The sequence below is a fragment of the Marinobacter daqiaonensis genome (genome assembly GCF_900115285.1).
Lineage (GTDB): Bacteria > Pseudomonadota > Gammaproteobacteria > Pseudomonadales > Oleiphilaceae > Marinobacter > Marinobacter daqiaonensis.
Genome location: NZ_FOYW01000002.1, coordinates 284,938 through 400,280, shown reverse-complemented (window position 1 = coordinate 400,280; position 115,343 = coordinate 284,938). Strand labels below are relative to the sequence as shown.

Here is a 115,343-nt window from a genome sequence, read left to right as displayed (position 1 = left end):
ACGCTTCCTTTTGCAAATGCTCCCATGCGTTGTCCTCATCCTCATTGAGCCAATCGCCTGCCAGGGCGGATTCCGCCGCGGGCAGGATCTCTTCCTGAGATTCATCATCAAGCAACGTAATCAGGACACGCCGCCTGCCCTTGATCGACACCTTCTCCAGCCATTGGATACGGCCAGATTCGTCAATGACGGCTTCCACTGTATTCAACATGCTTGCTCCCGACTGAGCGTTCGATGGTTTCATTGTGACACCATGGGTTTGTAGCCGCAAATGAGGGGAGGAAAAGAGAAAGACCGGTTTAGCCACGGAATCCACGGAAAACACGGAAGAAAAGCAAAAAAATGGGTTGCGGGTAGCCTCAGAACTGGAGCCTACCTGCAGCCAGTTTCTTTTCATCTTTCATTCTTTTCTTTCCGTGTCCTTCCGTGGATTCCGTGGCTAAAAATAAGGAATCAGCGACTCCCCATACAGATGCAGCTCCTCCAGGATGTGCATCTTCTCCGGCGACAGGTTCGGGTCGGTCGCCAGTCTTTGCAATTCCTTTCCGAACGCTTCCAGTGACAGCCAGCCTTTCTTGGGCTCCATCAGGCGTTGGCGGCGAAATTCTTCCCAGCGTTCCATTTCCTCGTCCATGAGGGTATGTGGGTAGTTTCTGGCGCGGTAGCGGAACAGGAGCTCCTGCAGGCGGTCGTCCTCGAATCTTACGTCCAGCTCGCCGAGTTGTTCCGGGGGCTGGCTGATGACCCAGTTGAGTTTTTCCCGGTCGGTGTTGCTGATGAAGCCGCCGCTGTAGAGCTGTTCGTCCGGGTCGGTGAGATCGCTTTCCCGCTCGTGGCCGAAGGCTTCGGCGATTTTCCGGGGCAAATCCTTTGCGGTGCGAAGGGTGGCCAGGTTCTGCCTGAGGGTGTTGCCATCCAGTTCCAGCGCTTTGAGATGCTCCGGGCTCAGGGTCTTGAGCATGGTGCCGGGGGCCAGTACCGGGCACTTGTTGAGCTGGACGCCCTTTAGGGGGAAGCGGGCAACGCCCTCCTCCATGTCCGCCTGGGCGGTAAAGACCCGTTCGCGGATCTGCTCCGGGCTGGCGCCGATAAGCTCGGTGGGATCCTCGCGGAGGTCGTAGACGATGACCTGGTTCCGGTTGGTGGGATGCTCCGCCACCGGCGCCACCATGGCACAGCAGCCGCGACTGGCCGGGTACTTGGAAGATACGTGGAACACCGGTTTCATGGCGACGGTGTCCAGCATGGCCCGGGCGGCGTGCTTGTCCTTGTTGCTGAGCACAAACTCGAACAGTTTCGGCTGCTTTTCCCTGATCAGTCGTGCCAGGGCGATGGTGGCTTCCACATCGGACATGGCATCGTGGGCGGCTTCATGGCTGATGCCGTTGGCGGCGGTCAGTTCCTCCAGCCGGAAGCTGGGGCTGCCGTCTTCCTTGCGGGGCCAGTTGATGCCCTCCGGGCGCAGGGCGTAGGTCAGCCGCACCATGTCGATGATGTCCCAGCGGGAGTTGCCGTTCTGCCACTCCCGGCCGTAAGGGTCCCGCAGGTTGCGGTAAAGGGTGTGGCGGGTCACCTCGTCGTCGAACCTCAGGCTGTTATAGCCGACACCGCAGGTGCCCGGCTGGCTGAAGGCCTCGTTGATGCGGTCGATGAACTCCGCTTCGGGATAACCATTCTCCAGCGCCTTCTGGGGCGTGATGCCGGTGATCAGGCAGGCCTCCGGTGACGGCAGATAATCATCGGAGGGTCTGCAATAAATCACCAGCGGGTCTTCTATGATGTTCAGATCGGCGTCGGTGCGCACACCCGCGAACTGCGACGGCCGGTCATGGATGGGGTCTGCACCGAATGTCTCGTAGTCGTGCCAGTAGAATGAGCGGATCACGCCTGGGCTCCCGGGTTATCGTTCAGCTGCGGAGTGTACCAGTTTCCGGATGTGAGGCAGTACCGGGGGGGGGGTTTGCAGGGTTTGACGGTTGCCTGCTTATTTCAGGTCGGTTTAGCTGTATCATGGCCCTGCTTAGGGACTTCACCTGAACCCCGTCTTTGTGGCGAGCCTGTATTTGATGAAAACCCGAATCCTCATCTGCGATGACTCGGCGATGGCCCGCAAACAGATGGCCCGCGCCCTGCCCCAGGACTGGAAAACCGAGCTGCTTTACGCGGAGAACGGTCGCCAGGCACTGGAACATGTCCGGGCCGGCAAGGTGGACCTACTCCTCCTCGACCTGAACATGCCGGATATGGACGGCTATACGGTTCTGGAAAGAATTCTTCGGGAGGACCTGCCGGTAATGACGCTGGTGGTCTCAGGTGACATCCAGCCCCAGGCCTGCCAGAGAGTCAAATCCCTCGGCGCCATCGATTTCGTCAGGAAACCGGTCGAACGCGGTGTGCTGGCCGAACTGCTGGAGCAGTTCGGTCTCTATCAGCCCGACCCCGATTCGCCACAGCCCCGCAGTGCCTGGCCAGAGGTTCCGCCGCCCTTCAGTGTTGGTCTCTCGGATTATCTGCAGGAAGTGTCCAACGTGGCCATGGGCCAGGCCGCCGACCTGCTGGCCCGTTTACTGGATGTTTTCGTCAAGTTGCCGGTGCCCCGCATCACCACCGTATACCGCACCGAGCTGAGCATGGTGCTCAAGTCCGCGGCCGAACATCAGGACACCTACTCGGCGGTGTGCCAAGGTTTCACCGGTGCAGGACTCGCGGGAGAAGCGCTGCTGCTGTTCTCGGACTCCAGTATCCAGGACATGATTTCACTGCTGGGTTACGACGAGGTGGAGTCCGATTCCCTGGAGATCGAGGTGCTGATGGACATGTCCAGCATTCTCTTCGGTGCCTTCCTGCGGGGAGTGGGTGAACAGATGGACATCCATCTGGGGCTGGGCCAGCCCATGGTCCTGGGTCGCCACCGGCGGGTTGACCACCTGGTGGAGTATCACAACCAGCGCCAGGAAAAACTGATGTGCGTGGAGATTCCCTATCGCCTGGAGGGGTATGACATCCAGTGCGACCTGCTGGTGTTCCTCACGGAGGAATCCATCCGCCAGCTGGAACTCAAGCTGCCCTACCTGACGGAATGATCATGGCCGACGACAACACCCCTGAAAACTCCGGTTATCATGCCCTCGCCACCCTGTTGGAGTCCATCGAGGTGGGCCTGGTTGTGATCGACCTGGATTACCGGGTCAAGGTCTGGAACGGTTTCATGGAAAACCACAGCGGGATGACAGCAAACCGCATCCAGAACCAGTCCCTGTTCGAGGCATTCCCGGACCTGCCGAAAACCTGGCTCACCCGTAAGGTCCAGTCGGTGGTCACACTCAACACCCGTACCTTTACCTCCTGGGAGCAACGCCCTTACCTGTTCCGCTTTCGCAATACACGGCCCGTCACCGGCACGGAAGAATTCATGTTCCAGAACCTGACCATCAGCCCGCTCACCGGCACTGGCGGCCAGGTGGAACAGGTATGCCTGATGATCTACGACGTTACCGACGTGGCCAGCGGCCGTCGCGCCCTTGAGCATGCCAATGAACAGCTGGAGCGGCTCAGCTCCACTGACCGCCTCACCGGCCTGCTCAACCGCGGCACCTGGGAGAACCTGCTGGACGCCGAGTTCGAGCGCTACCGGCGCTATGGCCATAATACCGTGCTGGTAATGTTCGACATCGATCACTTCAAGCAGGTGAACGACACCTATGGCCATCTCATCGGTGACGAAGTCATCCGGGAAGTGGCCCGCATCACCCGCGAAGCCCTGCGCCAGGCGGACCGGCCGGGACGCTATGGCGGCGAGGAGTTCGGCATCATCCTGCCGGAAACCGATATCGACGGCGCCCTGGTCATCTGCGAGCGGATCAGGGAAACCCTGGCCACGACCGTTATCCACACAGACGACGGGGACATCCGCTGCACCGTCAGTATGGGACTGGTCCAGCTCACAGATGAACCGGAAAATTACATGCAGTGGCTGCAACAGGCGGACGACGCCCTGTACCAGGCCAAGGAAGGCGGCCGCAATCGAAGCGTCGCCATCAGACCATAAGCTCATCCATGTGTTGCCGGTAAATCCTCTTCAGGGTTGACCAGCGCCAGGCCGTGGGAGGCGAGGGCCCGGGCCCGCTCGCCAGCAGGCTCTGGAGAGCGTCCGCGGCGCCGCGGGCCTCGGCGCCCGGATCCTCTGGCAAGCTCGCGTAACACTGAACCGGCGGTACATATTCCGGGTAGGCCAGGCGATCCGGCGCCAGGGCAAGGCATCCCGCGGCCATGGCCTCCAGCATGGCCAGGCCCTGGAAGTCGTGCAGGGCGGTGCTGATGACCACATCGGCATCCGCCAGCAGCCGGTCATAGCCTTCACGGTTCTCCTGGAATCCCCAGTGCAACAACTGGCCTGCGAACTCCTCCCGGATGCTGGCAAAGGCCTCCGGCCGGCTGCGGAACTGCTCCCCCACCACGCTGAGCCGGAAGGGCTGCTCCCGTCGACGCAGCTCCCGCAACAGGTAAAGCAGTCGCTCAGGAGCCTTGTCGTATTCCCAGCGGTGGTTCCACAGCAGATGAGGACACTCGAAGTCCACCGGAGCACTCCGGTTCGCAAAAAGCCGATCCTCAATGGGTACTGGCACGACATGACACTTGCCACGAACCGTCTCGACGACACCGGCGGGAACCCGGTCGGGCAGCCGGTCCAGAAACCGGCCGATGCCCTCGAGCAAGCTGTCCCGGTTCCAGGCCGAGTTGAACAGTATGCGGTCCGCCGCCAGGGCGCTGTAAAGGTTCACCATCAGGGGTTCGACGCTGCCGTGCTGGCGCCCGGAGTCCGGGTAGGCGAACTGGTTCTCGTGCATGTAGAGCAGGCAGGGAGTCTGGGCCAGCTGTGGGTTCAGCCCTTTCAGCGTGGCCAGGTCCACCATGGAGGTGGCGATAATCAGGTTCCAGGGCGTCTGCAGCTCGGGTACGCCCACCCAGCTCAGGGGATTGCCGCGGATTCGCCAGCGAAAGAACCTCGGCGGCAGCGTCAGCAGGCCCCAATGGTATCCAGGTAACTCGGCCACCAGCTGTTTCCGCCAGCGAATATGACTGCCGGCATCGTAGGCGGACACCAGAAGAATGCGTTTCGGTGCGGTCATGGTCTGATTATTCAGGCGCTGGGGGATGAGCGCATCAGTCTATTCATTGGGGACAATAATGTCCCGGACCCGGGAGGTCTTTTTTATCCGGCCGGGGCCGGGCCGGCAGATCAGCGATTGGACAACCATACGCACTGATAGGGTTTCAGGGTAAGGCACCCCGACAGGTCGGCCATGGTTTCGCCACTGATCAGGTCCCGCCACTGCTCGGTGCCGATCAGGTTGATGTCAGCCAGTGAGATCTGCTGCACCTCGTCGGTAATGTTGTGGATGCAGAAAATGGACTGATCGCGGCGCAGGCTCTGGCGCCAGAAACCGAAAATCTTGAGGCCAAGATGCAGGGTGAACTGGGTCGCATTGGGGTGAAACGCAGGCTGCCGGCGGCGCAGGCGGATCCGTTCCTCCAGCCGGGTGAATACCTGGCTGTGATGGCTGAGGGGGCTCGCCAGTTCCTGCTCCAGCACCTCCAGATTCCATTGGCCGCGGTTGATGGACCTCAGCCGTCCGGTGTGTTCGGCCCGGGCATAATCGTTACCGGTGCCCAGCAGGCTGTGGATGTAAAAGGCCGGGATACCCTCCAGCGCCAGCATGATGGTGTGGGCGCAGAGGAAGCGTTGTAGCTGCCACTGGTCAGGGCCGTTCTGCTCGGTGCCTTTGAGGGCATCCCAGAGGGCGATATTGATTTCATAGGGCTGGTTCGAGCCGTTCCCCAGGCGCCGGAAGGACACCTTGCCGCCGAACTGCTCCATGGTGGCGATCAGGGCCAGTTTTTCCTCGTCCGTAAGCAGGCCATCCGTCGGCCGCATGCCGATGCCATCGTGGGAAGCGATAAAGTTGAGGTAGGTGGTGCCCATCTGGGCGGGGGGCATGCTCATCAGCCAGGTTTTCAGGTGCCGGCAGTTGCCGCTGACAAGGGTATTGATCAACAGCGGTGGCAACGAGAAATTGTAGATCACATGGGCTTCGTTGGCGTTGCCGAAGTAGGTGAGATTCTCCCGGTTTGGCACGTTGGTCTCGGTGACCAGTATCGCCTCGGGGCTGTGATGCTCCACCAGCAATCGAAGCACCTTGATGAGCTCGTGGGTCTGCTGCAGATGAATGCAGGACGTGCCCGGTTCCTTCCACAGGAACGCCACCGCATCCAGGCGGAAAAGCCGCACCCCCTGCTCCAGGTAATAGCGGATGATGCCCACGAACTCCACCAGCACCTGGGGGTTGGCGAAGTTCAGATCCACCTGGTCCTCACTGAAGGTGCACCAGACATGACGCTCACCTTCCTCTGTCTGCACAGCAAGCAATAGCGGCGAAGTTCGGGGGCGAACCACCGCGCTGTAGTCCCGGGCCGGGTCCGCCTCGAAGAAATAGTCCTTGCCAGGGTGCAGCCGTTGCCTGAAGTTCTCGAACCAGCGGCTGCGGGCCGACATGTGGTTGATCACCAGATCCGCCATCAGCCTGTATTCGGCGGAGATGGCGCGGATATCCTCCCAGCCGCCGTGGGACTCATTCACCGCCCGGTAGTCCATTACCGAGAAGCCATCGTCCGAGCTGTAAGGAAAAAACGGCAGGATGTGAACACAATTGATGGTTTCCCGCAGGCAGTCATCCAGAAACCGGTGCAGGGTTCGCAGGGGCTTCTCCCCGGCTTCCTGAATGGTATCGGCATAGGTGATCAGCAGAATGTCGGACTCGTCCCAGTTGTTCTGGTGTGCCGGCGGGCCAATCGCATCCTCCGCCAGCCCCATGCCTTCCAGCAGCTCTCTGGCCAGCCATCGGGTATCCAGGGCCGGGTAGATCTGGTCGAGTACGCCCATCAGCTTCTGCAGGACGCCTTCACTCATGGGGCGAACTCCTGGTTGTCCGCCTCAACGGCATCCTGCATTTCCTGCATCAGCTCCGGCAAGGCACTGGCAACCCGACTCCAGCTGGGTATGAAAGGCGTTTCCATGGGATTGTCCAGAAAGTAGTTGCCGGCCTCCATGACATTCCGGGCAAACACTTCCACGGCTTTCTCCTCGGCATGGCGGTCCAGGGTCAGGCCATTGATGATGGCGTCGTTCTGGTAGGTCTCGATAAAGTCCAGTGCGATCCGATAATAAGTGGCCTTGATGGTCCGGAACTCTTCCGTGGACAGCACCTCGCCATCGGTCGCCAGTTTGCGGAACAGCGCCTTGCAGATGTCCATGCTCATCTTGGAGAGACCCTTGCTGGCATCCTCCGGCGACAGCTCCTGGTGCTTGTGGTCATAATTGTCGGCGATGTCCACCTGGCACAGGCGATTGGTGGCGTAGTTGCGCTTCATCTCCGACAGCACTCCGATTTCCAGGCCCCAGTCGCTGGGAATACGCAGGTCGTTGATAACGTCCGTGCGCAGGGAAAATTCACCCGCCAGCGGATATCGGAAGCTGTCCAGGTAGTCCAGCAGCTCACGTCGACCGCAGACTTTCTTCAGGGCCCGCAGCAGCGGCGTGACCAGCAGCCGGCTGACCCGGCCATTCATGCTGGTCTCAGCGACACGGGGATAATAGCCCTTGCAGAACATGTAGTTGAACGAGGGGTTGGCCACCGGATAGATTAGCCGTGCCAGCAGCTCCCGGGAGTAGGTGAGGATATCGCAGTCGTGAAGGGCAACGGATTCGCTGCGTCCGGAGGCCAGCACATAGCCGAAACAGAACCAGACGTTGCGGCCCTTGCCCATCTCGGTGGGGGCCAGCCCCTGCTCCCGTAGCTTGAGATCAATGTCCCGCATGCGGGGGCCATCATTCCAGAGCACCTTCACCCTTTGCGGCAGGCCCGAGAAATAGCTCAGGGCATGGCGGTATTCGTCCTCACTGGCGCGGTCCAGGCCGACGATGATTTCCTCGAGATAGGGCACTGACTTGAGTTCCTCGACGATATGGGCAAGAGCGGGACCTTCAAGCTCGGAATACAGCGATGGCAGCACCAGAGACATGGGGCGTGACCTGCTGAAATGGACCAGTTCCGCTTCCAGATCCTCCACGGGGCGCCGGGTCAGGTTGTGGAGCGTGGTGACGATTCCATTCTGGTAGAAGTCGCCCATTTTACCTCTCCTTATTCTGTATTCACTGATGCGGGCCAGAGCGGCTCAGTCGTAGTCATAGCGGGAGAGAATGTCCTGGACACATTGATTCCAGCCCGCCGGTCCGAGTTCGACGGACCTCATCACCGCATGGCCATCGGGCAGCTCAACAGCATCGGAGTTCACTCCTGAAATCACTACTGCAAGGTCCGCGCCAGCCAGCATGGGCAGGTCGTTGGGGCTGTCTCCGAGGGCTATCGAAAGCAACGTCGGCCCGGGGCGGGCCCTGGCGTACAACGACATCAGGTAGCGCATACCATCAGCCTTGTCGAAAAGGCCCATGACATGGAGAAAACGTCCGCCTTCCACCAGGTTCAGGCCGGCCTCGGCGAGGGCGGCGCGGAAGGTCTCCAGGTCACGCCCCGTTCCCTGCCACATCAATGGCTCGGTTCCCGATCGGTCCAGCGCCAGGGCCGCCCCGGCCTCATCCAGCCCGGTCACTCGGGACAGCTCCGTGACGGACAGATCACTGAAGCCGGTAAAGGAGAAGCCCTGCAGCCGCAATTCACGGAGTACCGCGAGCACCCGTGACCGGCTACAGTCCATGTTCAGAGTCTGCTCCGGCCCCGGTTCAAAGTAGTCTGCCGGTATCACAACTGCCGCGCCGTTTTCGACAATAAAGGGGTCTTCGTTCCCCAGCTCCCGGCGCAGGGCACGGATCTCCGGCGCGGTCTTGCTGGAATTCAGCACCAGCGGCAGCCGGTGCCGGCGCAACCGCTCCAGGGCCGGTGCCGCCGGGGTCCAGTCGTAGCTGTGATGATCCAGCAGCGTGCCATCGAGGTCCGAAAAGAAGATCAGTCCAGGCCGGGGCATGGCTCACGCCCGGGTCAGATTGTGGTCATCATCCAGGGAAAGCAGGACATCGGCACGTGCAGGCATGTCCGCCAGGCTGTGCCGGGTTATCCGCTCATAATGCATGATGAAGCGCGCCAGCTCAGTGTCACTCATTATGCGCACTTCCGGTGCAAGGCGGGCACCGTTCTCGCCCACTTTAGGTGCACTCTGGTAGCGCTGGGCGAGCTTGTGCTCCTGTTCGGTGCGCCAGCGGGTGACCGCCTCCATGGAGGGAGCCTTGAGCATGATCAGGATATCCACCCGGTCGAAGAATTCCCGGTAAGGCCCTTCCAGTTGCTGGTTGACGTAGCGTCGCCAGCGACCGTTCTGGTCTTCATCGCTTTCAAGGGTATTGAGGGGCTGCTCAAGGGCCTCTCCAGGCTGCGGCCGTGCATTCACGCACCAGCCTTCCAGGAGGATGATACGGGGCCGTCCGATAAACAGAGGCCAGTGTTCCTCCGGCTCGCGATCATCCAGCGCCTTGTTGAAGATCGGCATGGCGGTACGGGAGCCGGGATTGGCGCCCATCAGAGCATCGAGAACCCGATTGCCCAGGGCGAGATCGTGTGTCCCAGGCACTCCGCGGGTGATCAGCAGCGGATGAATCTCTTCCGCCAGACGCTCCCGGGTTTCACGGGTGTGATAGATGTCGTCCAGTGACAGGCTGGCGGTGGGGCACTGGTAACGGTAGGCCAGCAACACCCTGAGGAAATCCGTCAGTGTCGTCTTGCCGGTGCCCTGGGCACCATGGACGCCCACCACAAGGGGCATGTCGGATGCCCTGCTGGCCTGATACAGTGAGAGGGCAAGGGGTTCGATGACATCGGTCAGGGTTCTGCGGTATTCCGGCGGCAGCTGGTGCTGCGTCATCAGAACCTCAATGGCGTCATCGATATCGGTATTCGGCATGGTGTCTGCTCCATCCAATGCGGTAAGACGTTGATCTGCAGGTTCCATACCAGCAAGTCCGTACCGGTACGACCACACTCATCCAGTATAGAAGGAGAATGGCTTCCGGGCCGACTACCCATGGCTTCCTTCAGCGGAATCAGGACCAGACAGCGTTACCGTGAACTGCCGGAAACCTTCTACACCCCGGTCCGGCCCACGCCACTGCGCGGCGACATCAAGCTTGTGCACTTCAATACGGACCTGGCCCGGGAGATGGGCCTCGACACCACGTCCCCTGAGGACTGGACCGAGGTTGGCGCCGGCCGAGCGCTACTGGCAGGTATGGATCCGGTGGCCATGAAATACACTGGCCACCAGTTCGGGATGTACAATCCGGACCTGGGGGACGGGCGGGGCCTGCTGCTCTGGGAAACGGAGGACCCCGATGGCCGGATCCGTGACTGGCACCTGAAAGGCGCCGGGCAGACCCCCTACTCCCGCTTCGGAGACGGGCGGGCGGTGCTGCGCTCGACCATTCGCGAATACCTGTGCAGCGAAGCCATGCACCACCTGGGCATTCCCACCACCCGGGCCCTGTTCCTGGTTTCCTCCAGGGAGCCGGTGCGTCGTGAAACCCTGGAAACCGCTGCCGCAATGCTCAGGGTGGCGGATACCCACATCCGCTTTGGTCATTTCGAGTACGCCGCCCACAGCCTGGGTCCCGAGGCGGTCAAAACTCTTGCCGACCACACCATCCGCCACCATTTCCGGGAATTGACCGGGCTGCCAGAGAATGAACGCTATACCTCTTTTTTCGCCGAGGTCACACGCCGGACCGCCCGCATGGTGGCGCAGTGGCAGGGTGTCGGCTTCTGTCACGGGGTGATGAATTCGGACAACATGTCCATCATCGGTGATACCTTCGACTATGGGCCTTACGCCTTCCTGGATGACTTCGACGCCGGCTACATCTGTAATCACACTGACCAGCAGGGACGTTACGCCTACAACCGCCAACCCGGGATTGGGTTCGTCAATTGCCAGTTACTGGCTCGATCCCTTATCTCACTGATTGATGAAGATGACCTCCGCCGCGCCCTGCGTGAATACGAAACCACCTACAATGAGACTTTCCTGGAACTGATGCGCCAGAAGCTGGGCCTGGAAAAGGGAGATGAGAATGATCTCACCCTGATCATGGACACCTTCAGCATGCTCCATGAACACCGTGTCGACTACACTCTCTTCTTCCGTGGCCTGTCCCGGCTGCCCTCCCGGGGAGCAACGCCGGTTCGCGATCTGTTCGTCGACCGCAAGGTCGCCGACGAATGGCTGGCGAGATATGGGCAGCGATTGCAGGACGAGAGCCGGTCTGCCAGTGAACGGGAAACGGCCATGTGCGGGATCAATCCCAAGTTCATACTGAGGAATTACCTGGCCCAGCAAGTCATCCTTGAGGCAGGTGAGGGAGATTATCAGCCATTGACGGACCTGTTGAACGTGCTGAAGCGACCTTTTGATGAACAGCCGGAAAACGAGCATTACGCTGCCCAGCCCCCGGACTGGGGCAGGCACATGAACATCAGCTGCTCCTCGTAGCAGACTTGCGCCAGGTCACCACTACCTCCTTAGCTCCCACATGATTGGCCAGTTATGGTTTATAGTGGGGCTACTTCATTCTTCACTGGTGGACTCAGGACCGTACATGAGAAGACTGTTTTATCTTGTGGATTCCATCGACAGCGTCGACGCGATTTCCGACGACCTTGACCGGGAGGGCGTGGGCAGCTGGCGGTTCCATATCGTCAGCAAAAACGAGGCAGGATTGCACAGACACCGGCTGCATTCGGCCAGCGTGCTGCAACGTACCGACCTGATGCGGTTCCTTGAAAGGGGCTGGCTGATCGGCGCGGCAATAGGCGTCATTGTGGTGAGCACCCTCTACGCGGGACTTGGCTTTGACTGGCCGCTGTTCGCCTGGATTTCCCTGTTCGCTTTTTCCGTTGTCTCCGGCGGCTGGCTTGCGGGCTTTGGCGGCATCAGCGCCCGCAACTACCGCATCCGCCCTTTTCTCAAGGACATTGAAGCAGGCCGGCACCTGGTGATGGTGGATGTACCGAAAGAACACGAGGACAGGATGAAACAACTGATGGCCCGCCACCATCCGGAAGCGGAGCTGCAGGCGAGGGACGACAGTTTCAACAACCCCTTTGCGGGACCCCGCAAGCACAAGCGCACGGACCGCTAGAGATTTTAGCCACGGAATCCACGGAAGGACACGGAAAAAAAGACTAAAGACCAGCCACGGACATAAACGGACGAAAAAGAGAAAGGATTTTGATTTCCTGGCTATGTCAGTCCGTGCCGTCCGTGGCCAAATTATTTATCCTTATCTTTTTCCGTGTTTTCCGTGTTTTCCGTGGCTAACCCCTCAAACCGCTTTAGCGGCGATGATTTTTTCCTGCCATTCTGCCGGGCCGGTCTGATGTACCGAGCTGCCGCGGGAATCCACCGCCACGGTGACTGGCATGTCCTCCACCTCGAACTCGTAGATGGCTTCCATGCCCAGTTCCGGGAAGGCCACCACTTCGGCCTTCTTGATGGCCTTGGACACCAGGTAGGCGGAGCCGCCGACGGCCATCAGGTAGACGGCGCCGAACTCGCGGATGGCGTCGATGGCCACCTGGCCGCGCTCGGCCTTGCCGATCATGCCAGTCAGGCCGGTCTTCTCGAGCATCGTGTGGGTGAACTTGTCCATGCGGGTGGCTGTGGTGGGGCCAGCGGGGCCAACCACTTCTTCCCGGACAGGGTCCACCGGACCCACGTAGTAGATAAACCGGCCGGTCAGATCCACGGGAAGGGACTCGCCCTTCTCGATCATGTCCACCATCTTCTTGTGGGCAGCGTCACGGCCGGTCAGCATCTTGCCGGAGAGCAGCACGGTCTCCCCCGGCTGCCAGTCTTTCACGTCTTCCGGGGTCACGGTGTCGAGGTTGACCCGGCGTACGTTCTCGCCCACTTCCCAGGTGATTTCCGGCCAGTCTTCCAGGCTCGGCGGGGTCTGCAGGGCGGGACCGGTGCCGTCCAGGGTGAAGTGGGCGTGGCGGGTCGCGGCACAGTTGGGAATGATCGCAACGGGCTTGTTCGCTGCGTGGGTCGGATAGTCTTTTACCTTAACGTCCAGCACGGTGGTCAGTCCGCCCAGGCCCTGGGCCCCGATGCCCAGGTCATTGACCTTGTCGAACAGCTCCAGTCGCAGCTCCTCGGCGCGGTTCGAGGCGCCCCGCTCCTTCAGGTCATGGATATCAATTGGATCCAGCAGGGACTCCTTGGCCAGTTCCATGGCTTTCTCGGCGGTACCACCAATGCCGATGCCCAGCATGCCCGGCGGGCACCAGCCGGCGCCCATCTGGGGCACCATTTTCAGAACCCAGTCCACCACCGAGTCGGAGGGGTTGAGCATGGCGAACTTGGACTTGGCTTCAGAGCCGCCACCCTTGGCCGCGACATGCACTTCCACCGTATCGCCGGGCACGATCTTGTAGTGAATGATGGCCGGCGTGTTGTCCTTGGTGTTCTCTCGCTTGCCGTCCGGGTCCGCCAGGACCGAGGCCCGCAGGACGTTGTCCGGGTGGGTATAGGCGCGGCGCACGCCTTCGTTGATCACGTTATCCAGGGGCATGCTGCAGTCCCACTGAACGTTCATGCCAACATTCACGAACACCGTGACGATGCCGGTGTCCTGACAGATGGGGCGATGGCCCTCGGCGCACATGCGGGAGTTGATCAGTATCTGCGCCATGGCATCCTTGGCCGCCTGGGACTCTTCCTTCTGGTAGGCTTCGTATACGCCCTGGATGAAGTCCTTGGGGTGATAGTAGGAAATGAACTGCAGCGCGTCCGCTACGCTTTCGATCAGGTCGTCCTGGCGGATTACGGTGGTCATAGGCGTCTCATCAGTTATCGGTTATACGGTTGGCCGGGATCGTCTGTGTCATCGGGAAGCAACGGCCCCGCAAAAAAACGGCGCCAAGTTTACCAGCAAGGCCAGATTTTATACAGACTGAAAGGGCCCGCCACGGTGCCGGTTTCCTTTGCATAAAACGCTGCAGTTGGGGTTTAATCCATGGGCCAAGACCAAAGTCTAATGACCCAAACCCCCTTTGCGGCCACCGGTGTCCGGCGGCCTTCATGAATCAAGGAGCCCCCGTGAGCGAACACGTTACCATCGACCTGCAGGATCAGATCCAGATCGCCCGGCTGAACCGCCCGGAGCGTAAGAACGCCCTTACCCAGGACATGTACACCGCTCTTGCCCACGCCATCCAGAGCGCAGAGACGGACGACGCCATTCGCTGCACCCTGATCACGGGTTCGGAGGAGTGTTTTACGGCTGGCAACGACCTGTCGGACTTCGCTGCCGGGCCCGTCGGCGAATTCGAAACCTCACCGGTGGGACGCTTCCTGTTCGGGCTGGCCGGCGCCAACAAGCCAGTGGTGACAGCGGTGAATGGTCCTGCCGTGGGCATCGGCACCACCATGCTGCTGCATGTGGATATGGTTTTTGCAGGGAATAACACCGCCTTCCAGATGCCTTTTGCCAACCTTGGCCTGTGTCCTGAGGGGGCATCCAGCCTGCTGCTGCCGGAGTGGCTGGGTCGCGTGCGGGCAGCTGAGCTTCTGTTGCTCGGCGGGGTCTTCGACGCTCCGAAAGCCCTCGAACTGGGCCTGATCAACCGGGTCTGCGAACCGGCCGAGACCGAACGGCAAGCCCTGGATGCCTGCCGTCAGCTCGCTGCCCAGCCGCCTGCGGCCATTCGCGCCACCAAGCGCCTGCTGAACCGCCGTAATCAGGAAGCCCTGAGAACCGCCATGCTGGCTGAGGGTGAACTGTTTGGCGAGCGCCTGACATCGCCGGAAGCCGCCGAAGCCTTCAAGGCTTTCATGGAAAAGCGCAAACCCGACTTTTCCTCATTCTCCTGACTTCGCGCCCGGAGCCGGCCCTGAGCGCCCGTCAGGAGCCGGCAGTGGCCACAACTCAGGAGCCGCCCTCCGGCTGCTGAAGCAGTCGGATCAGGCGGCCCAGAGTCGTCGAGATTTCTTCTGCCCGGTCCCGGTCGATGCCCAGTCGCAGAAAGCGGGAGCCATCTCGCGGGTCGTAGATCCAGCAGGATTCGGTGGCATTCTCACAACTCCACTCGATTACCGGGCTGACGCCATACACCGGTAACGCGTGGGTGGTGAGTGACCGGTTACCGTTGTCATCGGTGCGGGTCTCACGAAAGTGGATCTCGCCATTGGGAACGGAGACCTGATAGTGCAGATCAGGGCTGCTGCCTTCCCGGATGACCTTGGGGTCTCGACGCCACCCCGCCAGATCCAGCAGGGTGTTCATGTGCCGGATCAGGGCCTTGCGGTCTGAATCCACCAGGTACAGGCGCTGCAACCGCTCCGGACTGTCGCCATTGGCGGGCCGGATTTCGGCCACCGGTTCACCGCCGGAACCGTCATTGGAGCGACCGCCCTGGCGGGCCCTGGCCTGCTCGATATCAGTGATCAGTTTCAGGGCCTCGGTGTAGTACTGACCGTCAGCGCCTGTGCCTGCAATGTAGTTTTCAAGGGCGGACATCGCCTCGTTGTAGTGCTCCGACTGGGCCATGACCCTGCCCCGGTAGTAAAGATACTGGGGCGGTTTCTGCCCCTCCAGTGACTGCAGCCGGTTGAGGTATTCCGCCGCTTCCCCCCAGCGCTCCTTTTCCACTGATTCCTCCACAGCCAGTATCAGTCGCTGGATCTCATGTTCGGGTGGCAGCGCCATGGTTGCAGTCGCCGCGGCAAGCAGCGTGCCCGCCAAAAGACCAGCGGCCATCAGCCGGAAGCTCCGACGAGGCCTTGCCTTAATCCCTGGGTACATCGTAATCATCCTCATAAATGCCTGCCTGTTCCTCGGTGACGGCTTTCCGGGCGTCCTCGTGGACGTCATCATCCTCGTCTCCCAGAGCGTCCGCCTGTTCGGTGACGGTTCTGGGCAGTTCTTTCTTCACTCTGACGCCCAGCTCCACAAACCGGCTGGCCTGTGAAATCAGGTTGCCCCGCCCGCGGGTCAGGGTGTTCATGGCCCCCTCATAGCTGCTCTGCACGGTCTGCAGCTGGGCTCCCATCTTTTCCATGGCCTCTACAAACACCCTCAGTTTGTCATAGACGGCGCCGGCCCGATCCGCAATCTTGCGGGCGTTCTGGCTCTGTCGTTCGTACCGCCAGACATTCTCAATGGTCCGCAGGGTCGCCAGAAGCGTGGTTGGTGTCACTACAATAATCTTTTTCTCGAACGCTTCCGCGAACAGGTTCTCGTCACGCTGGAAGGCCGCCACAAACGCCGGTTCAATGGGCATGAACAGCAGCACGAAATCCGGTGAGTGCAGACCGTTGAGCTGACTGTAGTCCTTTTCGCTCAGGCCGCGGATATGCTGGCGCACCGCCTCCACATGGGCTTTCAGGTTCGCTTCCCGGTCCGCTTCGTCGTCGGCTGTCATCCAGGCCTGGTAGGCCAGCAGCGACACCTTGGAGTCAACCACCAGGTTGCGACTGTCCGGCAGATGGACCACGACATCCGGGCGCAACAGCTGGCCGGCCCCATCCCGGTAGCTGCCCTGGGTCTCGTACTCAACGCCCTTGCGGAGGCCGGAGCGCTCAAGTACCCGCTCCAGAATCAGCTCGCCCCAGTTGCCCTGGATTTTTTTGTCGCCCTTGAGGGCACGGGTCAGACTGGCGGCTTCCTCGGTGATCTGCCGGTTCAGATCCTGCAGGGACTTGATCTCACTTCGCAGAGCCTGGCGATCACGGGTTTCCGTGGTGTAGACATCCTCCACCCGCTTGCGGAAGTCCTGCAACTGGTCCCGGAACGGGTTGAGGAGACTGTCAAGACTGGTTCGGTTCTGCTGGCTGAAACGCTCACTCTTCTGGTCGAAGATGCGATTGGCGAGATTCTCGAATTCCTGCTTGAGGGCATCGCGATTTCGCGCCAGCTCCTCGACCCGTTTCGCCTCAGCCTGTTTTTCCGCCTCCAGCGCCGCCACACGCTGTTCCAGATCGGCGGCTCTTGTGCGCCAGTGTTCGGTGCTTTGCGCCTGAGCCGCCAGGCGATCGGCCAGTTCGTCAATCTGCCGGTCGGAATGGCTCAGTTGCTGATGTTGCAGTTCCTTCTCATGGAGTTGACGGGCAAGTTCATGCTCCGCCGCCTGGCGGTTGCGGATCTCTTCCGCCAGTCGTCTGTTCACGCGGAAATTCAGAACCCAGGAGACCAGTAGCATCACTAGTAGCATCACTATAGGTACAACAACGATTGCCAGTACGCCCGGCTCGCCGATAATCTGCTGCAGCAGTGAATCCAATTCGCCTGTCTCCCCGAACCTATGGATAACCTGTTTTCACTATGCCTGAATAATCAGTACTATAACGCGAAACTGGCCGTTGTGTGTGTGGCCGGGACCGGAAAACAGAGAACGAGGGAACGGCAATCCGATGGGTCACGCGCCCCAATCGTGAAGTTACCGTAAACCGGCACGAGGGACCGTACATGTATAATCTGCGCGATCTGGACCGTCAGAGAGAGGCCATGTTGTCGACACCCAAACCCCTTGTTCCAGTCTTCGCGGCCGCGCTGCTGCTGACCGGCTGTGCGCCGGACATGGTCGCGGTTAACCGCTATAAGCTGCAGGGGCTCAATGAAGCGCTGGCCAGCCAGCAGGCGGACCTGACCCACCTGAAGGCGATCAACACCAGCCACCATGACGAGCTGAAAGACCTCAACCAGCACTCCACGGACCGGATCCTGGAAGCCATCACTCTTCAGGTGAAACCACCGGAATGCCCCCCGATTCCGGAAACACCCGTGTGCAAGGTTTCCGAGACCGACACAGGGACCAGCGACCGGGTCAAGGGCAAGCTGGTGGTGGGAGAAGTGGAAAAGGCTTTCCTGATCGGTCCCAATATTGTCTACGATGCCCGTATCGACAGTGGCGCGGAAACCTCCTCCATGGATGCCCGCGATGTCCGCCGCTTCGAGCGGGACGGCAAGGAGTGGGTGCGTTTCGAGATTCCCGTTCCGGGTTCGGAAACCGAGCAAACCGTCACCCTGGAACGCCAGGTGGTTCGCAACGTTCGGATCATCCAGGCGAATCAGGAGGACTATGAACGTCGTGCCGTTGTCGAGCTTCAGTTCCGGATCGGCGATCATCAGCAGAAAGCCGAATTCACTCTGAGTGACCGCGATCACCTTACCTACTCGCTGCTGATCGGCCGGAACATCCTCCGGGACGTGATGCTGATTGATGTCGGCAAGGAATTCAGCACCGAGTTACCGCGCTCGATCACTTCCGCCGCTAACGGCAAGAACTGAAGGATCCCCGGTGAAGCAGCGTTCCCGCTACCCATTCTATATCTCGGTCCTGTTGCTGATCGTCACGGGTCTGGGCCTGGCCGGCGTCCGTCACATGCAGCTGGGCATTCCCTGGTTCGCAGGTGCCAAGCAACCGGTGTGGATGGTGGAAGCCCGGATCGATTTCGAGGCCCAGGGCGACCCGGTGCTGGTGAGCCTGAATGTTCCGGAAAACCCACCCGGTTTCAGGGTGCTTTCCAGGCAGGCGGCCTCCCCCGGCTACGGTTTCTCGCTCATTGAGGATTCCGGGGACCTGCGGGCAGAGTGGAGCATTCGCGAGGCCGACGGTTCTCAGACCCTGTATTTCAACGTCCAGCTGACACCGGACGACACCCGGGACGGCGACATCCGCTCAACCAAACCCCAGCCCGAACCGGTATTCTGGGAGGAGCCCCAGGCAACGGCGGTGGCCGAGGTGCTGGAGCGGGCAGCCGCCAAATCCGCCAGCCCCGAGAGCATGACCCGGGAACTGATCAAGCTGATGCAGTCCTCGGATCCGGACCAGAATATCGCCCTGTTGCTGAACAACGCGAACCACGTGCCCCTGCTTGAGCGCATGCTCAACCATGCAGGCATCCCCGCCCGGGTCGCCGATGGCCTGAAGCTGGAAGACGCACGCCGGCTCCAGCCCCTGCGTCCCTTTTTACAGATTCACAATGGCGAGCGTTGGCTGACGTTCCACCCTGAGACGGGCCAGCAGGGCCTGCCTGATGACGTCCTGCTCTGGCGACAGGACTCCTCCTCATTGCTTGACGTGGTTGGCGGCCAGGATTCCCAGGTAACCTTCTCCATGCTCCAGCAGACCGTGCCGGCCTTGCAGCTGGCGACCCGTGAAGGCGCCCAGACCGGCCTCGGCTTCCTGAGCCTTTACGAACTGCCCATTGAGGAACAGGGTATGTTCCGGATGTTGCTGCTGCTCCCCCTCGGAGCCCTGGTGGTGGCCTTCATGCGGATTATTGTCGGCGTCAGGACCTCCGGCACTTTCATGCCGATACTGATCGCTGTGGCGTTTGTGCAGACCTCGCTGGTTCCAGGGCTGGTGGCTTTCCTGTCGGTGGTGGCGGTGGGCCTGATGATGCGGGGCTACCTGTCCAGCCTGAACCTGTTGCTGGTGTCGCGTATATCGGCCCTGATCATCCTGGTCATCGCCATTACCACAGGCTTCAGTATCATCGGTTACCAGATGGGTTTTAACACCGGCATGACGGTCACCTTCTTCCCCATGGTCATCCTTGCCTGGACCATTGAACGGATGTCGATCCTCTGGGAGGAGGACGGCCCCCGGGAGGTCATGGTACAGGGCGGCGGCAGCCTGTTCGTTGCGGTGCTGGCCTACCTGCTGATGGATATGCCATTGGCCCGCCACCTGACCTTCAACTTTCCCGAACTGCACCTGGTGACCTTCGGCCTGATTCTGCTCATGGGGCAGTACACCGGCTACAAGCTCAGTGAACTGCGTCGCTTCCGCCCGGTAAAGGACTTCGGATGAGCGCCTGGATATCGCCCTTACGGCTCAGCAGGGCCGGCATTCTGGGCATGAACAAGCGCAATGTGGGCTATATCGCCCGCTATAATGACCGCAGTGCCTATCCACTGGTTGATGACAAGCTCAAGACCAAGCTGCTGGCCGAAGATTTCGATATCAAGACCCCCAAACTGCACCAGGTGGTCCGGCAACAGCATGAGATCGGCCACTTCAGCGACATGGCGGTGGATCTTGAGGGCTTTGCCATCAAGCCCTCCAAGGGCTCCGGGGGCAAGGGTATTACCGTCATCCTCCACCGGGACGGCGACCAGTACGTGAAGGCCTCCGGTGCCCGCCTTCCCCTGTCGTATCTGGAGCATCATCTGAGCAACATTCTTGCGGGCCTGTACAGCCTTGGCGGCAAACCGGATGTTGCCCTTGTTGAGGACCTGGTGCGCCCCGCGGCTCTGCTGGCCCGCTATTCCTACCAGGGCGTGCCGGATATCCGTATCATCGTGTTCCAGGGGTATCCCGTCATGGCGATGCTGAGACTCTCCACCAAAGCTTCCGACGGCAAGGCGAATCTGCACCAGGGCGCGGTGGGCGTCGGCCTCGACATTGGCAGCGGCTGGGCACTCAACGCCGTCCAGTTCAATCGGCCGATTCTGCTTCACCCCGATACCGGGTTGCCGGTCAGCGATATCAAGATCGAGGACTGGGACACCATGCTGCTGATGGCCGCGCGCTGCTATGAGGCCACCGGTCTTGGCTACATCGGGGTGGATCTCGTGCTGGATGAGACCGAGGGGCCGTTGCTGCTGGAGCTGAACGCCCGCCCTGGCCTCACCATCCAGATGGCCAATGGCAAGGGGCTGGTTCCCCGGCTACGCAATATCGAAAGCCTTAAGCGCCCTCATCTGCTGCCTGAAAAACGCGTGGTATACGCCAAAAAGACATTCGGACAGTAATCCCTACCGTTCGGACACTGACCGACTCTCCATAAAAAAACCGGAGCCCTCACAGGCTCCGGTTTTTTTACTTCAGGCAATGTCTGATATCAGAGCTTGCCCTCGGCAATCAGCAACTGGCGCTCATGATTGAGGCCCTTCATCAGGCCCCAGCACATCACCAGAAGAATCGCCGTGAACGGCAGGCCCGCACTGATGGCCGTCGCCTGCAGGGCCCCGAGGGCATCATCGCCCCCGCCAAAGATCAAAGCCGCAGCGATGGCGCCTTCCATAACCACCCAGAACACGCGCTGGGCCGTTGGTGAGTCCGTCTTACCACCGGCGGTAATGCTATCCACCACCAGTGATCCCGAGTCAGAGGAGGTCACGAAGAAAACCAGCACCAGGAGCACGCCAACAGCAGAGGTGAGGCCAACGAACGAGATGTTCTGCAGCATTTCGAACATGGCCAGTGATACATCGGTCAGGCCATTTGCGGCCAGAGTACCAACGCCCGCCTGGATCTGCTCAAGGGCAGCGCCGCCAAAGGAGCTCATCCAGACCACCGTGATTACGGTAGGAATCAGCAGTACAGCGGTTACAAATTCACGCACCGTGCGCCCTTTGGACACCCGCGCGATGAACATGCCGACGAACGGCGACCAGGAAATCCACCACGCCCAGTAGAACACGGTCCAACCATGGAACCAGGCTTCATCTTCCCGGCCAAATGGATTGCTCAGGGGAATCATCTTTGTAACATAGGTGGATGAGGTCACCCAGAGGTTCTGGATGATCGCCATGGTGGGACCGGCAAAAATAATGAAAAACAGCAGCAGTGCAGCCAGGACCATGTTGATATTACTGAGGATCTTGACCCCGCCATCAAGCCCGCGCACAACCGAAATCAAAGCTGCGAAGGTAACGCCGGTGATAATGGCCATCTGGACATTGAGCCCGCCTGAAATGCCAAACAGGAAGTCCAGGCCTGAGGCGGCCTGCTGGGCACCAAAGCCCAGGGAGGTGGCCAGACCAAAGATGGTCGCCACCGCTGCCAGGATATCAATGATGTGGCCGGGCCAGCCCCAGACCCGGTCCTTGAGCAGGGGGAAGAAGGCGGACCGGATGGTCAGGGGCAGTCCCTTGTTATAGGCGAAAAATGCCAGGGAGAGAGCAACGACGGCGTAGATCGCCCAGGGATGCAGGCCCCAGTGGTACATCGTGGCCCCCATGGCCATCCTGGCGCCCTCCTCGCTGAAGGCCTCTGCGCCCAGAGGAGTCTCATACCATCCTGTGTAGTAGGCAACCGGCTCGGCCACTGCCCAGAACATCAGACCGATGCCCATGCCGGCGGCGAAAAGCATCGAAAACCAGGACGCCCGTGAGAATTCAGGTGTCGCGTCCTGTCCACCCAGCCGGATCTTGCCGACCGGCAGAAAAATCAGCGCCAGGGAAAACAGTACGAAAATGTTCGCACTGAGCAGAAAAAACCAGTCAAACTTGGCAATAATGGCCCATTTGGCGCCGTCCAGCAGTTCTTTTGCCCCCGCCGGGAACATCAGTGTTCCCACCACGAACAGAACCACAACAATAGCGGTAATGAGGGACACGGGTGCGTGTAGGTCGAGCCCTAGCGGATTAACGTTATCCTGGCCCGCCACGTAGTCGGTCTGGTACTCGTCTTTGACAACCTCGCCCACTGTGGAGTCTCCCGAGTGATTATGGTTTAAGGCATTTGATCGCAGATCCGGTCGCCCGGACTGCCGATGCAAGATGACAGCGCGGTAAGTCTATTGTTTTGATCACTAAGAATCAAAACGTTAGCAAAAACTCAGCCATACATACCCGTCCGAGCCCAAATCAGATTACAGCTCGGTCATCAAACCTTAAGCATAGCCCATTCTGGCCAGGATCAAGCAGCTTCCGGCCATAAACCCGCTCATTCAGGCAGCAGTCCGCCCCCTGGAACTCCCGTTATTTGATTCCTGTTCAATAGATCTTTGTCTGCCTGAGCCTAACCAGAAACTCCGGCGGATCGAAGGAGTCGGTTCTGGCCTCAGGCCAGAACTTGTCGAAGACCGAGTGCTCCACGGGCTCGCCGGAAAGCAGGGACCCGGGTTCCAGGAAATGATAGAGATCTCTGTAAGAATGCACCGTAGTCCGGCTGACACGCCGGATAACATGTTCCGGCCCCAGCTCCGAGGGGTGGCGGAGACCTGCCGCCCCCAGCAGGTTTGCCAGGGCCTTGAGGGTGTTGCGGTGGAAGTTGGCTACCCGTTGACTCTTGTCGGCCACGTCCAGCTTTTTCGAGCGTAGCGGGTCCTGGGTGGCAACACCGCTGGGACAGCGACCGGTATGGCAACTCATGGACTGGATACAGCCCAGAGCGAACATGTATCCACGAGCCGCGTTACACCAGTCGGCACCCAGGGCCAGGGTCTGGGCCATGGTGAAGGCGGAGGTGAGTTTTCCGGCGGCGCCGATGGCGATTTTTTCCCGCAGGTTCACACCTACCAGGGAATTGTGCACCAGCAGCAGAGCCTCATTCAGCGGCATGCCCAGGCGATTGATGAACTCCAGAGGCGCGGCACCCGTACCTCCCTCTCCGCCATCCACCACAACGAAATCAGGGTGGCGCCCCGTCTTCACCATCGCCTTGACGATGGCAAACCATTCCCAGGGGTGGCCGATGGCCAGCTTGATGCCCACCGGCTTACCACCGGAAAGCTCCCGCAGGTGATCAATGAATTCCAGCAGTTCAATGGGCGTGCTGAAGGCGGAGTGGCTGGCGGGAGATACAACGTCCTCGCCGACCCGGACGCCACGGGCCTCGGCAATCTCCGGGGTTACCTTGGCGGCCGGGAGGATGCCGCCATGGCCCGGCTTGGCGCCCTGGGAGAGCTTCAGCTCGATCATTTTGACCTGATCGATGGTGGCGTTGGCTGCAAACCTTTTCTCGTTGAAGGTGCCATCATCATTGCGGCAACCGAAATAGCCGGAGCCAATCTCCCACACCAGGTCCCCCCCGGGCTCGCGGTGATAGCGGGATATCGAGCCCTCCCCGGTGTCATGGTAGAAGCCCCCCATTCGGGCTCCGGTATTCAGCGACAGGATGGCATTGGCGGACAATGACCCGAAACTCATGGCCGAGATATTGAAGACGCTGGCACTGTAGGGCTTTGCACGGGAGGCACCGATGGTTATCCGGAAATCACTGTCTTCGATGTCCACCGGTCGAATGGAATGGTACATCCACTCGTACCCCTCCGAGGACATGTCCAGCAGCGAACCGAAGGGACGCTTGTCCAGAACATCCTTGGCCCGCTGATACACCACCGATCGCTGTTCCCTGGAAAAAGGGAGCGCCTCAAGGTCCGACTGGATGAAGTACTGGCGGATCTCCGGACCGATGGACTCCAGAAAATAACGGAAGTGGGCAAGAATGGGGTAAATCCGGCTGACCGTGCGTTTCCGCTGCACCAGGTCCCAGGTGCCCAGAACCGTCAGGGCGCCGAAGAGCACCACAAGAACCCAGACCGGCGGCCACAGAATGGCCAGTGGAAGCGCGGCCACCAACCCGACAATACTGACTCCGTAGGCGCTGTAACGAAGTGGCAGGGACCATCGCGAGATCTTCACAGTACTTCCTCCTGAACGGGCTTTTACCAGGAACTTAGAAACGGTAGGGCACAACATGTTACAGGACCAACGCCCGATCTGGGCAGCCCGTTGATCTGATGAGCCGCTGACAGCCTCCTGCCCCCCACGCCCAGCCCTCGGACGGTCGCTCTGAAAATCCGGGGAAAGGCCACTGCCACCTGAAAAAAGCGGTTCGGAATCCGCCACTTCCGAGAAGCAAACAATCCTCACAAAGAGTGTTTATTTTTACCGACGGCTCGTGTAGACTTCGCTCCCGCTAAGCCAGTGAGGGAAACCAACCTGGCACCGAGTGCCCGGAAGCCCAGCTTCTGGTAAAGGCACATCGGAAGCGAATCGGGGCGTAGCGCAGCCTGGTAGCGCATCTGCATGGGGTGCAGAGGGTCGCAGGTTCAAATCCTGCCGTCCCGACCAATTGGATCAACAACAAGGCCCGGCGTCGAAAGACCCCGGGCCTTGTTGTTTTTGGGCAATTCCCTCAGGGCATCATCTCCAGCTCCTTTCGCATCTCTTCAGCCGTTGGACGCAGCTGGGGCAGCCCTTTCTGTGTCCGTCGATGACCCAGCCAGTGCAGAATCGGCGCCGCGATGAATACCGACGAACTGGTGCCGACGACGATGCCAAACAGCATGGGCAGGGCAAAACTCGCGACTGCGGCGCCGCCGGCTATACCCATGGGGAGCAGCGCAAGAAAAGTGGTGACGGAGGTAAACACGGTACGGGTCAGTGTCGATGAAATGCTCTCATTCATCACCTGGAGAATGGGCTTGTCTGGGGTCAGGCGCAGGTTTTCCCGAATCCGGTCAAATACGACCACCTTGTCATTCATCGAGTAGCCGATGAGGGCCAGAAGGGCCGCTACCGCCGTCAGGTTGAACTCCACTCCGGTCAGGGCGAAGAAACCGATGGTCTTGGTCAGGTCCAGGGCGATGGTTAGCGTCGCCGCCAGAGCGAAGTGAGACTCAAAGCGCAACCAGAGATAGGCCAGCATGCCCAGACCCGCCAGAAGAATGGCCAGGATGGTGGCATCGGCAAAGCCGCCGCTCACCTTGGGACCCACCATGTCCACCTGGGGGAAACGGGCATCAGCCTGGGCACTGTTCACGGCGGACTTCAGGGCATCCACCTGGGCCGCGGTCGCGCCCGGCTCGCCGGCTTCCGCCGGCAGACGCACCAGGAAGCGGCCGGTGTCACCGGATTCCTGGATGGAGGCGTCCCCCATGTCATGTTCGTGGAGCGTTGCTCTGAGCGCCTCGACCGTCAGCTTGTCCGCCTGAACCTCCACCAGGGTGCCACCCGTGAAATCAACGCCGTATTTCAGGCCGGGCTGGATAAACAACAGGATCGCCGCCAGGGAAAGAATGGCCGAGGCGGCCAGGCCGACAAACCGGCCCCTCAGGAAATCAAGGCGACCTCCGCCAATTCTGTCCAGGAAAGCAAGGCCGCCGATAACAAGTGGTTCCCGTTCCCGACCGCGAATCTGCCATTCCATGATCAGACGGGTCACCGCAATGGCTGTAAACATGGATGTAATCAGGCCGACACCGATGGTGACGGCAAAGCCTCGCACCGGCCCACTGCCGAACAGGAACAGCAGGCTGACGGCGATCAGCGTGGTCACGTTGGAATCAAGGATGGTGGTATAGGCCTTACCGAAACCCTCCCGCAATGCCATCCAGGCGGGTTTGCCACGACGGCACTCTTCCCGGATACGTTCATTGATCAGGATGTTGGCGTCCACGGCCATGCCAATGGTGAGGATAATGCCGGCAATGCCCGGCAGTGTCAGGGTTGCTCCAAGGATGCTGAGGATGCCGAAAAGCAGACCCACATTCACTCCCAGGCCGAGGCAGGCGATCAGGCCCCAGCGGCCATAGATGGCCAGCATGAATGCGATCACCATGACAGCACCCACCAGACCGGTGGTAAGTCCCATGGCGATGGCATCACTGCCAAGATCCGGGCCGACAGTGCGCTCTTCCATCACATGCAGTGGCGCCGGAAGTGCGCCAGCCCTTAAGAGTAATGCCAGGTTGCCGGCCTCGGTCGTGGTGAATGAGCCGCTGATCTCGCCATTGCCGCCAGCGATCACACTGCGAATCACCGGTGCGGTAATCACCCTGTCATCCAGAACAACGGCCAGTGGGCGACCGATATTCTCCCGGGTCATGGCGCCAAACAGGGCCGCGCCGTCCTTATCCAGTTTGAAATTGACCACGGGCTCGCCCGAGTCTGGGTTAAATCCCATCCGGGCGTCCCGGATATGCTTACCCTCCATAGCGACCCGACGCTCAAGCCTGAACTCTTCCCCCGAGTGGGCATCGGGTAGGAATATGGTCGCCTCCATGGCGTCCGCGCTGCTACGGGCGGCCCAGTGGAACGTCATTTTCGCGGTGGTACCGAGGAGTTCGCGGATTTCCCGGGGATCGGCCACGCCTGGCATCTGGACCAGAATGCCATCACGGCCCTGGCGGGTAATGCCGGGGTCAACCAGACCGGTCTCATCCAGGCGGCGACGGACCACCTCAAGACTGCGCTCCACGGCATCGCTGATCAGAGCGTCCCGTCTCGTGTCCGTTAGGGTCAGCACGAGCTCGCCACCGACCTTACTGACCTCGAAGTGAGGAACTCCGTCCGGGGTTTCCCTGGCCAGTTCACGGGCAATCTCAGCGGCTTCCACCAATTCCGCCGGCTTCCGTACAGGCACCTGCACCTCCTCCTCTGTGAGCAGAGGGCGGGAATAGTGAATCCCGGCATCGCGCAGGCTACGGGTCAGTGTTTCAGCCATTGCCTTGTGTTCGTTTCGGATCAATTCCCGGGTGTCCGCTTCAAGCAAAATGTGGGAGCCTCCCTGGAGATCAAGGCCGAGCGACAGCGTCGTGTCCATATACCAGGGCGGCAGTCTGTCGGCTATCGTCGCCGGCAGAAGATTCGGTAACGCGCTCAGCAGGCCGAGCAGGATGATCAGGCCATAGACCATGGCCCGGGTGCGTAGTGATTTCATGGGTAACCCTCGACGAATCAGAAACGAGCAGTTGCCACCATCCTCCCTGGTAAGGAGGACGGCGAGTCGGCTGGGTTACACCAGGGGTGGTGCCCGCAGGGCGGGTCGCAGATAGGCTGAATGCACCACTGCCCGCACCGGGCGATTTGTGGCAGTGACGAGGGACAGACTGCAAGCGGCATAAGACCGGGAATGAGCGACACCATTGTCGATGTCGGGATCAGGGTCGTCAGCGCTGCGGGGGCCCCTTGCTTCGTTCGGTATTATGCTGCGGAAGGACTCGTAGTGACTGACGCCGGACCGAGAATCCGAATTCGCCACAAAGCCAGTGCCGGGTGACACAACTGCGGAGGCAAAGCTTGTGGTGACCAACACTCCGGCAAAGGCCACCGAAAGGAACACCGTCACCCATTGGGGTATGGATTTATAACCAATCAGGCGACGCAGGGTCTGGATCATGGCTCGGTCTCTACGGTAGCTGATCCAGTTTGTGGGGAGCCTTCGGGACAGTCAACGGGAAAACAGGCGACCTCTGGAAACTACGTAGCTCCCCGCGCGGGTCCGGACATCAGGCTCCGTTTGCGACCAGTTCTGAGGATCGACAGATCCGCCTAGATCTCATCGTTGCCAATGGACGTGCCGTCTTCGAATCTCGCAACGACATTCTCTTTATCGCAACGAGTCATCTCGCCGCAATGCTTGCACTGGACCATATTTTTAGCCAGCGCAGAGGAATCCACTTTGCTTTTGGGGCTCACCAGAATGGGTGCGGGAAATGTTTCACCACATTTAAGACACTGGATGGTAATGCTGACAGTTTCCGGGTCCTTGTTTGCAGTCACACTTTCCTCCGGTTTTCCGACGGTTTAAAGAAATCCCGTACAAAGTGTAGTGCATTCTTACGGGAGATCGACCGCCGCCAACCGTACTGATCGACCTGGTGACTGCAGCCTCATGCCTGCCAGAGCTCAGCCAGAAACCGTCTGACCCTTTAGAGCCTCCAGATCCCTCGGTTCCACACCGAGATCCTGCCAGTGTTCCGGGTGACAGGTGAAAAGCAGTATCTGGTGCCGCCGGGCAGCGTCGAACAGGATCCGTTTCATGCCCTCCAACCGGCCCATATCACTGTGCACCAGGGTGTCATCAAGGATGATGAGAGTCGGACGGCCCGCTTCCAGTAACAGGTCAGCATAGGCGAGGCGACTGATCAGTCCCATCTGTTCCCGGGCGCCAAAACTCAGCTCGGACATCTGGCCGAGCTCGTTCCCCCGGGTGAACCTGCCGGGCATCAGGTTCTCGTCCACCTCCAGGGTGGCATCGGGGAACAACACTGACAGGTAGTGGTCGAGATGCTTCTGCAGCGGTGCCTGCAGGCGACGGGTGAGAGCCTGGCGCTTCTCCGTCAGCAGATTCAGCAGCAGGTCCAGGGCCCGGGCGCGGCGATGGAGCTCCTGGTACCGGCGGTGGTGATGTTCCAGCTCGGCGGCCTTGTCGTTACGCTGCTCTTCCAGGCCCTCTGCGCCCCAGGCCTCCAGTCGAACCCGGATATCCCGCAGCTCCCGCTCCCGGTTCTGCTGGGCCTGTTGCTGGGTTTCCGCCGCTCGCTGATAGCGTTCAATGTCCAGCCTGATCAGGTCGGGCCGGGTCCGCTGGATCTCATGGTCACGTTCCTGGAGCGTACCTTCGAGACCCGCCTTACGCTGCTCGGCGGCGGCCAGCTCACCAGCGAGCTGTTGCAATTGCTGCTGTCGCTCAGTGCCTTCCAGCTCGTCCTTCAGTTGCTGCCACTCCCGCCTGGCGTTATCGCAATCCTGCCGGGCCGTCAGAACGGATTTTTCATGGCGGGTACGGGCATCCTCGGCGTTGGTGAGTGCCGCCTCGGCGTGACGGACGGTGCTTTCCGCCTCCGTTTTACCCGGTGCTGTTTCAGCCTCAGGACCGGGCGTTGAAGGCAACCCGGCCTGCTCCACCCTGCGCTTTTCCAGTTCAATGCCGGTGTCGTCGTACTCCGACGTCAGGCGATCAATGCCATTGGGCGCCACCGACTTGAGCAGGTCCTCCAGGTGGTTCAGCTGGCGATCGGCTTCCTGGAAGCGGACAAGACGCTGCTCCGCCTCCTCCAGGGACGCAACCCCAAGCGCCGCCAGCTCATCGGAAAGCCTCTGCTCCAGTCTCTGGAGGCTACGACGGGCGCGGGCCAGGTCTTCACCACCGGGGGTTATGCCCAGGCTGCCAAATCCGGGAATGGACAGGGTACTGTCTTCCAGCAGTCGCTCCTCCCCCTGCTCGCTGATCTGCTGGCCATTGAGCCGCAGGCTTTTGCCCGGATCCAGCTCCCAGCTCAGGCGGGTGGCGATGGCGCGGGAGCGGATGGTTTCCTCATCCAGTTCCCGCCGGGTTTTCCGGAGCTGCTGTACCGTTCCCCCATCGATTCGGTTCTGCTGCTTCTGCTTTCTCGCCTCGTCGAGCTTTCGCTGGAATTCGCCGGCCTTTTCCAGGCTCAGGGAAAGGCTCTGGTGCTGGGCCTGAAGACGGGCAATATCCTGCACCAGCCGCTGGCGGGCTTCCTGCTGGCGAGCCCGCTCCAAGGCCTTGCCGGCAGCGTCATAAACAGCCCGGGCCTGTTCCACCGCGGTTTGCAGGGGCTCTGCCCTCGCCTCCTCCCGGGCCAACTGCTGTCGGGCCTTCTGCAGATCGGCTTCCCGCTGCTGCAGTTTCCGGTTCTGGCTCTGCAACTGCTCCTGGTTCTGACGCAGCAGGGCGAGGCTCTGCTGGACATATTGCAGCGCCTCCTTGTCCCGGGCCTGTTGCTGTTGAAGCACCTCCACCTGGCGGTATCTCTCCCGCGCCCGCTCCAGATTACGAAGCGCCTGGTCCCAGGGCCTCTCCCTGCGGGCCTTCTCATACTCGTCTGTCAGGCGGCCCAGCCGGTCCACCTGCTCCTGGTACTGTCGGATGCGATCATCCAGCACGGCAATCTCTTCCTGCAGCTGCTGTTGGTCCTTTTCCAGCTGCAGATACTCACCCCGGGGCTTGCCGGTTCCGGTCAGCAGCTCCCCCCGCTGTTGTTCAATTTCCTGGATTACCTCGTCGCCACCGCTGCTGGCCACTTCGCCCACAAGGTTGTTGAGGGCGGACTTGAGATGGTCGCCGGCGTGCTCGACGGCTCTCTCGATATCCTGTCCTGTACCCTGCTCCACCCAGAGCAGCCCCGGGACGCCCCAGTGCTGCTCCTTGCTGGCGCCTTTCTGCGGTAGCTGGTAGCCCAGCAGGGCCGCCAGCTTTTCCTCCGCCTCGTCCCCGCTGTAGGACGTGCCGTCGACCACAAGATCACAACGCTTTCGTTGCAGAAAGCTCTTGGTGAGCCGCCAGCTACGCTGGTTGTGTTCAAAGGCCAGTTCAACCGTGGGCACCGCGGCAGAGTCACCCCAGGGCCGTAGATCCTCCACGGATTTTGAACGATGACGTTCGAAAAAAGCCGCTCTTATGGCGCGTACCAGGGTGCTCTTGCCGGACTCATTGGGACCATGGATCAGATTGATGCCCGGTTGCAGGTCACCCAGCAACAGGGGATCGCGAAACTGGCGGATCTGTTCCAGGCGCAGCTGCTGGAGTTTCATCGGGCCACCTCACTTCTGTTTCTTAGCAGCTCCGCGAGGAGCGCCAGAGCGTCCCTGGCCGTCTCGGCCCTGTCGCCTTCCTGCCGTGCCCGCAACTCTTCAATCACCTCCCCCAGGTAGCCGTCCGCCTGAATACTGGCTATGTCGTCCTCGGTGGGTGTCAACTGAAGGCGAGTCCGGTCACAGGCAATGCACCGGAACCGGGCCTCCGCGACGGAGAGTGCCTCCGTGAGACGTTGATCGTCCGCCAGAGTGATGCTGCCCTCCAGGCGGATGTCGAGAACCGACGACTCCCGCAGGCCCTCAATGCGCTCCAGCAGTCCGTCCAGGTCCGATGGCACTGCCAGGGTTTCCCGCCACTGATACCAGCGGTAACGGGCAGTCTCGTGCAGGGTCACGGCCGGCAGGCCGCCGGGTCCCTCGATATCAACGATAAGCCCGTAACCGGCGTCATTGTTACGGAAACGCTCCGGCTCGGGGGTCCCGCTGTACCAGGTCCGGGGGTTGATCTGTTTGGTACCGTGCCAGTCGCCGAGGGCCAGGTAATCAAGGTTTGCGCGCTCCGCCCGATCCGGGGCAATGGGATTGGTGGCGTCCACCTCCTCCGGCAGGACGCCCTCAACGCTGCCATGGGCCAGACCAATTCGCAGCAGATCCGGTGGCGTTTCCAGGGCATCGAATGGTTCGGTCAGGTCACGGTAGGTATGACGCTGGGTCAGGGGCGCCGAAAGTATCGCCAGGCCCTGATCTGACAATACGGTCAGCCCCGGTTCAAGGGCCAGGTGAACATTGTCTGGCACGGCATTGAGGCGCCGGGCCCGGCTCCATACACTCTCCGCCAGGGCGGCGTCATGGTTGCCCGGCAACATTACCCACGGCCCGGCAAAGGCCCTGGTGGCATTGAAAACCCGACGGATGGTTCGATCGGACACCGTCTGGGCATCGAATACGTCCCCGGCGACCAGGATGGCGTCGCAGTTTTCCTCAAGAGCCAGCCGCGCCAGGCGCTCGATAACCTCAAAGCGGGCTTCGGTCAGGGCGGCGGAGTCTTCGGCCTCGAAACGGCTGAACGACCGTCCCATCTGCCAGTCGGCGGTGTGCAGGAATCTTGGCAAGCGATTTACCTCTCTCGCGATCTTGATCGTGATGGCATCCCGGTTCAGGTCCGGACCACGGGCACTTGGCACGGGCACTATACCATTACCGAAAGCTCTCTGAGCTAGCCCGGCCATGACACAGCGACAGGTGGACGATCCGGGCCATTGTCCGGTCGCCGGATTGCTGCTCACCCACGTGGGCGGGATTCGGTTAGGATAGAAAGCGTTCGGTTTCCCCTGGAACCACCCGACAGGAAAAGGACCCCATATGTACCTGCGCCAGATCTGCCTCGTCGCCCCTGAACTCAACCCCACTGTGGAGGCCCTGAGTGAGCTGTTTTCCATTCCGGTGTGCCACCGTGACCCCGAGGTCGCCGCCTTCGGACTGGAAAACGCAATTCTGGCTGTGGGCAGCCAGTTTCTGGAAGTGGTCGCCCCCATCCGCGAAGGAACCGCAGCGGGGCGCTTCATGGAACGCCGGGGCAGTGGCGGCGGCTACATGGTGATCTGCCAGGTGTCCGCCCGTGAGGACCAGGCCAGGGTGCGGCACCGGGCCCGGGCCAGAGGTGTGCGCCTCGCCTATGAGGCCGATCACCAGAGCTGGAACATCATGCAGTTGCACCCCGCCGACATGAAGGCGTCGTTCCTGGAAGTGGACTGGGACAGTCAGGCCGATCCGGAGGGCAACTGGGAACCCGCCGGCGGCCTGCGATGGCGCGAGTCCGTCTGCGCGGAGGTAACCACCGCCATCACCGCCCTGGAGTTATCAGGACCGGAGCCTCAGGCCCTGGCCGCCCATTGGGCCGATGTGACAGGCTTACCCTTGGAGAACCAGGACGGGTTGCCTTGCCTTGTTCTGGCCAATGCTACCCTGAGGTTCAGCCGCGCCGCGGAGGCAATCAACAGCGGGCTGGTGGCAGCCGACCTGAAGATCCGCGACAGGAGCCGGCTGTATGCCAGCGCAGCGGCACTCGGCATTGAAATAGCCGATGAACAGGTTCACGTCGGTGGCATGCGTTTCAACCTGGTGTAGCGACACCCGGTCATCTCACCCTGCCGGCTGAACCGATGCCGGACATCCCCTAAAACAACAGCGCCGGTAACAGACCTCAAGATGCTTCTGCTGGCTGATACTTCCCACCGGCGTGGCGGCGGGTGTACCGGTGCATGACCCAGATCGGAACGAGGGTAACCAGAAACACACCGGCCAGGATGAGGAAACTGTCCTGGAAGCCCCTGATGTAGGCCTGGAACTGGATTGCCTGCTGAAGGTAGGCGAGCGCCGCGGGCCTGAGCTGGTCCGCGGTGACACCCAGGGGCATCGCCAGCTCCTGGAAACGGCTCAGCCATTCCGAGGTGACGACATTGGCTGCCGTCTGGGTGTCCGTCAGAACCCGGGCGTGCTCCACCGTCCGCCACTCGAGAATCACCGAAAGCAGATTCACCCCGATGGCTCCGCCGAGCTGACGGGAGAAATTGGCGGCACCGGAGCCCTGGCTGACCTGGCTGATGTCCAGCGCCCTCAGGGAGCCGGTCCCTATGGCCGGCATGCCGAACCCCAGACCCAGCCGACCCAGAACCACCCAGAACACGATGATCCAGGGCAGCGTATGGGCATCCATTTGCCCGAGCAGGTAGTTCGAACCCGCCAGCATCAGGGTGCCAAGGGCAATTACCTGAGGTGCCGGAAAACGGTCCGCCATATGGCCCGCCAATGGAAACACGAGCGCCATGGCCAGGCCTGCGGGCATCAGCATGAGACCGGCGGCGGTGGCGGTCAGCCCCTGGATCTGCTGGACGAACAGCGGGATCAGGTAAGTGGAGCCAAAGAGTCCCGCGCCGAAGCAGAAGGCAATGGCACACCCCCCCGCGAACCCGGGCACCCGGAACATCTTCAGATTCAGCAGAGGTGCCCGGGCCTTCAGTTCCCGCACAATAAACGCCGCTCCCATGGCGAGAGAGAACACACCCATCAACACCACGGCCACAGAATGCCAGCCAAGACGCTGGCCATTGGAGAGACTCCAGAGCAGACTGATCAGGAACAGACAGAGAAAGGCGAACCCCGGCCAGTCAAATCGCTCGGGAGCCCTCTCGCTGTCTTTCCCCGGAGCAAAAAATATGGCGAACCCAATCGCCAGCAGGCAGGTCGGCAGGGGCATGAAGAACACCGCCCTCCAGCTCAGCCAGTCCACCAGAACGCCGCCGACCGCCGGCCCGATGGCGGGACCGAGAATCACACCGAGACCGTAGATACCCATGCCGAGACCCCGCTGACGCTCAGGAAAAACCTGGAAAATCATGGTCATGGCCAGGGGCTGAATGACGCCTGCCATGGCACCCTGGGCGACCCGGGACAGGATCACAAGATCTTCGTGGGGACTCATGCCCCCGATGACGGACGCGAGCATGAACAGGCCCAGACAGCCGATGTAGGCGGCCTTCATGCCAAATCTCTGCAGCGCCCACGCGCTCACCAGCATGAAGGCCGCCATGGCGGCCAGAAAACCGGTGGAAAGCCATTGGGCCTTGGTCTGGGCGATTCCGAAATTACCCATGATGTCGGGAATGGCGACATTGACAATGGTGGTGGCCAGGGTCATGGACAGAGTGCCAAGCATGACCGTGCAGGTCCCCAGCCACTTATAGGAGGAACCGTAACGGGCCTGCAGCGCCTCGCTACCGGACATCGATACCGGCCTCGACCATCAGGCCGGGATGCAGGCGGCCGTCCGGCGCATCGAACAGGATCCTTACCGGAACCCGCTGGGTTGTCTTGGTGAAGTTTCCGCTCGGGTTGGGGCTTGGCAACAGGGAAAACTCGCTGGTGGCGGCCACACCGACCCGCTCCACCCTGCCCTCGAAAGTCTCGCCCGGATAGGCATCGACACGGATCTCCACGGGCTGCCCTGCAGCCACCCGCCCCAACGAGGTCTCCTTGATGTTGGCTTCAACCCAGACCCGGTCCGGGCGATAGACCAGCATCAGGTTCTGCCCGGCCTGGACTACTTCCCCTGTCTCGACAAAAATCTTCGCCACCACACCGTGGACCGGGCTGCTCACCTCGTGATCCTCGATATCCAGTTCGATCCGCCGCTGGCTGGCCCGGATACCGGTCAGTTCGGCCTGCATGGATTCCAGCTCGGCCTCCAGCACCTGCTGATTCAGGGAGCGGGCTCTGGCTTCCACGATTGCCGCTTCCGCAGTCGCAAGCTCCGCCCTGGTCCGGCGCAGCCCATTCAGGGCGTTGTCCACCCGGTACTGGACATCCGCCAATTGCTGGGCCGAGACCATGTTGTCCCTGGCCATTCCCTGCAGGCGCTGAAGGTCAGACCTCGCCTTCTCAAGGGCCAGGCGGCGCTGCTCCACATCCGCCTCGGCGGTGGCCAGAGCCCGTCTTGCGATGGTCTCCCGGCTTTCATCCAGTGCCCTGGCCATGGCCAGCTCGGCCTCCTTGCGGACCACATCTTTTTGCAGCTTCTGCTCAGCGGCCTGCAGTACGCCCAGATCCTGCTCCTTGCGGGAAGCGTCGAGGCTCAACAACACCTGCCCGGGTACCGGCCTTGCGCCCTCCTCAGAAGTTATGGCCTCGATGCGGCCAGGCACGCGGGCCGCCACGGAAATCATGTCGGCCTTGATACGGGCATCAATGACGTGAACATGGGTCAACCGGTAGTGGAGCCAGCGCCCACCCCAGATCACAGCGGCAAGCACCAGCAAAATCATTATCAGCAAGCTAAGACTACGACCGAGGGACCGGCTGGCGGAGGCACTGGCTAACAGCGACATGGACAAAATAACCCTTCGAATTGTTTGTTATTGTGGCAACACCGGACTATTCCTAATGGATAGGTTTGCAGGTAGGGCGCCAATAAGCAACTTTAAAACCGGGCTTTCATCGCCATAATTCATCATGTCGCCTTTCTCTATGGTAAACTGACAATTGTCAGCTTTGACATCCCAGTGATAGGTGACCCAATGAAAAACAACAATTCCGGTCCCGCCACCACAACGTCCGGTCAGACCACAGGACTGGCTGAGGCGAGCGTCAGCGGTATTCAGAATGCCTCTCTCGTTGAACAAAGGCGCGATCAGATCTGCGAGGCGGCCCTTGAGCTATTTCTGCAAAAAGGCTTCGCCTCCACCACCATACGTGACATTTGTGCCCGCTCTGGCGTCAACCAGGCGAGCATTTACGACTACATCGCCAATAAGAACGATATCCTTCGCCGCCTCCTGAACAAGCTCTGGTTCCGCTCTGGAGCACCCAACCTCCATGAAGTTCTCGACGAAAACGACGAGTCCTTTGAGGAAAACGTCGCCCTGTATCTGAAGGAGTCCTGGACCAAGAAACGTAAAGGCACACTGCTTGCCTACCGGGTCGTACCGCACCTCCAGAAGGAGGACCGCAAGGCCATGCGGGCGCGGGACGAGATGGTTATCGGTGAACTGGCCGCCCGGCTCCGGGACTACACCCGCCTGCCTGAGGACGATCCCAGAACAGACGTGATCGCCAATCTGATCATCTACCTCGCGGGTTTTGGCCCAATGCGCGACTGGCTTCACCAGGACCTGGACAGTCAGCTGATTGCGGATACCGTCGCGGCGGGCGTTAATGCCATGGTTGAGCACCTTGCCAATACACCCTCTTCCGAACCAAACGATTGACCCCTGATATCCCGGTATCACCAGATGAGCGCACATGCCGGACTTCTGCAGTCCGGCATGTGCGCAGTTACCAGTGCGCCGTCCGGGGCACTAGGCCAGAGCCGGCGTTCTCCGGTTCTGGCGCCAGATGATCGCCACCAGGATCACCGACAGCACCCCACCCACAATGGTCGTCCAGAAGCCGGGGAAACTGAAGGCAAAGCCGACTGCCACCAACGGTAATCGCAAGGCCCGGCGTACATTCCCCGCACCCAGCAGATAGCCTTCAAGCCCACCCGAGATCAGCATGATACCGATGATTATGGATGGGAGGACGTAAAGCAGCGGCGTCAGATCCCCCTGTAGCACAAGCGCAGGCTGGAACAGGAAGAACAGCGGAATGAAATAGATCACGATGCCCAGTCGCATGGCGGTGAAGGATGTCTTCATGGGCTTGGCACCGGCAATGGTACCCGCCAGGAAGGCCGCGGCGCCGACCGGCGGGGTGATCACCGACAACATTGCGTAGTACACGATAAAGAAGTGCACGGCAATGGTGTTGAGTCCTCCCACCTCGATGATGGCCGGGGCCAGGGTCACCGCAAGGAAAATGTAAGCAACGATGGCGAGACCTGCCATGCCCATAATGAAGCAGGCCAGGATGCCGAAGAAAATGATCAGATAGATGTTGCCCCCGCCGAGCGCAACCAGGCCGGAGGTAAGCGAGCCGGTGACACCGGTAATGGTCAGGGCACTCACCACGAAGGCAATGGGCAGAATGATGGCGGCGGTCTGGGTTACCAGGACACCGATCTGCCGAATTGCTCCGTAGAACCGTTTGGGCGTCATGCGGGTGTCACGCTGAAGGAATGACAGAGCGATCATCAGCAGACAGGCGTACCAGGGGGTATAGTATTCCCAGCGCATATACAGCAGCCCCCAGATCAGGAACACCATCACCGAAAGAAACGGCCAGCCTTTCAGCAATACCTTGCGGGTGGACGGCAAATCTTCCTGTGGCATGCCCTTGAGACCGGTCCGTGCCGCGTAGGCATCCACCTGAAGCATCAGACCGAAATAGAACAGCAGCGATGGCAGAATCGCGGCGATCATCACTGTCGCATAATCCACGCCGATGGTGATGGCCATGACAAAGGCAATAGCCCCCATTACCGGCGGCATGACAACGCCCCCGGTGGAAGCACAGGCCTCGATGGCACCGGCATAGTGAGCTGGATAACCCACTTTTTTCATGGTGGGGATGGTAATGGAACCGGTGCCGGCAATGTTGGAAAAAATGGATCCGGACAGACTGCCCATGAAGCCACTGGCTACAACGGCCACCTTGGCGGGTCCACCCCGGTAGCGTCCAAAGCCGGCATTGGCCAGGTCAATGAAGAAATTGCCGGCACCGGTGGCCAGCAGAATACCGGCAAACACCAGGAAGCCCAGTACGATCTCGGCCACGATCTTGGTGGTGATCCCCATCATGCCTTCCGCCCGGAACACGTGGGCCTCTATCATGTACTCGAACTGATAGGGGATTCCCATCAGCAGGCCCGGAAAGTAATCCGCCACCAGCGGATACATGCCAAGCACCACCACCACGAGCAGGAAAGGAATACCGCCGCTGCGACGGGCCAGTTCCATCATCAACAGCCAGACCACAATACCCAGATACAGGTTGCTCCATCCGGCCTGGACCATGTCCCAGGCGTTGGAGGCAAAATAGAAGCTGATCGCCAGAATAATCACTGCCGCGATCACGTCGTAAAAGGGAACCGTCTTCTGTCCGGCGCGGGCCGGCAACGCAATGAACGCCGCGGCAGCAAAGAAACCGATGAAGGCCCAGTAGTACTCGCCTTCCAGAAGTCGTTCACCCTGCCAGGTGAACCCGAAAATATAGGCAAGCCCTGCCAGCAACCCGCAGATACTGAGGGTCACGAAAACAATGCTCTGCCATGAAAAAAGACCTCCCAGCCGGGTCACTTCCGAGCCCGCGGCCGAAACGTCATTGGGTGAGGTAACGGGTGTCTCATTCATAGGGGTGTCTGATCAAAAGTTGGGGGGGCGGGTTCAGACAGGCTGGCCGTGTCGTCCGGGCGGCGGGGAGCCTGCCCGGACGGAACGTTCGTACAGTCTTACAGCCGCGAGCGGAAGCTTTCCAGGCCTTCGGTATGCTTGTTGAAGATCGCCATGAACTCCTCGTTGTTATGGCTGGCTTCTACACGCTTCTCCCGGGCCTCCTCGAGGGCAGCTTTACGGGCGGTGATCCAACGGTCCATCTTGGCAATGGCATCATTGTTCCAGGTGTCGTCCTCCTCGGTCCACACACCGGCTTCCTGCAGGTAGCGAATCGTGCCCGCATGAATAGGAAGCGGGGAGCGGTCCAGGTAGTCGCGGAATATCTCTTCCGACATGCGGGTCGCCAGTGGGTGGGTGCTCTTGTAGTCTTCGTGAGCCTTGTGGAACCACTTGGCCATGCTGTAGGCAAAGTCGTCATCGGCGTCCACGGGCACGGAATAGACGAAGTTAGAGGCCAGACCGTCGACACCCTTGGCGGTGGATACCCCCATACTGATGGTGGTGGGAACAACCATTGGGCGATGCTCAAGGAACCGGTCCCAGGCTTCCTTGTTATCCAGGTCCATGTTCAGCCAGCGAATGCCGCCCGGCGCCCCTTCCATCTCAGAGAGAACAGAGCTGATGGGAGCGCAGTAGGCCACGTCTGCCTTGCCTTCCACTACTGAGCGACAGTTCTCCACATAGCTGCTTGCCGGCACAAAATCCAGCAATTCATCGGTTTCTTTGTCTGACAGGCCGAGGTATGCCGGCAGAGCCTCCTTGACCGCCGTGGTCATGGGCGGTGAGAACGCCCCCTGAGCGACACGGACTCCGCCCTTCTTGAGGTCGTCCATGGTTTCGATGTCGGAATCGCCAGACACCACGAATCCCCAGGGCGTGTCGTTGTGATGCCAGACAATCCGCTGGGCAACAGGTTGGGCCCCGGCGTAGGCGCCGATGCCTTCAGTCTGGAAACGCATCTCGGCGGTGGAAACCGAACTCATGTTGATATCCCTGCGCTCTGTCAGACGACGGTAGCGCTGGGTCTCGCTGTCTTCCGGCACGATTCGGGCCACGGTTCCGGTCTGCTTCTGCAACACCGGCGCCCAGCCGTTGGTGGAGGCAAAGCTGCCGCTGGACGTTCCGGGGGTGCCGATGACCAGCAGTCGCGGCAGATCGTATTCCTGGGCTTGGGCAACACCGGCGGAAACGCCAATGGCAAGCGCTGTCGCTACCGACAACAGGGAGCGGGGGGTCCTGAAGATAGTCATGGTGTGTCTCCGTTGGGTATTGTTCTTATCGCTATGTGGCCCATCGCCATTTTCTGCGACGAACCTCTTTCCTGACAAACGTCAGGCTAAAACAATGCAAAAATCCGGTCAATACTGAATGCACCGGAAGGACGTTTTTTCACCACGCTTGACAGAAGGATAGTGCTAGACTTAGCGTTACCTGACAAGCGTCAGGAAAAATAAGAACGACCCACAACGTCGGGACCTCCAAAATGACAGTGCCACCGGATGCTTCCATATCCCTGGATCGGGCCAGCGGCCCCGCCACGGTGATGACGCGGGACGAAGCCATCGCTCACGTCACGTCGACCAATCCGCTTTTCGCTGTGGAAGAGACCACCATTCGGGATATTCCCCATCGCGTGTTCGTGAACGCCCCGGGCAATCTCCGCCAACTTCTCCGGGAGGCTGTATCGGCCTATTCCGACCACGAGCTGCTGGTTTATGAAAGCGAGCGCTGGGACTATGCAGGTTTTGCTTCAGAAGTGAACCGCATGGCCCATGCCCTGACCAAGGACCTGGGTATTCAGCCCGGCGACCGGGTTGCCCTCGCCATGCGCAACTTCCCGGAAATGCCGATACTGGTCATGGCCATTGTCTCGGTGGGAGCCGTGGTTGTTCCGCTCAATGCCTGGTGGTCCGAGGAGGAACTGGTCTTCGCTCTTCGCGACAGCGAGGTGCGGGTGGTGTTTGCCGACGGCCCACGCCACGAGGCATTGCACACCTTCACCGCTGAGCATGCCCTGCCATTGATTGGCGTGCGGGATGCCGTGGGGCAGATCACCTACCGAGAATTGCTGTGCGGCTCCACTGATAGTCACTGGCCGGAGGTGCCGATCGCCGCGGACGACGACTTCGCGGTGATGTATTCCTCCGGCTCCTCGGGCCGCCCCAAGGGCGTGGTGCTCACCCACCGTGGTGCGATTTCGACAATTCACTCCTGGCGAATGGGCAAGGAACTGCTCTCCCTTATGGACCCCGAAACAGCTGCTGCTGTCTCCGAAAGTCCCTCAGCGCTGATCGTCACGCCCCTGTTCCACGTCACCGCGCTGCACGCGATGTTTCTCCAGGGGGTTTCCCTCGGCGCCAAGCTGGTGCTGATGTACAAGTGGAATCCGGAGGGGGCGGTCGACATCATTCAGCGTGAGGCGATCCAGCGGTTCGTGGGCGTACCCACCCAATCGGCTGAGCTGATGGCAGCCGCCAGCAGCCGGGGCGCGACCCTGGAGTCCCTGGAATCCATTGGGGCGGGCGGCGCCAAGCGCCCCGCCGCCCAGGTAGAGCAAATCGCAAAGCAATTTCCAGGCGCCAGTGTGGCCACCGGCTGGGGGATGACGGAAACCAACTCACTGGGCATTCTCCTGGCCGGGCCGGACTACCTGGAAAACCCCGATGCCGCGGGACGGCTGACACCTCCATTGCAGGAGATGCGCATTGTGGACGAGGCCGGACAGGAAGTGCCCCAGGGAGAAGTGGGCGAGCTGACCATCAAGAGCCCGTCCAACATGCGGGAGTATCTCAACCTGCCGGAGGAGACCCGGGCCACCCTCGTAAACGGCTGGCTTCACACCGGCGACCTCGCCCGCGTGGATGCCGACGGCCTGATCTACATTGTTGACCGGAAAAAGAGCATCATCATCCGTGGCGGTGAGAACATCTCCTGCCTTGAGGTGGAGGGTGCCCTCCATCAGCACCCGGCGATCGCCGAAGCCTGTGTCTTTCCGCTTCCGGACGAGCGTCTGGGTGAGGCCGTCGGTGCGGCGGTTTACCTGCGGGAAGGTGCCGATATCGACCGCGATGGCATTCGCGCGTTCCTGGGCCAGCGTCTGGCGCCGTTCAAGCTCCCGGAATACGTCTGGCTATGGGACAAACCCCTGCCCCGGGGCGGTACCGACAAGCTGGATCGCAAGGCTCTCCAGCGCCGCTACCAGAACCGGCACCAGGCCTGAATTCGCAAACCGGCGCAGGCCGGTAACAATCAAGAAGAAAACGAGTCATCAGGACTCATCAACCCCGAAGGAGATCCACGTTGGACAGCACAACCACACCCGCTGAAATGAACAACCTGGCCATGTCAGAGAAATCCCGTCCGTTGCTGGATGCAGTCAAGAAGCACATTCGAGACAACGTTGACCCTATCCTTGAAGAATTCGAGCGGCTGGGTGAAGGTCGCGCCGACCGTTTCAGCTATGCCCCGGGCCAATTGGAACTGCTGGAAGGCGCCAAGCAGAAAGCCAAGGAGGCCGGCCTGTGGAACTTCTTCCTGCCCAATGCCGAAACCGGCGAAGGCCTGTCCAACCTCGACTATGCCTACCTCGCAGTCGAGCTTGGCAAGAACCCACTGGCTTCCGAGACCCTGAACTGCTCCGCGCCGGATACCGGCAACATGGAGGTACTTGAGCGGGTTGGCACCCCGGAACAGAAGGAAAAATGGCTCAAGCCCCTGTTGAACGGCGAGATCCGCTCCTGTTTCGGTATGACCGAACCCCACGTGGCCTCGTCCGACGCCCGTAACATCGAAACCAGTGCGGTCCTCGAAGGCGACGAGTGGGTTATCAACGGCGAAAAGTACTACATTTCAGGCGCCGGCGACCCCCGCTGCAAGATCATGATCTGCATGGTGAAAACCAGTCCCGACGCGGAACCCTTCCGCCAGCAGTCCCAGATTCTCGTACCCATGGATGCGCCGGGACTCACCGTGCTCGGCCCCATGAAGGTCTTTGGTCACGATGACGCTCCCCACGGTCACATGCACATCACGCTGGAAAATGTTCGGGTCCCGAAGGAGAACATTCTCTGGGGCGAAGGCCGTGGTTTTGAAATCTCCCAGTTGCGCCTGGGACCGGGCCGTATCCATCACTGCATGCGCTCCATCGGCGCTGCCGAGAAGGCACTGGACCTCATGATCGAACGCGGCCAGAGCCGTGAAGCCTTCGGTCGTCCGATCCTGGACCTGGGAAAGAACATGGAGACCATCTCCCGCGCCCGGATCGAGATCGAGGCCATGCGGATGATCGTTCTCAAAGCCGCCAAGGCCATGGACGTTCTGGGTAACAAGGAAGCCCGGGTCTGGGTCTCCCTGGCCAAGGCCATGGTTCCGGAGAAGGTCTGCAAGATCATTGACGAGGCGATTCAGATTCACGGCGCTACCGGCGTCAGCCAGTGGTCACCGCTGCCGGACATGTACACCAAGCAGCGCACCCTTCGCCTGGCGGATGGTCCTGATGAGGTGCACCACAATGTAGTGGCGCGGGCCGAGGTAAAAGCCTACAACCAGAACCCCTACCGCCGGGGCGAGTAAACGTGCTCCGGGCCGGACTTTCAGATAAGCCCGAGTCTGGCCCGGTCACCAAAGGAGGCGGCATGGGCTAAGCCCGGATCATTCAGGGCGGGGTTCATAGATAACCTTCGTTGTGCTGGACTCCTCCTGAACCATAGCCCAGGGCTGCTGTCCCTTCAACGCCGGGCACACATGGCCATTCCTCGGTCCATAAAAAAACCGGCCACCCGGGCCGGTTCTCTTTCGCGGTTCTTTCCACACTACGGCACGTAGGGGAAGGCCGGACTATTTCGTCGGCGCGGTGAGCACATCCAGAACGTCTTCAAGCTCTGTGATCATCTGACGGATCAATTGCTTGTACTGGCTGGTGTCTTCCTTGATCTCCTCGCCATTGAGCTTCTGCTTGGCGCCACCAATGGTGTAGCCCTGATCGTAAAGCAGGCTGCGTATCTGGCGGATGGTTATCACGTCCGCCCGCTGATAGTAGCGACGGTTGCCACGGCGCTTGACCGGTGAAAGCTGCGGAAACTCCTGCTCCCAGTACCTCAGGACATGAGCCTTCACATGGCACAGGTCGGCCACTTCCCCGATAGTGAAATAACGCTTGCCAGGGATCGCTGGCAGTTCGTTGTTATTACTGGGTTCCAGCATAGGTTTCTACTTTCTGTTTAAGTTTCTGCCCTGGCCGGAAAGTCACTACCCGTCGTGCACTGATGGGGATTTCCTCCCCGGTCTTGGGGTTCCTTCCCGGACGCTGCTTCTTGTCCCGCAGATCAAAGTTGCCGAAACCCGACAGCTTCACCTGCTCGTTGTGACTCAATGCGTCTCTGATTTCGTCGAAAAAAGCTTCCACCATCTCCTTGGCTTCCCGTTTATTGAGACCCAGTTCCTCGTACAGCCGTTCCGCCATTTCCGCCTTCGTCAAAGCCGCCATTCCTAACTCCTCAGTGTCGCCCCCAGCTCTTTCTGCAGGGCGTCGATGACCCTGTTGAAGAGCTCATGCACTTCATCATCATTGAGTGTGCGCTCCGGATGCTGCCAGAAGAGGCTCAGGGCAAGGCTTCGCTTACCTTCACCAAGTTTTTCGCCTTCATAGACATCAAACGCACGCAATGCAGTCAGACGTTCTCCGGCATTGTCACGGACTACCCGGTCCACGTCTGCAAACGCAATCTCATTTCCGATAATAATAGCCAAATCCCGACGAACTTCAGGGAATTTTGAAAATTCTTTGAAATTAGGTACATATCCGGAAACGATTGGATTCAAGAATAGCTCAAACATCAGGATGGTGCCATTGAGATCCAGCTTTTTCTGCACCTGGGGATGCATCGTGCCCAACCAGCCTACCTGGCGCTCGCCAAGAAGCAGCCTGGCTGTCTGGCCCGGGTGCAGCGCCGGGTGTTTGCCGGCCTCAAAACGCACCCCAACACCCAGCAGGCGAAACAGCGATTCCAGCTCTCCCTTGACATCGAAGAAATCCGCTTCCCGCCGGCCGTTGGCCCAGTTCTCCGGCAACTGGGACCCTGTCACAATCCCCGCCAGCATCGGCTGCTGCTCGATCTGATCCCCTTCCCGAATGAACCGCAGGCCGGTTTCGAACAGACGGATTCGGGGCTGCTGGCGCTTCTGGTTATACTCTAGAGTCTTTACCAGTCCACTCCAGAGCGTGGTCCGCATCACCGCCAGGTCCGCAGAGATGGGATTGGCCAGAGCAATGCCCTCCCGCTCCGGGTCGAGAATTTCCTGAACTTTCGGATCCACGAAGCTGTAGGTAATGGCCTCCTGGTAGCCACGGGAAACCAGGAAGTTACGAACCGCAGACGCCGGGCGGAGCGCTTCCGGTTTCGGGCGCATGGCCAGGGAGCCCACCGGCTCGGTCACCGGAAGGTTGTTGTAGCCATAGATTCGACCAACCTCCTCGATCAGGTCTTCCTCAATGGAAATATCGGGGCGGTAACTGGGCACCCTGATGGTCCAGCGGTCTCCTGTGCTGTCGACAATATCCAGGCCAAGACGGGTCAGGATATCCTCAACGCGGGCCGCATCGATGGCCATGCCCAATACGGCATTGAGACGGCCGGACCGAAGGGTCACCTGTCGCTCCTGAGGCAGGTGGGCCTCACTGGCCACCTCGACAATCTCCCCGGCTTCGCCGCCGGTTATCTGCAGCAGCAACGCCGTTGCCCGCTCCATGGCGGTTCGCGCCAGCTGATAGTCGACGCCCCGCTCAAATCGATGGGAAGCATCGGTGTGCAACCCGTAATGCCGGGCCTTACCGGCCAGTGCCACCGGTTCGAACCAGGCGGACTCGAGGACAATGTCACGGGTTCTTTCGCTGACACCTGAATGCTCCCCTCCCATCACGCCGGCGATGGCCAGGGGCTTCTCATGGTCGGCAATGACCAGGGTATCCGGAGTCAGCTTGACAGTCTGGCCATCCAGCAGCACCAGCTCTTCGCTCTCCCGGGCCAGGCGCACCACGATGCCGCCTTCGATCTCGGCACGATCGAAGGCATGCAGGGGCTGACCCAGCTCCAGCATCACGTAGTTGGTGATATCCACTGCGGCATCAATGGAGCGGATGCCACTGCGACGAAGTTTCTCCACCATCCACAGCGGCGTTTCCGCCGAAAGGTCGACATTGCGGATGATGCGCCCGAGGTACCTCGGGCATTCCGCCGGTGCCTCGACCACGATGGCGGGCTTCTGGTCATGGCTGGCGGGAACCGCCCGAAGCCCCGGCTCCTGTACCGGCTGCCCCGTGAGCACGCCTACTTCCCGGGCGAGTCCCCTCAGGGACAGGCAGTCGGCGCGGTTCGGTGTCAAGTCGACATCGATGCTGACATCGTTCAGGCCCAGATAATCGCTCATGTCCTGCCCGGTTGTCGCGTCCGCAGGCAATTCCATCAGGCCGGCATGATCATCGGAAAGACCCAGCTCGGACTCGGAACAGAGCATGCCGTTGGATGGCTGCCCCCGCAACTTGGCCTTCTTGATGCTGAAGTCACCGGGAAGTACCGCTCCCACCACCGCGAAAGGCACCTTCATGCCTTCCCGGACATTGGGCGCACCACAGACCACCTGGACCACCTCGTCACCACCGGCTACCTCACAGACCCGCAGCTTGTCCGCGTCGGGATGGGGTGCAACCGATCGGACCTCGCCAACAATAACGCCGGAAAATTCCCCTGCCACCGGCTCAAAACCGTCCACTTCCAGCCCCGCCATGGTGAGCTGGTCCATCAGTTCCTGGGTGCCAATGGCCGGGTTAACCCACTCGCGCAGCCACTTTTCGCTAAATTTCATGGTAAATGCCTTGTTCGAATGCGATGTTGTCTGTGGGGAGCCGCTGTAATCAGCGGAACTGGCGCAGGAAGCGCAGGTCGTTCTCAAAGAACATGCGCAGGTCGTTCACGCCGTAGCGCAGCATGGCCAGACGCTCAACACCCAGTCCGAATGCGAAGCCCCGGTACTCCTCGGCATCGATGCCGCAATGCTCGAATACCTTGGGGTGCACCATGCCGCAGCCCATCACTTCCAGCCACTTGACGCTGCCATCGGCCTCACGTCCCCACTCGATATCCACCTCAGCGGAGGGCTCGGTAAAGGGGAAATAAGACGGGCGGAAGCGCACCTGCAGATCCTGCTCGAAGAACACTCGCAGGAACTCTTCCACGGTACTCTTGAGATCGGCGAAGCTGACATTCCGCTCCACGAGCAGCCCTTCCACCTGATGGAACATGGGGGTGTGAGTCATGTCCGAATCACAGCGGTAGACCCGCCCCGGGCAAATCATGCGGAACGGCGGTCTGCCTGCCTCCATGGTGCGGATCTGGACCGGAGAGGTATGAGTTCGCAGCAGGGTGCCGGGATTGAAATAGAAGGTATCATGCATGGCCCTTGCCGGATGGTGCCCGGGGATATTGAGGGCTTCGAAGTTGTGGTAGTCGTCCTCGATCTCCGGTCCCCGCTCGACGCTGTAGCCGGCGTTGGTGAAGAACTGCTCGATGCGCTGGAGTGTTCGGGTGACGGGATGCAGGCCACCCACATCCTGGCCCCGCCCGGGAAGGGTGACATCGATGGATTCCCCCGCCAGACGGTCGGCTATCGCCGCTTCCTCCAGGCTGGCGCGGCGGGCATTGATGGCCTGCTCCACCTGGCCCTTGGCTTCGTTGATTTTCTGGCCTGCGGCAGGACGTTCCTCCGCACTGAGCTTGCCCAGGGTCTTGGCCTGCTGGGTGATAACGCCTTTCTTGCCCAGGTATTCCACCCGGACCTGATCCAGCGCCTGCAAACTTTCAGCGTTCTTGACGGCGGTCAGCCCGTCCTGAACAAGCTGCTCCAGGTTTTCCATGGTTCCTGCTCCAAACCAGACATTGGGGCCAGGGTGTTTCCGAAAAGATCAATACCAGGCTCTTTTCGGAAACACCCTTGTTGAATCGGGTCGCGAAAAACTGCGAATAGCGGCGTCAGCTCCGGAAAACCGACCGCCACAAACAAAAACAGGGGAAGAGCGCGCCCTTCCCCTGTCAGGAGTAACCTCTTGTGTCAGAGGCCACTCATCGATCGAAACTCGTTGAAAGAGCTCAGCGATCAGAGCGCCGCTTTTGCTTTTTCCACAACAGCAGAAAACGCCTGCTGCTCATTCATGGCCAGATCGGCCAGAACCTTACGATCGATTTCCACTTCGGCCTTCTTCAGACCGGCGATCAGCCGGCTGTAGGACAGACCATTGGCGCGGGCGCCGGCGTTGATCCGTGAGATCCACAGGGCGCGGAACGCACGCTTGCGGTTGCGACGGTCACGATAGGCGTACTGACCCGCCTTGATGACCGCCTGCTTGGCTACACGGAAGACGCGACTGCGGGCACCATAGTAACCCTTGGCCTGCTTCAGAACTTTCTTGTGACGACGGCGTGCTACCACGCCACGCTTTACACGTGCCATAAACTAATCCTTCCTCTGACCAATTGATTAACAGGCGATCATGCGTTTGATCGCAGCAACGTCCGACTTGGCAACCAGCTTGGTGCCGCGCAGTTGACGCTTACGCTTCGGGCTCTTCTTGGTCAGGATATGACTGGTGAAGGACTGCTTGTGCTTGAAGCCGGTGGCGGTTTTCTTGAACCGCTTGGTGGCTCCGCTCTTGGTTTTCATCTTGGACATTTCTAAAACTCCGCATTCTGTTATGCATCGATAAATGCAATCCTGAACGACAAATCCCCCGCCAGCGCGGGGGACCTGAGCTGTATTCGGGATTACTTCTTTTTACGGGGCGCTACAACCATGGTCATCTGGCGGCCTTCCATCTTGGGCCGTTGCTCTACCTGGGCCAGCTCCTCAATGTCCTTCTCGATGCGGTTCATGAGCTGCATACCGATTTCCTGGTGTGCCATCTCACGGCCGCGGAAACGAACAGTGACTTTGCCTCGGTCCCCGTTTTCAAGGAAACGTATCAGGTTGCGTAGTTTGACCTGATAATCCCCTTCTTCCGTCCCTGGTCTGAATTTCACTTCTTTTACCTGGACCTGCTTCTGCTTTTTCTTCGCAGCAGCCTTGGCTTTCTTCTCTTCGAAGATCTTCTTGCCGTAGTCCATTATCTTACAGACGACCGGATCGGAATCCGTAACCTGAACCAGGTCCAGAGACGCTTCTTCTGCTTTTTTCAGAGCCTCTTCGATCGGAACCACCCCGACCTGGTTGCCCTCCGCGTCTATCAGGCGGACTTCAGTTGCGTCAATGTTCTCATTGATAGGTGCGCGTGGTGCGCGACCACCCCGATTCGTTCGCTGTTTGATAATCAGTTCTCCGTCTTGGTTCTGCCTTTGCGCGCGATCTCTGCTGCAAGCAGAGCCTCGAACGCTTCCGGCGTCATGGTTCCGAGATCTTCCCCTTTGCGGGTTCTCACCGCAACGGCGCCGTTTTCGACTTCCTTATCGCCGACAACGACCAGATACGGAACCTTGTTTAATGTATGCTCGCGGATTTTAAAGCCGATCTTCTCGTTTCTCAAGTCAGCATTTACCCGATAGCCCGCATCCTGCCACTTTTTTGCCAGATTCCGGCAATAATCGTCCTGACGATCGGTGATATTGAGCACCGCGACCTGGGTAGGTGCCAGCCAGGTCGGGAAAGCGCCTTCGTACTCCTCGATCAGGATACCGATAAAACGCTCGAAAGAGCCGAGCACCGCCCGATGCAACATAACCGGCGTCCTGCGCTCGGAATTGTCCGCGACGAACTGGGCACCGAGACGGCCGGGCATGGAGAAATCCACCTGAATCGTACCGCATTGCCAGACCCGGCCGATGCAATCTTTCAGGGAAAACTCGATCTTGGGACCGTAAAAGGCGCCCTCGCCCGGCAGTAATTCCCAGTCCACCCCTTCGCGATTTAGGGCTTCTTCCAGGGCCGCCTCGGCCTTGTCCCATACCTCGTCGGAACCCACGCGCTTTTCAGGCCGGGTGGAGAGCTTGTAGAGGATCTGGTCGAAGCCGAAGTCGGCATAGACCTCATGCAGCATCTCAATAAACCGCGAAACCTCCTCCTGGATGGCACTCTCTTCACAGAAGATATGGGCATCATCCTGGGTGAAACCCCGGACCCGCATCAGGCCGTGGAGTGCGCCGGAGGCTTCGTTGCGGTGACAGGAACCGAATTCCGCAAGGCGCAGAGGCAGGTCCTTGTAACTCTTCAGGCCCTGATTGAACACCTGGATATGACAGGGGCAGTTCATGGGCTTGATGGCGAAGTCGTGCTTTTCCGACTCGGTGGTGAACATGTCGTCGTGGAACTTGTCCCAGTGCCCCGACTTCTCCCACAGGGTACGGGACACCACCTGGGGCGTCCTGATTTCCTGGTAGCCGTGGCGGCGTTGCATCTCGCGCATGTACTGCTCGACTTCCTGATACAGTGACCAGCCGTCCGGGTGCCAGAACACCATGCCCGGGGCCTCTTCCTGCATGTGGAACAGGTTCAGCTTCTTGCCGATCTTGCGGTGGTCACGCTTCTCCGCCTCTTCAAGACGCTGGAGATAGGCTTTGAGCTCCTTCTTGCTGGCCCAGGCGGTTCCGTAGACACGTTGCAGCTGCTCATTGCCGGTATCACCGCGCCAGTACGCACCCGCCACTTTGGTCAGCCTGAACGCCTTGAGCTTGCCGGAGCTTGGCACGTGGGGACCACGACAGAGGTCGATAAAGTCGCCCTGGCGGTAGAAAGATAGGTCCTCGTCGCCGGGAATATCCTCGATGATGCGGACCTTGTACTCCTCCCCCATCTCGTTAAACAGCCTGATGGCCTCGTCCCGGGACATGACCGAGCGGGATACGGGAATATCCTGCTTTGCCAGTTCTTCCATCCGGTTTTCGATCCGCGCCAGATCATCGTTGGTGAAGGGGCGGTCGTATTTGAAATCGTAGTAGAAGCCGTTGTCAATCACCGGACCGATGGTCACCTGGGCCTCCGGGAACAGCTCTTTCACCGCCATGGCAAGCAGGTGGGCGGTGGAATGCCGGATGACATCCAGGCCCTCTTCGTCACGCTCGGTGATGATCGCCAGATCGACGTCATCATTGATCTCGTAACTGGTGTCCACCAGGGTGCCATTGACCCGACCGGCAAGGGCTGCCTTGGCCAGACCCGCGCCAATGTCGGCGGCCACATCATGAACGGTGACGGGATTGGGGAAGCTGCGATGGCTGCCATCAGGCAGAGTGACTACGGGCATGGAAAACTCCTCTCAGCGGTGATCCGTACCAAAGACCACGTGTTAACGGGAGCCGCGCTACCAGTGCGGCTCGATCGGGCCCGGAGTGTACAGGAAAAATGCTGTTTTGTCAGGTGGCTGCCCGGCCTCCGTGGGCCTCGCCCGGCTCCCCGGGGCGGCGCCGTAGCTGCAGCCAGCCGATCAGCACCAGCAGTGCCAGGGCGGGAATGAAAACCAGCTCGCGGGGTGGCCGTTCCTGGGGCACACGGACCTTGTTGATGGTCCAGTCGAAATCGAGTCCTGCTTCCGCCGCAGGGCCGCCGAACTCGACAAACTCCACCACCATGGCGTCGTCCTCCTGACGCAGCTCCACCCCCACGTTACTGAGCCACTCCTGCCCATTGTCGGCCCCCTCCAGGGGGAGCTTCATCCAGGTGGCCCGCTCCTCGCCGGTCAGCGACATGCCGGACGCCTGAACGATGATCGAATCGGTATGGGGCATATCCGCCACGACGGGTACCTGCTCCAGCAGTTCGGCGCCCGGCCGGCTTTCGAATTCCGGGTAGACCTGGTCCCACCAGAAGCCGGGACGGAACAGAGTGAAGGCAATCAGAAGCAACAACGCGGACTCCCATTTGTAGCTCCGGGTAAGCCAGTAACCCTGAGTGGCCGCAGAGAACGCCAGGATCGCCACCACCGCACTGGCAATGGTGACCACCAGGTCGAAGACGCCGGTCAGGCCAATAAGCAGAAGCTGGGTATTGAAGATGAACATGAAGGGCAATACCGCCGTACGGATATCATAGGCAAAGCCCTGGATACCCGTGCGGATGGGATCCGCTCCCGATATCGCGGCGGCCGCATAGGCGGCCAGACCCACAGGTGGTGTGTCATCCGCCAGAATGCCGAAATAGAAAACAAACAGGTGAACGGCGATCAGCGGCACCAGCAAGCCATTCTCGGCCCCCAGGGTCACGATAACCGGCGCCATCAGGGTCGAAACCACGATGTAGTTGGCGGTGGTAGGCAGCCCCATCCCCAACAGCAGACTGATCAGCGCGGTGAAAACAAGCATCAGCAGCAAATTGCCGCCGGAAATGAACTCCACAAACTCCGTCATCACCAGGCCGATGCCGGTCAGGGTGACCGTGCCGACAACGATACCGGCAGTGGCCGTGGCCACGCCGATACCAACCATGTTGCGGCCGCCCGTCGCAAGAGAGTGCATCAGCTCGCTGCCACCGTTGCGGACCGACGTGAGGAGGCTGCCCTGCTTGCGGAAAAAGGCGAGCAGCGGACGCTGGGTCAGAACGATGAACACCATGAACATGGTGGCCCAGAAAGCGGACAGCTGCGGAGAGAAGCGTTCCACGGTCAGGCACCAGACCAGCACCACCACCGGCAACAGGAAGTAAAGGCCGGTCTTGACCGTGGGACCCACTTCCGGCAGAACCGTCATGTCGGCTGACGCGTCATCCAGCTTGAGGGGCGGGAACCGGGACGCGTAGGCCACCAGGCCAATGTAGGCAATCAACAGTAATGGCCCCAGAATCCAGACTGCGGTCTCACCGAAGACAGTCTTCACCCAACCGATGCCGTAATAGACGGCAAGCGTCAGTACGATCAGTCCGATCAGCAGTATGACCCAGGTCAGCATGCGCTGGGCCAGGGTTGGCCTGTTGAGCCGCTCAATGCCTTTCATCCCCAGCTTGCAGGCTTCCACATGGACAATAAAGAGCAGCGCAATGTAGGAAATCATGGCCGGCAGAATGGCATGTTTGATCACCTCCAGGTAGGAGATGCCGACATACTCCACCATCAGGAAGGCGGCCGCCCCCATGATCGGCGGCGTCAGTTGACCGTTGGTGGAGGCGGCCACTTCAACCGCACCGGCCTTGGAGGCCGGGAACCCTACCCGCTTCATGAGGGGAATGGTGAACGTGCCGGTGGTCACCACATTGGCGATGGAGGAGCCGGAGATAATGCCGGAAAGACCACTGGAAACCACAGCGGCCTTTGCCGGTCCGCCCCGCATGTGCCCCAGCAGAGCGTACGCGACCTTGATAAAATAATTGCCGGCACCTGCCTTCTCCAGAAGTGCGCCAAAGAGCACAAACAGGAAAACGAAGGAGGTGGAAACGCCCAGGGCAACGCCAAAAACCCCCTCGGTGCCAAGCCATTGATGGGAAGCCAGCTTGCTGAGACTGGCCCCCTTGTGGGCAATTACGTCCGGCATCCAGGGGCCGGCGAGGGAGTAGAAAATGAAAACCGCCGCAACGACGGTGAGAGGAAGCCCCAGTGCCCGGCGTGTCGCCTCCAGCAGGAGCAACAGACCGCCCAGGGCGACAATCAGGTCCTGGAGGATCGGTGCCCCGGGGCGACTCGACAGTTCATCGTAGAACAGGAAGAGGTACGCCGCGGAAAACGAGCCGGCCAGGGCCAGCAACCAGTCGAACCAGGGTATGTGTTGCTCGTGGCGCCCCCGAATCATCGGGAATGCGGTATATGCCAGGAAAATGGCGAACGCCAGGTGAATGGAGCGGGCTTCCGTGGAATTGAAAACCCCGATCTCCAGAATGTAAGGCAATGGTGATGCGATCCACAGCTGGAACAGTGACCACATCACCGGGACGATGAACAGCAATACCGACTCAGGCCCTTTCAACGCCCTGCCGCCGGTTTCGGCCTGCAGTACCTCGTGAACTCTGGAGGTATCGACGTTATCGGGCTCAGAGGGATCGCGGTGGTTCATGGGCCGGTTCCGTTGGACAGCGGTGTCGAAAAAAAAAGACCGCCGGAGGCAGCGATGCCTCCGGCGTCGTGTTTTACCAGAAACCAGGTCAGTCGATCAGACCAACCTCGCGGTAGTACTTTTTCGCACCTTCATGCAGAGGCGCACTCAGGGCATCGGAAACCATCTCTTCTTTGTTCAGGTTACCGAATGCGGGGTGCAGCCGCTTGAAGCTGTCAAAGTTTTCGAACACGGCCTGGACCACCTCGTAGACCACTTCGTCCGGCACTTCTGCAGAGGTCACGAAGGTGGCGGCAACACCGAAGGTCTTGACGTCGTCATCGTTACCCCGGTACATGCCGCCGGGAATCGTGGCTACACGGTAGTAGGGATTATCGTCCACCAGGGTGCGGGTGGCCTCGTTGTCCACAGAGACGATGGTGCTGTCACAAGAGGTGGTGGCCTCCTTGATGGCGCCGGAAGGGTGGCCCACGGTATAGAAAAACGCATCAATATTGCCATCGCAGAGTGCCTGGGATTGCTCGGCGGCTTTCAGCTCGGCGGCCAGGGAAAACTTGTCCATGGTCCAGCCCATTTCCTCCATCAGCACCTCGGCGGTGGCGCGCTGGCCGGAACCGGGGTTGCCCACGGACACCCGTTTGCCCTCAAGGTCCTCGAAGGTCTTGATGCCGGAACCTTTACTGGCAACCACGGTGAACGGCTCAGGATGCAGGGAAAAGACAGCCCGCAGATCCTTGTGGGGACCCTGTTCCTTGAATTCACTGGTGCCGTTATAGGCATGGTACTGCCAGTCGGACTGGGCCACGGCCAGATCGAGCTCATCCTGGCGGATGGCGTTCAGGTTATAGACGGAACCGCCCGTGCTTTCCACCGAGCAGCGGATGCCGTGCTCTTTGCGGTCCATGTTCACCAGCCGGCAGATGGCGCCGCCTGCCGGGTAGTAGACGCCGGTAACACCACCGGTGCCGATGGTGACGAAACGCTGTTCCTGCGCGGTCACCGACATGGAGCCTGCAGCCAGGCCCACCGACGCGGCAAGTGCCAGGGTAGAGGCTTTGAGTCGCAGTGCTGTACGGATTGCCATAGACGATTCCTTCTCGATTCGTGTTTTTGTCAGCTGGACGTTACAAACAGTCACAAAGTCAGCTTTTTAGAAAATAGCCCACATTGCACTCAAAATAAAGCCGGGCCGACATGACTAAATGCCTGACCCGGCGGTCTTTATTGATGGTAGTGGTTACCCCGGCCCACCCTCAGGAGGCAGCCGGCACCTATTCCGCCAGACTCTTGTGGACAATCTCGTAAACATCCCGGGACAGATTCTCCTTGTCCCGGACGGACTCCAGCGCCTTATGCATGCCCTCACTGTATACATGGGCGAACTTGCGCCAGCGGGTCAGAGGCGCCGTCAGACGAGCCGCAATCTGAGGATTACTGTCGTCCAGGCGACGAATGGTCTCGGCGAGGAACTGGTAACCCGAGCCATCCTGGCTATGGAAATGGGGCAGGTTCTGACCGGCGAAGGCCCCCACCACACTGCGGATCTTGTTGGGGTTTTTCCAGTCGAACGCGGGGTGCTCCAGCAGCCGGCGAACGGCTTCCAGATCACCCGAGACCGGACTGGATGCCTGGATGGCGAACCATTGCTCCACCACCTGAGGATCCACCTGCCATTGCTGGTAGAAGTCGTCCAGTGCCTGCCGGCGCTCCGCCTCGAACGGGGAATTCGCCAGCGCTCTCAGGGCGCCGGATTGATCGGTCATGTTACTGGCGTTACGGAACTGCTCAAGCGCCAGCTCCAGCGCCTCTTCATCGCCGATATGCAGCAACCAGGCCAGCGTCATGTTACGGAGACTGCGGCTGGCAACGTCCTCCGGCGTGATCTGGTAGTGGGAAGCCGTCTGCTGACGCCTGTAACAGGCCATCAGTTCATCCCTCAGCGCGGTGGCCAGGCTTTTCAACACCCGCTCACGGGCGTGATGGATGGTCTGCACATCGGCCTGATCCGTGAGCTCGATCAGATAGGCTTCGCCGGGGAGTTGCAGCATCTTCGCCACCAGGGCCTGGTCCGCCGACTCGTCGGTGAGCAGGACACGACTGGCGTCGATCAGCCGCGGATCAACCTTCGTCTCGGCGTGACCCGACAGTTCCCGGATAACATCCACCGCGAGGCGTTGCCCGGCGTCCCAGCGGTTGAAACCGTCGCTGTCGTGACTCATAAGGAACCTGAGCTGGTCGCGCGTCCAGGGATAGTTCACCCGTACCGGTGCAGAGAAATGCCGCAGCAGAGACGGCACAGGCCGCTCAGGGATATCGGGGAACTCGAAGGTATGGCTCTCTTCCGTCAGTTCCAGCACCCGTGTAGCGGGCGCATCCGCCTCCGATGGCGCCAGCCGGATTGGCAGGTCATTGCCCTCGCCATCCAGCAGCCCCAGAGCGAACGGGATATGCTGGGGCTTCTTGTTGCTCTGGCCGGGAGTAGCCGGAATGCTCTGGCGGATCGTCAGCCGGTAGACCTCACCGGCCTCATCGTAATCGTCCTCTACCGTCAGCACCGGCGTCCCCGCCTGCTCGTACCATAGCCTGAACTGGCCCAAGTCGCGTCCGCTGGCATCCTCCATGGCCTTCACGAAGTCATCGGTTGTCACCGCCTGGCCATCGTGACGTTCAAAGTAGAGGTCACTGCCCTTGCGGAACAGGTCGGGGCCCAACAGGGTATGGATCATCCCCACCACTTCCGCGCCCTTTTCGTAAATGGTGAGGGTGTAGAAGTTGGAAATCTCCATGTAGGAAGCAGGCCGCACCGGATGGGCCATGGGACCGGCGTCCTCGGCGAACTGCGCGGTCCGCAGCATGGCGACGTTCTCGATCCGGTTAACGGTTTCCGAGCCCATGTCGGCCGAGAACTGGGAGTCCCGGAACACGGTGAAACCTTCCTTGAGGCTGAGCTGGAACCAGTCGCGGCAGGTGACCCGGTTGCCGGACCAGTTGTGGAAATACTCGTGGGCGACGATGGACTCGATGCGCTGGAAGGCTGCATCCGTTTCCGATTCCGGACGGGCCAGCACACAGGAGGAGTTGAAGATGTTCAGGCCCTTGTTTTCCATGGCACCCATGTTGAAGTCGTCAACCGCCACGATCATGAAGATATCCAGATCGTATTCCCGCCCATAGACCTCCTCATCCCATCTCATGGCCCGCTTGAGGGAGTCCATGGCGTGATCGGTCTTGTCGGCGTTTCGGGGCTCCACGTAGATGCGCAGGTCGATATTCCGTCCGGACACCGTGGTAAAGGCGTCTTTCTGCTCAACCAGATCGCCCGCCACCAGGGCGAACAAATAGGAGGGCTTGGGGAAAGGGTCTTCCCAGGTAACGAAGTGGCGGCCACCCTCCAGGACGCCCCTGTCGACGTCGTTGCCATTGGACAACAATACCGGGTACATGGACCTGTCAGCCTCAATGCGGGTCCGATAACGGGCCATGACATCGGGCCGATCCGGGAAGAAGGTAATGCAACGGAAACCTTCCGCCTCACACTGGGTGCAGAACATGCCGGAGGATTTGTACAGTCCCTCGAGACGGGTGTTGTTCTGTGGCTCGATCCAGGTCACCACCTGCAACTCGAAGGTGTCAGGCACTGCGGGCACGATCAGCAATTCGCCCTTGTCCTGGTATTCATCGGTGGTGAGTTGACGGCCATCCAGGTGCACCGACTCCAGGGTGAGGGAGTCGCCGTTCAGTTCCAGCGGCACCGGCCCGCCCGTGGCCTCCGGATTGCGGCGCACGGCCAGTTTGCTGTGTACCCTGGCGCCTTCCTCGAATAACTCGAACCGCAAGTCGACATGATCCACCAGGTAATCCGGCACCCGGTACTCGCTCAGGTAAATGGTTCTGGGTTGGCTTGTGCGCATGCTGTTACTCCGACATAACCCGTACAGAGACCTTGTAGCCCGTGTACTTGCGAATATTGATGACGCCGGTATCCAGTATCAGGTACTGACCCTTGACGCCCTGTAACACTCCACTGGCAAGTGGTTGCTTGTCCAGGTTGTGGGTCTTGATCTTCACCGGCCAGATGTCCACCGGGTAGTCGAGACTCCATACCGGATCACCGGCAACCTCAATGGTGTCGCGGCCGTGCTCAGCCGCCAGCTGTTCCAGTTCCGGCGCGATTCTTTCCAGCAGTCGGTCACGCTCGGCAAGCAGGTCGAGCTCCGGCGCCTCCCCCCTGAGCATGGTTCGCCAGTTGGTGCGATCCGCCACGTGCTGCTTGCAGGCCACCTCCACCAGCCCCGCCAGGTAGCGGGTAGCGACCCTGAGCATGGGGACCGCGGCCACTGCACCCTGGTCGATCCACCGTGTGGGAACCTGGCTGGCCCGGGTAATGCCCACCTTGAGGCCCGAGGAATTGGCCAGATACACCACATGCCCCGTCATGCAATGGGTCTCTCCCCATTCCGGTTCGCGGCAGGTGCCCAGGTGATAATGGCACTTTTCCGGACTCATGATACAACTGTCACAGGCGGCCAGACGCTTGAAACAGGGATAGCAGTAGCCCTGACTGAAGCTCTTGTTGGTTTTCCGGTCACAATGAATACACCGGATTTCTCCGCTGAACTCGATTTCAATGGTTTTCCCCAGCTGCTCGTTCAGCACCAGGCGGTGATCACCCACCGTCAGGGTATAGCCCACAGGTGACTCGGGTTCCACCGGCATTTTGGCGAGGCGGCCCGTGATCTCGATTGGTTCGCTCAAATCTGCCTCAACTGACAATTCGAATGGTATCGGGACCGTCGTCCTTGCCCGACTCCTCGGACCCGCAGGAATGGCGCTCGATATAACCTACCCGCTCCTGCTCCGGAATGTTGTGGGCATTTTCGTAGTGAATCACCGCCTCCAGGCAGATCTGGCGCTGCTCATCGGAGATCCGGCGTCCATCCGGCCACTTACCCAGCTCAATGGCACGGCGCAGACTGCGGTAGACCGTCGGGTCGAGGCGCTGAATTAATTCTTCGTAAGTCATAAAAAACTCCCGAAAAGGGTTTGACACCCTTAAACGAAAATGATTATCATTAACTCACCAAATGACACGGTCGTTTCATTTGGTCTCTCTCATCAGGAGCTTCCGAGCTCATTTATGCCCCGCCCTTTGGTGGGGCTTTTTTTTCCTTTTCCGGCGCTCAGGACACTTGCCGCGACCGGGGCGGTGTCATGATGACCGCCATCAGAAGGCCACCCAGAAGCCCCCCCAGGTGCGCCTCGTTGGCCATACGGCCGATACCCAGCATGACGGGCAGAGGTGTGAAGCCAATGATCATCCAGACCACCGCGAAGGTCATCAGCGCTGGCGGGAACTGGAACCGCGGCACCCTCTGCTGGCTAAGCCAGCAGTAACCCAGAACCCCATAAACGACCCCGGACAACCCTCCGAACAATGGGCCCGAGGCCAGGAATTGCAAGGTATTCGAAATCAGGCTGGAAACCAGAAAAAGCGCCAGGAAACGACCGCGACCGTCGATGTATTCCACCTGACTGCCCAGGAACCAGAGCATCACGGCATTGAACAGGATGTGCATCAGGCTGAAATGCAGGAAGTCAGGGGTTATCAGTCGCCAGAACTGGCCGGAGGCCATCGTGTCCGACAGGGCTGAAAGTCTCGCCGCCAGGGTCTGCCAGTCGAACCCCCTCGGATCAACGTACATCAGCCAGGCCGCCAGTTCCCCCCTGCCAAGACCCGTTGCCCAGGCCAGCACGGCCGCAACCGCGATGATGGCACAGACCACCGGGGCGTGACGTGGGCTGGGCTGCCACCGCCCACCCCTGACCGGCATGCGACCCGCCCGGTCAACCCTTGCGCGAACATCCTCCTCACTCATGTACTGCTCCAGCGCCGCCAGCACCGCAGCGGACTGTTCAGCACTGGCCAGCCAGAGGACCTGGGCGTCGCCTTCCCTGGTAATCCGGTGCTTTACCCCCTGGTGGCCTAGCCAGGTGCTAAATCCGGAAATATCCTCTCCGGCGTCCAGTTCCTTGATGCGATACAAACGGGTTACCTCGCGACGCTGTCTTCGGTGGGTGGCGTGCTGCCCATCTCGGGACGCTCCACATTGACATAGACGAATTTGTCGCGGCTCAGTTCCCGTTCGTCATCCAACCGGTAGGCGACCAGCTTGCCGTATTTCACGGCACTGTAATCCAGGCATGCGACATTGGGTTTCAGCGGCGCGGGTTCCCCCTCCATCCAGTAATGCCCCACGAAAACAGGGCGCTCATCGGGTGGATAGCGGAGAATCTCCCGGCGCTCTTTCTCGGACAGCTCCTGACGGGCCACTTCCTCCGGCAGGGGGTCGGGCTGGAACACCACGTCGCCGTAAGTGCGGGGATTGTCAGCCCAGAACTTGGTGCGGAAGAACTTGCGGGTATAGCCGTCCTTGCTCTTGATGCTCATGTTGTCCGGCAGAGGCAGGTCAGTCCCCCTTAACAGGGTGTCCATGACCTGGCCGGCAAACGACTCCAGAGCCGCGGATGCATGGAGGAAGTCCTCATCGATGCAGGCACTGCCCTGGCTTTCCAGGAACTGGCGAATCAGCTTCTCATCCCAGCAGGCGTGGACGGCCCGGAAGTGTTCTTCCTCGATGAACAGAGGCATCGTATAGAACCACTCCAGGAATTCATTCCACTCATGGGGATAGTGGTCGAACTGTTCCAGGGTTTCCTGGATCAGCCGGTTATGGCGTGCATTGTGCTCCCGCAGGAACTCCTGGCCGCTGCCGGGCCGCGCCCGGGTGCAGTAACCCAGGGCGTTGTACTCATGATTGCCCATAACGATGCGGGCGGAACCATGCTCCACCATGTCGCGCACCAGATGCAGGGCCTCGCGGATGCGCGGCCCGCGATCAATGATATCGCCAATGAAAACGGCCTGACGCCGCGGATGCTGGTAAACACCGTGGCGTTTGATGTATCCCATCTGGCGCAGCAGGTGTTCCAGGGTATGGGCACAGCCATGGATGTCGCCGATGATGTCATAGCCCCTGGAGGCGCTCCGTTCACTTGCCATGATTAACTCGCTGCTATTTCGCTGGCCCAACCAAGCTTGTCCCGGCAGGTGGCGTAAAAATTGTGATCCTTGGGATGAATCAGGCGGATTTTAAAGGGCTTTTTGGTAATCCGGATGATGTCACCCGGAGCGCAGGCGATGTCCATCTGACCGTCGAAACTGACCTGGGGATAGGTCTCATTGGTATCGCCGATCACCAGCTTGATCTCACTCTTGCCATCCACCACGATCGGCCGGCTGCTGAGGGTATGGGGGAACATGGGCACCAGCACAACGGCGTCCAGCTTGGGGTGCATGATCGGGCCACCGGCGGAGAGGGAGTAGGCGGTGGAACCGGTGGGCGTGGATACAATGAGACCGTCCGAACGCTGGCTGTAGACGAAATGACCGTCGATATAGAGGTCAAAGCCAATCATGCGGGTGGACTTGCCCGGGTGCAGGACAACGTCGTTAAGGGCACTGCCAAAGCCCAGGGGCTGGCCATCGCGCTCCAGGTTGCCATCCAGAAGAAACCGGTTTTCCTCGATGTATTCCCCCTGCAGGACGCGGGCGAGGCGCTCCTCGAGATCAGCCGGGGATATATCCGTGAGGAAACCCAGTCGGCCGCGGTTCACTCCGAGCAGCGGAATCTTGGACTTTGCCAGTTCCCGGGCGGCCCCCAGCAGACTGCCATCGCCACCCACCACAATGACCAGGTCACAGATTTCGCCGAGAAGCTTCTTGCTCGCCACCTGTAGCCCGTGGCCGGGCAGCATGCCGGCGGTATCCTGTTCAAGAATGACCTGGTAATTCTCGTTCAGCAGGTAGGTTTTCAGAAGCCGCAGCGTTTCCACGACCTTGACGCTACCCATGCGGCCGATGACCCCGATATTCCTGAATTGATCCATTAAGTCTCTCAGTCTGTCAGTGGCGCGGTATGCTTGCGAAGCCTCCCGCCGAGCCCGGGATGTCGACGACCTCCCCTGCACGCCCGGCAGTAGCTGACCACCATCTTAACGAATTACAGACCAATTCTGAAAAAGATTGTCCCCCGGCAGCCATCAGGCCGCCGGCGAGTGCCTGTCGCAACGGTCGTGGACACCGGGCTCAAAGTCCGCCGGCTGGCTGATACGCATTACCGGCTGGCCACAGATCTCGCCGGCTTTTTCCCCGGGAGCCCGGCAGACGGGCTCCTCGTAGTGCTCCAGCCACCGGCGGTACGCAGGCTCGGAAATGCCACATTTCTCTGCGGCGTAGCCGGCGGGATTATCGACATAACGCCTGAAATCATTGAAGGGCAGGGTGATATGGCCGACTCCGGCATGGTAGCCCACCAGAAACACCTTCTGGTCCTGCAACTGGCGAATCAGGGAGTTCTCATCCGGCAACTGGCCTCGGGCGTCGTCCAGGGCCTGCTCCAGTTCGCGGCTCACCTCCAGCTGACCGTCCAGTTCCCGCTGCTTTCGGTCCAGTTGCTCGCGCAACAGTACCACTTCCGCCTGAGCGGCCTCTTCCATTCCCCGCGGCGCGGCAGCCAGGGCCATGGCTTCTTCCAGTTGTTGCCTGAGTTCGCTTACCTGCAGGTCGCGACGTTCCAGGCGTTTCCTGAGCTTTTCCGATTCCAGTCTCGCCCGTTCCAGGCGGCGCTCCATTTCGTCCACTTCCTCCTGCCGGGCGCGATGCTCAAGACGGTTCTCGCGCTGCACGGCGGCGAGGGAGTCCTGGTGCGCGCTTTGGAGGGTTTTTATGCGTAACCGCTGCTCACGGATAATATGAGCGAGCCGGTTGCGCTGAGCCACCGCCTCCTGGGAGGCAATGGCCGCATCGCTCTTGCCGATGGCGGTACGCAGCACGGGTATGTACTCGTCCGATGCCGCTGCCTTGCGTTTGAACTTGAGGTGATTGGCCTCGACGGCCTTGCGGATGGACTGGAAATGGTTCGAACCCGGCGTCATATCCGGGTCCCACAGTTCGTCGGCGAACTTCTTGTCGGGGCAGCGGCTGCGGCAGACCAGACGGATGGGGCCTGCGCCCAGATCGGGGCCGGCGGAGCCTCGTTGGGCCAGAGCTTCCACCGGAATATTCCAGTGACTGTCGGCCCGGCCCTCGTCGTCGAAATAGATCCGGAAAAACACCAGGGCACGAATCAGCAGGTCTGGCCCGGTCTGAACAAAGACGCCACGGACTTCGGTGTCCGCCAGGTCCGACAGACCCACGTACCCATCCAGGAACGCATCGAATTCCGTGGCCCGCATCTGACGCGACACATCGACCCCATCCATCAGGAATACGGCGGAATATCCGTCATAGGATGGATCAGCCAATGCCATTGAACGCCTCCCGGTTGAGTGAACCCGATTTGCCAGTCGTCATCATGTCCGAAAGTGCGGCCACAATCCGATACCTGCACCTGCAGTGTGCAGATGTACCCCTATATTAGCCAGTCAGTGCCGGCGACGGGAGCGCAAAACTGTGAGGTTTTGTGATTGGCTATACGACAGGCCAGAAAAAACAGAGCGTAAAGGGCAAAATGAGCGAGGGAAAAAAATCGGGAATGGGCAGAGAGGAAAAAGGGAGGGGATAAATGGCGGAGCGGACGGGACTCGAACCCGCGACCCCCGGCGTGACAGGCCGGTATTCTAACCAACTGAACTACCGCTCCGTGCGGTGTTGCCTCAATCTGAACCGGTATTCCGATTCTCTTGAGCAGGACGTCAAACCTGCTCTGTGACAACGAGGGCGCATTATAAAGATGGCGCTCGCCATGTCAACGCTTTTCGCCAAATCTTTCCAATATCATGAGGGGTTGGCGGCTGCCACCGGCAACGTGAAGAAAAAGATTGCGCCATCGCCCTCGGGACGCTCGAATCCGATCTCTCCTCCCTGTGCCTGGATCAACGACCGGCATAGGGTAAGACCGATGCCCATGCCCTCGTTCTTGGTGGTAAAGAATGGCAGGAACAGTTTCTGTTCGGCATCTTCCGGCAGGCCCTCGCCATGATCCCGCACTTCGATTCGGACTGTGCCCTCACCCGACATCCGGGCATGGACCTCTACAGATGCCCTGGACCCGGCGCTTCGGGTGGATTCTAGAGCGTTGCGGATCAGGTTCAGGGCCACCTGCTGGACCTGAACAGGATCGGCGACAACCTCAGGAATATCATCGGCCACGTGGATCTCCACGCCACCGTCGTTATGCCGGGCATCCACTTCCGCAAACTGCCGGGTCTCCTCCAGCAGAGCGGATACCGACAGTACCTCCTTGCCAACGGCCGGCTTGCGAACGAAGCCCCGTATCCGCCGCACAACTTCGCTGGCGCGGTGGGACTGGGCTTCGATCTTTTCCAGGGTCCTGGCCAAGAGCTCGGTATCCGGTTCGTCGGCTTTCAACATACGCAACAGTACGCGGGCGTAGTTGGTAATGGCAGTGAGAGGCTGATTCACTTCGTGGGCAAAGCCCGCCGCCATCTCTCCCATGGTCGCCATGCGTGAGGCATGGGCGAGCTGGTCACGCTGTTCCTGGACCAGATTGCGGGCATCCTCCAGCGCCTGCTCGTTTTCCAGTTCCGACGATATATCACGGAAAACCACCACGGCACCGGTCAGGCGGTCGCCCTCTTTTTTCGGGGTTGCCCGATACTCCGCCGGAAACGTGGAGCGGTCCGCCCGGTGCATGGTGACACCCCGTTGGTGTTCCGCTATGCCCTGACTACAGGTAGCCTGGACCGGAAGACCTTCAGGGTCAGTCTCACCGCCCTCTGTCGAGGGATGCAAGAGGTTGCCGGAGCAGGGGCGCGGCTGCAAAAGATGCAGCTCGAAGAAGTTCTTCCCGATCAGCTCATCCACGGAGCATCCGCTGATCAGGCCGGCCGCCGGGTTGGCGAAGGCGATATTGCCCTCGGCATCAAGCCCATAGATGCCCTCGCTGATGGCATTGAGAATACGGGTCTGATCACTCTCCAGTTCCCGGTTTCGCTCCTGCAGGGCGCGCTCCAGCCGGATCACGCGGGCATGGGTGCGTACCCTCGCGATCACTTCCTGGGCCTGGAACGGCTTGGAGATGTAGTCAGCGCCACCCAGGGAGAAGCCACGCAACTTGGCATCCACATCGTCGAGGGCGGAAAGGAAGACCACCGCAGAATCGGCAGTAACCGGGTTCTCCTTCAGACGCTCGCACACCTGGTAGCCATCCAGGTCTGGCATCATGATATCCAGCAGGATGACTTCAGGCTGATGACGGCGCGCCAGGGTCAGGGCCTTTTCGCCATCATTGGCAATCAGCAGGCGATAACCGCGGTCTTTGAGGGTCTCGTAGAGCACCTTGAGATTCTGGGCATTGTCATCAACAAGTAGCACCGTGGGCTCGGTGCTGGCCTGATCAGTCATAATAGCTTGCCGGTTAAAACGTTACGGGCATGATGGGCCGTAAATCACCGGTCGTCGATAAGGTCCTTTACGGACAGTACCATGCGGACCAGGTGTGCAAGTGAGTGGGTGCCCATCTTGTGCATGACCCGGGAGCGGTGAATTTCCACGGTACGCTGACTGATATCGAGCTCGATGGCAATGACCTTGTTGGCCTGACCGGCAATCATCCGCTCCATGATCTCGGTTTCCCGGGGCGTCAGGGTCTTGATGCGCCGGACGATCTCCTGCCGTTCACTGAGGGTCTTGCGCTGCTCCCGGTCCTGTTCCAGGGCGGCCTCGATTTTCTCCAGCAGGGCTTCTTCCCGGTAAGGCTTCTGGATAAAGTCGACGGCGCCCTCCTTCATGGCATCCACCGCCAGCGGAACATCGCCATGACCGGTGACGAAAATGATCGGCAGCAACGAATGGCGGGCATTGAGTTTCTTCTGAAGTTCCATGCCGTCCATGCCTGGCATACGGATATCCAGCACGATACAGCCGGCCATATCCTCGGAATAGTCACGCAGAAAATCGGTGGCGCTCGGATAGGTTTTCACCGATTTCCCATCTGACTTGAGCAGCAGTTCAAGTGAATCGCGAACTGCCTCGTCGTCCTCCACCACGTAGACGGTTTGCTGGATGTCGCTCATGATACGATCGCTCCTGTTTGTTATCCTTGATGATCAAGAGGTTAATGGATCGTGGAGTCCTTTGCAGCTCCGTCGTGGCTTTCGTGCTCCTGCCGCTCCCGTTCCCGCAGTTCAGCAAGGCGCTTTGCAATTGCCGCGAATACGGTTCCCCGGGAGTAATTTCCCTTCCGGTCGGCTCGCCCGGCGGGCTTGCCGAGGAGCAACTCGATTGCCTCTTCCACGGTACTGACGGCGTAAATATGGAACTGGCCGTCGCGCACCGCATCCAGTACCTCGCTGTCCAGCATCAGGTTCTGGACGTTGGTCTTCGGCACGATGGCACCCTGGCTCCCGTTCAGCCCCTTGATCCTGCAGGTTTCGTAAAAACCCTCGATCTTCTCGTTGGCCCCGCCTATGGGCTGAACCTCCCCGAACTGATTCATGGAGCCGGTAATCGCCAGATCCTGGCGTACCGGAATCTCCGAGAGGGCTGACACCAGAGCACACAGCTCGGCGACGGAAGCGCTGTCACCGTCCACTTCGCCATAATTCTGCTCGAACGTCAGACTGGCGGAAAGATGCATGGGATCCTTTGAGGCGAACCGGGAAGAAAGCCAGGCACTGAGAATCATCACCCCCTTGGAGTGAATGTTACCGCCAAGCTTCACATCGCGCTCGATATCCAGCACGTCGCCGTCACCGTAGTAACAGGTCGCGGTAACGCGATTGGACAGGCCGAACTCGAATCCACCGGTGGAAAGCACGGATAATGCGTTCACCTGCCCTACCCGCTTGCCTTCAGTGGTAACCAGGGTGGCGCCGTCGCGGATCGCGTCAAAGAACTGGTCGCGGATGCGGCTGCTGCGATAGCGGGCACTGGTCAGGGCTTTCTCGACATGCTCGGCGTGAATCAGTCGGGCCTTTGCCTGACGGGCCCAGTAGTCGGACTCCCGCAGCAGGTTGGCAATGTCAGCCGCATGCAGCGACAGGCGAGCCTGGTGTTCGGCGGTGCGGGCGCTGTATTCGATGACCCGTGCCACGGCTTTGCGATCGCAGTGCAGCAATCCTTTCTCGTGGACCAGGCTGGCAATGAATTTGGCGTAGAGTACCTGACTCTCGGAACTCCGCCGCATCTCATTTTCAAAATCGGCGGTCACCCGGAACAGCTCGGCAAACTCCGGATCGTATTCCTGCAACAGCATCCATGTCTCCCGGTCGCCGAACAGAACGATCTTCACGTTGAGCGGGATCGCCTCAGGCTCCAGGGAGATGGTCCCCGACAGTGTAAGCTCCCGCTCAAGTGAATTGATGGAAATGGTCCGGCTGCGCAGCGCCCTTTTCAGCCCATCCCAGACGAATGGCTGCTCCAGGACCTTGATGGCGTCCATCAGCAGATAACCGCCATTGGCCCTGTGAAGACTGCCGGGGCGGATCAGCGAGTAATCGGTAAACACCGTTCCCTTGAAGGTGACGTTCTCAACATAACCAAACAGGTTGTGGTACGTGGGATTATCCTCCACCACCACGGGCACCTCACCATCCTTCTGGTGCACCAGGAGATTCACCAGGTAGCGACGGGGCATTTTCTTGTCGAGGGAGGCATAGGCGATCGCCACCTGGTCCTCGTCGTCGTCCAGGAAGATATCCAGATTTTCGGCAAGATCCGTGCGCATGCTTTCCAGATAGGCGACCACATCGGGTTCCTTCTCATAACGCTTGACCAGCTCGTCAATCTGGCGCCCGGAAATCGCTTCCAGGGTTTCCTGGTTGAGGGCCTGCTGCTTCTCGGCGTACTCCTGCTCCCAGTCCGCTATCTTGCGGACTGACTGGCGCAGCTTTTTCTCCAGCTTGTTGATGGCATCCTCGAACCTGTCACGCTCTTCTTCCGTCAGCTCGGCAAATGTCTCCACCGTGTGGGGTTCGTCGCCCTTCATGGCCACCAGCCGGTATCCGCCCGGCGTGGTCAGGGTGAGACTGACCTTTTTCCGCCGGGCCTGATTGGCGACTTTTTCCAGCTCATCTTCCTGCTTCTTGGTGTACTCGTTCTTGAGTTGTTCGGCCCGCTCGAGGAAGGCATCGCTGTCAAAGGTCTGGGGGATCATCTTGACCAGGCGGGACATGAGCTTTTCCATGTCGTGTTTGAGGTTGGCGCCCTCGCCGGCCGGCAGTTGGATCATCCGCGGAACCCGCGGCTCATCGAAATTGGCCACATAGCACCAGTCGTGAATCCGGTGCTCTTCATCGGTATGGTGTTCCAGATAACGCAGCATCATGCTGCGCTTGCCCAGACCATTACGACCCACTGCATAAACGTTGTAACCGCCATGGGGCATGGAAAGCGCAAAGCGAACGGCTTCCTGGGCACGGTTCTGGCCAACGATTTCCGCCAGTGGATCGAGCTGACGGGTGGTTTTGAAGGGGAGATCCTTGAGAACGCAAGCCTTGTAAAGCTGATTCAGGGGCAATGCCTTCAATGTGAATTCCTGTTGTTACCTGATGAGTGTGGATGAAGCATAAAAGCCTGCCATTGTAGGCGGTGCCGATTCCGCTGTCGCCTTTCCGGTCAACAATCTCTGAAAATGAGGGAGGACGCACCTTTATTGATTAAAGAATAACCAGACGATGCCGATAATAAAGGGAGAGAGCTTCCGAAAGCCAGAGAACAGGCAGACAGCGACTGGACCTGTATCAGGGAGGACTGACCGTGGACATACTGAAAACACTGACTCACCCGCTTTCCGCCACTGACCGGCCGGCGAAAACCCCGCCAAGGCTGGTGGCGAAAGTGGACGACTCCCGTCCGGCAACAACGCAACCGGCGGAGGACCGTCGTTTCCAGCCGGACCGTCGTCGTCGCCAGGAGCCATTCGAGGGGCCGGACCGCCGCCGTAGAAACAGTCGCCGGCGGCCTTTGCTGCTGCATCCGAAAACCCGGGAAGCCACCAGTCTGGAAGACCGGCGGGGACGTCACATAAGTACCAGCGCCTGACACCAGAGAGCCAGCTGGACTGAAGGCAAGGCTATAACATCCCCGCATCGAGGCTGGCGGACAAGGTCATACCCAGCTCGTGGCACTGGCTGGTGAACTCGTCCCTAAACTCTCCCCGGCACAGCACTGGCTCCTGAACCAGGCGCCATCGCAGACCTGTGGTAATGCTTTCAATGGCCCGACGGGTCCCGGTGCCATCATGACCGGCACGGATGTAATAGGAAAAGGGCAGGCCCTGGGTCTTCTCAAGACATGGATAATAGCTGCGATCAAAGAAATCCTTGAGTGCACCACTCATGTAGCCAAGATTCTCGGTGGTTCCCAGAATGATGGCATCACTCCAGAGCACATCCTCCGGACCGGCATCCAGGGGCGCCCGTACCCGAACCTCGACATTGTCGATGTCCGGGTGACTGGCACCCTCCACGACGGCGTCCCTCAGCCTGCGGGTATTCGGAGAGGGAGCGTGAGTCACTATGAGCAGTTTTTTCGAGTCCTCCATGATTCTCACCCCCGTCACCAGGCTAAATCAGAACTCCCGACGTCAGAGCAGTTCCCCATTGGTTTCCTCGGTGTCGGCAACGGCCTTTTCCTTGGCTACCGGCTTGGGCATAAGCTTCTCACGGATGGCGGTTTCAATTTCGTTGGCGATGTCCGGATTCTCTTCCAGGAACTTGGCCGCATTGGATTTGCCCTGTCCGATCTTGTCACCCTTATAGGCATACCACGCACCGGACTTGTCCACAAAGCCTTCCTTCACGCCCATGTCCAACACTTCGGCCATGTGGTAGATCCCCTTACCGTACAGGATCTGGAACTCGGCCTGCCGGAACGGCGGAGAAACCTTGTTCTTGACGACCTTTACGCGGGTTTCGTTGCCCACGACCTCATCGCCCTCTTTGACCGAGCCGATACGACGGATATCCAGGCGCACGGAGGAGTAAAACTTGAGCGCGTTACCACCGGTGGTGGTTTCGGGTGAACCGAACATGACGCCGATCTTCATACGGATCTGGTTGATGAATACCAGCAGACAGCTGGCGTGCTTGACGTTACCCGTCAGCTTCCGCAGCGCCTGGGACATCAGGCGAGCCTGCAGGCCCACGTGGCTGTCGCCCATCTCGCCCTCGATTTCAGCCTTGGGGGTCAGTGCGGCAACAGAGTCCACAATGATGACGTCCACGGCATTCGAGCGCACCAGCATGTCGGCGATTTCCAGAGCCTGCTCGCCGGTGTCCGGCTGGGAAACCAGCAGGTCGTCCACGTTTACGCCCAGCTTTTCCGCATACACGGGGTCAAGGGCGTGTTCCGCATCAACGAAGGCACAGGTTTTACCCTGTTTCTGGGCTTCCGCCACAACCTGCAGGGTCAGAGTGGTCTTACCGGAACTTTCCGGACCGTAGATTTCGACAATCCGGCCATAGGGCAGACCGCCTATACCCAGCGCGACATCCAGCCCCAGTGAGCCAGTGGATACCGCTGGCATGGCCTCACGAGGCTGGTCGCCCATTTTCATCACCGCACCCTTGCCAAATTGACGCTCGATCTGGCTCAGTGCTGCGTTCAAAGCTTTCTTGCGATTGTCTTCCATCAGTGCAAACCCTCGAAGTCGTTTGGCGGGTGCCGCCGCCGGCTACTGTATACTTGAACAGTATTAGAACACAGGCGGCCGGCCAGACCAACCCCCAAAACGGAAGCCGTTACGTCACAGTTTCCGCAGATACTCTGCCAGCCCCTGCAGGGCGTATACCACGCTCTGTCGACGCACCGCGTCCCGATCACCGTCGAAATGGCAGCGTTGTGCGATAACTCCTGTGTCCGGCGCGCCCCAGGCGAACCAGACCGTCCCCACCGGTTTTTCGTCGGTCCCCCCTTCGGGGCCGGCAACACCGCTGACCGCCACGGCGAAGTCCGCGCCCGAGACAGTGACGGCGCCCTCCACCATCTGGCGGACAACCGGTTCACTGACCGCACCGCTGTGTTCCAGACTTTCGGCAGAAACGTGCAGTACATCACGTTTCATGCCATTGCTGTAGGTCACGAGTCCGCCAAGCATATAACCAGACGAGCCCGGCCGGTCCGTCAGCGCCTTGGCAATCCAGCCACCGGTGCAGCTTTCCGCCGTCACCATCGTCTGGCCCCGCAGGGACAGAAGGTCACCCACCTCACTGACCACCCGTTGTATGGTTTCATCTCTGAGCATCCATGGCCTCCTCGTTTCATCTGCCGCCTGATTCTCTTACAATCCCGTTGCCCGAACGCAACCGGCTTTTGGCCGATTCTACACCGGGATTCAGCAGACTCCAGTAAACGGACGCTTTCATGTCGGCAGCACAGAACGAACTCTCCAATCACACCCCCATGATTCGCCAGTACCTGAAAATCAAGGGAGAGCACCCCAATGAGATTCTGTTCTACCGGATGGGGGACTTCTATGAGCTCTTTTACGACGACGCTCGCAAAACCGCTGAGCTGATCGACATCACCCTGACCGCCAGGGGCCAGTCTGGCGGCCACCCGATTCCCATGGCGGGCGTTCCTTACCATGCGGCTGAGAACTACATCGCCCGCCTCGTCCGGGCCGGTCAGTCCATCGCCATCTGTGAGCAGGTCGGAGATCCGGCCACGGCCAAGGGGCCGGTGGAGCGCAAAGTGGTTCGCATCATCACCCCCGGCACCCTGAGTGACGAGGCCTTCCTGGAAGACCGTCGTGACAACCTGCTGACCGCCATCTTCAACCGCCGCGACGCCTTTGGCATCGCAACCCTCGATATTTCCAGTGGGCGCTTCGCGGTCTGCGAGCTTGACGGTGTGGACGCCCTGCAGGAGGAGATCCAGCGACTGAAGCCCGCGGAGGTACTGATCAGCGAGGATTTTCCCTACGGGGAGGTTCTTGAGGGCCTCAGCGGTATCCGCCGCCAGGGCCCCTGGCTGTTCGAGGCCGACACCGCCCACCGCCTGCTCACCCAACAGCTGCAGGTACGGGATCTGACCGGCTTCGGCTGCGAGGACCTGACCCTGGCCATCAGCGCCGCTGGTTGCCTGTTGCAGTATGCCCGTGAGACCCAGCGCACCGGCCTGCCCCACATCCGCAAGCTCACCCGGGAGCGCCGGGAGGATGCGGTGGTTCTTGACGCCACCAGCCGACGCAACCTGGAAATCGACACCAACCTTCTGGGTGGGCATCAGCACACCCTGGCCTGGGTCATGGACCGTACCGCCACCGCCATGGGCGCCCGGCAGCTGCGCCGGTGGCTGAATCGCCCCCTGCGGGATGTGGCAGAAGTCCATCACCGTCAGCACGCGGTATCCGCGTTGCTGGACGGTTTTCACTACGAACCGGTTCACGACCTGCTCAAGCAGGTAGGGGATATCGAGCGCATACTGGCCCGGGTCGCCTTGAGATCCGCCCGCCCCCGGGATCTCGCCCGCCTGAGGGATGCGCTTGGCACCCTGCCGGCATTGCAGAAGGCCCTGGAGCCGGTAAATTCCCACCACGTGGTGCGCCTGGCCACTCTTATCAGTGAGTACCCACAGCTGAGCGAACTGCTGGAGCGGGCGATTAACGATAACCCGCCCGTGGTTATCCGTGACGGCGGTGTCATTCGCGAGGGTTTCGACGACGAGCTGGACGACCTGCGCAACATCAGTGAAAACGCGGGCCAGTATCTGCTGGATGTTGAAACCCGGGAGAGGGAACGGACCGGCATAAACACGTTGAAAGTTGGCTACAACCGGGTGCATGGGTACTACATCGAAATAAGCCGGGCCCAGTCCGGCCAGGCACCGGCGGACTACATTCGCCGGCAGACCCTGAAGAACGCCGAACGTTTCATCACACCTGAGCTGAAGGAGTTCGAGGATAAGGCTCTGAGCGCCAAGAGTCGCGCCCTCGCCCGGGAAAAGGGCCTGTATGACGATCTCCTGGAAACCCTGGCCGGACAGTTGCCCGAGTTACAGGACAGCGCCCAGGCACTGGCGGAGCTGGACGTTCTCGCCAACTTCGCGGAACGGGCCACCAGTCTGCGCTTCACGGCGCCGGAATTCAGGGAGGGACCCGGGCTGGTAATGGAGGCCGGACGCCACCCGGTGGTGGAGCAACTGCTGGACGAGCCCTTTGTGCCCAACAACCTGTTGATGGATGAGCAGCGCCGCATGCTGGTCATCACCGGACCCAACATGGGCGGTAAGTCAACCTACATGCGCCAGACCGCCTTGATTGCGCTGCTGGCCTACTGTGGCAGTTTTGTACCGGCGGACCGGGCTATTCTGGGCCCGGTCGACCGGATTTTCACCCGCATGGGGTCCTCCGACGACATCGCCGGCGGGCGCTCCACCTTCATGGTGGAAATGACCGAAACCGCCAACATCCTCCACAACGCCACGGGCCACAGCCTGGTACTGATGGACGAGGTGGGCCGGGGCACCAGCACCTTTGATGGCCTGTCGCTGGCCTGGGCCACGGCCGAACACCTGGCGAGGGATATCGGCTGCTACACCCTGTTTGCCACGCACTATTTCGAGCTGACCCAACTGGCCGAGCAGCTGGATCATGCCGTCAATGTCCACCTGACCGCCACCGAGCACGAAGACAGCATCGTCTTTCTTCACACGGTCCACGATGGCCCTGCCAGTCAGAGTTATGGCCTCCAGGTAGCCCAACTGGCCGGCGTACCCCAGTCAGTGATCCGGCAGGCACGGTCGCAGCTCAGGCGACTGGAGGGCGAAAACGAGCCAGGGGGCACGTCCAGTGGCCGGCCTGCAACCCCGGAAACAGCACAAACAACTGTGGCCCTGCAGGGAGACATGTTTGCCAGCCTCGAGCCCAGCCAGGTGGAGCGCGCCCTGTCAGGGATCGATCCCGACGATCTGAGCCCCCGGCAGGCCCTGGAGCAGCTATACCGGCTGCGGGAATTACTTGGATCATAACGTTATAGCGTCCCGGCGCTTGCGGCAGCGCCAGGGCCTCCCTACAATATCGCACGCCAATTTATAATGTTCAGAAGACGGGCGAGGACAGGTTCGACAACGTTCACAACGCCCGCTGATGAGACAGACCACCAGACCAGGAACCTGATTATGACCTTTGTGGTTACTGACAACTGCATCAAGTGCAAATATACGGACTGCGTGGAAGTATGTCCGGTCGACTGCTTCTACGAGGGCCCGAACTTTCTGGTGATTGACCCGGACGAGTGCATCGACTGTGCACTCTGTGAGCCGGAGTGCCCGGCCGAGGCAATATTTTCCGAAGATGAGCTGCCCGCGGGCCAGGAACCGTTTGTCGAGCTCAACGCGGAGCTCGCGGGGAAGTGGCCAAACATCACTGAAAAGAAAGACCCCCTGCCGGACGCGGAAGAGTGGGACGGCAAGCCGGACAAGCTCAAGTACCTGGAGCGCTGATACCGGTCGGATTGTCACAAATGGAAAGGGGAGCTTCGGCTCCCCTTTTTACTGACAGCTTCTGACAACCCCGGATTCAGTCCTCGAACTCGTGATCCTCCGCTGCGAGGGACAGACAGATACTGCCCGGGCCAATATAGATGCTGCTGGTGATGCCCATACGGGACAACAGCAGTTCGACGCCGTTATCGGCGCAGGCCTGCTTAAGCCGGTCCAGCCCCGGCAGGGCCTCAATTTCGTCCCAGTTCATACCGCAGGAAAGCGACACCGTCGGCGTCAGCAGCCCCGCCTGGATGCGGCGCACTGCATAATCCATCACTTTCTCCACCGCGGCATCCATGGAGCGGGTCTTGGCTGCGGGTTTGCCAACCGAGCCTCTTCCCCAGATTACCGGTGTGATATTGAGGGCCTTGCCGAGGAACGCCGCGACACCGGATACACTCTTGTCCCCCCGGCGCCGTGCCCGCTCGCGGATGTAGTGCAGGTCCCGTGGCACCACGCAGATCCACAGCTTCTGCGAGAATGTTTCCACCTGGTGCCGGAGGGCATTCTTGGACAGCCCCTTCTCCAGCAGGCCGAGGGTGTAGGCCGCCAGCAGCCCCTGCCCTGCGAACAGCTGTTTGCTGTCAATAACACGCATTGTGAAGTTACCCTCGATACCCGCCTGCGCACGAACGGTGTTGGCCTGGGCCATTACCATATTCATGGCTTCCGTGGCATTTTCGTAGATCTTGCTGCGGGACCGGTCAACCGTCTCGCATATCGCCACATCATAATTCGGTACGATTTTCTGCAGGAAAAGGTCACGGATCTGCTCGGCGGAAAAGGCCTCGGTTTCCGCTTGATGGCCCTTGTCCAGAAGGCCCTGGTCGTAAAAGTCCTGGGTGGTGGCGGGATCGTGGTCGTCGACAAAGGTCCTGTTATCGATTTTCGCCGTCAGGGGAAGGATAAAGATGCCATGTTTCCTGATGAACTCATGGGGAAGATCGCAGGCAGAGTCTACGATAAGGCCGACTTTCATGGTTATCTCCACTTGATAGCGCTTCAGTAACACCGGCACGTGATCGGGGGCCGGAACGCCCCGGTTGTTATTATGACAAACAGAACATACACGAGTGTCTGGAAAATCCGGGTCAATGTAAATCTGAAGACTGCCCCAAACCTATATTTCACATCCTTTGACAATGGATCGGAAGGCTCGGTTCCACGACATCCATCTTTGCCGGCGTTATACTGGCGCTCCTCCTGATCCGCCAGGACCGTTTACGGAGAGCTTATAATCCATGGCCCAGACCCATGATGTGGTGATTATCGGGGCCGGTGCCGCCGGTTTGATGTGTGCCGCCACCGCCGGCTACCGGGGGCGCCGCGTGCTGGTGCTTGATCACGCCAACAAGCCGGGCAAGAAAATCCTGATGTCCGGGGGCGGACGCTGCAATTTCACCAACCTCAACAGTTCGCCGGCCAATTTCCTGTCAGAGAATCCCCATTTTTGCATCTCCGCCCTGAAACGTTACACCCCACACGATTTCCTGGAACTGGTGGAGCGCCATGGTATCGAGCACGAGGAGAAAGCGGCAGGGCAACTGTTCTGCAGGCACAGCGCCAGGGAAATTCTCGACATGCTCCTTACGGAATGCGACTGGGCCGGAGTCGAGATAAGAATGAAGACGGGAGTCACGGGGGTTACCACCACAGCCGCCGGATATCGGCTCGAAACCAGTGCCGGGCCAGTGGAATGCGAAGCCCTTGTTATCGCAACCGGCGGGCTGTCGATACCCACCATGGGCGCAAGTGGATTCGGTTATGAGCTCGCTCGACAGTTCGGTCTCCCGATCGTGCCCACCCGCGCCGGTCTTGTACCTTTTACCCTGCATGCAGAACTCAAGGCTCACCTGGCCCCCCTCGCCGGTATCAGCTGCCCGGTGGAGGTGAGCTGCAACAACGAGCGGTTCCGGGAACCCATGCTGGTTACCCACCGTGGACTGAGTGGACCTGCCATGCTTCAGATTTCAAGCTTCTGGCACCCCGGTGATTCCCTGTCCATCAATCTGTTGCCGGCTCATGACCCTCACGGGGGGCTTCGTACTCTGAGACGACAACAGCCTGGCCAGACGGTGGAGCGATACCTGTCCCAGTTTTTGCCCAAGCGCTTCGCCCAGGCTTTCGCCCTGCAATATGGCTGGTCGCGACCATTGCAGGAGTACCGCAACCACGAGCTTGACGCCATTGCCGACACCCTCTCCGGCTGGACACTGACGCCTGCCGGCACCGAAGGATACCGGACGGCGGAGGTCACCCTTGGTGGCGTCGACACCCGCCAGCTCTCCTCTCGCACCATGGAGGCCAGCGACCAACCCGGGCTCTATCTTATTGGCGAGGTGGTGGACGTAACGGGCCATCTGGGCGGGCACAACTTCCAGTGGGCCTGGGCCTCCGGGGTTGCCGCCGGGAACGTTGCCTGATGATTAACTCAGCGAAACCAGACGGGGCACCATTCCCGGCGCCATCCAGTCATTTTGTTAAGGGGTTCCTGTTTCCCCGATGAGAAAAGGGGCACACTGATAAAAACGGTTACAATGCCGCCACAACAATACCGTTGACAAACCAAGGGGCTCTCCAAATGGACTTCAACGCCAGGGTGATCCCGCTTCACCTGCACCCGCTCGGATTTATCGAGGTTTTTACCCGCCACGGCGCCAACCTCACGGACCTGCTGAAAGGCACCGGCATCTCCCCTGCGATGTTTGACATGCAGGACATTCGGATCAGCTACCTCCAACAGCAGACCCTGGTCCGAAACGGAATCCACCACTGCCGCAAACCGGGGCTTGGCCTGATCACGGGTATGGAAATGGACTGGAGCTTCTGGGGCACCCTGGGCTACATCATTCACTCCAGTCCAAGTCTCAAGGAAGCTGGAGAGGCGTTTCGCCGTTACCTGGTCATAGCCCAGCCCTATTACGCCCTGATGGTATCCCGCCCTACGACCTACATTGATTGCAACCGTCGGGTCGTGGACCCATTGGTCTACGCCGCAGACGACGTTTTCGATGACGATATACGCCTGTTCACGGTGGAATTCAGGGTCGCCATGACTGCCAGGCTATGGACCCTGTGCGGCAACCCGGACACCAGGGACACCGATGTGCACATTACCCTGGACTATGCCGAGCCGGCCCACGTGGACCTGTATGGGGCTCTGCCCTGCAAATCGGTTGCCTTCGGCGCCGAAAAGTCTGCCATCTCGGCCGATTACGCCTACGTCATCAAGCATTTCCGGCCTTACCGGCGCCGCGCATACCGAAAACTGATCCAGCAGTGTGAACAGGAGCTGAACCAGGCACCAGTGGATATCAGCTTCACTGACCGTGTGCGCTGGCATGTACGGGCCCACTTCAACCCAAATATCGATCTGGAACATGTGGCACAGGGCATGCAGATGCCTCCCCGGTCGCTGACCCGGCGGCTCGCCAGTGAAAAGACCTCCTTCCGCAAGCTACTGCACTCCGTGCGCATGGAAATCGCCACTCACCAGTTGCGGGCGTCGGCCCTGAGCGTTGATGAAGTGGCGGAAATTGTCGGTTTTTCCTGCGCCTCCAGCCTGCGGCGTGCCATGAAGAAGTGGGCCGGCACCACCATTTCCCATATCCGTGAACGACAGGGCATTGAGGAGCTGATGCCATGAGCACACGGGTTGGCAAGTCGCGGCAACCGAAGACGGAGCCCAGGGGGTCTTCCAGGACCACATTGCTGGGCATTGGCGCACTGGCTCTCACTGGTGTCGCCGCCGCCATCTGGATTGGTGGCAGGGCCATGATGCCGGAGCCTGCCCCCCAGGCCAGCAATGAGTACGAGACCGCGCAGGCCCAGGTTCAGAAGGAAGCGGAGCCGGCCGCCGAGTCCGGTGAAGCGCCACTGTTTTCTGAGTCCCTTCTGACCGCCGACCAGACACCCGAGACAGTCGAGACCGAACCAGCCGAGGATGTTCCCTCGCTGGATATTCCCTTCGGGCTTGAGCAGATTGCGATTGCCCTGAGCCGTGTGGAAATCGGTGAGGACGGCCAGGTAGTGATCAATGAAAACGCCCAGACGATTCTGGAGCAGGCCTTTCTGGATGCCGGACCGCAAATGAACGAAGAACAGCTGGCCCAGCTCAAGACCCTGATCGCGGCGGGCCTGGAAGGGCCGGCAGGCGAACAGGCGGTCGACATCGCCGAAAAATTCTTTCGGTATAGCAACGCCTTCAAGGAAATCTCCGACACGCTGGCTGTCAGGGCAGACCCTGCCTCACTGAAGGACGACTACGAACAGGTTGCCAGGCTGCGCCGCACTCACCTGGGCCCGGAACTGGCGGAACAGCTTTACGGTCGTGAGGAAAAGCTCACGCGCTACACCCTTGAAGTAATGGAAATTCAGGCCGATCCGAACCTGACGCCGGAGCAACGGGAGGAAAAACGACAGGCCCTTGCCAGTGAATACCCGCACCTGCTGGGCCCCGACGAGGCCAGTAAAGAGAGTGGAGAAACCCCCTTACCGGCTCAGGCAACCAACTGATATCTCCCGAGGCACCCACCGGGAGTCTTCCTGCATCAGGAAACTGGCTCCCTGCCTGGTGGGCCGAATCTCGCTCCGAGAACCAGCAGGGCTGGCGTCAGCAGCAGGGTCAGTAAGGTTGCGAAGGCGAGACCACCGGCAATAGCGCTGGAAAGTTGTGTCCACCACTGGGTGGAAGGCGCGTTAATGCCAAGTGACGGTGTGATCAGGTCCACATTCACTCCGACCACCATCGGGATAAGGCCCAGGATGGTGGTGCCCGCCGTCAGAAGCACCGGCCTCAGGCGCAGACACCCCGTTTCCAGGGCCGCATCGAATGGGCTCATACCTTCTGCCCGAATCCGGTTATAGGTATCGATCAGAATGATGTTGTTATTCACCACAATGCCGGCCAGGGCGATGATACCCATTCCCACCATGACGATCCCGAACGGCTGACGGTTAAGCAGCAGCCCCAGCAGCACACCCGCGGTCGACAAGGCGATGGCGGACAGGATCAACAGGGTCTGATAGAGCGAGTTGAACTGGGTTACCAGAATCAGCACCATCAGGGCGATGGCGACCAGAAACGCGGTCATGAGGAACTGCATGGTTCGACGTTGTTCCTCGTCCTCACCACCGTAGAGCAGACGGACAGACGCCGGCAACTCAGGCAATTTTTCCCGCAGCAGAGTGAGCTGCCGGTCAGCGTTTACACCCGGTGCCACATCGGCCTTGACGGTAATGGCGCGCTGGCCGTCCAGCCGCGCGATGGTACCGGTCTTCTCGGCGGGTTCAAGACTGACAAACTGTGACAATGGCACCTGGCCACGACTGGTATTAATGGTCTGACGCTCGAACTGATCCAGTTCCCGCCAGGCATTGGGCACACGCACCGCGATGTCCACCTCATCCCTGACATCCTCGGGGCGGTAGGTTGCCAGAACCAGGCCGTTAGTGACCAGGCGCACCGAGCTTCCGATACTCAGCACATCGGTCCCGAACCTGGCCGCCGCCTCGCGGTCGACCTCCAGGCGCCATTCGATACCTGGCAGGCTGCGGTCGTCTTCCACATCCTTGAAGCCGTCCATGTCATCCATGACGGCCCTGAGCTGGGTGACATAGGTATCAAGCGCCTCGTAATCACTGCCGGTCACCATGATTTCGATGGGCTTGCCGGCGCCGGGACCATCCTCCTGCTGGCGAAATTCAAGCACGATGCCTGGCATATCCGCGGTAATCTCGCGGAATTGCTCCAGGATGACCGACGCGGGGCGGCGCAGATCCCAGTCCACAAACTGGAACTGCAACACACCGATAACATCTGGCGCCAGCTGACTGCCCGGACTGATCATTGAACGACCGTACAGGGTCTCCACTTCCGGCATGCCGCTCAGGCGACGTTCAACCTCTCGCACGATGACATCCCGTTCCTGGATGGACATATCCCCCCTGGCCCTGACCTGAACCTGGGCTGATTCCGGCTCCACATCGGGAAAGAACTCCACGCCGTGGTTAAACGATTTGTAGGCCCAGCCGATGGAAACAATGATCACCAGGGCTCCCAGAAGGGTCAAGCCGGGGTAGCTCAGAAGGCGACGCAGAACCGAGCGGTATCCCTTCAGGAATCGGCCCTCTCCGCCGGGCTGCCGGGTTCTCCGACCGCCGCTGACGCCGCCCATAACCGGCAGGAACACCAGAGCCATGGCGAGCGAAGCGGTCAGACAGACAATGACGGTAATCGGCAGAAACTTCATGAACTCACCGACCGTATCGGGCCAGAAAAGCAACGGCACGAATACCGCCAGTGTGGTGGCGGTGGAAGCGATCACGGGCCACGCCATGCGACTGGCTGCCTCCGCCCAGGCTTTCGCCACCGGCATGCCCTCCGACAGATTCCGGTCCGCCAGTTCAGAGACCACAATGGCGCCATCCACCAGCATGCCGGCGACCAGGATCAGGCTGAACAGCACAACAATGTTGAGGGTGTATCCCATGGCCCAGATCAGGAGGATTCCGGTCAGAAAAGCACCGGGAATGGTGATGGCCACCAGGCTCGCCGACCGCGGTCCCATGGCTGCGACAACAACGATAACCACCAGCACAATGGCGGCGAGGACATTGTTCAGCAGGTCAGAGAGGATGTTACGAACGTCCTGGGACTGATCCATGGTGTAGCGAATTTCAAGCCCCTCCGGGAAACGGGACGACGCTGCCTCGACCAGGCCACGTACCTTGGCAACCGTTTCCAGGATGTTGGCGCCGGCGCGCTTTGACACCTCCAGCACCACCGCCGGTTCGCCGTTGATGCGGGCGAACCCGGTCGGGTCCTTGAAGGTTCGTTGCAGTACTGCCACGTCGCCGAAGGTCACCACCCGGTCGCCACTGACCTTGACCGGCATCGCAAGGACGTCCTCCACGTTCTCCACCACGCCCGGCACCTTGATGGCAAGCCGACCGGCGCCGGTGTCAAGACTTCCCGCCGCCACCAGCTGGTTGTTCCGGGCAACCAGCGTAGCGAGCTGATCGTAGTCCACGCCGTAGCTTTCCAGGACCTGGGGCGCCACCACAATCTCGAGGAGATCCTCCCGCTCGCCACCGATCTCCACCTCAAGGACTTCCGGAATACCCTCGATGGCGTCCTGCAGACGCCGGGCGACGGTGATCAGCTCGCGCTCCGACAAGGGGCCGGATAGCCCGATGGAGAGAACCGGGAACAGCGACACATTGATTTCATTGACCGTGGGCTCGTCCGCTTCGGAGGGCAGTTCAGCCTGGGCCGTGTCCACTTTCTCCCTAACGTCCTGGAGTGCCAGATCGGGATTGAATCCGGCATCGAATTCCAGCATCACTGATGCATGGCCTTCCGAGGCGGTACTGCGCATTTCCTTGACGCCTTCCAGTGACCTCAGCTCCTGTTCCATCGGCCGGACGAGGAGCCGCTCGGCATCTTCCGGACTGACACCCTCCAGGGTCATGGAGACATAGATCATGGGAATGGTTACATCCGGATTGGCTTCCTTGGGAATGGTGAGGAAGGCGGTGATGCCACCGGCAAGCAGGAACAGCAGAAGCAGAAGCGAGGTGCGGCTTCGATCCATGGCCGCGTAGATGAAGCCTCTCATAGGGTTATCCCTCGGCGCCCGACAGTACCGGCCGGACCTTCTGTCCCTCGGTCACAAATCCCCCACCCCGGGTAATCAGCCGGATCGGGAAAGGCGCCCCGGAAACCCAGGCACCCTTTTCGCTGACGCTCAGCAGATCAACCGGAGTGAACGTCACTTCGTCGTCTGTGTTTACATGCAGCACACCCGGACGGCCCTCGTCTCCCAGGCTCAACAACGCCGGGGATATGAAGAGCGCTTCTACCGGCGGCTGCGCAATGGCCAGGCTGGCACTACTACCGGCGACCCGCAGACCCTGCGGGTTGGGCACTCTGGCCTCGATGGGAAAACTTCGGGTTTCAGGGTCCGCCGTGCTCGCGACGAAGGTAAGCTCGCCTGCGAGCTCCCGACCGTCCAACAGGGTGATTCGCACTTCCTGGCCTGACATGAGGCGGCCCGCCTGCTGCTGGGGAACAAAGCCGGTGACCTTGAGCTGATCCACCTGGACCACCTCGAACAGAGGTTCGCCCACCTGGACGAAGCTGCCGGATTCCACATAACGGGCGTTAATGACCCCGTCGAATGGGACGGAGGGCGTGAGGTACGCCATGGCGAGCTGTGCCTGCTGAAGATCGGCCCGTGCGGATGCAAGCTCGGCCTCGAGTCGGAGCTTTTCGGATTCGGAAACCAGGCGGTCGGAGCGCAGACGGTCGACCGCAGCCAGGTCCGCCTCCAGCTGCCGTACCCGCGCCCGGCTGCGGGCAATCGCCGCCGGTCTTTCATCCGCGGAAAGTGTCAGTAACGTATCGCCCTGCGCCACCGGCTGCCCCAGCTCCACCGCAATGCTTTCCACCACACCGCTGAGGCGGGAACTAACCACCAGGCGTCGCCATGGCTCCACTTGTCCCTGCAGGCGAATGCTGGGCCGGAACATTTCGGACTGACGACGCTCCACTTGAACCGAGGCGAGCTCGGACGCTTCACGAAGTTCTTGCGGGGCACCCTCATCTCTCGCCGACCGGATATCACCGGTTGCCAGCCACACCACCAGAAGAACCGCCGCCACGCCCGAAAGCCCTACCGCGATTAACCTGTCCCTGGACATGTTTTTTTTACTCCTGGATTGAATTCGGCCGAGCCACCAGCGCCGCTTATTGTTTGCAAGCGGCTATTCTGGCAAAAAGCCGGTCGGCGCTCAAACGATCGTTTGTGGTGGCAGTAATGGAAACGCCCGGCGCCCACTGGCCTGGTAATTGCTGGAAACCGTGTAATCCAGATCGATTCCAGAACCCGGCATTCGATCAGGCCGGATAACCCTCCAGGAAGGTCCAATGATGACAGCCGAAAAAATGGGCTCCACACACCGTCCGCGTCCCCGGGCGACCGATTACCTGATCGCATCGAAGCGGTGCGAGCTGAGAAACCTCGAATGCTTCCTGCAGATGGGCAAACTGGTGCTCAGTATCGGCAACCTGATTCATCACCTCCAGCGCGAGCGGGGTGCTTCCAACGTCTACCTCGGATCGAAAGGGGAACGTTTTTTCGACGAGCTGGGTGCCATGGTCAGCAACAGCAACCAGCAGCAGCAGACCTTTGAGTATGAGTTGCTGGAAATCCAGGCTGAACTGACCAGTCATCCCGCCAGCATCAGCCTGCTGAACAGTATCGCCGCTGCGCTCCATGGCCTCGACATCCTGCCGGTTCTGCGGGCGGACATTCGCCGGCAATCCGTTTCGGCGGAGATCGCCATCGAAAGCTATAACGAGCGCATCCGCCACTTGCTGGCCGTGGTTTTCGAGGCGGCCGAAACAGTGGTGGACCCTGCCATTGCGGGCATGCTGGTGGCCATGGTCAACCTCATGCAGGGCAAGGAGATGGCCGGACAGGAGCGGGCCAGTGGCTCCCTCGGATTTTCCAGGGGCCACTTCGACAGTGCACTCTCCCGGCGCATAGCGCACCTGATTGATGCACAGGAACGATCCTTTGCCGTATTCGAGCGTTTTGCCGACGAGGAACTCCTGATGCTTTGGCAACACCACACCAACGCTGAGTACTGGCGGGATCTGCAACACCTCAGGGGGCTGGCGTGCTCGGTGGGCCGCTACAAGCCCCTCGACACAAACCTGTCCGGCCAGTGGTTTGAACTGACGACCCAGCGTATCGACGAACTCAAACGGATTGAGGATACGCTGGAGGACCATTTCCATCGCCGTTGCATCGCTCGCTACACGGAGGCCCGGAGCGCCCTGACCCATGAAGAGGACCTGATGGACGCCCTGGATGATGCTGGTCCTGACCAGGACCCGATGCGGGCGCTCTGCACTGGCGATTACCCCGGCGATAAGCCGGATGCGTATCGCAGCGACGGGGTCGGCCAGAAACTGGGACGATCCGTATTCGAGCTGGTCCAGCAGCAGGCGGTCAGACTCGAACAGCTCAGCGGGGAGCTGCGCCTGGCGCGGGAAGCGCTGGAAGACCGCCGGACCCTGGAGAAGGCGGTTCTGCTGCTGATGAAGCGTCAGCGGATCTCAGACGACGAAGCCCATAAACAACTGAGAAAGCTGGCCATGGACCAGGGTCGGAAGCTGCCGGAGGTGGCCCGGTCGGTTCTGGAGATGACGGCACTACTGCGATAACGGGAACACTCAGGAATCAGGATCGGAGATAAGAACATTCTCCAGATCGGAAACATCGACCAGGGGATCGTCCAGATCCAGAAACACCTCGGACCGGGCAATGGTCCATGCCCGACCCGTGATGTCGGTGCTCACGGCCCGATAGTGACTGACCCTGGTTTCCGCCAGCAGGCGACCGACGAACGAGCTGCCTTTGGGAGACACCGTCTCCAGGGTATCCCCCACCCGAAGCTGGTTCTTTTCGTGCATCAACGCCATCCGTGCGCTGGTCCCGGTTCCGGTGGGACTGCGGCAGATAACGCCGGGATGCACATAGGTGGCAGACCGGGACCGGTAGCCACCATCCACGGGCTCCAGAGGACCCATGAAATGGATGAATGGCAGGGGGCCGACCTCGCCCAATTCCGGATGCTGGTCCGTAACCACCGATCGGGCCGCCTCCACGAACGCAAGGCCGAACTGCCACATGCGCTCGATTTCCCCCGGCGCCAGCACCAGATTGAGGTCCTCGGCCTCAACGAGGGCGAAATAGGCCCCACTCCAGACCAGGTCAAAGGTAACTTCGCCCCAGCCGGGAACATCCACTTTCATGTCCTGCTCGAAGACGAAAGCCGGCTCACTCCGGGTGGTGATGGATTGCACACGACCGTCCCGGTTATGGGCGGTGACCCATGCCAGGCCCGCCGGGGATTCCAGCACCAGCGTCTGTTCGCCCTCCTCCATGGGCACCACCCCATTCTCCAGAATGGCGGTCGCCGTGCAAATGGTATTGGACCCGGAGTACAGGGGGTAGCCCATGGCCTCCATGATGATGTAACCCGCCTGGGCTTGGGGATGGTCCGGAGGAACGATCAGGTCCACGGACATGTAGGGATCACCATAGGGTTCATTGAGCAGCCAGCGGCGCAGACCATCACCGTATTGCTTGATATACCGCATCTGTTCCAGAACCGATCGCCCGGGCAGGTGGCCCACACCCCGGGTAACAATACGACTTACATCTCCCCCGGACTGCATATCCACCAGCTCGATGGAGCGGGTCCGGTGGTCACGTACCCGACGAGACTCAGTCACGGGCATAGGCCGCTCCTTTTTCCTCCCACATACTGTCAGGCACGACAACGAGCTTGCCAATGTAGTGCTTGGCCATGAATGCGGTCTGGGCGTGATGAAAGTCAGAGAGGCGGAACGTCCGATCCAGCAGAGGTCGGATTTTCCCGTCCTCGATGTATCCCAGCAACCGCTGGAAGTCCCTGCGGGTTCCCTGTGACGAGCCATGAAGCTGCAGCTGCTTGAGGTACATGGTGCGCAGGTCCAGCTCGACCACGGGTCCTGCGATGGCGCCGGCGGTGGTGTAACGGCCCTCCATCTTCAGTATTCGCAACAGGTCATTGAACATGGGGCCGGCCACCAGGTCCGCCACCACATCAATGGGCTTGCCCTGCGCCATTGTCGCCGCCTCTTCAACCAGGTCGCCTTCGCCCCGGAAGATAACGTCCTCCGCCCCGACGTCCCTCAGGGCGTCGGCTTTCTCCGGCGTGGTCACCGCGTAGGGGATCGCTCCCCGGGCACGGGCCAGCTGGATAATGGCCGAGCCAACACCGCCGGAGGCACCGGTGACCAGGACCCGCTCCCCGGCCTTCAGGGCGGCCCGTTCAAGCATATGCTCTCCGGTGAGGTAGGCGCAGCAGAACGTTGCCAGCTCGGCATCGGAAAGATCCGTGTCCACGGTGTGAGCATTATCCGAGGGAACGGAGGTGTATTCGGCGTAACCGCCGTCACGACCATGGCCGATGTAGTCGATGTCCGCCAGACTGTCATCTCCGGGTGGGCGATTGTAGATGGAGAAATCCACAATCACCCGCTCTCCGACCCGGGACTCCGGCACCCCCTCGCCGACGGCGACGATCTCACCCACGATATCGGTACCCTGTATACGGGGAAAACTCAGGGTCGAGCGGCCTCGTCGCCAGGTGGATACGGACTCCGGGTCGGTTTCGGAACCATAGGCTCCTTCCCGCACCCAGACATCGGTGTTGTTCATGCCGCAGGCACTGACCCGGATCAACACCTCACCCTGCGGCGGCTGGGGAACCGGCACATCGTCCCGATAGACGAGCCTGTCGAGCCCACCATGACCGGTGAGCTGGACCGCTTTCATGGTTTCCGGTGTGCTCATGCTTTCCTCCTGTCTGTTCCGTCAGCGGCTTTATCGAGAGGACTGAACACAGCATAGACAATGCGTAAAAGGTATGGGCCCGACCGAGCCATATTTAATGGAAGTTCCCTCAGGCCTGCGCGCCGCTGATGCCCTGACAAGACTCCCCGTAGTGACCCGCAATCCAGCTCCGTCCCGGGCAATACTCCGATAAAGTATGGCTGGAACACCTTTTGTCATGGGCTGGTTCGCGCTAGGCTAGCAGCTCAAACAACAATTACAGCCTGCTCCCTATGCCAAACTTCAGAGTCGAACTGACGGATCAGCTGCCGTTCCCCCGGGCCCGGGTTTTTGACCTGATCTCCGACCACAACCGCCTGGGGCCGCTGATTGGCCTCCCGGTCAAGCGGATTCGCGACAGTGACCAGGCGGACCCCAACGGGATCGGCTCTGTGCGCTGGCTCGGCGTGGGGCCAGTGGGTTTCGAAGAAACCATTATCACTTTTGAGCCGGACCACCTCATCGAGTACACCGTTACCAGTTTCAGCGCATTTCGCAACCATCTCGGTCGTATACGGCTGTCCGAACTACCTGACATCGGCACCCGGATCCACTACACCATTGAATTCGACGAGGTGGTCCCCTATTCCGGACCGACCCTGCAGATGGCCCTTGAGCGGGCACTCAGGCGGGGGCTGCGGCGACTGCGGCAAACCCTCGGCGAAGTTGACTAATGTCAGCTTCGTTGACCTGGAGCAATGCGCCACCCTGACCTGCTCTATATTCTCGCCGCCAGATCCATCCCGGCCGGCCCGCCGGACCCCATTCACCCCTGGCCGGCCCGCTAGCAGGAGTCCAAGGTGGCAGCTGAACCCATTGTTCTGTTTGATAACGGGCACCACAGGTGCCTCATGTTCGACTCACTGGTCACCGGGGAAGGTGTCCAGTCCAACCAGTTTCTGCTCGTGGACGGCGACCACGAAGCGCTGATCGACCCAGGTGGCGATCTGACCTATACCCCCCTTGCTGTGGCCGCCTCCCGGTACATGAACATCCGCGAGATGGATTACGTGTTCGCCTCCCACCAGGATCCGGACATCATCGGCGCCATCGACCGTTGGCTTGTTCACACCAGAGCCAACATTGTCACCTCGAAACTCTGGGCCCGGTTCCTGCCTCACCTGGCATCAGGATATGTGACCAACCAGCTGGGCAGCAGCGTGTTCGACCGGATCATCCCGATCCCCGACGGCGGCGCCAAGGTTCGCTTCGGTGAGAGCCACATCCAGTGTATCCCCGCCCACTTCATGCACTCCGTGGGCAACCTCCAGTTCTACGATCCGGTCTCGAAGATCCTGTTCTCCGGCGACCTTGGTGCCTCCATGGGCGCCAGCGAGGACCACAGGCCGGTGACTGACTTCGACAGACACATCCCCTTCATGAGGGGTTTCCATCGCCGGTACATTGCCTCACGCAAGGTTTGCGAACTTTGGGCCAACATGGTTCAGGGCATGGATGTGGCCATGATCGTGCCTCAACATGGCAAACGCTTTGAAGGACCGGTCATGGTGGAGCGGTTCCTGGACTGGGTGTCTTCGGTGGAATGTGGAATCGATCTGATGGAACAGCAGCACTACCGCCCTCCCACAGAGTTTGTCTGACCCGGTTCGGCGGTCGCACAAGCAATCCCCGGCTCCAGCGGCGGCCAGCTATCGGTTTCCGCTGGAGCCGCGGCTTCTCCCTCCCGGAATGTCAGATAATGCAAGATCCCCCCGGAACAAATCCGCTGGAGCGACGAGGAATTCCTGATCCTGTTGCCGGACAACGACGAGAAAGGGGCGGTTGCCGCCTCCGAAAAACTCCGCAAGGCACTGACCGCCCACCCCGTGGAACTTGGCAAGGCCGGCCCGGTCAATCATACGGGCAGTTTCGGGGTGGCCGTTTCCCGCCTCATCGCCCGCGCAGACAAGTCCCCTTACATGGCCAAGGAATGTGGCCGGAACCGGATTGTCCTGGCCTGAGGCGATAATCTCGCAGGTGCCCGGCCGGAGCGTGACACAGGTCAGTGGTCCGTCGCGGGAAGTGCGTGTACTATTCGCTGTTTGTGACGAACCACAGGACACCAATATGGGCAGAGCCTACCAGAACCGAAAAGACTCCATGGCCAAGACGGCCGCTGCCAAGACCCGGGTCTACAGCAAGTACGGCCGGGAAATCTACGTTGCCGCCAAATCCGGTGGCCCGGACCCGGACAGCAACCTGACCCTGAGGGGCCTTATCGACCGCGCGAAAAAGGACCAGGTGCCAACCCACGTTATCGAGAAGGCCATCGAAAAGGCCCGTGGTGGCGCTGGCGAGGACTTCTCGGCCGCCCGCTATGAGGGCTTCGGTCCGGGCAACTGCATGGTGATCGTGGACTGCCTTACCGACAACCCGAACCGCACCTTCGGTGATGTCCGCGTCTGCTTCACCAAGACCAAATCCAAGATCGGCACACCGGGCACCGTCAGCCACATGTTCGATCACTGCGCCATTCTTGCCTTCAAGGGCGAGGACGAGGAAGCGGTGCTGGAAGCGCTGATGGAAGAGGACGTGGATGTCACCGACATCGAGAACGAAGAGGGCCTGATTACCGTCTTCGCCCCGAACACCGAGTACGCCAAGGCCAAGCAGGCGCTGAGTACCGCCTTTGAGGGTATCGAGTTCGAGGTGGACGAGATTCAGTTCCTGCCCCAGACCACTACACCGGTGGAAGGCGAGGACGTGGAGATGTTCGAGAAGTTCCTGGACATGCTCAACGATCTGGATGATGTGCAGAACGTTTATCACAACGCTGAGATTTAGGGCATTTCCGCCATCCGTGGCGGTCATAGGCTCGACGAACGCCCTTTGTTGCTGATTGCTCCTGCGTCGCAACAAAGGTCCGGAGCTGGCCATGGCCAGCCCGTGAAGAGCTAGCGCTCTTCACGGGCTGGCGTTCGACGGTCCCGGTAAAAGGCCCCCGCTCCCCTCACCTCACCTCACCTCACCTCAGTGGGGATCGCAGGCAGAGGGGGCCGCAAGCCTCGATTCAGTCGGCCACATGGACCAACTGCTTACCGAAGTTCTTCCCTTTCAGCATGCCCTTGAACGCCTCGGGGGCATTCTCAAGGCCCTCGGCAATCGTCTCGCGATACTTCAGCTCCCCGGAAGCCACCCGGTCCGCCAGGATCCGGGTGATTTCCTGGTGCTTGTCCTGCCATTCGGTGACCAGGAAGAAACGGTGCTCCGGAACCGGGTCAAGGGCCTTCAAAACATGGAACGGCGTCTCCACCTTGGAGGGATCCTCGGCGTTGTAGGCTGACACGTAGCCACAGATGGGAACCCGGGCGCCTTCGTTCAGCAGCGGTGCGACAGCGCGGGTCACGGCGCCACCGACGTTTTCGAAGTAGATGTCGATACCGTCCGGACAAGCAGCTTTCAGGTCTTCCTCCAGGTTGCCTGCCTTGTAGTCGACGCAGGCGTCAAAGCCCAGCTCCTCGACCACGTAACGGCATTTCTCCGGACCACCGGCCACGCCCACCGCCCGGCAGCCTTCCTTCTTGGCGGTCTGTCCAACCACCGTGCCCACGGGACCGGAGGCGGCCGACACAACCACGGTCTCGCCAGCTTTCGGTTTGCCCACGTACATCAGGCCACAGTAACCGGTACGCCCCGGCATGCCCGCCACACCCAGGTAGGCCTGAAGCGGCACACCCGGTTTTTCCTCGATCTTGTACACCATATCCGCCTTGTCGGGGAATACCGCGTACTCCTGCCAGCCGGAATAGCAGGTGATCAGATCACCGACCTGGTATTTGTCGGAGCGGGACTCCTCAATACGGGCCACCACTTCGCCCACGATGACTTCACCGATACCGATCGGGTCCATGTAACCCTTGGAGTCATTCATCCGCGGACGCATGTAAGGGTCCAGTGACAGCCATAGGGTCTTGGCCAGTACCTCTCCTTCTTTCAGCTCCCGCACTGGCTTCTCGGTGATCTCCAGGTCCCCTTCCTGAATTTCCCCCTGGGGGCGCCTGTTAAGGATTACAGCGCGGTTCTTATAGTGCGTCACGAGGTGACCTCCTTTTTTGGTTGCGTAATGAAACCGGATTAGCATGAAGTGAAATCCGCAGAAGGTCAACCGGCATTTCAGGAGCATTGGAAATCAGGCAGAAATCCCAACAAGCTGTTAACCTGAACAGTTAAACGACATTGATAAATGCGCGCTCCATTGTCCCGGCGGAGTCTGTCTCAGAGGAAGGCCATGCCAGCAAGCTCGTTACAAACACAACAAAACGACCAGAATCCCAAGCGGCTGGCCATACTTGAAGCCGCCCTCGAACAGTTCGCAGAATTGGGAGTCAACGGCGTAGCAGTTCCCGACATTGCGGCCCGGGCCCGGGTAGGCACCGGTACCATATACCGTTATTTCCAGAATAAGGAAGCCCTTGTGAACGCCCTGTACCAGGAAGAAAAGCAAAGGCTGGAACGCTGCCTTACCGGCGAGTCAGGCGATGAATCCGATCCCCGTCGGCTGTTCCACGGGCTCTGGCTGCGAATGGTGGGTTTCGCCCGAGAGCATCCCAGGTCATTCCGGTTCCTTGAGCTACAGTATCACCTGCCCTACCTGGACAGGTCGTCCCGAGAGATGGAACACAGGATACTCAAGCGCCAGGCCGACGTCTGTCGTTACCTTCAGGACATGGGTATCTTCCGCGCCGACATGCGTGCCGAGATCATCATGGCCACTGTGTGGGGTGCTTTTGTCAACCTGATGAAGGCGGAACGGGCCGGTTATACCAGGCTCACCGAGGAGGATATCAATAGCGCCCGTGACGGCTGCTGGCGCCTCTGCGCCAGTAGCGCAGCCTGAGGCGCGAAACAGCTACTGAGATGAGGAGCGGCCCACATAACCGGACCTGAGTCACAAACATCAGCCACCGTTTTTTCATACTGGATTCTGCCGGTGATCAACAGAACGCCGGTCAGTGACCTGAACCACCACCGACAGGATGTTGACTATGCCTATGAGGGACTGCCATTTTCGGGGACTGCCCTTGCTGCTGTCATTCATGTTCTTCGTAACCCTTACCGGGTGCGACTGGGCTACGGTACTCGGCGAGGGGAAAGATGAGGATGACAACAACAGCGGAGAGGAACTCGATCCTGTCATCAGTCAGGTCATCGGGTTCGAGCTGGGGGTCAGCAGTCTCGACATGTCGGTCCCGGTCTATCGGGAGGGACTGGGCATGGATGTCGTGGAAGAGACGGAAACCGGCACCAGTCGCCGGGTTACCCTGGAGTCGCCCGGCAGCAGCTTCGTCGCGACCCTGACGCTGATCGAGTTCACCGATGGCCTCGGCCGCAACCTTCAGGACAATCCGGGCAGGATCGTATATTCCACTCCTGATGCCCAGGCCCTCGCGAACCAGTTCGCCAACGCTGGCGGCAATGTCACCCAGCCCCCTCTGGCACTGCCAGGGTTGGGCGTCGTCGGCTTCGGCCGTGACCCGGACAACAACCTGATAGAATTTACTGAGGTCCCACAAGTCACCTCACCCCTGATGTCCGCCGTTGGAATCGGCGTCAGCGACCTTGAGGCAGCCCGGGATTTCTATGATTTCCGGGTGGGCCTGACCGAACAGGACTTCCGGAGCACCGAGCGCTATGACGAGTACATCATGGGCTCGGACAGCGCGGGCGGTGCCCTGTCACTGGTGCTCCTGCACTGGACCGATGACACCGAACAACGATACCGGGGCAACGAGACCCGCATTCGCCTGGTATCCGAGGACCCGGATGAAGTAGTGGAACGCACATTCTCTGAGGAGGATGGCCGCACCCAGGACCGGGATGGCAACCGTCTCATCATTGATGAGGATCCGGTGGACATTGCCACCCCCTGAACCGCCCTATCATCGATGACACCGCAGCGGTTTGTGACTCCCCGTGCAGTCGCCCCGGTTATTCGGGAAGGGTCATCCACCGATAACCAGGGCCACCGCCAGAATCCCGCCCAGCAGAGCGATAACCAGGTTGACGGTAAGCCCCCAGACCACCCGGTAGCCGGGGGGGAATTCCGAGGTGGAAAGAGTTCTCAGGACTGCCAGGTACTGCTTCGACGAGTAAGCGGCACTGAATGCCCCAAGAACAATGAAGGCAATGCCCAGCCAGAACGTCACCGAGTTCTTGAAATCGCCCACCTGATCCGGCGCCACCACCTGGAGCAGGACATTCGCCCTCTCCACCACGAAGCCGAAGGCAATCAGGACCAGACTGGTGCGATTCCAGGCCAGCAGGGTGCGTTCCGCCGCAAACAGTACTCTGGGATCATTCAGGTCGGACATCGAGCCTCCTCGAGCGTCTTATCCGAAGTGGAAAAAAGCGACCTTGTTTCCGTCCGGGTCCCGGAAGTAGGCGCCATAGAATCGATCTGGAATCCGCTGGCCCGGTTCGCCATCGCAGCTCGCCCCAAGCTCGATGGCCTTGTGGTAAAGCTTGTCTACCATCTCTTTGGAGCCAGGATTGATGGCAACCATATTGCCGTTGCCGGGATGGTTCGGCTCCTTGTCATAGGGGATACAGACCGCCAGCATGGGTTGCCCCATACTCTTCCCGATAAAGGCTATTCGGTCCTTGTCCAGCAGGACCTTTGCGCCCAGCTCAGCCAGTAGCTCACTGTAGAAGGACTTGGCGCGACTCATATCACTGACACCGATAGTGACGTAACCTATCATATTGATCCGACCTTTTTTATCGTGTTTCACCATGGGAGACCCGGCAGGGATGCACCTGATCTCGTTCAAACTCGTTGTCACCGTTTTCTTTCTGGTGCTGTTGGCGACAGGACTTTATAACACGTTCAAGCCGCTGCCGGCAGGCCTCTCGAAGGCCGCCTCCAGCAAACCCCTTTACGATGTAAGGCTGATCGCCGATCTCAGCTGGCGCTCGGTGGACGGCGATCACCTCCAGAGCCAGGGCATTTTCGAAGAGGTGTTCCGACTGGTTGCACAGGCTCGGGAGCTTATCGTTGTCGACATGTTCCTGTTCAACAGCAGCGCGCCCGATCAGAGTTTCGAACCCCTGGCGGCGAAACTCACCGAGGCACTGCTGGCACGGAAACAGGCCGTGCCGGAGCTGACCATGGTGGTGATCACCGACCCCTTCAACACCTTCTACGGGGGCACCCGCCAGCCCCACTTTGAACGGCTTCGCGGGGCCGGCATTACGGTGGTTGAGACAGACCTCCGCAAGTTACGGGACTCCAACCCCGCCTGGTCCTCAATCTGGCGGCTTTGCTGCCAGTGGTTTGGCAACAGCCCCGACGGGGGCTGGCTGCCCAACGCCTTTGATGGCGGCAAAGTCACTCTCAGGAGTTATCTGGCGCTGCCGAACTTCAAGGCCAATCACCGCAAGACACTCATCGTCGACGAAGGCGATCAACTGCGGGGACTGATTACTTCCGCCAATCCCCATGACGGCAGCAGTCGCCACTGGAACACGGCGATCACTTTTGCCGGCCCCGCCGCACGGGATCTGCTCGCCACGGAGGAAGCCGTGCTGGCATTCTCCGAAGCCGGGATACCACAGTGGTCGCTGCCCCCTGCCGCTGAACCGCAACAGCCTCAGGATAGCGCGCTCCGGGGGCAGGTGCTGACGGAAGCGGCGATCCGCGATGCCGCCATAAAGCTGATCGGACGCGCTCGCGCCGGCGATCAACTGGACCTGGCCATGTTCTATCTGTCACACCGGGGGATTATTCGCGAGCTGATTCTGGCCGGTCGACGCGGTGTCAGTGTCCGCGTCCTTCTGGACCAGAATCAGGAGGCTTTCGGCTACGCCAAGAACGGCATCCCCAACCGCCAGGTGGCCGCGGAGCTACATCACGCGGGTATTGAGGTTCGCTGGTGCAATACCTCTGGCGAGCAGTGCCACAACAAGCTGCTGATGTTACGGGAGCAGAGTGGAGAAGCGAGTCTGCTCCTCGGCTCTGCCAATTTCACCCGTCGTAACCTGGACGACTACAATCTGGAAACCTCTCTGCTGGTCAACGGGCCGCCTGGCGCGAAGGTCATGACAGCGAGCAGCGATCTGTTCGACCGTCTCTGGCAGGACGACCCGGACTCCACACCCGCCTTCAGCCTGGCCTACTCCGCCAACACCGATGAATCCCGGATCAGCTACTGGCGCTACCGGATAATGGAAGCCTCCGGTCTTTCTACGTTTTGAAAAACCGCTCGATCTGGCGGGCATGGTCCTGGGCATCCTGATAACCCAGCCTGATCAACTCCCTGCAGAACCTCGGATCGAAAAGCAGGTAACTGGCAAGGCTCGCCGCGGTACCGTGACGTCTGTCTGTGGCGCCCACCAGGTTGCGCAGAACCAGAGGCATCCCGTCCATATACTTGGCCGCGATGTCATTGATCTGGTGGCTGGGGGAGATTTCCAGGACCTTTACCGGTTTGAGATCCAGGCCTGATTTTTCCAGCTCCCCGGGAGGCACCAGTTCAATCAGCTGGTTGATCAGCCGCAGACGCTCGATGTCATAGTCCAGGGTATCCAGGAACATGCCGTTGAATACCTGGGCAATCACCTGGGCGAAGGTGGGACTGTGTGGAGACTCGGGCCGTTCGGTAGGGCACATGCTGTTGGCGCTGACACCCACCACCAGCAATCGCTGTGCGCCCAGCCTGAGCGCCGGGCTGGCATGGGCCATCTGACGGGTCACGCCATCGCCGAAGTACTCCCGGTGTATCAGCACCGGCGGGAAAACCGTGGGTATGGCAGCCGATGCCAGCACATGGCTCACGCCCAGGTCGACCCTGGCACCCGCCCTTTGTCCCACGCTCCAGCTTTTAAGGCCTTCCCGGCCCTGAAAGAAGCAGACATTCTGGCCGGTGGAGTAGCCGCAGGCGTTGACGCCCACCGCGGAAATGCGACCCTCCCGGATCGCCTCGCCAATCGCGTCGAAGTTCAGCTCTTTTTCCAGCATGCCCTTGAGGGGACTGTTGTTCAGCAGCGCCATGGGGCCACCACTCTGACTCTGCCGGGAGAAAAGTCCCCGGGCCACTCCTCTCATATTACGGAGAATGTCGAGGGTCTGGCTCTTATAGATCCGATCAACCGAGATTTCCGACCACAGGCCTTCAAGATGTCCCACATTGTGGCGAAAAATCGGACTGCCACTGGCCAGGGCCGCCGCGTTCAGGGCGCCGGCGGAGGTGCCGACAATCACCCGGAACGGGTTCTCCCAGTCCGGATACATGTCTGATATAGCCCGTAACACCCCTACCTGGTAAGCGGCCCTGGCGCCGCCCCCGGTGAGAACCACCCCGGTTTCCATGGCATTCCTCCCTGATGTGAAAACGGCGATCCTGGCAAAACCTCCCTCCCGGGCTGCCACTAACGGTTGACCCAGCCTCCACATACCGGAAAGGCCTGACCCACAAAGCAGTCGGCGGCATCGCTACAGAGATAGGCGGCAAAGGTGGCGTCTTCCCGCGCGCCCACCAGTCGGCCTAGTGGGACTTCCCGTTTGAGCCGTTCCTGAAAGCGCGGATTTTCCTGGATTTCCGGGGGAAAGTAGGTGGGATTGTCCACGAAGTTCTGGGCAATCAGGTTGACCTGTATGTTCTTTGAGGCCAACTCCACCCCAACGGCCTGGACATAGGACAGTTGCGCTCCCCGGGCGGCGCTGTAGGTGGAGGCCCGCTTCATGCCCCTCAGGGCCGATGCACTGCCCATGACCAGGATCTTGCCGCCACCGCGCTCAAGCATGCCCGGCAATACTGCCTGAACAAAGCGCGGCAGCGGGTCCACCATGGCGGCAAAGGTGTCACGCCATTCATCGTCACTCACCTCCGCAGCGGGAGTTGAGGGCGCTGGAACCGCCAGGTTGGCAAGCAGGACATCCACCTGTCCGGCAGCTTTGACAATACGAGCCGGTGCTTCCGGATCAGTGACATCGTCATGGCTGGGAATGACCGTGGCGCCGTGCTCTTCGAGTACTTCACAAAGCGTGGGGCCCATGAAGTCACCTGCCTGGGTGACGAGGATGCGCTTACCCTGAAGCGATGCTGCAGACATGATAGGGGTTCTCCTGCGGGTCTGACATGGTTGTTGGCGCCGGGCGGAAGCCTGGCACCTGTCAGGATAGCCGAGAACCCGCCCGGGGGTAAAAACCCCGGGGCAGATCAGGGTGTGGGCAAGAAAGGTACCGGACTTGTCAGGAGTCGCGGCTGTGGTCGGCCGATTCCCCGGTTACGCCGGCCATTGCGCCACCTTTGTCGCCGCAATGAAGAAGGCCGGAGCGTGCCAGCCAGTCCTGGTCCGGGTAGTACTTGAAGACCAGCTGTCCCCCCTTGAGAGAGTCCACGACCTCGGTAATGATCTCCTGGCGAACCGCCGGGCAGCCCTGGCTACGTCCGATGCGGCCATATGTGGTCACCCAGGACGGGTCCACATAGTCGGCACCATGAATCACGATGGCACGCTGGCGGGCCAGGTCATTGAAGCCGGGCTCGAGCCCGTCCAGCCGCAGCGAGTAGCCATGCTTGCCACGATAACTCTCCGCGGCTCTGAAAAGACCGATACTGGACTGGTGACTGCCTTCCACATTGGAAAAAGCGGTGGCATCACGATCACCGGAGTTCCGGCCGTGAGCCACCAGGTCTCTCATAAGAAGCTGGCGCTTTTCCAGATCAAATATCCACAGGCGCTGTTCGCTGGACGGCAGGGAAAAGTCGATCACGGCGAGGCGTTCCGGGTATGCCGTGCCATTGCGGACCGCGCAACTGGTGGCATCCAGGGCATACCGCAGAACCCGGGGGTCAAGATTGGGGGCAGACTCCGAAAGACCTGAAAGGAGCTCGTCGCTGGAGATCGCTGCTACACTTGGCAGTGACACACTGAACGTCAGCGCACAAACCGACATCCAAAAAGTGCGCTTCAGGCCTGTGACTCTCATTCGTTTTCCTCGTATCCAGTGAATATCAAAAAGTGCCGCCATTATGCAGCAAAATTCCTCCAACATTCTGGGAAGCGGTTCGGATTGTACAAAAAACCCACAAAAGGAAACACAGTGAGAGCCCGGTTTCACGAAAATCCGGATCTGGAGAAGAGCACTATGAAACAGGCCTCGAGCAATCGCCTTTTTCGTGGCTGGACAGGCAGTCTGAGGCCGGCCGCCACTCTATGCCTTATTCTCCTGTCGGCCCCCATGCGGGCCCAGTCCCTTGAGGTACCCTGCCCCGAATCGGTGGAGACACCGGAATTTGTTCTGGAAACGCTGCTCCACCTTGAATCCATCAAACCCCATCATGACCGCTGGCAGGAACCGCTTCAATGGCAGCGTCTGCTGCGACAGCTTGACCGTTTGCGGATTGACGGACTGAGCCCCCAGAGTTATTTCCTGGCGGAACTGGCGCTTGTCGCCCAGCAGATCTGGTCCGGGGCAGAACCAACCCAGTGCCACGCGAGGCTGGCTTCCCTGGCGCTGGCCTGGTCCCTGTCGGATCTGAAGTTCGGGCGTCTGGACCCTGACGAGCTGGGATTGATGTGGCACCACCAGCCCGTTGAGCGGGACGCCGAACTGTTCGCCATCGACATTCACCGTAACTTCTATAGCCGCGGGGGCTTACGGGAAGCCTATCAGATTGCACGGCCCGACGCGCCGGCCTATCTGGAGTTGAGATCGGCTTTCCGGGAATGGCGTAAAGCGCTCCCGCTGAGCTGGCCGTCCGTTGCTCCCGGCCCGACTCTGGGCCCGGGGGACAGTACGCCACGAGTACAGGCCCTGGTGGAACGCCTGGCCGTTCAGGGCTACCTCCCGACACCGTCCCACGAGAATCCGGAGGCCAACCCGTCGGCAGCGAACTCTTCACCGTACCGGCGCTACGATGACAGCATCAGGCTAGCGGTAGAATCATTCCAGCGGGACCACGGACTTGGCGTGGACGGGGTGGTTGGCCCCAGGACCCTGGAAACCCTGAACCGCTCCCCGGCCTCGTGGACCGCTCAGGTGCGCGCCAATCTTGAGCGCCTGCGCTGGGTGAGCCCCTACCTGGCTGATCGCATGGTGCTGGTGGATATAAACGGGGCCGATGTAAGTTACTTCGAGGGGGGTCGGGAGGCGTGGCGCAGCAACACGCAGGTCGGCCGCCCGGAGAGGAAAACCCCGGCGCTCACCTCTGCCATCAGTCACGTAACCGTGAACCCTACCTGGACGATCCCACCCACGGTGTTCTACGAGGATACCCTGCCCGCCATTCAGAAGGACCCGGAGTACCTGAGCCGCAACAACCTGACCGTGCTTGACCGGAGCGGAAACCCGATTCCCCCGGAGGATGTGGACTGGAGCAGGCCGGGCGCTCTGATGCTGAGACAGGCCGCCGGTCCCGGCAACGCTCTGGGGCAGGTCGCCATCCGCTTTCCCAACCCCTTTTCGGTTTACCTGCATGACACGCCGTCGCAGCGGCTGTTCCAGATGCCCAATCGCTTTTACAGCTCCGGGTGTGTCCGGGTGGAAAATGCCCCGGAGCTGACCGAGCACCTGTTCGCAGGGGCGCCGACAGAGCTCAGGCGTCAACTCGAGCAGCTCCGGGGCTCCGGCGAGACCCGAAACATTCACCTGCCCCAACCGGTTCCTTTGGTGATGGCCTACTGGACGGCGGAGGTCAGTGATGCCGGCCGGCTTCGCTTCCGGAAAGACATCTATGAGCACGATCGCCTCGTCATTGATGTCCTCCACGAGGAGTTGCCATAAGCCTCCTCCAGGTGCCGGTTTTTCAGAGAGACCAAGACAGATTGAACGACACGTCCGGTGTTTCGGGAGAGGCAATACCCGGACCGTCGGTGTCCAACAGGGTTCCAGCCATCAGGCTGGCGGCGAGACGCTCACCCTCGACACGCCAGGACACCTCGGCGGCGCTGACGTGGCTGCTGCTGTCCGGGTTGCCCGCGAGGCCATCCGCCCAGCCTCCCAGTAGTGAAAACCTCAGGCTGGTGCGAATGGCGGACGGCAGCCAGAGCGGGCGGCTGGGGGTTTCACTGTCAAGGCGTAACCATCCCCCTTTGCGCCCGCGCAGCGCCTGACCACCAAAACCATGGATCATGCCCGGACTGCCCACCTGAAGATATCGCCAGGACGGCAAGTCATCCGGTGCATACTGGTATTCTCCACGCATGCCCCAACTGAGATTCAGCCATTCACGGGTCAGCCCCCCGGCCAGATTGTAGCGCTGAAAATCCCCCAGCCGCTCCCCGCAAGCCTCCTGGTCCGTGCCCTGGGTCAGGGCAACGCAGGCCTCCACCATGAGGTCAAGATAGCCCTCAGCGCCCAGCCACGGCAGTGGTGTGTCCAGGTGGCCATCAAGGCGCATCAGGGAATAGCTGCGCCTGGACTCACCGGTCCGATCCCCGTTCTCGTACCAGCGGCTGGCAACATCCATGGTAATGACACTGGCGTCAAGGCGGCCTGGACCGCCACTATAGAGATTGCGGGTCAGGTCGAGCTCAAGAGTCTGACGGTCACCACCAACCTCTTTGACGGCACCGCCCCTGACAACCTCGTCTTCGTATTCATGGAAACGTCCCCTGATGCCAAAGTGATTGCCATGCCAGGGCAGTTGCCAGGAGAACCCCATATCCATGGTGACATCGCCCGGTTGCTGGGAAGTGGACCAGTTATAGTCCAGCGCAAGATTGTTGCTGACTCCCGGGAGCCCATCGGTTTCAAAACCGACCCTGACGCGGTCGGTGCGGGCGTCACCATGATCTTCGCCGGTGAGATAGAATTTCTGCCCGACCCACTCTTTCCGGGCGGGCGCGGACGACAGTGGAATGACGGGAACAGTCGGGACGGTCTGGTCGAAGTCGGGGCCCGGGGCGGTGGCATGGCCTTCCGCCTCCGTGCGGAATGGCCTTGAGCGGATATAATGCAGACTTTCCTGAAAGAGGCCCGGTGTACGCTGTTGGTGAGGCCCTTGGCCGGAAACCACTGTCGCAGCAGTCGTTTCCACGGCCCCCGACACCATGAGTGCCAGCACCGTCAACCACATCGGATTCCGTCTGGAGAAGAATGACTGCTTCATGAGGCCAGGTTGAAACGTTCCGGTTGCCTGTACACCCGGCCAATCCTAAATCATCGGTAATCCCTGATTCCAGAGCTGACGTCACCTTTTAGCGCATCGTTACAATTTTAATAATTCATATGGAACAGCCACTTCCACATATCATTGAAACTGTTGAGTGAAATACTAAGCCTGTCCATCTGATATACATGGGAAGTTTACAAACCGTAACCGGCAGAATGTCACTTTGGCTGCAACAGAACCACATCCTTTCGGGGGATAGTCAGATGCCAGCCGAAATGGTCCGCCAGCCAATGGAATGTCTTTTCGCGGTAGAACACGATGTGTGTCGGGTCACGACGGTAATGCCAGCCCGCAAAACGGTTGTCATCCGTCTGGAAGCAGGTCATGACACCGAGAGTGCCGCCGGGCTTCAACAGCGCCCCCAGGCTGCCAAACACCGTGTAGGGGTCCTTGAGGTGTTCCACGACTTCCGTACAAGTCACGAAATCCCACTGTCGGGCAAGGGGCAAAGGGTCCGGGAAGAAAGCGGGATCGTAGAGCGTCACCTCCAATCCCCGCGCCGCCAGCATGTCCGCCAGTGCGGGCCCCGGGCCACATCCGAAATCCAGGCCCTGCTGGCCCGCAGCCAGCCTCTCCATCAGAGGCTCCGCCAGTTTGTCCAGAAAGCGCCGGTAGCCAGGATCATCAACGGCATTGTCGTGAAGGCGATAGATCTCCCGTTCCTCATCCTCCGGCAGCCACCCGGCAGGGTCCATCAGGGTCGCTTCACAACGAACGCAGCGCCGGTAGACCCGGTGATCAACTGTGGCCAGCAGTTGCAGCCGATCACCCTGGCAGACGGTGCATGTGGTTCGCGCGGGTATCGGGGAGTGGGTCATGTCGGCTCTCTTTTCTCGGGGCTTTCAAATCTGTCAGCATTGCAGGCATGGGGTACGTGCCCCGTCTCTCCTATTAACCTTCATGACTTTGAGACTCGGGAGCTTACGGCCGGAGGGCAGCCGCCGATGACCCGAAGATCACGATGCTCGGGTTGTGCCCACTCCCCCTGAACAGTGGGCAGATCCAGCGAAAACGTGCTCGTCATCCGCCCTTTCGGGCCTCCAGCATGGCCGCCATCTTCTGGTGGAGAGTATTGACGGCCTTCAACGGTCTCACCATAACCTTGAAATCCGTAATGCGGCCCTCCTCGTTCCAGTGGATCATGTCGATACCGTTGATCACGACGCCGTCGAGCTCCGTGTAAAATTCCAGCACCGCGTTGTTGCCGTCAACGACCTCCCGCAGGTAGCGAAACTGCTCGTTGCCCAGCACATAAAAAGCCGCCGCCAGGTACTGGCTGGTAATGGCCTTTCCTTCCTGCGGGGTGTGAACCACCGGCGAATGGAAAACCACGTCTTCGGCCAGAAGGTCGTCAAGGCCATTCACATCCCGGTTTTCCATCAGCCGGTGCCAGGTTCTGATCGTGTCTATCATGTTCTGAGATTCCTGTTTTGTTGTTGTCGGGCTGGTGCCCGGCTCAGGCCGGCTGCGCTTCAGGGGCGTCGCCAGGTTCCTCGGGCTTTCGTTCACGGGAAGCCTTGGGCGGCACCAGGCTGATAAGCTGCCAGTCGGCTTCCGGTTCGAAGTCCTCGCCGGTCACTACGGGGTGGATCTTTTCCTTCTCGTCAATTACGAACAGTACCCTGGCCTCACCATTGTGGCGGGCCTGAAAGTCTTCGTAGCTGAAGCTGTCACTGAGCTGCGTGGTTTTTATGGTATACCCACGGCTCACCAGGCTGGCCAGCTTGGGATAGGACAGGTTGCCAAACAGCCCCCGGGTCTGCTGGATTTTTTCAGCGGTCTGGTGCCTGGCCTTCTGGTCCTGCTCACCTTCCGACAGACTATAGACACTGTTGTCCCCAAACCAGTCCAGAAAGTGGTACGTCGCCAGAGAGTTGAGCTGCTTGTAGGGCGAAATCACCAGCAGTTTGCCGATGCCGGTCAGATCCAGATGGGTGGAAGCGTGCTCGGAGGTCGGGTTACCAAAATAGACGGGAAGCCCGTCCATGCGGGCTTGCCGGACATTCTCCCAGTTCGTATCGGTTAGCGTGACCGGAATCTCATGCTTTTGAAGCACCTGGGCAATCTGGCGGGCGGCAGTGTTGGCTCCCAGGATAAGGAACCCGTAGGCCGCCGGTTCCGCCACACCCAGCGCCTTCGCTATGGGACGGGCGGTCAGACTCTGTAGGGTGACCGTGGCAATGATCAGCATGAATACCAGCGGTACCAGCGCGCCGGCGTCCTCGTAGCCCAGGCGCTCCAGCTGGAAGGCAAACAGCGCGGACACCGCCGCCGCTACGATACCCCGGGGGGCGATCCAGCTCAGGAAGGCCTGCTCACGCCAGTTCAGACTGGTGCCAATGGCGGACAGGACAATGCTCAGCGGACGCGCCACCAGCATCAGTATTGCCAGCACGATCACCAGACCCCACCCCAGTTCCGCAATGGCTTCAAACTCCACACGGGCCGCCAGGATAATGAACAGCGCCGAGATCAGCAGGACGCTGAGGGACTCCTTGAACTCAAGGATGTCATCGATGGGCACCATTTTCATGTTGGCCATCCAGATGCCCATCACGGTGACCGTGAGCAGGCCGGATTCGTGGGCTATCTCGTTGGACAGGGCATAGACACCCAACATGAAAGTCAGGGTTCCCGCATTGTGCAGGTACTGTGGCAACAGGTGCTTGCGCAGCACGATACCATTGAGCCAGCCTGCTACCGCGCCGAACACCAGTCCCACCAGAAGCGTTTTCCCGAAGATGTAAAGGGAGTGGCTGAAGACATTGCCCTGCTCCCAGGACACGATGCCCTCGAATACCAGCACCGCCAGCAGTGCCCCCACCGGGTCAATGATAATGCCCTCCCAGCGCAGGATGTTGGCAAGCTTGCGCTTGGGACGCACCGAGCGAAGAAGTGGCGCGATGACCGTGGGGCCGGTGACAATGGAAATGGCGCCAAACAGCAGAGCCACCTGCCAGGAAACATTCAGTATCCATTTCGCCGCCAGGGTTCCGATCACGCAGGTCACCACCGAACCCACCGGTATCAGGTTACGGACCATGCGGCCATGACCTTTGATTTCCTGATACTTGAGCGTGAGACTGCCCTCGAACAGGATGATCGCCACCGACAGAGAGATGAGGGGGAACAGCAGATCGCCGAAGACCGCTTCCGGTTCCAGCCAGCCAAGTACCGGTCCGGCAGTGATCCCCCCCGCCAGCAGAAAGAGGATCGCCGGCATCCGCAACCGCCAGGCCAGCCACTGACAGAAAAGGGAGGCAATACCAATGCTGGCCAGTAGGAGAACGACACTTACGTTCATGGATAAACGGTCCCGTTGCTGATCTGTTTTGGATAGCGGGGCCAGTCACACGTGAGCCTGACCCGATCAAAGCCGGAGCACAGGATACGTCAGCAAATCCGGACTGTACACGGCGCGATAGCCGAGGCGGCCGGGTAGGTTATTGAAAACTCGGGATGGCCTGCGATTGGCGAAATATTACCGGGCTTCCGTGGTCACCTCGCACTGATGCAGTTCGTAATCCAGTTGATCCTGGTCCGGCCGGTCATCGAAAATAAACTCCAGACGCGAAAGGGACAATGGGGAGACGCTCGCCACAGACACCAGTCCGTCAGCCAGATTGATGGATCGCCACCCCCTGGCAGTGCGCACCACCGCTTTGAACCGCAGAACATCGGCGGACAGGGCGAAGACCAGCAGACGATCCTCATCAAATACAGCGTCCCTGTGAATTCGCCAACCAACGCTCACATGTCCCTGCCCTTCGTTGACCAGGCACTGCCAGGGTTCCTGATCGATATCCGCGGGCTGCTCAGGCGCCGGCTCCCGGTGTGCATGGTGGGCATGAGCGTGGGGCGAGGAAACCGGACGGTCTCCGGCGATTCCGTCCAACCACTGGGGAAGGAGATAGCCCTGGCTGGTGTGGGCGACATGTGTTTTGGCGGGAGTCAGCTGTCGGGACCATTCGTCAAAACGCTCCAGCTGATCCGGCCGGCACAGGTCGGTCTTGTTAGCGACAAGGATGTCCGCCGCCGCCACCTGATCCTGGAACTGTACGTTGCCCGTGACTCTCGGCTCTTCCAGTCGACGTGGGTCCACCAGGGTCAGCACCGGCCCAAGCGCCAACACATCCCGGTAGTGTTCGGCGCCCAAGGTATCGAGAATCTGTGAAGGATGACCCAAGCCGGTAGGCTCGATCAGCAGGCGATGCGGGCGGGCCCTGTGAATCAGCTGATTGAGACCGATCTGCATGGGCAGGCCAGCGACACAGCACATGCAGCCCCCCGGGACCTCCCTGACCCAGGCGCCCTGATCCTGGAGCAGGCTGCCGTCGATACCGACCTCGCCAAACTCATTTACCAGCACGGCCCAACGCTCACCCGCCGGCTTCTGTCTGAGCAGGTTAAGAATCGCGGTGGTCTTGCCAACACCAAGGAAGCCCAGTATCAGATTGGTGGGTATGGCTTTGTGGTTTGCCGGCTCGGTCATGTTCAGCATCCTGGAGGCGTTGAATACGTTATATTATAACACTTGAAATGGTGCCGCCAGACATAAAAAAGGCCGGCTTCGCCGGCCTTCCTTGCTCAGATGCAGGTCATCTGGGCCCTCGTCCTTTCATGGCATGAGCCACCAGCGATATAACCAGCAATACCAGAAAAATAAAAAACAGGATCTTGGCTATACCAGCGGCAGTGCCGGCGATACCGCCGAAACCGAGAACACCCGCGATGATGGCGATTATAAGACAGACCACAGCCCAATAAAGCATGGTTCCCTCCTTAAGGTTGCCCTTGTGTTTATGTTCGGCAACGTAACGTGGCTTTAACTAACGCTCCCTAACCATTGGCAGAAAAACCAGAACATTCAAGAAATGCGCGGGTTTTTAAATCACAATTAATGATCACCGTAACCACGCCACGGCAGAAGTCCGGCCGTGGAGGCCCACGTTTCAGCCTGGCTCATTCTGCACTGGCAACACCTGCGTATTCTTGATCTCCCGCAGGGCGAAGTTTGAATTGACCTGGGCAATCCCCTGCAGCGTGAAGATCTTTTCATTGAGAAAGCGGTCGTAACTGTTCATATCCGCCACCACTACCCGCAGCACGAAATCGGCGTTGCCCGTTACCGCGAAGCACTGAAGCACCTCCGGATAACTGCTGACCTTCCGCTCGATCTCCGCAGTACTGTCAATGGTGTGGCGCTGCAACGACAGATTGACCAGCACACAAAGCCCCTGCCCCATGGCTTCCGGGTCCAGTTGCGCGGTGTAACCGGTAATCACGCCGCTCTCCTCCAAAGCCCTTACCCGGCGCCAGCAGGCCGCCGGCGACAGGCCAACCTGTTCCGCCAGCAATTGATTGCTGATACGACCGTCCTGTTGCAGCACCTCGAGTATGCGTCGGTCCAGCTTATCCATTTCTACCCGTTTCATTTGGTAACACCTGATTTTTGTCAAAGAACCTTTCGCATTATTGGCATTTATCAAATATTTTTCCAGAAAACCCCAGATGGCCTGCCCAAAAAGCAAGCACATTTTGCGGCCTTCTCTCTAGAATTCTGGTCATAAAATCGACAAAGAGAGAGCGCCATGTCCACCGACACCCCACAACTCGACGACTACAAGCTCGAAGACAGGTACCTGAGAGCATCCGGCCGGGTGTTCCTGACCGGGACCCAGGCCCTGGTCCGCATCCCGCTCATGCAGGCTGCCCTGGATCGCAAGCAGGGCCTTAATACCGCAGGCATGGTCAGCGGTTACCGCGGTTCTCCCCTGGGTGCTTATGACCAGGCCCTCTGGCAGGCCAAAACACTGCTTGATGAAAACAACGTCGACTTCGTGCCCGCGATTAACGAAGACCTTGCCGCAACCATCATGCTGGGTACCCAGCAGGTTGAAACCGATGAGGACCGGCAGGTGGATGGCGTGTTCGGACTCTGGTACGGCAAGGGGCCAGGCGTCGATCGCGCCGGTGATGCCCTCAAGCACGGCACGACCTATGGCAGTTCCCCCCACGGGGGGGTGCTGGTTGTCGCCGGTGACGATCATGGCTGCGTCTCCTCCTCCATGCCTCACCAGTCCGATGTGGCGTTCATGAGCTTCTTTATGCCCACCATCAACCCGGCCAATATTGCCGAGTATCTGGAATTCGGCCTGTGGGGTTACGCCCTGTCCCGCTACAGCGGCTGCTGGGTCGGCTTCAAAGCCATCTCGGAAACCGTTGAAAGCGCCGCTTCAGTGGAACTGCCGCCGATGCCGGAATTCGTCACGCCGGACGATTTCACGCCGCCTGCGGACGGCCTCCACTACCGCTGGCCCGACCTGCCCGGACCACAGCTGGAGACCCGGATCGAGCACAAACTGGCCGCCGTTCAGGCTTTCGCCCGGGCGAACCCCATCGACCGTTGTCTCTACGAAAACCGTGAAGCCCGTTTCGGCATCGTCACCACCGGCAAAAGCCACCTGGACCTGCTGGAGGCCCTGGACCTGCTGGGCATCGATGAAGACAAGGCTAAAGAACTGGGGCTCGACATCTACAAGATCGGTATGGTCTGGCCACTGGAACGCCAGGGCGTGCTCAGCTTCGTTCATGGCAAGCAGGAAGTGCTGGTGATCGAGGAGAAGCGGGGCATCATCGAGAGCCAGATCAAGGAATACATGTCCGAGCCGGACCGGCCCGGCGAAGTACTCATTACCGGCAAGCAGGATGAGCTCGGCCGGCCGCTTATCCCCTACGTCGGCGAGCTGAGCCCGAAGCTGGTGGCAGGCTTTCTGGCCGCCCGCCTGGGCCGCTTCTTCGAGGTGGATTTCAGCGAGCGCCTGACGGCGATCAACGCCATGACCAGCGCCCAGGACCCGGGCGGCGTCAAGCGCATGCCCTACTTCTGCTCCGGCTGTCCCCATAACACCTCCACCAAGGTCCCGGAAGGCAGCAAGGCGCTGGCGGGGATCGGTTGCCACTTCATGGCATCCTGGATGGGTCGCGATACCGAATCGCTGATCCAGATGGGTGGCGAGGGCGTCAACTGGATCGGCAAGAGTCGCTACACCGGCAACCCTCATGTCTTCCAGAACCTGGGTGAAGGCACCTATTTCCATTCCGGTTCCATGGCCGTTCGCCAGGCGGTTGCCGCTGGCATCAACATTACCTACAAGATCCTGTTCAACGACGCCGTGGCCATGACCGGTGGCCAGCCGGTGGACGGCCAGATCACCGTCGACCGGATCGCCCAGCAGATGGCCGCCGAAGGCGTGAAGCGGGTGGTGGTGCTCAGTGATGAGCCGGAAAAATACGGCGGCCACAAGGACCTGTTCCCCAAGGACGTCACCTTCCACGACCGTTCCGAGCTGGATCAGGTCCAGAGGGAACTCCGTGACATTCCCGGCTGCACCGTCCTGATATATGACCAGACCTGCGCCGCCGAGAAACGCCGGCGCCGCAAGCGCAAGCAGTTTCCGGATCCGGCCAGGCGCGCCTTCATCAACCATCACGTCTGTGAAGGCTGTGGCGACTGTTCTGTCCAGTCGAACTGCCTCTCGGTGGTGCCCCGTCAGACCGAACTGGGGCGCAAGCGCAAGATCGACCAGTCCTCGTGCAACAAGGACTTCTCCTGCGTCAACGGCTTCTGCCCGAGTTTTGTGACCATTGAGGGCGGCCAGCTCCGCAAGAGCCGGGGCATGGACACGGGTTCGGTACTGAGCGGCAAGCTCGCCGGCATTCCCGAACCGGCCCTGCCGACCATGAACGGCTCCTACGACCTGCTTGTCGGCGGTGTCGGTGGTACCGGCGTGGTAACCGTGGGCCAGCTGATCACCATGGCAGCCCACCTCGAATCCAGAGGCGCGTCAGTTCTGGACTTCATGGGCTTTGCCCAGAAGGGTGGCACCGTGCTGAGCTACGTCCGCATGGCTCCGTCGCCGGACAAGCTGCATCAGGTGCGCATCAGCAATGGCCAGGCGGATGCCCTCATTGCCTGCGACCTGGTAGTGGCCTCGTCCCAGAAAGCCCTCAGCGTACTGCGACCGAACCACACCAGAGTGGTGGCCAACGAGGCGGAACTGCCCACTGCGGATTATGTGCTCTATCGCGACGCGGACATGCAGGCCGACAAGCGCCTGGACCTGATCCGCAACGCCGTGGGTGACGACCATTTCTCGCAGCTGGACGCCAACGGCATTGCCGAGAAACTCATGGGTGATACCGTATTTTCCAACGTCATGATGCTTGGTTTCGCCTGGCAGAAAGGGCTGCTGCCTCTCTCCCAGGCCTCCCTGATGAAAGCCATCGAGCTCAACGGCGTGGCCATCGAGCGCAACAAGGAAGCCTTCGGCTGGGGCCGCCTGGCCGCGGTCGACCTGCAGGCGATCAGGAACCTTCTGGACACCAGCAAGGCCCAGGTGGTGGAGGTGACGCCGGAGCCGACTCTGGATCAGCTCATCGAGATCCGCCACGGGCATCTGGTGAAGTATCAGAACCAGCGCTGGGCCGACCAGTACCGCAACCTTGTGGGCAAAGTCCGCAAGGCGGAAGAAAGCCTTGGCCAGACCAACCTTCTGCTCACCCACACCGTGGCCCAGCAGCTATACCGGTTCATGGCTTACAAGGATGAGTACGAAGTGGCCCGGCTGTTCGCGGAAACCGACTTCATGAAGGAAGTGAACGAGACCTTCGAAGGCGACTTCAAAGTCAACTTCCATCTGGCTCCGCCCGTCATGAACCGTGGCACCGATGCCCAGGGCCGGCCGAAGAAACGCCAGTTCGGCCCCTGGATGTTCCGGGCCTTCAAGCTGCTGGCGAAATTCCGGGGCCTTCGTGGCACCGCCATGGACCCGTTCAACTATTCCGCGGACCGGAAGCTCGACCGTGCCCTGCTCAAAGACTACCAGCAACTGGCGGAGCGGATGATCCGGGAACTGGATGCCGGAAACTACGACACTTTCCTTCAACTGGCAGAGCTGCCGGCGGACGTGCGAGGCTACGGCCCCATTCGGGAGCAGGCGGCGGAAGCCATCCGCGAGAAGCAGGAGCAACTGATCAAGGCCCTGGACACCGGCCGCCCCACCCTGATCCGCACCCAATCGGCGGACACCGAGGAGGTAGACCATGTTTGAGGCTCTCAAACCATTACCCCAGGATCCTATCCTTCAGCTGATGCAAACCTTCCGGGACGACCCGCGCCCGGACAAGATCGACCTGGGCATCGGAGTCTACAAGGACGACGCCGGCAGCACGCCAATCATGGCCGCGGTTCACGAAGCCGAAAGGCGGCTGCTGGCCGGCGAGACCACCAAGAGCTACGTGGGACCGGCTGGCGCAGCCGGCTTCAATGAAGCCGTGGCGCGACTCATACTGGGTGAACAGAGCGACATCATCCGCGACGGCCGCTGCTCCGTGGTCCAGACCCCCGGTGGCTGTGGCGCCCTGCGCATGGCGGCCGAGTTCCTCCGTCTGTGCCAGGACCAGGTCACCGTCTGGGTCAGCACTCCCACCTGGGCCAACCACCTCCCTCTGCTGGGCGGTGCCGGGCTGGCCATTCGCGAATATCCCTACCTCAACCGGGAATCGTTGCAGGTAGACTTCGAGGCCATGCTGGAAAGCCTGGAAGGCGCCAACGCCGGCGATGTGGTGCTGCTGCATGGCTGCTGCCACAATCCCTCCGGCGCCGACCTGACGTTTGAGCAGTGGCAGGATGTGACCCGCCTTATCCAACGCAAGGGCCTGCTGCCGTTCGTGGACATGGCCTACCAGGGCCTGGGTGAAGGACTGGAGGAGGACGCGGCTGGCCTCCGGCACCTGGCCAGCGAAGTGCCGGAAATGCTGGTGGCGTCCTCCTGCTCCAAGAATTTCGGCCTGTACCGGGAGCGTACCGGTGCCCTGATGCTGGTCTCCGCCAACGAGGCCATCAACCGGGCCGCCGCCAGCCAGCTGCTGAGCGTGATCCGCTCCCATTACTCCATGCCCCCGGCCCATGGTGCCGCCATCGTTGAAACCATCCTGGGGAATGACGGTTTGCGGGAGCTGTGGCAGGAAGAACTGAACGGCATGTGCGAACGCATCCTTCACCTGCGCCACGCCTTCGCCGAGGCCCTGGCCCCGGCCGGCGACTTCAGCTTCATCGCCCGGCAGCGGGGCATGTTCTCGTTCCTGGGCATCAGCCCGAAACAGGTTCACCAGCTTCGGGAGGAACACGGCATCTACATGCTGGATTCCAGCCGAGTCAACGTGGCCGGGCTGAATGACCGCACATTGCCAAAGGTCGCAGAGGCGATTCACGGCGTTCTGTAACCGCAGAAGCAAATCAATAGATCAATGTCGGGCAACTCCGCGGCCTGAAGCAGCAGGGCCGGGGTGATTTTTCGGGACCGTCGAAAACAGGGATGTTTTCGTCGAGCGTACATGGATGTATTCACCGCGTGTCCCGAAAAATCACCCCGGTCCTGCTGCCAGCACGGACTCATAGGCCAAATCAGCGAGAGCCCGATAAAAATTCCGAGAAAAACAAATACCCGGAGAACCCAATGAGTCAAAACACCAAGCCCCACCAGCAGGCCAACACCCTCTGGTCCTCAAGAATGGCCTTCATCCTGGCCGCCGCCGGCTCAGCCGTAGGCCTTGGGAACATCTGGAAATTCCCCTACATCACCGGCGAAAACGGCGGTGGGGCCTTCGTACTGATCTACCTGGCGTGCATCTTCCTCATCGGCGTACCGGTACTGATCGCCGAAACCATGATCGGCCGCCGTGGCGGGCAGAGTCCCGTTGCCACCATGCGCACCCTCACCGAGACCGAAGGTACTGCCAGGGGCTGGCGGGCCATCGGCTGGAACGGCGTTATCGCCTCCTTCCTGGTGCTTTCCTTCTACGCCGTCATCGGTGGCTGGGCCCTGGTCTACATCGGCAAGGCGGCCGCTGGACTGTTCACTGGCGCCGACGCCGAGACCATCGGGGGCCAGTTCGGCAGCCTGTTGTCCGATCCCTGGGAGCTGCTGCTGTGGCACTCCATCTTCATGGCCATCGTCATATTCATTGTTGGACGCGGCATTCGCTCGGGCCTGGAAAAGGCTGTGAACACCCTGATGCCCCTCCTCTTCGTGCTGCTCATCGTCATGGTGATCTACGCCATGAACAGCGGCAGCTTCGGCCAGGCGGTCAGCTTCATGTTCTCGCCGGACTTCAGTCAGCTCACCACCGGCGGCGTTCTGACCGCCCTTGGCCACGCTGCTTTCACCCTCAGTATCGGTATCGGTGTCCTCATGGCCTACGGCTCCTACCTGCCCAGGAACGTCAACATCGCCCGCACTGCCATGACCATCGCCGTGCTGGATACCAGTGTTGCACTGCTGGCCGGCCTGGCCATCTTCCCGCTGGTGTTCGCTAACGGCCTCGAGCCCGGCGCCGGTCCCGGCCTGATCTTCGTCACCCTGCCGCTGGCTTTTGGCCAGATGAGCGGCGGCGCCATCTTTGGCACCGTGTTTTTCGCCCTGCTGCTGGTAGCGGCCATCACCTCCGCCATTTCCATGCTGGAACCGGTGGTGGAATGGCTGGAAGAACACAAAGGGGTGAGCCGGGCCAAAAGCGCCCTCGGTGGCGGCCTCGCCATCTGGTTTATCGGCATTGGCACGGTGCTGTCCTTCAACGTCTGGGATAGCTTCCACCCGCTGGGCTTTATCGCATTCTTCGAAGGCAAGACCGTGTTCGACCTGCTGGACTTCCTGGTCTCGAACCTGATGATGCCCCTGGGCGGGCTGGCCATCGCCCTCTTCGCCGGTTGGGCAATGAAGCGGGAAGGCCTGGCAGCCGACATCGGGCTCCAGGGCAGCGCCTACTCCGCCTTCATGGTGGTGCTGCGCTACCTGACCCCTGCCGGTATAGCCGTGGTATTCCTCTATAACCTTGTCTGACAGGCATCAGAGGGCCTGACCAGGACAGGGAACGTCTTTGCGTCATCCCAGTGTTTCCGGGGACCCCGCCGATTCCAGGTTTGCGGCGGAGTCCCCGGCTTTTCCCTGGTCCAGCCACGGCTTCGCGGCCTGCTATCTTTCTCACCCTGTAACCAGGTAATTAAGGGAAAACCCGGATTTTGCCTCCGTACCGTTGAAATAGAGACGCCCGACAACAACACTTTATTCAGCATCTCATTAGTTGGACAGCAACCTGACAGGAGAAACTGCATGGTAAAACCACGAATACCTGCCAAGCCGTGTCTGCTGGCCGCCCTGGTGATTGGCGCCGTTCCGCAGATCACGACTGGCCAGGAGGTTCGGCTCTCCACGTCCTATTCCTGGTCTGACGTCCTGGGCGTCAAAGCGGCTTATCGTTCAGACGCTCTGCCCGTGGCCTTTCCCTCCTGGACCGGCAGTCCCCGTTTTTATCTCGAACCCTCCTTCAACGTCTGGCGCGCCTTTTCCGGGGATGAAGATACCGTTTTCGGCGTTGCAATAAGCCCGATTCTCCAATGGCCAATTGGCCCCGCGCAGGACTCGCTTTTCGTTGAGGCAGGCATTGGTGGTGCACTGGTAAGCTCCACCGAGGTCGGCTCCCGCGATCTGTCGACCCACTTTCAGTTCGAAGACCAGATCGGTCTGAGCTGGCGCTATGACAAACGCAACGACGCTTACCTCGATCTGAAGTTATTTCACTACTCCAATGCCGGCATCAAGGAACCCAACGATGGTCTCACCATGATCACCCTCGGCTGGAGCCGAAGTTTTTGAGAAGCCGGCGAGTTGTCCGGCAGCTTGGCCGGCGCTGAGGTTACCGGATGGTCATCCGAATCCCGGCAGAACCCTCAGTGGCCGGTGTGATCACCCATCCCCCGGCCGCGGTCGAGACTGCCGACGGAAAGCTCCAGGCTGACCGGTTCGACACGGTCGAAAGTCAGGGTCAGTGGAACCTGCTCGCCCTCGCGCAGGGGTGAACTCAACTGCTCCAGCATCAGGTGATAGCTGTGGGGCCTCAGTTCGATCGTCGCCCCTGGAGGAATGCCGAGACCACCCCTGAGCGGGCGCATTTTCATAAGGCCGTCCTGCATCACGCTCTCATGGATGGTGACACGCTCTGCCACAGGACTCTCTCCCGATACCAGGGTAACGGCCTGCTCGCCGCGGTTATGGATCGTCATGTAGCCGACGCCCACGGGCGTTCCCGGCGGGGTCGGCCGGGACCAGGGCTGTTTGATCACAACATCGCCACTGACATATTCGCTGGCACCCGCGGACACCGGGGCGAGGCTGCCGGCAAGAGTCAGTGCGGTAAAAACAAAAGCTGGGGTGATACGTTGCATGGGCGCTCTCGATTGATACTGAAGATGGGGGACAGTGTTCTTATTCCCCGCCCATTTGGCAAGGCTCTCAGGTGCGGTGGATTGTCGCGTCAAACGGGCCGCGCGGGTCCCATGAGGAGGTCACACACCCGCCAACGCTTCCCGAAATGCGACGCAGCCCTGAGAAGAAAGGCGCGCGGCCCCGCCCGACAGGCCAGATTTGCCTATCGGGTAATAGGCGGAGAAAATGGAACACCTATCATGGTTTGCAGACCAATAACGTACAATAAAGCGAACCGGAAACGCTCCATTCCACTGTCATAACGCCAACAGGATCCGCCCCCATGTCCAGACAGGTGCCCCAGGTCGACCCGCAAGGATTGCTCGAATACTCGGTGGTCTTCAATGACCGGTCTCTAAATCATATGTCAGCGGTCTTCCAGCAGGTGATGCGGGACATCTCCGGCACCCTCAAGCGGGTCTATAACGCGGAAGGCGCGGTGGTGGTGCCCGGTGGTGGAAGTTTTGGCATGGAAGCGGTGGCCCGGCAATTCGCCGGCGACCGGAACTGCCTGGTACTCCGAAATGGCTGGTTCAGTTACCGCTGGTCCCAGATTTTCGAAATGGGGAGAATTCCGGCACGGGAAACCGTCCTGCAGGCCCGCCCCATTGACGACAGGCATCAGGCGCCTTACCAGCCCGCGGCGATCGACGACGTGGTGAAAACCATTCTGGAAGAAAAACCAGACCTGGTGTTCGCCCCCCATGTGGAAACCGCCTCCGGCATGGTACTGCCCGATGACTATCTGCGGGCCATCGGCGATGCGGTTCGGCAGGTCGACGGGATGTTCGTGCTTGACTGCGTTGCCTCCGGCGCTCTCTGGGTCGACATGCAGGCCTGCGGCGTGGATGTGTTGATCAGTGCACCCCAGAAGGGTTGGAGCGCCTCCCCCTGCGCGGCCCTGATCGCCCTGAGCGGCCGGGCCCTCGATCGCATTGAACAGACCACCAGCAGCAGTTTTGCCGCCGACCTGAAAAAGTGGTTCAACATCATGCGGGCCTATGAAGACGGCAGCCATG

Annotated in this window: 96 protein-coding genes and 2 tRNA genes (3 of these 98 cut by a window edge); 33 read left to right on the top strand and 65 right to left on the bottom strand. The window is 60.2% G+C overall.

Going from position 1 to position 115,343, the window contains the following annotated elements; translation table 11 throughout:
* Positions 1–26, bottom strand: partial view of a type II toxin-antitoxin system PemK/MazF family toxin gene (locus BM346_RS14585; RefSeq protein ID WP_092014684.1) — the 5' end (the start) only. Its footprint begins 319 nt before the window's first position; 26 of the gene's 345 nt are visible here — the first part of the coding sequence; its start codon is at positions 24–26; its stop codon lies beyond the left edge, outside the window.
* Positions 1–397, bottom strand: the 5' portion of a protein-coding gene (locus BM346_RS18300; protein WP_227662993.1) for a hypothetical protein. The gene continues 2 nt to the left of window position 1, outside the view; 397 of the gene's 399 nt are visible here — the first part of the coding sequence; it begins with the start codon at positions 395–397; only part of the stop codon is in view: it crosses the left edge, with 1 base visible at position 1. The genes BM346_RS14585 and BM346_RS18300 overlap by 28 nt, the downstream gene beginning before the upstream one ends.
* Positions 398–439: 42 nt before the next feature.
* Entirely contained in the window at positions 440–1,885 is a 1,446-nt protein-coding gene (gene sbcB, locus BM346_RS14575; RefSeq protein WP_092014679.1) for an exodeoxyribonuclease I, read from the bottom strand.
* A gap of 181 nt (positions 1,886–2,066) precedes the next feature.
* Here sbcB and BM346_RS14570 point away from each other — a divergent pair, with 181 nt between their 5' ends.
* Both BM346_RS14570 and BM346_RS14565 read left to right on the top strand, forming a co-directional pair.
* The gene (locus tag BM346_RS14570) at positions 2,067–3,083 is read left to right on the top strand and encodes a response regulator (protein ID WP_092014676.1); all 1,017 of its coding nucleotides are present in this window, start codon (positions 2,067–2,069) and stop codon (positions 3,081–3,083) included.
* A gap of 2 nt (positions 3,084–3,085) precedes the next feature.
* Positions 3,086–4,048, top strand: coding sequence for a GGDEF domain-containing protein (locus tag BM346_RS14565; protein WP_092014674.1), 963 nt, complete (start codon positions 3,086–3,088; stop codon positions 4,046–4,048).
* Here the strand turns inward: BM346_RS14565 and BM346_RS14560 are convergent.
* From BM346_RS14560 to BM346_RS14540, 5 genes are all read right to left on the bottom strand, one after another.
* Entirely contained in the window at positions 4,038–5,129 is a 1,092-nt protein-coding gene (locus BM346_RS14560; protein ID WP_092014671.1) for a tRNA-queuosine alpha-mannosyltransferase domain-containing protein, read from the bottom strand. The two genes, BM346_RS14565 and BM346_RS14560, sit on opposite strands and share 11 nt — an antisense overlap.
* A 110-nt stretch (positions 5,130–5,239) precedes the next feature.
* Positions 5,240–6,967 carry an alpha-amylase family glycosyl hydrolase gene (locus BM346_RS14555; protein WP_092014669.1) on the bottom strand — a complete coding sequence of 576 codons (1,728 nt, stop codon included), beginning with the start codon at positions 6,965–6,967 and terminating at the stop codon, positions 5,240–5,242.
* On the bottom strand, positions 6,964–8,187 hold the full coding sequence (locus BM346_RS14550) for a glycosyltransferase family protein (protein WP_092014666.1): 1,224 nt from the start codon (positions 8,185–8,187) through the stop codon (positions 6,964–6,966). The genes BM346_RS14555 and BM346_RS14550 overlap by 4 nt, the downstream gene beginning before the upstream one ends.
* A gap of 45 nt (positions 8,188–8,232) precedes the next feature.
* Positions 8,233–9,039, bottom strand: coding sequence for an HAD-IIB family hydrolase (locus BM346_RS14545; protein ID WP_092014663.1), 807 nt, complete (start codon positions 9,037–9,039; stop codon positions 8,233–8,235).
* A gap of 3 nt (positions 9,040–9,042) precedes the next feature.
* Positions 9,043–9,969, bottom strand: coding sequence for a hypothetical protein (locus BM346_RS14540; RefSeq protein WP_092014660.1), 927 nt, complete (start codon positions 9,967–9,969; stop codon positions 9,043–9,045).
* Positions 9,970–10,089: 120 nt separating this feature from the next.
* On the opposite strand from BM346_RS14540, the gene BM346_RS14535 reads away from it, so the two are divergent.
* Together BM346_RS14535 and BM346_RS14530 are read left to right on the top strand one after the other, a co-directional pair.
* A complete protein-coding gene (locus BM346_RS14535; protein ID WP_092014657.1) occupies positions 10,090–11,550 on the top strand; it encodes a protein adenylyltransferase SelO in 1,461 nt (486 codons plus the stop codon).
* 106 nt (positions 11,551–11,656) lie between these two features.
* The gene (locus tag BM346_RS14530; protein ID WP_092014654.1) at positions 11,657–12,199 is read left to right on the top strand and encodes a hypothetical protein; all 543 of its coding nucleotides are present in this window, start codon (positions 11,657–11,659) and stop codon (positions 12,197–12,199) included.
* 183 nt (positions 12,200–12,382) lie between these two features.
* Here the strand turns inward: BM346_RS14530 and BM346_RS14525 are convergent, their stop codons facing one another.
* Positions 12,383–13,897 carry a fumarate hydratase gene (locus BM346_RS14525; protein WP_092014651.1) on the bottom strand — a complete coding sequence of 505 codons (1,515 nt, stop codon included), beginning with the start codon at positions 13,895–13,897 and terminating at the stop codon, positions 12,383–12,385.
* A 263-nt stretch (positions 13,898–14,160) separates the two neighbouring features.
* Between BM346_RS14525 and BM346_RS14520 the strand changes: the two genes are divergently transcribed.
* A complete protein-coding gene (locus BM346_RS14520; protein ID WP_092014648.1) occupies positions 14,161–14,934 on the top strand; it encodes an enoyl-CoA hydratase in 774 nt (257 codons plus the stop codon).
* 55 nt (positions 14,935–14,989) lie between these two features.
* Here the strand turns inward: BM346_RS14520 and BM346_RS14515 are convergent, their stop codons facing one another.
* On the bottom strand, positions 14,990–15,820 hold the full coding sequence (locus BM346_RS14515; RefSeq protein ID WP_227662994.1) for a hypothetical protein: 831 nt from the start codon (positions 15,818–15,820) through the stop codon (positions 14,990–14,992).
* Between the two features lie 28 nt (positions 15,821–15,848).
* On the bottom strand, positions 15,849–17,342 hold the full coding sequence (locus BM346_RS14510; protein WP_174805178.1) for a DNA recombination protein RmuC: 1,494 nt from the start codon (positions 17,340–17,342) through the stop codon (positions 15,849–15,851).
* Between the two features lie 185 nt (positions 17,343–17,527).
* Here BM346_RS14510 and BM346_RS14505 point away from each other — a divergent pair, with 185 nt between their 5' ends.
* The 3 genes from BM346_RS14505 to BM346_RS14495 are packed head-to-tail and all read left to right on the top strand — an operon-like array spanning position 17,528 to position 20,821.
* Positions 17,528–18,349, top strand: a complete 822-nt coding sequence (locus BM346_RS14505) for an ATP-dependent zinc protease family protein (RefSeq protein ID WP_227662995.1) — start codon at positions 17,528–17,530, stop codon at positions 18,347–18,349.
* Between the two features lie 10 nt (positions 18,350–18,359).
* Positions 18,360–19,877 (top strand): inactive transglutaminase family protein, encoded by a 1,518-nt coding sequence (locus BM346_RS14500; protein ID WP_092014643.1) that lies wholly within the window; start codon positions 18,360–18,362, stop codon positions 19,875–19,877.
* Complete coding sequence (locus BM346_RS14495; protein ID WP_092014640.1) at positions 19,874–20,821, top strand: alpha-L-glutamate ligase-like protein; 948 nt, start codon at positions 19,874–19,876, stop codon at positions 20,819–20,821. Before BM346_RS14500 ends, BM346_RS14495 begins: the two co-directional genes overlap by 4 nt.
* Positions 20,822–20,910: 89 nt before the next feature.
* On the opposite strand, the gene BM346_RS14490 is transcribed toward BM346_RS14495, so the two are convergent.
* Complete coding sequence (locus tag BM346_RS14490; RefSeq protein ID WP_092014638.1) at positions 20,911–22,500, bottom strand: BCCT family transporter; 1,590 nt, start codon at positions 22,498–22,500, stop codon at positions 20,911–20,913.
* A 289-nt stretch (positions 22,501–22,789) separates the two neighbouring features.
* Positions 22,790–24,439 (bottom strand): FMN-binding glutamate synthase family protein, encoded by a 1,650-nt coding sequence (locus tag BM346_RS14485; RefSeq protein WP_406812906.1) that lies wholly within the window; start codon positions 24,437–24,439, stop codon positions 22,790–22,792.
* Positions 24,440–24,794: 355 nt separating this feature from the next.
* Here BM346_RS14485 and BM346_RS14480 point away from each other — a divergent pair.
* Positions 24,795–24,871, top strand: a tRNA-Pro gene (locus BM346_RS14480).
* Positions 24,872–24,935: 64 nt separating this feature from the next.
* Here the strand turns inward: BM346_RS14480 and secD are convergent.
* From secD to BM346_RS14455, 5 genes are all read right to left on the bottom strand, one after another.
* Entirely contained in the window at positions 24,936–27,461 is a 2,526-nt protein-coding gene (secD, locus tag BM346_RS14475; protein WP_092014632.1) for a protein translocase subunit SecD, read from the bottom strand.
* Between the two features lie 75 nt (positions 27,462–27,536).
* Entirely contained in the window at positions 27,537–27,920 is a 384-nt protein-coding gene (locus tag BM346_RS14470; protein ID WP_092014629.1) for a hypothetical protein, read from the bottom strand.
* Between the two features lie 152 nt (positions 27,921–28,072).
* A complete protein-coding gene (locus BM346_RS14465) occupies positions 28,073–28,303 on the bottom strand; it encodes a hypothetical protein (RefSeq protein ID WP_092014626.1) in 231 nt (76 codons plus the stop codon).
* A gap of 126 nt (positions 28,304–28,429) precedes the next feature.
* On the bottom strand, positions 28,430–31,081 hold the full coding sequence (locus tag BM346_RS14460; protein WP_092014623.1) for an AAA family ATPase: 2,652 nt from the start codon (positions 31,079–31,081) through the stop codon (positions 28,430–28,432).
* A complete protein-coding gene (locus tag BM346_RS14455; RefSeq protein ID WP_092015063.1) occupies positions 31,078–32,196 on the bottom strand; it encodes a metallophosphoesterase family protein in 1,119 nt (372 codons plus the stop codon). Before BM346_RS14455 ends, BM346_RS14460 begins: the two co-directional genes overlap by 4 nt.
* A gap of 250 nt (positions 32,197–32,446) precedes the next feature.
* Here BM346_RS14455 and BM346_RS14450 point away from each other — a divergent pair, with 250 nt between their 5' ends.
* The gene (locus tag BM346_RS14450) at positions 32,447–33,211 is read left to right on the top strand and encodes a VOC family protein (RefSeq protein ID WP_092014620.1); all 765 of its coding nucleotides are present in this window, start codon (positions 32,447–32,449) and stop codon (positions 33,209–33,211) included.
* A 76-nt stretch (positions 33,212–33,287) separates the two neighbouring features.
* Here the strand turns inward: BM346_RS14450 and BM346_RS14445 are convergent, their stop codons facing one another.
* Both BM346_RS14445 and BM346_RS14440 read right to left on the bottom strand, forming a co-directional pair.
* Positions 33,288–34,868, bottom strand: a complete 1,581-nt coding sequence (locus tag BM346_RS14445; RefSeq protein ID WP_092014616.1) for a DHA2 family efflux MFS transporter permease subunit — start codon at positions 34,866–34,868, stop codon at positions 33,288–33,290.
* Positions 34,858–35,967, bottom strand: a complete 1,110-nt coding sequence (locus BM346_RS14440) for an HlyD family secretion protein (protein WP_092014613.1) — start codon at positions 35,965–35,967, stop codon at positions 34,858–34,860. The genes BM346_RS14445 and BM346_RS14440 overlap by 11 nt, the downstream gene beginning before the upstream one ends.
* Before the next feature lie 189 nt (positions 35,968–36,156).
* Here BM346_RS14440 and BM346_RS14435 point away from each other — a divergent pair, with 189 nt between their 5' ends.
* Positions 36,157–36,846 carry a TetR/AcrR family transcriptional regulator gene (locus tag BM346_RS14435; RefSeq protein WP_092014610.1) on the top strand — a complete coding sequence of 230 codons (690 nt, stop codon included), beginning with the start codon at positions 36,157–36,159 and terminating at the stop codon, positions 36,844–36,846.
* A 90-nt stretch (positions 36,847–36,936) separates the two neighbouring features.
* Here BM346_RS14435 and BM346_RS14430 read toward each other — a convergent pair whose 3' ends face one another.
* On the bottom strand, positions 36,937–38,868 hold the full coding sequence (locus BM346_RS14430) for a TRAP transporter permease (RefSeq protein WP_092014607.1): 1,932 nt from the start codon (positions 38,866–38,868) through the stop codon (positions 36,937–36,939).
* A 98-nt stretch (positions 38,869–38,966) separates the two neighbouring features.
* Complete coding sequence (locus BM346_RS14425) at positions 38,967–40,160, bottom strand: TAXI family TRAP transporter solute-binding subunit (RefSeq protein WP_092014604.1); 1,194 nt, start codon at positions 40,158–40,160, stop codon at positions 38,967–38,969.
* A gap of 233 nt (positions 40,161–40,393) precedes the next feature.
* Between BM346_RS14425 and BM346_RS14420 the strand changes: the two genes are divergently transcribed.
* Positions 40,394–42,130, top strand: coding sequence for a class I adenylate-forming enzyme family protein (locus tag BM346_RS14420; protein WP_206675728.1), 1,737 nt, complete (start codon positions 40,394–40,396; stop codon positions 42,128–42,130).
* A gap of 107 nt (positions 42,131–42,237) precedes the next feature.
* Positions 42,238–43,482, top strand: a complete 1,245-nt coding sequence (locus BM346_RS14415; protein ID WP_092014601.1) for an acyl-CoA dehydrogenase family protein — start codon at positions 42,238–42,240, stop codon at positions 43,480–43,482.
* Between the two features lie 264 nt (positions 43,483–43,746).
* On the opposite strand, the gene BM346_RS14410 is transcribed toward BM346_RS14415, so the two are convergent.
* From BM346_RS14410 to BM346_RS14310, 21 genes are all read right to left on the bottom strand, one after another.
* Entirely contained in the window at positions 43,747–44,112 is a 366-nt protein-coding gene (locus BM346_RS14410; protein WP_092014598.1) for a MerR family transcriptional regulator, read from the bottom strand.
* On the bottom strand, positions 44,096–44,395 hold the full coding sequence (gene ihfA / locus BM346_RS14405) for an integration host factor subunit alpha (RefSeq protein ID WP_092014595.1): 300 nt from the start codon (positions 44,393–44,395) through the stop codon (positions 44,096–44,098). The genes BM346_RS14410 and ihfA overlap by 17 nt, the downstream gene beginning before the upstream one ends.
* A gap of 2 nt (positions 44,396–44,397) precedes the next feature.
* Positions 44,398–46,770: a phenylalanine--tRNA ligase subunit beta gene (pheT, locus tag BM346_RS14400; protein WP_092014592.1), complete on the bottom strand. Its 2,373-nt coding sequence runs from the start codon at positions 46,768–46,770 to the stop codon at positions 44,398–44,400.
* Positions 46,771–46,819: 49 nt separating this feature from the next.
* Complete coding sequence (gene pheS, locus BM346_RS14395) at positions 46,820–47,818, bottom strand: phenylalanine--tRNA ligase subunit alpha (protein ID WP_092014590.1); 999 nt, start codon at positions 47,816–47,818, stop codon at positions 46,820–46,822.
* Between the two features lie 239 nt (positions 47,819–48,057).
* Positions 48,058–48,411, bottom strand: a complete 354-nt coding sequence (rplT, locus tag BM346_RS14390) for a 50S ribosomal protein L20 (RefSeq protein ID WP_092014587.1) — start codon at positions 48,409–48,411, stop codon at positions 48,058–48,060.
* 27 nt (positions 48,412–48,438) lie between these two features.
* Positions 48,439–48,630, bottom strand: a complete 192-nt coding sequence (rpmI, locus tag BM346_RS14385) for a 50S ribosomal protein L35 (RefSeq protein ID WP_092014584.1) — start codon at positions 48,628–48,630, stop codon at positions 48,439–48,441.
* Between the two features lie 92 nt (positions 48,631–48,722).
* Positions 48,723–49,268: a translation initiation factor IF-3 gene (gene infC / locus BM346_RS14380; protein ID WP_092014581.1), complete on the bottom strand. Its 546-nt coding sequence runs from the start codon at positions 49,266–49,268 to the stop codon at positions 48,723–48,725.
* Positions 49,265–51,190, bottom strand: a complete 1,926-nt coding sequence (thrS, locus tag BM346_RS14375; RefSeq protein WP_092014577.1) for a threonine--tRNA ligase — start codon at positions 51,188–51,190, stop codon at positions 49,265–49,267. Before thrS ends, infC begins: the two co-directional genes overlap by 4 nt.
* Positions 51,191–51,299: 109 nt before the next feature.
* A complete protein-coding gene (locus BM346_RS14370) occupies positions 51,300–53,921 on the bottom strand; it encodes a TRAP transporter permease (protein ID WP_092014574.1) in 2,622 nt (873 codons plus the stop codon).
* 88 nt (positions 53,922–54,009) lie between these two features.
* Positions 54,010–55,005 carry a TAXI family TRAP transporter solute-binding subunit gene (locus BM346_RS14365; protein WP_092014571.1) on the bottom strand — a complete coding sequence of 332 codons (996 nt, stop codon included), beginning with the start codon at positions 55,003–55,005 and terminating at the stop codon, positions 54,010–54,012.
* 187 nt (positions 55,006–55,192) lie between these two features.
* Positions 55,193–57,832 carry an aminopeptidase N gene (gene pepN, locus BM346_RS14360; RefSeq protein ID WP_092014568.1) on the bottom strand — a complete coding sequence of 880 codons (2,640 nt, stop codon included), beginning with the start codon at positions 57,830–57,832 and terminating at the stop codon, positions 55,193–55,195.
* A 4-nt stretch (positions 57,833–57,836) separates the two neighbouring features.
* Complete coding sequence (locus tag BM346_RS14355) at positions 57,837–58,637, bottom strand: DUF2797 domain-containing protein (RefSeq protein ID WP_227663020.1); 801 nt, start codon at positions 58,635–58,637, stop codon at positions 57,837–57,839.
* A gap of 46 nt (positions 58,638–58,683) precedes the next feature.
* Positions 58,684–58,944, bottom strand: coding sequence for a YeaC family protein (locus tag BM346_RS14350; RefSeq protein WP_092014565.1), 261 nt, complete (start codon positions 58,942–58,944; stop codon positions 58,684–58,686).
* A 157-nt stretch (positions 58,945–59,101) separates the two neighbouring features.
* Positions 59,102–59,965: a rhomboid family intramembrane serine protease gene (locus BM346_RS14345; RefSeq protein ID WP_092014562.1), complete on the bottom strand. Its 864-nt coding sequence runs from the start codon at positions 59,963–59,965 to the stop codon at positions 59,102–59,104.
* Between the two features lie 5 nt (positions 59,966–59,970).
* Positions 59,971–60,981, bottom strand: a complete 1,011-nt coding sequence (locus BM346_RS14340; protein WP_174805179.1) for a metallophosphoesterase — start codon at positions 60,979–60,981, stop codon at positions 59,971–59,973.
* A 2-nt stretch (positions 60,982–60,983) separates the two neighbouring features.
* On the bottom strand, positions 60,984–61,868 hold the full coding sequence (locus BM346_RS14335) for an NAD(+) kinase (RefSeq protein ID WP_092014559.1): 885 nt from the start codon (positions 61,866–61,868) through the stop codon (positions 60,984–60,986).
* A gap of 153 nt (positions 61,869–62,021) precedes the next feature.
* Positions 62,022–63,290 carry a DNA repair protein gene (locus tag BM346_RS14330; protein WP_092014557.1) on the bottom strand — a complete coding sequence of 423 codons (1,269 nt, stop codon included), beginning with the start codon at positions 63,288–63,290 and terminating at the stop codon, positions 62,022–62,024.
* Positions 63,291–63,545: 255 nt separating this feature from the next.
* A tRNA-Asp gene (locus BM346_RS14325) sits at positions 63,546–63,622 on the bottom strand.
* 134 nt (positions 63,623–63,756) lie between these two features.
* Positions 63,757–65,346 (bottom strand): ATP-binding response regulator, encoded by a 1,590-nt coding sequence (locus BM346_RS14320; protein WP_092014554.1) that lies wholly within the window; start codon positions 65,344–65,346, stop codon positions 63,757–63,759.
* Between the two features lie 44 nt (positions 65,347–65,390).
* The gene (gene fixJ, locus BM346_RS14315; RefSeq protein WP_092014551.1) at positions 65,391–66,017 is read right to left on the bottom strand and encodes a response regulator FixJ; all 627 of its coding nucleotides are present in this window, start codon (positions 66,015–66,017) and stop codon (positions 65,391–65,393) included.
* A gap of 41 nt (positions 66,018–66,058) precedes the next feature.
* A complete protein-coding gene (locus BM346_RS14310) occupies positions 66,059–68,470 on the bottom strand; it encodes a Lon protease family protein (RefSeq protein ID WP_092014548.1) in 2,412 nt (803 codons plus the stop codon).
* Between the two features lie 230 nt (positions 68,471–68,700).
* On the opposite strand from BM346_RS14310, the gene BM346_RS14305 reads away from it, so the two are divergent.
* Positions 68,701–68,985, top strand: coding sequence for a hypothetical protein (locus BM346_RS14305; protein ID WP_092014544.1), 285 nt, complete (start codon positions 68,701–68,703; stop codon positions 68,983–68,985).
* A 31-nt stretch (positions 68,986–69,016) separates the two neighbouring features.
* On the opposite strand, the gene BM346_RS14300 is transcribed toward BM346_RS14305, so the two are convergent.
* The 3 genes from BM346_RS14300 to BM346_RS14290 all read right to left on the bottom strand — a co-directional run bounded on the left by BM346_RS14300 (position 69,017) and on the right by BM346_RS14290 (position 71,188).
* Complete coding sequence (locus BM346_RS14300; RefSeq protein ID WP_092014541.1) at positions 69,017–69,487, bottom strand: flavodoxin family protein; 471 nt, start codon at positions 69,485–69,487, stop codon at positions 69,017–69,019.
* A gap of 42 nt (positions 69,488–69,529) precedes the next feature.
* Entirely contained in the window at positions 69,530–70,576 is a 1,047-nt protein-coding gene (gene recA, locus BM346_RS14295; RefSeq protein WP_092014538.1) for a recombinase RecA, read from the bottom strand.
* A 114-nt stretch (positions 70,577–70,690) separates the two neighbouring features.
* A complete protein-coding gene (locus tag BM346_RS14290; protein ID WP_092014535.1) occupies positions 70,691–71,188 on the bottom strand; it encodes a CinA family protein in 498 nt (165 codons plus the stop codon).
* A gap of 119 nt (positions 71,189–71,307) precedes the next feature.
* Between BM346_RS14290 and mutS the strand changes: the two genes are divergently transcribed.
* Together mutS and fdxA are read left to right on the top strand one after the other, a co-directional pair.
* A complete protein-coding gene (gene mutS, locus BM346_RS14285; protein ID WP_092014532.1) occupies positions 71,308–73,914 on the top strand; it encodes a DNA mismatch repair protein MutS in 2,607 nt (868 codons plus the stop codon).
* A gap of 150 nt (positions 73,915–74,064) precedes the next feature.
* Positions 74,065–74,388, top strand: coding sequence for a ferredoxin FdxA (fdxA, locus tag BM346_RS14280; protein ID WP_092014529.1), 324 nt, complete (start codon positions 74,065–74,067; stop codon positions 74,386–74,388).
* A gap of 76 nt (positions 74,389–74,464) precedes the next feature.
* On the opposite strand, the gene BM346_RS14275 is transcribed toward fdxA, so the two are convergent.
* Positions 74,465–75,409, bottom strand: coding sequence for a DegV family protein (locus BM346_RS14275; protein WP_092014526.1), 945 nt, complete (start codon positions 75,407–75,409; stop codon positions 74,465–74,467).
* A 262-nt stretch (positions 75,410–75,671) separates the two neighbouring features.
* Here BM346_RS14275 and BM346_RS14270 point away from each other — a divergent pair, with 262 nt between their 5' ends.
* The 3 genes from BM346_RS14270 (at position 75,672) to BM346_RS14260 (ending at position 78,945) form a co-directional block, all read left to right on the top strand.
* Positions 75,672–76,853: a BaiN/RdsA family NAD(P)/FAD-dependent oxidoreductase gene (locus BM346_RS14270; protein WP_092014524.1), complete on the top strand. Its 1,182-nt coding sequence runs from the start codon at positions 75,672–75,674 to the stop codon at positions 76,851–76,853.
* Between the two features lie 158 nt (positions 76,854–77,011).
* Positions 77,012–78,076: a helix-turn-helix domain-containing protein gene (locus BM346_RS14265; protein WP_092014521.1), complete on the top strand. Its 1,065-nt coding sequence runs from the start codon at positions 77,012–77,014 to the stop codon at positions 78,074–78,076.
* On the top strand, positions 78,073–78,945 hold the full coding sequence (locus tag BM346_RS14260) for a lipase secretion chaperone (RefSeq protein WP_092014518.1): 873 nt from the start codon (positions 78,073–78,075) through the stop codon (positions 78,943–78,945). The genes BM346_RS14265 and BM346_RS14260 overlap by 4 nt, the downstream gene beginning before the upstream one ends.
* 35 nt (positions 78,946–78,980) lie before the next feature.
* On the opposite strand, the gene BM346_RS14255 is transcribed toward BM346_RS14260, so the two are convergent.
* The gene (locus BM346_RS14255) at positions 78,981–82,049 is read right to left on the bottom strand and encodes an efflux RND transporter permease subunit (RefSeq protein WP_092014515.1); all 3,069 of its coding nucleotides are present in this window, start codon (positions 82,047–82,049) and stop codon (positions 78,981–78,983) included.
* A 4-nt stretch (positions 82,050–82,053) separates the two neighbouring features.
* Complete coding sequence (locus BM346_RS14250) at positions 82,054–83,133, bottom strand: efflux RND transporter periplasmic adaptor subunit (protein ID WP_092014513.1); 1,080 nt, start codon at positions 83,131–83,133, stop codon at positions 82,054–82,056.
* 226 nt (positions 83,134–83,359) lie between these two features.
* Between BM346_RS14250 and BM346_RS14245 the strand changes: the two genes are divergently transcribed.
* On the top strand, positions 83,360–84,664 hold the full coding sequence (locus tag BM346_RS14245; protein WP_092014510.1) for a nitrate- and nitrite sensing domain-containing protein: 1,305 nt from the start codon (positions 83,360–83,362) through the stop codon (positions 84,662–84,664).
* 9 nt (positions 84,665–84,673) lie between these two features.
* On the opposite strand, the gene BM346_RS14240 is transcribed toward BM346_RS14245, so the two are convergent.
* Positions 84,674–85,738 carry a proline racemase family protein gene (locus tag BM346_RS14240; RefSeq protein ID WP_227662998.1) on the bottom strand — a complete coding sequence of 355 codons (1,065 nt, stop codon included), beginning with the start codon at positions 85,736–85,738 and terminating at the stop codon, positions 84,674–84,676.
* The gene (locus BM346_RS14235) at positions 85,731–86,843 is read right to left on the bottom strand and encodes an alcohol dehydrogenase family protein (protein ID WP_092014503.1); all 1,113 of its coding nucleotides are present in this window, start codon (positions 86,841–86,843) and stop codon (positions 85,731–85,733) included. The genes BM346_RS14240 and BM346_RS14235 overlap by 8 nt, the downstream gene beginning before the upstream one ends.
* Before the next feature lie 272 nt (positions 86,844–87,115).
* Here BM346_RS14235 and BM346_RS14230 point away from each other — a divergent pair, with 272 nt between their 5' ends.
* The 4 genes from BM346_RS14230 to BM346_RS14215 all read left to right on the top strand — a co-directional run bounded on the left by BM346_RS14230 (position 87,116) and on the right by BM346_RS14215 (position 89,666).
* Positions 87,116–87,556: an SRPBCC family protein gene (locus BM346_RS14230; protein WP_092014500.1), complete on the top strand. Its 441-nt coding sequence runs from the start codon at positions 87,116–87,118 to the stop codon at positions 87,554–87,556.
* Positions 87,557–87,682: 126 nt separating this feature from the next.
* A complete protein-coding gene (locus tag BM346_RS14225; protein WP_092014497.1) occupies positions 87,683–88,483 on the top strand; it encodes an oxygen-binding di-iron domain-containing protein in 801 nt (266 codons plus the stop codon).
* Between the two features lie 105 nt (positions 88,484–88,588).
* A complete protein-coding gene (locus tag BM346_RS14220) occupies positions 88,589–88,843 on the top strand; it encodes a diguanylate cyclase domain-containing protein (protein WP_092014494.1) in 255 nt (84 codons plus the stop codon).
* Between the two features lie 106 nt (positions 88,844–88,949).
* A complete protein-coding gene (locus BM346_RS14215) occupies positions 88,950–89,666 on the top strand; it encodes a YebC/PmpR family DNA-binding transcriptional regulator (protein ID WP_092014491.1) in 717 nt (238 codons plus the stop codon).
* A gap of 226 nt (positions 89,667–89,892) precedes the next feature.
* Here BM346_RS14215 and BM346_RS14210 read toward each other — a convergent pair whose 3' ends face one another.
* A complete protein-coding gene (locus BM346_RS14210) occupies positions 89,893–90,918 on the bottom strand; it encodes an NADP-dependent oxidoreductase (RefSeq protein ID WP_092014488.1) in 1,026 nt (341 codons plus the stop codon).
* A gap of 192 nt (positions 90,919–91,110) precedes the next feature.
* On the opposite strand from BM346_RS14210, the gene BM346_RS14205 reads away from it, so the two are divergent.
* Together BM346_RS14205 and BM346_RS14200 are read left to right on the top strand one after the other, a co-directional pair.
* Complete coding sequence (locus BM346_RS14205) at positions 91,111–91,719, top strand: TetR/AcrR family transcriptional regulator (protein WP_167812676.1); 609 nt, start codon at positions 91,111–91,113, stop codon at positions 91,717–91,719.
* 148 nt (positions 91,720–91,867) lie between these two features.
* Complete coding sequence (locus tag BM346_RS14200; protein ID WP_167812677.1) at positions 91,868–92,752, top strand: VOC family protein; 885 nt, start codon at positions 91,868–91,870, stop codon at positions 92,750–92,752.
* 72 nt (positions 92,753–92,824) lie between these two features.
* On the opposite strand, the gene BM346_RS14195 is transcribed toward BM346_RS14200, so the two are convergent.
* Positions 92,825–93,193: a YidH family protein gene (locus BM346_RS14195; protein WP_092014479.1), complete on the bottom strand. Its 369-nt coding sequence runs from the start codon at positions 93,191–93,193 to the stop codon at positions 92,825–92,827.
* An 18-nt stretch (positions 93,194–93,211) separates the two neighbouring features.
* Positions 93,212–93,583: a VOC family protein gene (locus tag BM346_RS14190; RefSeq protein WP_092015053.1), complete on the bottom strand. Its 372-nt coding sequence runs from the start codon at positions 93,581–93,583 to the stop codon at positions 93,212–93,214.
* Positions 93,584–93,632: 49 nt separating this feature from the next.
* Between BM346_RS14190 and BM346_RS14185 the strand changes: the two genes are divergently transcribed.
* Entirely contained in the window at positions 93,633–95,075 is a 1,443-nt protein-coding gene (locus tag BM346_RS14185; protein WP_167812678.1) for a phospholipase D family protein, read from the top strand.
* Here BM346_RS14185 and BM346_RS14180 read toward each other — a convergent pair.
* The 3 genes from BM346_RS14180 to BM346_RS14170 all read right to left on the bottom strand — a co-directional run bounded on the left by BM346_RS14180 (position 95,065) and on the right by BM346_RS14170 (position 97,779).
* Positions 95,065–96,189 carry a patatin-like phospholipase family protein gene (locus BM346_RS14180; protein WP_092014476.1) on the bottom strand — a complete coding sequence of 375 codons (1,125 nt, stop codon included), beginning with the start codon at positions 96,187–96,189 and terminating at the stop codon, positions 95,065–95,067. The two genes, BM346_RS14185 and BM346_RS14180, sit on opposite strands and share 11 nt — an antisense overlap.
* Before the next feature lie 59 nt (positions 96,190–96,248).
* A complete protein-coding gene (locus tag BM346_RS14175; protein ID WP_092014473.1) occupies positions 96,249–96,932 on the bottom strand; it encodes an SDR family oxidoreductase in 684 nt (227 codons plus the stop codon).
* 139 nt (positions 96,933–97,071) lie between these two features.
* Complete coding sequence (locus tag BM346_RS14170) at positions 97,072–97,779, bottom strand: murein L,D-transpeptidase catalytic domain family protein (RefSeq protein WP_174805187.1); 708 nt, start codon at positions 97,777–97,779, stop codon at positions 97,072–97,074.
* A 192-nt stretch (positions 97,780–97,971) separates the two neighbouring features.
* On the opposite strand from BM346_RS14170, the gene BM346_RS14165 reads away from it, so the two are divergent.
* Positions 97,972–99,609, top strand: coding sequence for a L,D-transpeptidase family protein (locus BM346_RS14165; protein WP_139229942.1), 1,638 nt, complete (start codon positions 97,972–97,974; stop codon positions 99,607–99,609).
* Positions 99,610–99,631: 22 nt separating this feature from the next.
* Here BM346_RS14165 and BM346_RS14160 read toward each other — a convergent pair whose 3' ends face one another.
* The 7 genes from BM346_RS14160 to BM346_RS14130 all read right to left on the bottom strand — a co-directional run bounded on the left by BM346_RS14160 (position 99,632) and on the right by BM346_RS14130 (position 106,434).
* On the bottom strand, positions 99,632–100,903 hold the full coding sequence (locus tag BM346_RS14160) for a ShlB/FhaC/HecB family hemolysin secretion/activation protein (protein WP_092014464.1): 1,272 nt from the start codon (positions 100,901–100,903) through the stop codon (positions 99,632–99,634).
* A gap of 254 nt (positions 100,904–101,157) precedes the next feature.
* Positions 101,158–101,817 carry a class I SAM-dependent methyltransferase gene (locus tag BM346_RS14155; protein WP_227663000.1) on the bottom strand — a complete coding sequence of 220 codons (660 nt, stop codon included), beginning with the start codon at positions 101,815–101,817 and terminating at the stop codon, positions 101,158–101,160.
* Positions 101,818–102,019: 202 nt separating this feature from the next.
* The gene (locus tag BM346_RS14150; protein WP_092014461.1) at positions 102,020–102,412 is read right to left on the bottom strand and encodes a nuclear transport factor 2 family protein; all 393 of its coding nucleotides are present in this window, start codon (positions 102,410–102,412) and stop codon (positions 102,020–102,022) included.
* A 43-nt stretch (positions 102,413–102,455) separates the two neighbouring features.
* Positions 102,456–104,303: a cation:proton antiporter gene (locus tag BM346_RS14145; protein WP_092014458.1), complete on the bottom strand. Its 1,848-nt coding sequence runs from the start codon at positions 104,301–104,303 to the stop codon at positions 102,456–102,458.
* A 177-nt stretch (positions 104,304–104,480) separates the two neighbouring features.
* Positions 104,481–105,491, bottom strand: a complete 1,011-nt coding sequence (locus BM346_RS14140; protein WP_092014456.1) for a CobW family GTP-binding protein — start codon at positions 105,489–105,491, stop codon at positions 104,481–104,483.
* A 106-nt stretch (positions 105,492–105,597) separates the two neighbouring features.
* Positions 105,598–105,771, bottom strand: coding sequence for a DUF1328 domain-containing protein (locus tag BM346_RS14135; RefSeq protein WP_092014453.1), 174 nt, complete (start codon positions 105,769–105,771; stop codon positions 105,598–105,600).
* Positions 105,772–105,951: 180 nt separating this feature from the next.
* Positions 105,952–106,434, bottom strand: a complete 483-nt coding sequence (locus BM346_RS14130) for an Lrp/AsnC family transcriptional regulator (RefSeq protein WP_092014450.1) — start codon at positions 106,432–106,434, stop codon at positions 105,952–105,954.
* 156 nt (positions 106,435–106,590) lie between these two features.
* Here BM346_RS14130 and BM346_RS14125 point away from each other — a divergent pair, with 156 nt between their 5' ends.
* The 4 genes from BM346_RS14125 to BM346_RS14110 all read left to right on the top strand — a co-directional run bounded on the left by BM346_RS14125 (position 106,591) and on the right by BM346_RS14110 (position 113,715).
* Positions 106,591–110,112, top strand: a complete 3,522-nt coding sequence (locus BM346_RS14125; RefSeq protein WP_092014447.1) for an indolepyruvate ferredoxin oxidoreductase family protein — start codon at positions 106,591–106,593, stop codon at positions 110,110–110,112.
* On the top strand, positions 110,105–111,286 hold the full coding sequence (locus BM346_RS14120; protein WP_092014444.1) for an amino acid aminotransferase: 1,182 nt from the start codon (positions 110,105–110,107) through the stop codon (positions 111,284–111,286). Before BM346_RS14125 ends, BM346_RS14120 begins: the two co-directional genes overlap by 8 nt.
* 233 nt (positions 111,287–111,519) lie before the next feature.
* Complete coding sequence (locus BM346_RS14115; protein ID WP_092014441.1) at positions 111,520–112,902, top strand: sodium-dependent transporter; 1,383 nt, start codon at positions 111,520–111,522, stop codon at positions 112,900–112,902.
* Positions 112,903–113,172: 270 nt separating this feature from the next.
* Positions 113,173–113,715, top strand: coding sequence for an acyloxyacyl hydrolase (locus BM346_RS14110; RefSeq protein WP_092014439.1), 543 nt, complete (start codon positions 113,173–113,175; stop codon positions 113,713–113,715).
* A 74-nt stretch (positions 113,716–113,789) separates the two neighbouring features.
* Here the strand turns inward: BM346_RS14110 and BM346_RS14105 are convergent, their stop codons facing one another.
* The gene (locus tag BM346_RS14105) at positions 113,790–114,284 is read right to left on the bottom strand and encodes a copper chaperone PCu(A)C (RefSeq protein WP_092014436.1); all 495 of its coding nucleotides are present in this window, start codon (positions 114,282–114,284) and stop codon (positions 113,790–113,792) included.
* 323 nt (positions 114,285–114,607) lie between these two features.
* Between BM346_RS14105 and BM346_RS14100 the strand changes: the two genes are divergently transcribed.
* Positions 114,608–115,343, top strand: the 5' portion of a protein-coding gene (locus tag BM346_RS14100) for an aminotransferase class V-fold PLP-dependent enzyme (protein ID WP_092014433.1). It continues 398 nt past the right edge of the window; 736 of the gene's 1,134 nt are visible here — the first part of the coding sequence; its start codon is at positions 114,608–114,610; its stop codon lies beyond the right edge, outside the window.

Excerpts from the sequence above, each read along its gene's own strand:
- BM346_RS14420 (WP_206675728.1), top strand. The coding sequence starts at position 40,394 with ATGACAGTGCCACCGGATGCTTCCATATCCCTGGATCGGGCCAGCGGC.
- BM346_RS14340 (WP_174805179.1), bottom strand. The coding sequence starts at position 60,981 with ATGGCAAGTGAACGGAGCGCCTCCAGGGGCTATGACATCATCGGCGAC.
- BM346_RS14300 (WP_092014541.1), bottom strand. The coding sequence starts at position 69,487 with ATGGAGGACTCGAAAAAACTGCTCATAGTGACTCACGCTCCCTCTCCG.
- BM346_RS14430 (WP_092014607.1), bottom strand. The coding sequence starts at position 38,868 with ATGAATGAGACACCCGTTACCTCACCCAATGACGTTTCGGCCGCGGGC.
- BM346_RS14440 (WP_092014613.1), bottom strand. The coding sequence starts at position 35,967 with ATGTCGCTGTTAGCCAGTGCCTCCGCCAGCCGGTCCCTCGGTCGTAGT.
- BM346_RS14560 (WP_092014671.1), bottom strand. The coding sequence starts at position 5,129 with ATGACCGCACCGAAACGCATTCTTCTGGTGTCCGCCTACGATGCCGGC.
- ihfA (WP_092014595.1), bottom strand. The coding sequence starts at position 44,395 with ATGGCGGCTTTGACGAAGGCGGAAATGGCGGAACGGCTGTACGAGGAA.
- BM346_RS14355 (WP_227663020.1), bottom strand. The coding sequence starts at position 58,637 with ATGCCGGTGGAACCCGAGTCACCTGTGGGCTATACCCTGACGGTGGGT.
- BM346_RS14185 (WP_167812678.1), top strand. The coding sequence starts at position 93,633 with ATGCACCTGATCTCGTTCAAACTCGTTGTCACCGTTTTCTTTCTGGTG.
- BM346_RS14245 (WP_092014510.1), top strand. The coding sequence starts at position 83,360 with ATGATGACAGCCGAAAAAATGGGCTCCACACACCGTCCGCGTCCCCGG.
- BM346_RS14145 (WP_092014458.1), bottom strand. The coding sequence starts at position 104,303 with ATGAACGTAAGTGTCGTTCTCCTACTGGCCAGCATTGGTATTGCCTCC.
- BM346_RS14570 (WP_092014676.1), top strand. The coding sequence starts at position 2,067 with ATGAAAACCCGAATCCTCATCTGCGATGACTCGGCGATGGCCCGCAAA.
- pepN (WP_092014568.1), bottom strand. The coding sequence starts at position 57,832 with ATGCGCACAAGCCAACCCAGAACCATTTACCTGAGCGAGTACCGGGTG.
- BM346_RS14535 (WP_092014657.1), top strand. The coding sequence starts at position 10,090 with ATGGCTTCCTTCAGCGGAATCAGGACCAGACAGCGTTACCGTGAACTG.
- BM346_RS14320 (WP_092014554.1), bottom strand. The coding sequence starts at position 65,346 with ATGACTGATCAGGCCAGCACCGAGCCCACGGTGCTACTTGTTGATGAC.
- BM346_RS14415 (WP_092014601.1), top strand. The coding sequence starts at position 42,238 with ATGAACAACCTGGCCATGTCAGAGAAATCCCGTCCGTTGCTGGATGCA.
- BM346_RS14160 (WP_092014464.1), bottom strand. The coding sequence starts at position 100,903 with ATGTGGTTGACGGTGCTGGCACTCATGGTGTCGGGGGCCGTGGAAACG.
- BM346_RS14195 (WP_092014479.1), bottom strand. The coding sequence starts at position 93,193 with ATGTCCGACCTGAATGATCCCAGAGTACTGTTTGCGGCGGAACGCACC.
- BM346_RS14135 (WP_092014453.1), bottom strand. The coding sequence starts at position 105,771 with ATGCTTTATTGGGCTGTGGTCTGTCTTATAATCGCCATCATCGCGGGT.
- BM346_RS14555 (WP_092014669.1), bottom strand. The coding sequence starts at position 6,967 with ATGAGTGAAGGCGTCCTGCAGAAGCTGATGGGCGTACTCGACCAGATC.
- BM346_RS14165 (WP_139229942.1), top strand. The coding sequence starts at position 97,972 with ATGAAACAGGCCTCGAGCAATCGCCTTTTTCGTGGCTGGACAGGCAGT.
- BM346_RS14110 (WP_092014439.1), top strand. The coding sequence starts at position 113,173 with ATGGTAAAACCACGAATACCTGCCAAGCCGTGTCTGCTGGCCGCCCTG.
- rplT (WP_092014587.1), bottom strand. The coding sequence starts at position 48,411 with ATGGCACGTGTAAAGCGTGGCGTGGTAGCACGCCGTCGTCACAAGAAA.
- BM346_RS14150 (WP_092014461.1), bottom strand. The coding sequence starts at position 102,412 with ATGATAGACACGATCAGAACCTGGCACCGGCTGATGGAAAACCGGGAT.
- BM346_RS14370 (WP_092014574.1), bottom strand. The coding sequence starts at position 53,921 with ATGAACCACCGCGATCCCTCTGAGCCCGATAACGTCGATACCTCCAGA.
- BM346_RS14330 (WP_092014557.1), bottom strand. The coding sequence starts at position 63,290 with ATGGCATTGGCTGATCCATCCTATGACGGATATTCCGCCGTATTCCTG.
- BM346_RS14260 (WP_092014518.1), top strand. The coding sequence starts at position 78,073 with ATGAGCACACGGGTTGGCAAGTCGCGGCAACCGAAGACGGAGCCCAGG.
- BM346_RS14215 (WP_092014491.1), top strand. The coding sequence starts at position 88,950 with ATGGGCAGAGCCTACCAGAACCGAAAAGACTCCATGGCCAAGACGGCC.
- BM346_RS14470 (WP_092014629.1), bottom strand. The coding sequence starts at position 27,920 with ATGATCCAGACCCTGCGTCGCCTGATTGGTTATAAATCCATACCCCAA.
- thrS (WP_092014577.1), bottom strand. The coding sequence starts at position 51,190 with ATGCCCGTAGTCACTCTGCCTGATGGCAGCCATCGCAGCTTCCCCAAT.
- BM346_RS14120 (WP_092014444.1), top strand. The coding sequence starts at position 110,105 with ATGTTTGAGGCTCTCAAACCATTACCCCAGGATCCTATCCTTCAGCTG.
- BM346_RS14335 (WP_092014559.1), bottom strand. The coding sequence starts at position 61,868 with ATGGATCAATTCAGGAATATCGGGGTCATCGGCCGCATGGGTAGCGTC.
- BM346_RS14450 (WP_092014620.1), top strand. The coding sequence starts at position 32,447 with ATGTACCTGCGCCAGATCTGCCTCGTCGCCCCTGAACTCAACCCCACT.
- BM346_RS14515 (WP_227662994.1), bottom strand. The coding sequence starts at position 15,820 with ATGGCCGCTGGTCTTTTGGCGGGCACGCTGCTTGCCGCGGCGACTGCA.
- BM346_RS14540 (WP_092014660.1), bottom strand. The coding sequence starts at position 9,969 with ATGCCGAATACCGATATCGATGACGCCATTGAGGTTCTGATGACGCAG.
- BM346_RS14290 (WP_092014535.1), bottom strand. The coding sequence starts at position 71,188 with ATGCTCAGAGATGAAACCATACAACGGGTGGTCAGTGAGGTGGGTGAC.
- BM346_RS14565 (WP_092014674.1), top strand. The coding sequence starts at position 3,086 with ATGGCCGACGACAACACCCCTGAAAACTCCGGTTATCATGCCCTCGCC.
- BM346_RS14105 (WP_092014436.1), bottom strand. The coding sequence starts at position 114,284 with ATGCAACGTATCACCCCAGCTTTTGTTTTTACCGCACTGACTCTTGCC.
- rpmI (WP_092014584.1), bottom strand. The coding sequence starts at position 48,630 with ATGTCCAAGATGAAAACCAAGAGCGGAGCCACCAAGCGGTTCAAGAAA.
- BM346_RS14170 (WP_174805187.1), bottom strand. The coding sequence starts at position 97,779 with ATGTCGGTTTGTGCGCTGACGTTCAGTGTGTCACTGCCAAGTGTAGCA.
- BM346_RS14445 (WP_092014616.1), bottom strand. The coding sequence starts at position 34,868 with ATGTCCGGTAGCGAGGCGCTGCAGGCCCGTTACGGTTCCTCCTATAAG.
- BM346_RS14425 (WP_092014604.1), bottom strand. The coding sequence starts at position 40,160 with ATGACTATCTTCAGGACCCCCCGCTCCCTGTTGTCGGTAGCGACAGCG.
- BM346_RS14525 (WP_092014651.1), bottom strand. The coding sequence starts at position 13,897 with ATGACCACCGTAATCCGCCAGGACGACCTGATCGAAAGCGTAGCGGAC.
- BM346_RS14175 (WP_092014473.1), bottom strand. The coding sequence starts at position 96,932 with ATGTCTGCAGCATCGCTTCAGGGTAAGCGCATCCTCGTCACCCAGGCA.
- fdxA (WP_092014529.1), top strand. The coding sequence starts at position 74,065 with ATGACCTTTGTGGTTACTGACAACTGCATCAAGTGCAAATATACGGAC.
- BM346_RS14190 (WP_092015053.1), bottom strand. The coding sequence starts at position 93,583 with ATGATAGGTTACGTCACTATCGGTGTCAGTGATATGAGTCGCGCCAAG.
- BM346_RS14250 (WP_092014513.1), bottom strand. The coding sequence starts at position 83,133 with ATGTCCAGGGACAGGTTAATCGCGGTAGGGCTTTCGGGCGTGGCGGCG.
- BM346_RS14230 (WP_092014500.1), top strand. The coding sequence starts at position 87,116 with ATGCCAAACTTCAGAGTCGAACTGACGGATCAGCTGCCGTTCCCCCGG.
- recA (WP_092014538.1), bottom strand. The coding sequence starts at position 70,576 with ATGGAAGACAATCGCAAGAAAGCTTTGAACGCAGCACTGAGCCAGATC.
- BM346_RS14275 (WP_092014526.1), bottom strand. The coding sequence starts at position 75,409 with ATGAAAGTCGGCCTTATCGTAGACTCTGCCTGCGATCTTCCCCATGAG.
- pheS (WP_092014590.1), bottom strand. The coding sequence starts at position 47,818 with ATGGAAAACCTGGAGCAGCTTGTTCAGGACGGGCTGACCGCCGTCAAG.
- BM346_RS14410 (WP_092014598.1), bottom strand. The coding sequence starts at position 44,112 with ATGCTGGAACCCAGTAATAACAACGAACTGCCAGCGATCCCTGGCAAG.
- BM346_RS14545 (WP_092014663.1), bottom strand. The coding sequence starts at position 9,039 with ATGCCCCGGCCTGGACTGATCTTCTTTTCGGACCTCGATGGCACGCTG.
- BM346_RS14505 (WP_227662995.1), top strand. The coding sequence starts at position 17,528 with ATGTATAATCTGCGCGATCTGGACCGTCAGAGAGAGGCCATGTTGTCG.
- BM346_RS14140 (WP_092014456.1), bottom strand. The coding sequence starts at position 105,491 with ATGACCGAGCCGGCAAACCACAAAGCCATACCCACCAATCTGATACTG.
- BM346_RS14115 (WP_092014441.1), top strand. The coding sequence starts at position 111,520 with ATGAGTCAAAACACCAAGCCCCACCAGCAGGCCAACACCCTCTGGTCC.
- BM346_RS14550 (WP_092014666.1), bottom strand. The coding sequence starts at position 8,187 with ATGGGCGACTTCTACCAGAATGGAATCGTCACCACGCTCCACAACCTG.
- secD (WP_092014632.1), bottom strand. The coding sequence starts at position 27,461 with ATGAAATCACTACGCACCCGGGCCATGGTCTATGGCCTGATCATCCTG.
- BM346_RS14265 (WP_092014521.1), top strand. The coding sequence starts at position 77,012 with ATGGACTTCAACGCCAGGGTGATCCCGCTTCACCTGCACCCGCTCGGA.
- BM346_RS14155 (WP_227663000.1), bottom strand. The coding sequence starts at position 101,817 with ATGACCCACTCCCCGATACCCGCGCGAACCACATGCACCGTCTGCCAG.
- BM346_RS14130 (WP_092014450.1), bottom strand. The coding sequence starts at position 106,434 with ATGAAACGGGTAGAAATGGATAAGCTGGACCGACGCATACTCGAGGTG.
- BM346_RS14350 (WP_092014565.1), bottom strand. The coding sequence starts at position 58,944 with ATGACTTACGAAGAATTAATTCAGCGCCTCGACCCGACGGTCTACCGC.
- BM346_RS14205 (WP_167812676.1), top strand. The coding sequence starts at position 91,111 with ATGCCAGCAAGCTCGTTACAAACACAACAAAACGACCAGAATCCCAAG.
- BM346_RS14460 (WP_092014623.1), bottom strand. The coding sequence starts at position 31,081 with ATGAAACTCCAGCAGCTGCGCCTGGAACAGATCCGCCAGTTTCGCGAT.
- BM346_RS14365 (WP_092014571.1), bottom strand. The coding sequence starts at position 55,005 with ATGGCAATCCGTACAGCACTGCGACTCAAAGCCTCTACCCTGGCACTT.
- BM346_RS14125 (WP_092014447.1), top strand. The coding sequence starts at position 106,591 with ATGTCCACCGACACCCCACAACTCGACGACTACAAGCTCGAAGACAGG.
- BM346_RS14530 (WP_092014654.1), top strand. The coding sequence starts at position 11,657 with ATGAGAAGACTGTTTTATCTTGTGGATTCCATCGACAGCGTCGACGCG.
- BM346_RS14200 (WP_167812677.1), top strand. The coding sequence starts at position 91,868 with ATGCCTATGAGGGACTGCCATTTTCGGGGACTGCCCTTGCTGCTGTCA.
- mutS (WP_092014532.1), top strand. The coding sequence starts at position 71,308 with ATGTCGGCAGCACAGAACGAACTCTCCAATCACACCCCCATGATTCGC.
- BM346_RS14495 (WP_092014640.1), top strand. The coding sequence starts at position 19,874 with ATGAGCGCCTGGATATCGCCCTTACGGCTCAGCAGGGCCGGCATTCTG.
- fixJ (WP_092014551.1), bottom strand. The coding sequence starts at position 66,017 with ATGAGCGACATCCAGCAAACCGTCTACGTGGTGGAGGACGACGAGGCA.
- pheT (WP_092014592.1), bottom strand. The coding sequence starts at position 46,770 with ATGAAATTTAGCGAAAAGTGGCTGCGCGAGTGGGTTAACCCGGCCATT.
- BM346_RS14435 (WP_092014610.1), top strand. The coding sequence starts at position 36,157 with ATGAAAAACAACAATTCCGGTCCCGCCACCACAACGTCCGGTCAGACC.
- BM346_RS14270 (WP_092014524.1), top strand. The coding sequence starts at position 75,672 with ATGGCCCAGACCCATGATGTGGTGATTATCGGGGCCGGTGCCGCCGGT.
- BM346_RS14235 (WP_092014503.1), bottom strand. The coding sequence starts at position 86,843 with ATGAGCACACCGGAAACCATGAAAGCGGTCCAGCTCACCGGTCATGGT.
- BM346_RS14180 (WP_092014476.1), bottom strand. The coding sequence starts at position 96,189 with ATGGAAACCGGGGTGGTTCTCACCGGGGGCGGCGCCAGGGCCGCTTAC.
- BM346_RS14255 (WP_092014515.1), bottom strand. The coding sequence starts at position 82,049 with ATGAGAGGCTTCATCTACGCGGCCATGGATCGAAGCCGCACCTCGCTT.